This is a genomic window from Serratia sp. PAMC26656 (assembly GCF_016469055.2).
Taxonomy (GTDB): Bacteria; Pseudomonadota; Gammaproteobacteria; order Enterobacterales; family Enterobacteriaceae; genus Serratia; species Serratia plymuthica.
On record NZ_CP150486.1, the window covers coordinates 1,437,771 to 1,548,711 of the forward strand.

At 57.0% G+C, this 110,941-nt stretch carries 112 protein-coding genes and 1 pseudogene (2 of these 113 only partly in view); 52 read left to right on the forward strand and 61 right to left on the reverse strand.

Going from position 1 to position 110,941, the window contains the following annotated elements; translation table 11 throughout:
• Together JEM67_RS07400 and JEM67_RS07405 are read right to left on the reverse strand one after the other, a co-directional pair.
• On the reverse strand, window positions 1-1,249 hold the 5' portion of the coding sequence (locus JEM67_RS07400) for a hypothetical protein (RefSeq protein ID WP_199635459.1). Its footprint begins 569 nt before the window's first position; 1,249 of the gene's 1,818 nt are visible here — the first part of the coding sequence; the start codon lies at window positions 1,247-1,249; its stop codon lies beyond the left edge, outside the window.
• A gap of 223 nt (window positions 1,250-1,472) precedes the next feature.
• The gene (locus JEM67_RS07405; protein ID WP_199635458.1) at window positions 1,473-2,765 is read right to left on the reverse strand and encodes an oligosaccharide flippase family protein; all 1,293 of its coding nucleotides are present in this window, start codon (window positions 2,763-2,765) and stop codon (window positions 1,473-1,475) included.
• 155 nt (window positions 2,766-2,920) lie between these two features.
• Here JEM67_RS07405 and JEM67_RS07410 point away from each other — a divergent pair, with 155 nt between their 5' ends.
• On the forward strand, window positions 2,921-3,790 hold the full coding sequence (locus JEM67_RS07410) for an ATP-grasp fold amidoligase family protein (RefSeq protein ID WP_199635457.1): 870 nt from the start codon (window positions 2,921-2,923) through the stop codon (window positions 3,788-3,790).
• Here the strand turns inward: JEM67_RS07410 and JEM67_RS07415 are convergent.
• Entirely contained in the window at window positions 3,787-4,698 is a 912-nt protein-coding gene (locus JEM67_RS07415) for a LysR substrate-binding domain-containing protein (protein WP_199635456.1), read from the reverse strand. The two genes, JEM67_RS07410 and JEM67_RS07415, sit on opposite strands and share 4 nt — an antisense overlap.
• A 112-nt stretch (window positions 4,699-4,810) precedes the next feature.
• Here JEM67_RS07415 and JEM67_RS07420 point away from each other — a divergent pair, with 112 nt between their 5' ends.
• Window positions 4,811-5,590 (forward strand): HalD/BesD family halogenase, encoded by a 780-nt coding sequence (locus tag JEM67_RS07420; RefSeq protein ID WP_199635455.1) that lies wholly within the window; start codon window positions 4,811-4,813, stop codon window positions 5,588-5,590.
• 173 nt (window positions 5,591-5,763) lie between these two features.
• Here the strand turns inward: JEM67_RS07420 and ansP are convergent, their stop codons facing one another.
• Complete coding sequence (gene ansP, locus JEM67_RS07425; RefSeq protein WP_013811983.1) at window positions 5,764-7,227, reverse strand: L-asparagine permease; 1,464 nt, start codon at window positions 7,225-7,227, stop codon at window positions 5,764-5,766.
• A gap of 562 nt (window positions 7,228-7,789) precedes the next feature.
• On the reverse strand, window positions 7,790-8,227 hold the full coding sequence (locus JEM67_RS07430; protein ID WP_013811984.1) for a PACE efflux transporter: 438 nt from the start codon (window positions 8,225-8,227) through the stop codon (window positions 7,790-7,792).
• Between the two features lie 112 nt (window positions 8,228-8,339).
• Between JEM67_RS07430 and JEM67_RS07435 the strand changes: the two genes are divergently transcribed.
• Both JEM67_RS07435 and JEM67_RS07440 read left to right on the forward strand, forming a co-directional pair.
• Entirely contained in the window at window positions 8,340-9,233 is an 894-nt protein-coding gene (locus JEM67_RS07435) for a LysR family transcriptional regulator (RefSeq protein ID WP_199635454.1), read from the forward strand.
• A gap of 78 nt (window positions 9,234-9,311) precedes the next feature.
• The gene (locus JEM67_RS07440) at window positions 9,312-9,935 is read left to right on the forward strand and encodes a LysE family translocator (protein WP_199635568.1); all 624 of its coding nucleotides are present in this window, start codon (window positions 9,312-9,314) and stop codon (window positions 9,933-9,935) included.
• Between the two features lie 2 nt (window positions 9,936-9,937).
• On the opposite strand, the gene JEM67_RS07445 is transcribed toward JEM67_RS07440, so the two are convergent.
• Together JEM67_RS07445 and JEM67_RS07450 are read right to left on the reverse strand one after the other, a co-directional pair.
• Entirely contained in the window at window positions 9,938-10,501 is a 564-nt protein-coding gene (locus tag JEM67_RS07445; RefSeq protein WP_199635453.1) for a DedA family protein, read from the reverse strand.
• 50 nt (window positions 10,502-10,551) lie between these two features.
• Complete coding sequence (locus JEM67_RS07450; protein ID WP_199635452.1) at window positions 10,552-11,232, reverse strand: DJ-1/PfpI family protein; 681 nt, start codon at window positions 11,230-11,232, stop codon at window positions 10,552-10,554.
• Between the two features lie 91 nt (window positions 11,233-11,323).
• Here JEM67_RS07450 and JEM67_RS07455 point away from each other — a divergent pair, with 91 nt between their 5' ends.
• From JEM67_RS07455 to pbpG, 3 genes are all read left to right on the forward strand, one after another.
• Window positions 11,324-12,268, forward strand: a complete 945-nt coding sequence (locus JEM67_RS07455; RefSeq protein ID WP_199635451.1) for a GlxA family transcriptional regulator — start codon at window positions 11,324-11,326, stop codon at window positions 12,266-12,268.
• A gap of 48 nt (window positions 12,269-12,316) precedes the next feature.
• Entirely contained in the window at window positions 12,317-13,420 is a 1,104-nt protein-coding gene (locus JEM67_RS07460) for an adenosylhomocysteinase (RefSeq protein WP_199635450.1), read from the forward strand.
• 162 nt (window positions 13,421-13,582) lie between these two features.
• Entirely contained in the window at window positions 13,583-14,512 is a 930-nt protein-coding gene (gene pbpG / locus JEM67_RS07465; protein WP_062869998.1) for a D-alanyl-D-alanine endopeptidase, read from the forward strand.
• 34 nt (window positions 14,513-14,546) lie between these two features.
• Here pbpG and JEM67_RS07470 read toward each other — a convergent pair whose 3' ends face one another.
• Window positions 14,547-15,002 (reverse strand): GNAT family N-acetyltransferase, encoded by a 456-nt coding sequence (locus JEM67_RS07470; protein WP_199635449.1) that lies wholly within the window; start codon window positions 15,000-15,002, stop codon window positions 14,547-14,549.
• Window positions 15,003-15,081: 79 nt separating this feature from the next.
• Between JEM67_RS07470 and JEM67_RS07475 the strand changes: the two genes are divergently transcribed.
• The 4 genes from JEM67_RS07475 to JEM67_RS07490 all read left to right on the forward strand — a co-directional run bounded on the left by JEM67_RS07475 (window position 15,082) and on the right by JEM67_RS07490 (window position 18,651).
• The gene (locus JEM67_RS07475) at window positions 15,082-15,480 is read left to right on the forward strand and encodes a VOC family protein (protein WP_199635448.1); all 399 of its coding nucleotides are present in this window, start codon (window positions 15,082-15,084) and stop codon (window positions 15,478-15,480) included.
• A 187-nt stretch (window positions 15,481-15,667) separates the two neighbouring features.
• Entirely contained in the window at window positions 15,668-16,672 is a 1,005-nt protein-coding gene (locus JEM67_RS07480; protein ID WP_199635447.1) for a TauD/TfdA family dioxygenase, read from the forward strand.
• A gap of 12 nt (window positions 16,673-16,684) precedes the next feature.
• Entirely contained in the window at window positions 16,685-17,602 is a 918-nt protein-coding gene (locus JEM67_RS07485) for an AEC family transporter (RefSeq protein WP_199635446.1), read from the forward strand.
• A gap of 125 nt (window positions 17,603-17,727) precedes the next feature.
• Window positions 17,728-18,651: a DUF808 domain-containing protein gene (locus JEM67_RS07490; RefSeq protein ID WP_199635445.1), complete on the forward strand. Its 924-nt coding sequence runs from the start codon at window positions 17,728-17,730 to the stop codon at window positions 18,649-18,651.
• A 36-nt stretch (window positions 18,652-18,687) separates the two neighbouring features.
• Here JEM67_RS07490 and JEM67_RS07495 read toward each other — a convergent pair whose 3' ends face one another.
• On the reverse strand, window positions 18,688-19,224 hold the full coding sequence (locus tag JEM67_RS07495) for a GNAT family N-acetyltransferase (RefSeq protein ID WP_199635444.1): 537 nt from the start codon (window positions 19,222-19,224) through the stop codon (window positions 18,688-18,690).
• A 103-nt stretch (window positions 19,225-19,327) separates the two neighbouring features.
• Window positions 19,328-20,254 carry a DMT family transporter gene (locus JEM67_RS07500; RefSeq protein ID WP_199635443.1) on the reverse strand — a complete coding sequence of 309 codons (927 nt, stop codon included), beginning with the start codon at window positions 20,252-20,254 and terminating at the stop codon, window positions 19,328-19,330.
• A 99-nt stretch (window positions 20,255-20,353) separates the two neighbouring features.
• Between JEM67_RS07500 and JEM67_RS07505 the strand changes: the two genes are divergently transcribed.
• The gene (locus JEM67_RS07505; protein ID WP_199635442.1) at window positions 20,354-21,232 is read left to right on the forward strand and encodes a LysR family transcriptional regulator; all 879 of its coding nucleotides are present in this window, start codon (window positions 20,354-20,356) and stop codon (window positions 21,230-21,232) included.
• Here JEM67_RS07505 and JEM67_RS07510 read toward each other — a convergent pair.
• The 4 genes and pseudogenes from JEM67_RS07510 to JEM67_RS07525 all read right to left on the reverse strand — a co-directional run bounded on the left by JEM67_RS07510 (window position 21,229) and on the right by JEM67_RS07525 (window position 24,850).
• On the reverse strand, window positions 21,229-22,254 hold the full coding sequence (locus JEM67_RS07510; RefSeq protein ID WP_199635441.1) for a MerR family transcriptional regulator: 1,026 nt from the start codon (window positions 22,252-22,254) through the stop codon (window positions 21,229-21,231). The two genes, JEM67_RS07505 and JEM67_RS07510, sit on opposite strands and share 4 nt — an antisense overlap.
• Window positions 22,255-22,387: 133 nt before the next feature.
• The gene (locus tag JEM67_RS07515) at window positions 22,388-23,200 is read right to left on the reverse strand and encodes a MetQ/NlpA family lipoprotein (RefSeq protein ID WP_013811999.1); all 813 of its coding nucleotides are present in this window, start codon (window positions 23,198-23,200) and stop codon (window positions 22,388-22,390) included.
• Between the two features lie 178 nt (window positions 23,201-23,378).
• Window positions 23,379-24,215 (reverse strand): DUF1460 domain-containing protein, encoded by an 837-nt coding sequence (locus JEM67_RS07520; RefSeq protein WP_199635440.1) that lies wholly within the window; start codon window positions 24,213-24,215, stop codon window positions 23,379-23,381.
• Between the two features lie 103 nt (window positions 24,216-24,318).
• Window positions 24,319-24,850, reverse strand: a pseudogene (locus JEM67_RS07525) (GNAT family N-acetyltransferase).
• A 272-nt stretch (window positions 24,851-25,122) separates the two neighbouring features.
• On the opposite strand from JEM67_RS07525, the gene JEM67_RS07530 reads away from it, so the two are divergent.
• Window positions 25,123-25,713 carry a Yip1 family protein gene (locus tag JEM67_RS07530; protein ID WP_062870008.1) on the forward strand — a complete coding sequence of 197 codons (591 nt, stop codon included), beginning with the start codon at window positions 25,123-25,125 and terminating at the stop codon, window positions 25,711-25,713.
• A gap of 55 nt (window positions 25,714-25,768) precedes the next feature.
• Here the strand turns inward: JEM67_RS07530 and JEM67_RS07535 are convergent, their stop codons facing one another.
• The 5 genes from JEM67_RS07535 to JEM67_RS07555 form a co-directional block, all read right to left on the reverse strand.
• Window positions 25,769-26,620, reverse strand: a complete 852-nt coding sequence (locus JEM67_RS07535; RefSeq protein ID WP_199635439.1) for a DMT family transporter — start codon at window positions 26,618-26,620, stop codon at window positions 25,769-25,771.
• Window positions 26,621-26,963: 343 nt separating this feature from the next.
• A complete protein-coding gene (locus tag JEM67_RS07540; RefSeq protein WP_199635438.1) occupies window positions 26,964-28,337 on the reverse strand; it encodes an NAD-dependent succinate-semialdehyde dehydrogenase in 1,374 nt (457 codons plus the stop codon).
• 174 nt (window positions 28,338-28,511) lie between these two features.
• Window positions 28,512-30,221: a D-lactate dehydrogenase gene (dld, locus tag JEM67_RS07545; protein WP_199635437.1), complete on the reverse strand. Its 1,710-nt coding sequence runs from the start codon at window positions 30,219-30,221 to the stop codon at window positions 28,512-28,514.
• A gap of 193 nt (window positions 30,222-30,414) precedes the next feature.
• Window positions 30,415-31,209 (reverse strand): type I methionyl aminopeptidase, encoded by a 795-nt coding sequence (gene map / locus JEM67_RS07550; protein WP_199635436.1) that lies wholly within the window; start codon window positions 31,207-31,209, stop codon window positions 30,415-30,417.
• Window positions 31,206-31,409 carry a ParD-like family protein gene (locus JEM67_RS07555; protein ID WP_006324220.1) on the reverse strand — a complete coding sequence of 68 codons (204 nt, stop codon included), beginning with the start codon at window positions 31,407-31,409 and terminating at the stop codon, window positions 31,206-31,208. Before JEM67_RS07555 ends, map begins: the two co-directional genes overlap by 4 nt.
• Window positions 31,410-31,578: 169 nt before the next feature.
• Here JEM67_RS07555 and ddlA point away from each other — a divergent pair, with 169 nt between their 5' ends.
• Window positions 31,579-32,682 (forward strand): D-alanine--D-alanine ligase, encoded by a 1,104-nt coding sequence (gene ddlA, locus JEM67_RS07560; RefSeq protein ID WP_013812008.1) that lies wholly within the window; start codon window positions 31,579-31,581, stop codon window positions 32,680-32,682.
• A gap of 399 nt (window positions 32,683-33,081) precedes the next feature.
• On the opposite strand, the gene JEM67_RS07565 is transcribed toward ddlA, so the two are convergent.
• Together JEM67_RS07565 and JEM67_RS07570 are read right to left on the reverse strand one after the other, a co-directional pair.
• Window positions 33,082-33,861: an ABC transporter substrate-binding protein gene (locus JEM67_RS07565; protein ID WP_199635435.1), complete on the reverse strand. Its 780-nt coding sequence runs from the start codon at window positions 33,859-33,861 to the stop codon at window positions 33,082-33,084.
• 42 nt (window positions 33,862-33,903) lie between these two features.
• Entirely contained in the window at window positions 33,904-35,058 is a 1,155-nt protein-coding gene (locus JEM67_RS07570; protein ID WP_199635434.1) for a pyridoxal phosphate-dependent aminotransferase, read from the reverse strand.
• Window positions 35,059-35,326: 268 nt separating this feature from the next.
• On the opposite strand from JEM67_RS07570, the gene JEM67_RS07575 reads away from it, so the two are divergent.
• Both JEM67_RS07575 and bglX read left to right on the forward strand, forming a co-directional pair.
• Window positions 35,327-36,256: a LysR substrate-binding domain-containing protein gene (locus JEM67_RS07575; protein ID WP_199635433.1), complete on the forward strand. Its 930-nt coding sequence runs from the start codon at window positions 35,327-35,329 to the stop codon at window positions 36,254-36,256.
• Window positions 36,257-36,371: 115 nt separating this feature from the next.
• The gene (gene bglX, locus JEM67_RS07580; protein WP_199635567.1) at window positions 36,372-38,669 is read left to right on the forward strand and encodes a beta-glucosidase BglX; all 2,298 of its coding nucleotides are present in this window, start codon (window positions 36,372-36,374) and stop codon (window positions 38,667-38,669) included.
• Window positions 38,670-38,708: 39 nt separating this feature from the next.
• Here the strand turns inward: bglX and JEM67_RS07585 are convergent, their stop codons facing one another.
• On the reverse strand, window positions 38,709-39,443 hold the full coding sequence (locus tag JEM67_RS07585; protein ID WP_199635432.1) for a GntR family transcriptional regulator: 735 nt from the start codon (window positions 39,441-39,443) through the stop codon (window positions 38,709-38,711).
• Window positions 39,444-39,544: 101 nt separating this feature from the next.
• On the opposite strand from JEM67_RS07585, the gene JEM67_RS07590 reads away from it, so the two are divergent.
• A complete protein-coding gene (locus tag JEM67_RS07590) occupies window positions 39,545-40,468 on the forward strand; it encodes a haloacid dehalogenase-like hydrolase (RefSeq protein WP_199635566.1) in 924 nt (307 codons plus the stop codon).
• 67 nt (window positions 40,469-40,535) lie between these two features.
• Here JEM67_RS07590 and JEM67_RS07595 read toward each other — a convergent pair whose 3' ends face one another.
• The 8 genes from JEM67_RS07595 to JEM67_RS07630 form a co-directional block, all read right to left on the reverse strand.
• Window positions 40,536-41,741 (reverse strand): MFS transporter, encoded by a 1,206-nt coding sequence (locus JEM67_RS07595; RefSeq protein ID WP_426406348.1) that lies wholly within the window; start codon window positions 41,739-41,741, stop codon window positions 40,536-40,538.
• Window positions 41,719-42,945: an ATP-grasp domain-containing protein gene (locus JEM67_RS07600; protein ID WP_199635430.1), complete on the reverse strand. Its 1,227-nt coding sequence runs from the start codon at window positions 42,943-42,945 to the stop codon at window positions 41,719-41,721. Before JEM67_RS07600 ends, JEM67_RS07595 begins: the two co-directional genes overlap by 23 nt.
• Entirely contained in the window at window positions 42,942-44,180 is a 1,239-nt protein-coding gene (locus JEM67_RS07605) for an ATP-grasp domain-containing protein (RefSeq protein ID WP_199635429.1), read from the reverse strand. Before JEM67_RS07605 ends, JEM67_RS07600 begins: the two co-directional genes overlap by 4 nt.
• A 30-nt stretch (window positions 44,181-44,210) precedes the next feature.
• Entirely contained in the window at window positions 44,211-44,990 is a 780-nt protein-coding gene (locus JEM67_RS07610; RefSeq protein WP_199635428.1) for a metallophosphoesterase family protein, read from the reverse strand.
• Between the two features lie 26 nt (window positions 44,991-45,016).
• A complete protein-coding gene (locus JEM67_RS07615; protein WP_199635427.1) occupies window positions 45,017-46,078 on the reverse strand; it encodes a hypothetical protein in 1,062 nt (353 codons plus the stop codon).
• Complete coding sequence (locus tag JEM67_RS07620) at window positions 46,075-46,587, reverse strand: dCTP deaminase (RefSeq protein WP_199635426.1); 513 nt, start codon at window positions 46,585-46,587, stop codon at window positions 46,075-46,077. The genes JEM67_RS07615 and JEM67_RS07620 overlap by 4 nt, the downstream gene beginning before the upstream one ends.
• Before the next feature lie 35 nt (window positions 46,588-46,622).
• Window positions 46,623-47,141 carry a dCTP deaminase gene (gene dcd, locus JEM67_RS07625; RefSeq protein ID WP_199635425.1) on the reverse strand — a complete coding sequence of 173 codons (519 nt, stop codon included), beginning with the start codon at window positions 47,139-47,141 and terminating at the stop codon, window positions 46,623-46,625.
• A gap of 74 nt (window positions 47,142-47,215) precedes the next feature.
• On the reverse strand, window positions 47,216-48,004 hold the full coding sequence (locus tag JEM67_RS07630) for a class I SAM-dependent methyltransferase (protein ID WP_199635424.1): 789 nt from the start codon (window positions 48,002-48,004) through the stop codon (window positions 47,216-47,218).
• Window positions 48,005-48,634: 630 nt separating this feature from the next.
• Here JEM67_RS07630 and JEM67_RS07635 point away from each other — a divergent pair.
• From JEM67_RS07635 to JEM67_RS07650, 4 genes are read left to right on the forward strand one after another with little or no spacing between them, the layout of a single operon-like run.
• Window positions 48,635-49,684, forward strand: coding sequence for an ABC transporter substrate-binding protein (locus JEM67_RS07635; RefSeq protein WP_199635423.1), 1,050 nt, complete (start codon window positions 48,635-48,637; stop codon window positions 49,682-49,684).
• A complete protein-coding gene (locus tag JEM67_RS07640; RefSeq protein ID WP_199635422.1) occupies window positions 49,681-50,679 on the forward strand; it encodes a FecCD family ABC transporter permease in 999 nt (332 codons plus the stop codon). Before JEM67_RS07635 ends, JEM67_RS07640 begins: the two co-directional genes overlap by 4 nt.
• On the forward strand, window positions 50,672-51,451 hold the full coding sequence (locus JEM67_RS07645; RefSeq protein ID WP_199635421.1) for an ABC transporter ATP-binding protein: 780 nt from the start codon (window positions 50,672-50,674) through the stop codon (window positions 51,449-51,451). The genes JEM67_RS07640 and JEM67_RS07645 overlap by 8 nt, the downstream gene beginning before the upstream one ends.
• The gene (locus tag JEM67_RS07650) at window positions 51,444-52,172 is read left to right on the forward strand and encodes a substrate-binding domain-containing protein (RefSeq protein WP_199635420.1); all 729 of its coding nucleotides are present in this window, start codon (window positions 51,444-51,446) and stop codon (window positions 52,170-52,172) included. Before JEM67_RS07645 ends, JEM67_RS07650 begins: the two co-directional genes overlap by 8 nt.
• A 102-nt stretch (window positions 52,173-52,274) precedes the next feature.
• Here the strand turns inward: JEM67_RS07650 and JEM67_RS07655 are convergent, their stop codons facing one another.
• The 7 genes from JEM67_RS07655 to lsrK form a co-directional block, all read right to left on the reverse strand.
• Window positions 52,275-52,571, reverse strand: coding sequence for a hypothetical protein (locus JEM67_RS07655; protein ID WP_013812020.1), 297 nt, complete (start codon window positions 52,569-52,571; stop codon window positions 52,275-52,277).
• Complete coding sequence (locus JEM67_RS07660; protein WP_004942035.1) at window positions 52,568-53,203, reverse strand: division plane positioning ATPase MipZ; 636 nt, start codon at window positions 53,201-53,203, stop codon at window positions 52,568-52,570. The genes JEM67_RS07655 and JEM67_RS07660 overlap by 4 nt, the downstream gene beginning before the upstream one ends.
• Window positions 53,204-53,515: 312 nt before the next feature.
• Window positions 53,516-53,857, reverse strand: a complete 342-nt coding sequence (gene yajD, locus JEM67_RS07665) for an HNH nuclease YajD (protein ID WP_004942039.1) — start codon at window positions 53,855-53,857, stop codon at window positions 53,516-53,518.
• Between the two features lie 58 nt (window positions 53,858-53,915).
• Entirely contained in the window at window positions 53,916-54,377 is a 462-nt protein-coding gene (locus tag JEM67_RS07670) for a GNAT family N-acetyltransferase (RefSeq protein ID WP_199635419.1), read from the reverse strand.
• Between the two features lie 52 nt (window positions 54,378-54,429).
• Window positions 54,430-55,323 (reverse strand): LysR family transcriptional regulator, encoded by an 894-nt coding sequence (locus JEM67_RS07675; protein ID WP_199635418.1) that lies wholly within the window; start codon window positions 55,321-55,323, stop codon window positions 54,430-54,432.
• Window positions 55,324-55,383: 60 nt separating this feature from the next.
• A complete protein-coding gene (locus JEM67_RS07680; protein WP_199635417.1) occupies window positions 55,384-56,568 on the reverse strand; it encodes an MFS transporter in 1,185 nt (394 codons plus the stop codon).
• A 234-nt stretch (window positions 56,569-56,802) separates the two neighbouring features.
• Window positions 56,803-58,368 carry an autoinducer-2 kinase gene (lsrK, locus tag JEM67_RS07685; protein ID WP_199635416.1) on the reverse strand — a complete coding sequence of 522 codons (1,566 nt, stop codon included), beginning with the start codon at window positions 58,366-58,368 and terminating at the stop codon, window positions 56,803-56,805.
• Between the two features lie 186 nt (window positions 58,369-58,554).
• Between lsrK and lsrG the strand changes: the two genes are divergently transcribed.
• A complete protein-coding gene (lsrG, locus tag JEM67_RS07690) occupies window positions 58,555-58,848 on the forward strand; it encodes a (4S)-4-hydroxy-5-phosphonooxypentane-2,3-dione isomerase (RefSeq protein ID WP_013812026.1) in 294 nt (97 codons plus the stop codon).
• 90 nt (window positions 58,849-58,938) lie between these two features.
• Window positions 58,939-59,532 carry a LysE family translocator gene (locus JEM67_RS07695; protein ID WP_199635415.1) on the forward strand — a complete coding sequence of 198 codons (594 nt, stop codon included), beginning with the start codon at window positions 58,939-58,941 and terminating at the stop codon, window positions 59,530-59,532.
• Here JEM67_RS07695 and JEM67_RS07700 read toward each other — a convergent pair.
• Window positions 59,529-60,344 carry an AraC family transcriptional regulator gene (locus JEM67_RS07700; RefSeq protein WP_199635414.1) on the reverse strand — a complete coding sequence of 272 codons (816 nt, stop codon included), beginning with the start codon at window positions 60,342-60,344 and terminating at the stop codon, window positions 59,529-59,531. The genes JEM67_RS07695 and JEM67_RS07700 overlap by 4 nt on opposite strands.
• Window positions 60,345-60,412: 68 nt before the next feature.
• Between JEM67_RS07700 and JEM67_RS07705 the strand changes: the two genes are divergently transcribed.
• Window positions 60,413-60,631 (forward strand): DUF7661 family protein, encoded by a 219-nt coding sequence (locus JEM67_RS07705; RefSeq protein WP_041415988.1) that lies wholly within the window; start codon window positions 60,413-60,415, stop codon window positions 60,629-60,631.
• Between the two features lie 28 nt (window positions 60,632-60,659).
• Here JEM67_RS07705 and JEM67_RS07710 read toward each other — a convergent pair whose 3' ends face one another.
• From JEM67_RS07710 to bhsA (JEM67_RS07730), 5 genes are all read right to left on the reverse strand, one after another.
• Entirely contained in the window at window positions 60,660-61,508 is an 849-nt protein-coding gene (locus tag JEM67_RS07710; protein WP_004942055.1) for a PA4780 family RIO1-like protein kinase, read from the reverse strand.
• 124 nt (window positions 61,509-61,632) lie between these two features.
• Window positions 61,633-63,123 (reverse strand): alpha-amylase, encoded by a 1,491-nt coding sequence (amyA, locus tag JEM67_RS07715; protein WP_199635413.1) that lies wholly within the window; start codon window positions 63,121-63,123, stop codon window positions 61,633-61,635.
• Window positions 63,124-63,347: 224 nt separating this feature from the next.
• Window positions 63,348-64,220 (reverse strand): diaminopimelate epimerase, encoded by an 873-nt coding sequence (gene dapF / locus JEM67_RS07720; protein ID WP_199635412.1) that lies wholly within the window; start codon window positions 64,218-64,220, stop codon window positions 63,348-63,350.
• A gap of 113 nt (window positions 64,221-64,333) precedes the next feature.
• Window positions 64,334-64,591: a multiple stress resistance protein BhsA gene (bhsA, locus tag JEM67_RS07725; protein ID WP_199635411.1), complete on the reverse strand. Its 258-nt coding sequence runs from the start codon at window positions 64,589-64,591 to the stop codon at window positions 64,334-64,336.
• Between the two features lie 203 nt (window positions 64,592-64,794).
• Complete coding sequence (bhsA, locus tag JEM67_RS07730) at window positions 64,795-65,052, reverse strand: multiple stress resistance protein BhsA (RefSeq protein ID WP_199635410.1); 258 nt, start codon at window positions 65,050-65,052, stop codon at window positions 64,795-64,797.
• Window positions 65,053-65,226: 174 nt separating this feature from the next.
• Here bhsA (JEM67_RS07730) and JEM67_RS07735 point away from each other — a divergent pair, with 174 nt between their 5' ends.
• Window positions 65,227-65,871, forward strand: coding sequence for a TetR/AcrR family transcriptional regulator (locus JEM67_RS07735; RefSeq protein ID WP_013812037.1), 645 nt, complete (start codon window positions 65,227-65,229; stop codon window positions 65,869-65,871).
• Between the two features lie 45 nt (window positions 65,872-65,916).
• Here the strand turns inward: JEM67_RS07735 and JEM67_RS07740 are convergent, their stop codons facing one another.
• The 5 genes from JEM67_RS07740 to JEM67_RS07760 all read right to left on the reverse strand — a co-directional run bounded on the left by JEM67_RS07740 (window position 65,917) and on the right by JEM67_RS07760 (window position 70,194).
• Window positions 65,917-66,738, reverse strand: coding sequence for a MetQ/NlpA family ABC transporter substrate-binding protein (locus tag JEM67_RS07740; RefSeq protein WP_370576138.1), 822 nt, complete (start codon window positions 66,736-66,738; stop codon window positions 65,917-65,919).
• Between the two features lie 17 nt (window positions 66,739-66,755).
• Window positions 66,756-67,424 (reverse strand): methionine ABC transporter permease, encoded by a 669-nt coding sequence (locus JEM67_RS07745; RefSeq protein ID WP_013812039.1) that lies wholly within the window; start codon window positions 67,422-67,424, stop codon window positions 66,756-66,758.
• A complete protein-coding gene (locus JEM67_RS07750; protein WP_199635409.1) occupies window positions 67,417-68,442 on the reverse strand; it encodes a methionine ABC transporter ATP-binding protein in 1,026 nt (341 codons plus the stop codon). The genes JEM67_RS07745 and JEM67_RS07750 overlap by 8 nt, the downstream gene beginning before the upstream one ends.
• A gap of 251 nt (window positions 68,443-68,693) precedes the next feature.
• Window positions 68,694-69,137, reverse strand: coding sequence for an acetyltransferase (locus JEM67_RS07755; RefSeq protein WP_199635408.1), 444 nt, complete (start codon window positions 69,135-69,137; stop codon window positions 68,694-68,696).
• Between the two features lie 166 nt (window positions 69,138-69,303).
• Window positions 69,304-70,194, reverse strand: a complete 891-nt coding sequence (locus JEM67_RS07760; RefSeq protein WP_199635407.1) for a LysR family transcriptional regulator — start codon at window positions 70,192-70,194, stop codon at window positions 69,304-69,306.
• 121 nt (window positions 70,195-70,315) lie between these two features.
• Between JEM67_RS07760 and JEM67_RS07765 the strand changes: the two genes are divergently transcribed.
• The 4 genes from JEM67_RS07765 to JEM67_RS07780 all read left to right on the forward strand — a co-directional run bounded on the left by JEM67_RS07765 (window position 70,316) and on the right by JEM67_RS07780 (window position 74,175).
• Complete coding sequence (locus tag JEM67_RS07765) at window positions 70,316-71,287, forward strand: quinone oxidoreductase family protein (protein WP_199635406.1); 972 nt, start codon at window positions 70,316-70,318, stop codon at window positions 71,285-71,287.
• Between the two features lie 49 nt (window positions 71,288-71,336).
• Window positions 71,337-72,209 carry an oxygenase MpaB family protein gene (locus JEM67_RS07770; protein ID WP_199635405.1) on the forward strand — a complete coding sequence of 291 codons (873 nt, stop codon included), beginning with the start codon at window positions 71,337-71,339 and terminating at the stop codon, window positions 72,207-72,209.
• A 307-nt stretch (window positions 72,210-72,516) separates the two neighbouring features.
• Window positions 72,517-73,620, forward strand: a complete 1,104-nt coding sequence (locus tag JEM67_RS07775; protein WP_199635404.1) for a suppressor of fused domain protein — start codon at window positions 72,517-72,519, stop codon at window positions 73,618-73,620.
• Window positions 73,621-73,647: 27 nt separating this feature from the next.
• Entirely contained in the window at window positions 73,648-74,175 is a 528-nt protein-coding gene (locus JEM67_RS07780) for a cysteine hydrolase family protein (RefSeq protein ID WP_199635403.1), read from the forward strand.
• An 88-nt stretch (window positions 74,176-74,263) separates the two neighbouring features.
• On the opposite strand, the gene JEM67_RS07785 is transcribed toward JEM67_RS07780, so the two are convergent.
• Complete coding sequence (locus tag JEM67_RS07785; RefSeq protein ID WP_199635402.1) at window positions 74,264-75,010, reverse strand: SDR family NAD(P)-dependent oxidoreductase; 747 nt, start codon at window positions 75,008-75,010, stop codon at window positions 74,264-74,266.
• A 128-nt stretch (window positions 75,011-75,138) separates the two neighbouring features.
• Between JEM67_RS07785 and JEM67_RS07790 the strand changes: the two genes are divergently transcribed.
• Window positions 75,139-76,068, forward strand: coding sequence for a LysR family transcriptional regulator (locus JEM67_RS07790; protein WP_199635401.1), 930 nt, complete (start codon window positions 75,139-75,141; stop codon window positions 76,066-76,068).
• A 171-nt stretch (window positions 76,069-76,239) separates the two neighbouring features.
• Here the strand turns inward: JEM67_RS07790 and JEM67_RS07795 are convergent, their stop codons facing one another.
• Window positions 76,240-76,836, reverse strand: coding sequence for a hypothetical protein (locus JEM67_RS07795; RefSeq protein ID WP_199635399.1), 597 nt, complete (start codon window positions 76,834-76,836; stop codon window positions 76,240-76,242).
• Between the two features lie 87 nt (window positions 76,837-76,923).
• On the opposite strand from JEM67_RS07795, the gene JEM67_RS07800 reads away from it, so the two are divergent.
• Window positions 76,924-77,601, forward strand: coding sequence for a helix-turn-helix transcriptional regulator (locus JEM67_RS07800; RefSeq protein ID WP_199635564.1), 678 nt, complete (start codon window positions 76,924-76,926; stop codon window positions 77,599-77,601).
• A 70-nt stretch (window positions 77,602-77,671) separates the two neighbouring features.
• Here JEM67_RS07800 and JEM67_RS07805 read toward each other — a convergent pair whose 3' ends face one another.
• Entirely contained in the window at window positions 77,672-79,030 is a 1,359-nt protein-coding gene (locus tag JEM67_RS07805) for an MFS transporter (protein WP_199635397.1), read from the reverse strand.
• Window positions 79,031-79,236: 206 nt separating this feature from the next.
• Window positions 79,237-80,142 (reverse strand): GntR family transcriptional regulator, encoded by a 906-nt coding sequence (locus tag JEM67_RS07810; protein ID WP_199635395.1) that lies wholly within the window; start codon window positions 80,140-80,142, stop codon window positions 79,237-79,239.
• Window positions 80,143-80,282: 140 nt separating this feature from the next.
• Here JEM67_RS07810 and JEM67_RS07815 point away from each other — a divergent pair, with 140 nt between their 5' ends.
• From JEM67_RS07815 to JEM67_RS07840, 6 genes are all read left to right on the forward strand, one after another.
• Window positions 80,283-81,308 (forward strand): zinc-binding alcohol dehydrogenase family protein, encoded by a 1,026-nt coding sequence (locus tag JEM67_RS07815; protein WP_199635393.1) that lies wholly within the window; start codon window positions 80,283-80,285, stop codon window positions 81,306-81,308.
• Window positions 81,309-81,448: 140 nt separating this feature from the next.
• Entirely contained in the window at window positions 81,449-82,282 is an 834-nt protein-coding gene (gene phnC, locus JEM67_RS07820) for a phosphonate ABC transporter ATP-binding protein (protein WP_004942097.1), read from the forward strand.
• A gap of 35 nt (window positions 82,283-82,317) precedes the next feature.
• On the forward strand, window positions 82,318-83,250 hold the full coding sequence (gene phnD, locus JEM67_RS07825; protein WP_199635391.1) for a phosphonate ABC transporter substrate-binding protein: 933 nt from the start codon (window positions 82,318-82,320) through the stop codon (window positions 83,248-83,250).
• A 58-nt stretch (window positions 83,251-83,308) separates the two neighbouring features.
• Window positions 83,309-84,172 (forward strand): phosphonate ABC transporter, permease protein PhnE, encoded by an 864-nt coding sequence (phnE, locus tag JEM67_RS07830; protein ID WP_199635389.1) that lies wholly within the window; start codon window positions 83,309-83,311, stop codon window positions 84,170-84,172.
• A complete protein-coding gene (gene phnE / locus JEM67_RS07835; RefSeq protein WP_199635388.1) occupies window positions 84,169-85,068 on the forward strand; it encodes a phosphonate ABC transporter, permease protein PhnE in 900 nt (299 codons plus the stop codon). Before phnE (JEM67_RS07830) ends, phnE (JEM67_RS07835) begins: the two co-directional genes overlap by 4 nt.
• Before the next feature lie 225 nt (window positions 85,069-85,293).
• Entirely contained in the window at window positions 85,294-85,758 is a 465-nt protein-coding gene (locus tag JEM67_RS07840; protein ID WP_006324267.1) for a DUF1456 family protein, read from the forward strand.
• Here JEM67_RS07840 and JEM67_RS07845 read toward each other — a convergent pair.
• Complete coding sequence (locus JEM67_RS07845) at window positions 85,724-86,353, reverse strand: hypothetical protein (RefSeq protein ID WP_233527595.1); 630 nt, start codon at window positions 86,351-86,353, stop codon at window positions 85,724-85,726. The genes JEM67_RS07840 and JEM67_RS07845 overlap by 35 nt on opposite strands.
• A 154-nt stretch (window positions 86,354-86,507) precedes the next feature.
• Here JEM67_RS07845 and cui point away from each other — a divergent pair, with 154 nt between their 5' ends.
• Window positions 86,508-87,026: a colicin immunity protein Cui gene (gene cui / locus JEM67_RS07850; protein WP_199635386.1), complete on the forward strand. Its 519-nt coding sequence runs from the start codon at window positions 86,508-86,510 to the stop codon at window positions 87,024-87,026.
• Between the two features lie 72 nt (window positions 87,027-87,098).
• Here cui and JEM67_RS07855 read toward each other — a convergent pair whose 3' ends face one another.
• The gene (locus JEM67_RS07855) at window positions 87,099-88,193 is read right to left on the reverse strand and encodes a colicin-like pore-forming protein (protein WP_199635385.1); all 1,095 of its coding nucleotides are present in this window, start codon (window positions 88,191-88,193) and stop codon (window positions 87,099-87,101) included.
• Between the two features lie 519 nt (window positions 88,194-88,712).
• Between JEM67_RS07855 and atzF the strand changes: the two genes are divergently transcribed.
• From atzF to acpA, 10 genes are all read left to right on the forward strand, one after another.
• The gene (gene atzF, locus JEM67_RS07860) at window positions 88,713-90,596 is read left to right on the forward strand and encodes an allophanate hydrolase (protein ID WP_199635384.1); all 1,884 of its coding nucleotides are present in this window, start codon (window positions 88,713-88,715) and stop codon (window positions 90,594-90,596) included.
• Window positions 90,597-90,676: 80 nt separating this feature from the next.
• The gene (gene uca / locus JEM67_RS07865) at window positions 90,677-94,300 is read left to right on the forward strand and encodes an urea carboxylase (RefSeq protein ID WP_199635383.1); all 3,624 of its coding nucleotides are present in this window, start codon (window positions 90,677-90,679) and stop codon (window positions 94,298-94,300) included.
• Window positions 94,301-94,372: 72 nt separating this feature from the next.
• Window positions 94,373-95,062, forward strand: a complete 690-nt coding sequence (locus JEM67_RS07870; protein WP_199635382.1) for a GntR family transcriptional regulator — start codon at window positions 94,373-94,375, stop codon at window positions 95,060-95,062.
• A gap of 177 nt (window positions 95,063-95,239) precedes the next feature.
• Window positions 95,240-96,508: an urea ABC transporter substrate-binding protein gene (urtA, locus tag JEM67_RS07875; protein WP_199635381.1), complete on the forward strand. Its 1,269-nt coding sequence runs from the start codon at window positions 95,240-95,242 to the stop codon at window positions 96,506-96,508.
• 89 nt (window positions 96,509-96,597) lie between these two features.
• Window positions 96,598-98,178, forward strand: a complete 1,581-nt coding sequence (gene urtB, locus JEM67_RS07880) for an urea ABC transporter permease subunit UrtB (RefSeq protein ID WP_199635380.1) — start codon at window positions 96,598-96,600, stop codon at window positions 98,176-98,178.
• Window positions 98,178-99,254: an urea ABC transporter permease subunit UrtC gene (gene urtC, locus JEM67_RS07885; protein WP_199635378.1), complete on the forward strand. Its 1,077-nt coding sequence runs from the start codon at window positions 98,178-98,180 to the stop codon at window positions 99,252-99,254. The genes urtB and urtC overlap by 1 nt, the downstream gene beginning before the upstream one ends.
• Complete coding sequence (gene urtD, locus JEM67_RS07890) at window positions 99,251-100,057, forward strand: urea ABC transporter ATP-binding protein UrtD (RefSeq protein ID WP_199635376.1); 807 nt, start codon at window positions 99,251-99,253, stop codon at window positions 100,055-100,057. Before urtC ends, urtD begins: the two co-directional genes overlap by 4 nt.
• 9 nt (window positions 100,058-100,066) lie before the next feature.
• Window positions 100,067-100,765 carry an urea ABC transporter ATP-binding subunit UrtE gene (gene urtE, locus JEM67_RS07895; protein ID WP_199635374.1) on the forward strand — a complete coding sequence of 233 codons (699 nt, stop codon included), beginning with the start codon at window positions 100,067-100,069 and terminating at the stop codon, window positions 100,763-100,765.
• A 107-nt stretch (window positions 100,766-100,872) separates the two neighbouring features.
• A complete protein-coding gene (locus JEM67_RS07900; RefSeq protein ID WP_199635373.1) occupies window positions 100,873-101,385 on the forward strand; it encodes a DUF2165 family protein in 513 nt (170 codons plus the stop codon).
• A gap of 170 nt (window positions 101,386-101,555) precedes the next feature.
• On the forward strand, window positions 101,556-103,268 hold the full coding sequence (gene acpA, locus JEM67_RS07905; protein WP_199635371.1) for an acid phosphatase: 1,713 nt from the start codon (window positions 101,556-101,558) through the stop codon (window positions 103,266-103,268).
• A gap of 22 nt (window positions 103,269-103,290) precedes the next feature.
• Here the strand turns inward: acpA and JEM67_RS07910 are convergent, their stop codons facing one another.
• A complete protein-coding gene (locus JEM67_RS07910; RefSeq protein WP_199635369.1) occupies window positions 103,291-103,803 on the reverse strand; it encodes a GNAT family N-acetyltransferase in 513 nt (170 codons plus the stop codon).
• Window positions 103,804-103,923: 120 nt separating this feature from the next.
• On the opposite strand from JEM67_RS07910, the gene JEM67_RS07915 reads away from it, so the two are divergent.
• Window positions 103,924-104,691, forward strand: coding sequence for a hypothetical protein (locus JEM67_RS07915; protein ID WP_199635367.1), 768 nt, complete (start codon window positions 103,924-103,926; stop codon window positions 104,689-104,691).
• The gene (locus JEM67_RS07920; RefSeq protein ID WP_199635365.1) at window positions 104,684-105,322 is read left to right on the forward strand and encodes an RES family NAD+ phosphorylase; all 639 of its coding nucleotides are present in this window, start codon (window positions 104,684-104,686) and stop codon (window positions 105,320-105,322) included. The genes JEM67_RS07915 and JEM67_RS07920 overlap by 8 nt, the downstream gene beginning before the upstream one ends.
• Window positions 105,323-105,412: 90 nt before the next feature.
• Here JEM67_RS07920 and JEM67_RS07925 read toward each other — a convergent pair whose 3' ends face one another.
• Together JEM67_RS07925 and JEM67_RS07930 are read right to left on the reverse strand one after the other, a co-directional pair.
• Window positions 105,413-106,630, reverse strand: a complete 1,218-nt coding sequence (locus JEM67_RS07925) for an FAD-dependent oxidoreductase (protein ID WP_199635363.1) — start codon at window positions 106,628-106,630, stop codon at window positions 105,413-105,415.
• A 72-nt stretch (window positions 106,631-106,702) separates the two neighbouring features.
• The gene (locus tag JEM67_RS07930; RefSeq protein WP_199635361.1) at window positions 106,703-107,284 is read right to left on the reverse strand and encodes a DUF4865 family protein; all 582 of its coding nucleotides are present in this window, start codon (window positions 107,282-107,284) and stop codon (window positions 106,703-106,705) included.
• Window positions 107,285-107,389: 105 nt separating this feature from the next.
• On the opposite strand from JEM67_RS07930, the gene JEM67_RS07935 reads away from it, so the two are divergent.
• Entirely contained in the window at window positions 107,390-108,259 is an 870-nt protein-coding gene (locus tag JEM67_RS07935) for a LysR substrate-binding domain-containing protein (protein WP_199635359.1), read from the forward strand.
• Here the strand turns inward: JEM67_RS07935 and sseA are convergent.
• Complete coding sequence (gene sseA, locus JEM67_RS07940) at window positions 108,256-109,101, reverse strand: 3-mercaptopyruvate sulfurtransferase (protein ID WP_199635357.1); 846 nt, start codon at window positions 109,099-109,101, stop codon at window positions 108,256-108,258. The two genes, JEM67_RS07935 and sseA, sit on opposite strands and share 4 nt — an antisense overlap.
• A gap of 103 nt (window positions 109,102-109,204) precedes the next feature.
• On the opposite strand from sseA, the gene JEM67_RS07945 reads away from it, so the two are divergent.
• Window positions 109,205-109,621 (forward strand): NUDIX hydrolase, encoded by a 417-nt coding sequence (locus JEM67_RS07945; RefSeq protein WP_199635355.1) that lies wholly within the window; start codon window positions 109,205-109,207, stop codon window positions 109,619-109,621.
• Here JEM67_RS07945 and JEM67_RS07950 read toward each other — a convergent pair.
• From JEM67_RS07950 to JEM67_RS07960, 3 genes are all read right to left on the reverse strand, one after another.
• Window positions 109,618-110,118: a DUF523 domain-containing protein gene (locus JEM67_RS07950; RefSeq protein WP_199635353.1), complete on the reverse strand. Its 501-nt coding sequence runs from the start codon at window positions 110,116-110,118 to the stop codon at window positions 109,618-109,620. The two genes, JEM67_RS07945 and JEM67_RS07950, sit on opposite strands and share 4 nt — an antisense overlap.
• Before the next feature lie 72 nt (window positions 110,119-110,190).
• Window positions 110,191-110,865, reverse strand: a complete 675-nt coding sequence (locus tag JEM67_RS07955; protein ID WP_199635563.1) for an epimerase — start codon at window positions 110,863-110,865, stop codon at window positions 110,191-110,193.
• Window positions 110,865-110,941, reverse strand: the final stretch of a protein-coding gene (locus JEM67_RS07960) for an AraC family transcriptional regulator (RefSeq protein WP_199635351.1). It continues 946 nt past the right edge of the window; only the last 77 of its 1,023 coding nucleotides appear in the window; the start codon falls outside the window, past its right edge; the stop codon is at window positions 110,865-110,867. The genes JEM67_RS07955 and JEM67_RS07960 overlap by 1 nt, the downstream gene beginning before the upstream one ends.

Genomic DNA, 110,941 nt, shown 5'->3' on the forward strand with positions numbered 1-110,941 from the left:
GGTGATTAACGCCATCGCCGAGATAGAGTTGACGCCACATGTTGATATAGCCGGGAGCGACGATCTTCTTCATTTCAATATGGTTGTTTGACCATCCTTTCTTGATGTCAGAGTTCACCAGATCGAAACCGTCAATGTAGCATTTACCTCTCAAATCGCTCGACTTATCGAAATAGAAATATTCAACGTATTGGTAGGGAACCGTGCTGTCGGGATCGGTAACGTTGGTTTCCACACTGTGCCACTGGCTGTCCTTGATTTTTACCGTACCGCCGTTATCGCTGGTAAATACCGGCCGGGAGTTGCGGGAATTTTTATTGCCCCATTCGAAGTGACAGTTTTTAAAATCCAGCGTACCGGCTTTGAGGTCGAACAACCCATAGTCAGTATTCGCTTGTTGATCGGCGACATTTTTAAAACCGCTGTAGTCAAACGAGCAATCGCGGAAGGCCAACGAATGAACGCCTTGATAATAGTTGTTGCTGTCGCCGAACAGGCATTTGTAGAACACGATTTTTTCACCGGCATTGGATGCGCTTTCGGACCAAATCGGCCACCAACAGCCACGAACCATAATGCTGTGCCAGCTCTGGATATAGGCGTTGTTGCCAAAAACGATGCCTTTGTAGAGGTTGGTCAGCCAGACGTTTTGCACGAACAACTGGCTGGCTGGAATGCCATCCATATTTGCCGCATCGCTGTAAACGCACAGGCCGCGCAGATTGGCCGTTGCTCCTGGCGTGCCGACGATGCGCAGGTTATAGATCGCCGGTGCACCCTGGCTATACAGCACCCGCACGCATTCAATATTGGTTGCGCCGGAAAAGTCCAAAATGGTGCCTTTAAAATCAACGGAGTTTTTCCATAATTTTAATTTTGCGGTGGTTTTACATGGGCGCACGCCGCCGGGGCCGACCAAGGTAATGCCGGCAGGCGTGGTCGGGATCGGCGCTTGCCACCACTCATCACCTTTAACCTGTAAAAAATTGCTGGCACGGTTAATAGTCAGGGAATAATCCAGCTCATCGCCAGCCTGATACCACCAGTCAATGCAGTAATCCCCGTCATTGATAATGCGTTTCCAGCGGCGGTTTTGCGTATCGATCAGAATAGTCGCGCCGTTGTCCAGGCTGGTGGTGTCTGCGCTGTCACGGAGGAATACGCCGTGGTGATAGCGATTTTCAATCATTACGGTTGACTCACTGCCGGTATAGGCGCGCAGGTTGGTGTAATCATTTAATGTAATCATGGTGGTAACCCTCACTCTTTCGATGATGCAGGTTACTGCAAGGTCATAATTGCAGTAGCACAGTGGTGTATTGAAAATAAAAGTGTGCAGGCCGAGGACGATGCACTTTTAAATCTCCCGGCCTGTGGGAGAAACTTAGCAGGAGGGGTAAGGCAGGTTAAGCCATGAGCGTTGTGCCCGCTGCCAGCGGGCTAACGGCACTCTGTTACGGATGGGGGATAATCTAACCGGCTTGTGGCACGCGGCGAAGATAAGTGAGCGGGTTCAGCGAACGCAGGTGCATTTGCAAGACCACGCCGCGGCGGAAGACGTTGTTGAGCAGGGTCAGCGATAGCAGTTCGGTCAGCAGGGTGCTGTAGGCGGCGCCCATGATGCCGTACTGGCGGATCAGGCAATAAGAAAGCGGGATATTGATGATAAACACCAGGAACATCTTCTTCGACAAGAAGCCGTAGCCCGAGAACATCACAATGTATTTATAGGCCAGGGTGCCGAGTGCCGAGAGCAGCGTGGCTACCGCCAGCACGCCCATGGCCGGATAGGCCGCCAGATATTGCTCCCCATACAGCAGCACGATCACCGGTTTGCCGAGCAAAATGATGCCTGCCACGATCGCGGCGGCGATCGCCAGCACCAGCCCATTCAGTTTGGCGGCGGCGCGCATGGCATCGTCACGGCGGTAAGCGAATATCTTGGCAAAAAATGAGGAGATCACTGCGTTGGTGACGAACATCCAGGCGGTGGCCAGCGTGATGGCGACAGAATAAATACCCAGCGCTTCGGCGGAGACGAACCACATCAGGAACAGCTGTGCCAGCCGGGTGTAAATGGCGATGGAGACGTTGGAGACCGCCAGCGGCAGCCCGCTGGCGAGCAGATAGCGCACATACTTGCGCCGAACGCGGGCGGGGGCGGTAAAGCGCGTGTGACGGCGATGGTATAGGTGGTGGCGGATTAGGTAAGGGATCAGATAAACCATCACTATGGGGATCGCCAGGAAATACAGATGCAGATCAAAATAAACAATCAGATAACGCACCAGCAGGGCGCTGCCCAGGCCGGCAACGTTGGCCAGCGTATTGAAGCGCGACTCCAGCCGGGCGTCGTGGTAAATGGTGAACACGTCTCTGAGCGAGAAAAAGCCGGCGACAAAGGTGGCGGCGCAAAAGTAGAAGGTAATGAAGTCGTCCCGTAAACCGGTGTAAAGCAGGATGGCTGCGGAAAACAGGATAAAACAGCCCTGGCGCAGCCGGTTGGTGGAAAACATCAATGCGGTGCCGGAGCGCGGATTGCGGCTAATGCGTTTGAACAGCACGGTGTCGGAGCCCAGCAGCGCCAGCGTCTGGGTAATGGCGAAAATAGCGGTAGCGAAGGTGATCTTGCCAAAACTTTCCGGGCCAACATATTTCGCCATATAGGCGGTGATAAAAATGACGCCCAGAATAGAGACCATTTTTTCCGATATCATCCAGAATGCGTTTTTCACTATGTTGATATCTATGAATTTCAATTGCATCTGCGCTTTTCCCTGTCGCATGCTGTAATAAGAATCATCCGATTATTCCTGTAGCCCTTGTAACGGTGGGGGCGCAAGGTTTTATAATTGAGCGGCAATAATCGGAATGTTAAAAGCATTTCTCCGTATGCTATCTTCATGGAAGAAAGAGAAAAATGAGAAAACTCGCAAAACGGCTCTATCGGGCCGCGCCCGATGCTATTTATTATCAAATTAGCCATTATCTTGCTCATGGCTCTTTGGTGAACTTCAAAAAACCCAAGACGTTTTCCGAGAAAATTTATCAACGTATGCGTTATCCGCAGCGTGATTTCAGCCTGCTGGCGGATAAGGTGGCGGTGAGAGAGTATATTTCACAGCGGGTATCGGAAAATTACCTAACGCCAATCATTATGACCACCGATGATTTTACCGAACAGGACTACCTTTCCCTGCCACCATCGTTTGTCATCAAAACCAATAATGCCTCTCAGCAGGTGAAAATAGTCAAAGATAAAAGTCAGATTAGCTATCAGGATATTGTGAATACTCTTCATGGATGGTCTGAAATAACCTATTGGAAAAGATTTCGTGAAAAACATTACGCCACTATTCCGCAAAAAATTATCGTCGAGGAGTTGCTGGATATCGAGTGCAGCGGGGAGTTGATTGACTACAAGGTGCATGTTTTTAACGGCAATCAATCTTATCTGTTTGTTGAATTACTGCGCGGCGGGCCTGAGCCCACTTCGCTGGAATTTTTGGACGAGCATGTTTACCCCTGCTTTTTTATTCAGAATGATATTCCGCAGATCAATACGTTGCAGGCGAAACCTGCGTTCTGGGATGAGATGATCCAGGTAGCGAAAGCCGTGGCGGCGGATCTCGACTATTGCCGCGTCGATTTCTATCTCACCCCCGAGCAGCTTTACATTGGCGAACTGACGCTGACTCCCGGCGCCGGTAATGAGGTTTTTCTGCCGCGTGCGACCAACCTGCTGCTGGGCGAGATGATGTCCAGAGCCGATAGCCGCTGCGGCGGTTAGAAGGATAGTCTGTCGGCATCCGGCGGGGCGAGGCTTTGCAGCCAGGCCAAAAACGCCGCCGCTTTGGGTTTGTCCAGCGTGCGTTGCGGATAGACCACGTAGTAAGGCTTGCTGAGTGGTAGCACCGGTTCTGCCAGCGGCACCAGCGTGCCGTTAGCCAGTTCGCGCTGGATCAAGCTTTGTTGGCCGAGCAAAATGCCGTGGCCTGCCACCGCCGCATCAATCGCCAGCGAGGTCAGGTTATAGGTCAGGCCTCGTCGCTGCGGCGGCGGTAGCCCGGCGGCGGTGAACCACTCATGCCAGCCTGGCAGGAACTGGCTCTCTTTGCCCCAGTCGACATGAATCAACGGTTGCCGGGTCCAGTCACTGGCGGCCTGCCGCTGCGGGCTGCACACCGGCTGCACGCCATCCTGAAACAACCTCACTTTTTCCAGCAGCGGATAGTCCTGATCGCCAAAGCACAATGCAAAGTCCGCCGCCGAGGCGGCGAAATCCACCGCGGCATGGGTGGCGTGCAGGCGGATATCCAGCTGCGGCTGATGGGCCAGCCAGTCGCCAATCGCCGGGTTCAGCCATTTTGAGGCCAGCGCCGGTAGTGCAAAGATCGTCAGGGTTTCCTGGCCACGTTGGCGATCGACGTGTTGCTGCGCTACGCGCAGCGTCTCGAACGCTTCCTGCACATAGGCCAGATAATCCGCGCCCTGTTCGGTTAGCGTCACGCCGCTTTTGGCGCGGGTAAACAGCTGAATGCCCAGATGCTGTTCAAGCTGGCGGATTTGCTGGCTGACGGCGGCGGCGGTCAGCGCCAGGCTGTCTGCCGCCCTGGCCAGGCTGCCGGTACGGGCGGCGGTTTCAAACGCCAAAATGGCGCTCAGTTTGGGCAGGCGGCTGCGGGAAGGTGCGTTCATGGCGGCTATCGTTAAGAATGGGTTACCTCATCCTTAACGCATTTTTGTTATTACGGCAATGCGACATTCGCTACAGTGGGGTATCCGGCCGCTAAGCCTTCAGGAGCTTCTCATGCAGCAACTCGCTCATATCGTTGATTTATCCGCCAACCCGATCGGCGACGCCGCCTTTCAGGCCCGTTGCAAAGCGACGCTGGACACGGCGGGTGCGCTGGTGCTGCGGGGCTTTCTGACCGCCGCCGCGCTGGCGACCGTCCGTCTCGAAGGGGCGGAGCACAGCCCAGCGGCGTTTTATGCCGCCAGCAAGCATAACGTATACCTGAAACCGCAGGATGAAAGCCTGCCTGCCGACCATGCGCGCAACCGGCAGGTGGTGTCTTCCAAGGGGTGTATTACCGACGAGGATATCCCGGCACAGTCGCCGCTGCGCACGCTGTATGATGCCCAGCCTTTCCGCGATTTCCTCTGTGCGGTGCTGGAAGAGCAACAGCTCTATCCCTACGCCGATCGGCTGTCGTCGATCAATCTGCACTACGCGTATCGCGGGCAGGAGCTGGGCTGGCATTTTGATAACTCCTCATTTGCCATCACGCTCCTGATCCAAAAACCGCAGGCCGGTGGCCGGTTTGAGTATGTGGAAAACCTGCGCGATGCCGATCGCGGCGAGATGAATTACGCGGGGGTCACCCAGGTGCTGGACGGCGAGCGTGCGGTGAAGACGCTGGCGATGGAGGAGGGGGATTTGGTGCTGTTTCGCGGGCGCAATGCCATGCACCGTGTTACGCCAACCGAAGGCGATACCACCCGTATGCTGGTGGTGCTGGCCTATAATGCCCAGCCGGATATCGCGCTGTCAGAGAGCGCCCGCATGACATTTTATGGCCGCTTGTAACGGATAAAAAAACTGCCCCGGAGGGGGGCAGTTCAGACTACTGACAAGCCCGTTATTAGGGAGAGCGTGCCGAAGGGGTCGTAGCGGCTTGCCCGCCGGAGCGCCCCTCGGTGCGCTAGGCCCGAGTATCTCGGGCTCAAAGGCAACTTTGTCATCAAACTCAGTTGAGAGACTCAGTGGTGGGCTTCTTCGTGAGCCTGTTGTTCCAGCTTCACTTCCTGCGCGCGCTTGCGCAGGCCAAACCAGCCCAGCACCAGCAGCACGGTCAGCACCGGGATGGTGGCGATGGTCCAGGTGCCGTTCGGGTAATCGAACGCCATCATCACCACGACCGCCAGCAGAAACGCCAGCGTCAACCAGGAGGTGACCGGCGCGCCGGGCATCTTGAAGGTGACCGGTTTGGCGCGGCCTTCCCTCACGGCCTTACGCAGGCGCATTTGGCAGACGATGATAAATGCCCAGGAGCTGATAATGCCCAGTGAGGCAATGTTCAGCACGATCTCAAACACCTGTGAAGGCACCAGATAGTTCAGCACTACGCCGAGCACATAGATACCACAGGTCACCAGAATACCGGCGTAAGGCACCTGCTGGCTGCTCATTTTGGACATGAATTTCGGCGCGGAGCCGCCCATCGACAGCGAACGCAGAATACGACCGGTGGAATACAGGCCGGAGTTCAGGCTGGAGAGCGCGGCAGTCAGCACCACGATGTTCATGATGGTGCCGATATAGGGCACGCCCAATTTACTGAAGAAGGTGACGAACGGGCTTTGGCCGGCCTGATAGGCATTCCACGGCAGCAGCAGCACCAGCAGCACCACGGAGCCGACGTAGAACAGACCGATACGCCAGATCACGCTGTTGATCGCCTTCGGCAGCATTTTTGCCGGATCTTTGCATTCGCCGGCGGCGGTGCCGATCAGCTCAATGCCGGCGAAGGCGAAGATTACCCCTTGCACCAGCACCAGCGCGGGCAACAAGCCGTGCGGGAACATGCCGCCGTTTTCGGTAATCAGGTGCAGGCCGGTCGTGTTGCCCGCCACCGGGGTACCCATACCGAGAAACACCACGCCGACCACCAGGAAAATGGCAATGGCGGCCACTTTAATCAGCGCGAACCAAAACTCCATTTCGGCGAACCACTTCACGCCGATCATGTTCATGGTGGCGACCACCCCAAGGGCGCAGAGCGCGAACAGCCATTGCGGCACGTCGGCGAAAGTGCCCCAGTAGTGCATGTACAGCGCGACCGCAGTGATGTCGACGATACCGGTCATCGCCCAGTTGAGGAAATACATCCAGCCGGCGACATAAGAGGCTTTTTCGCCGAGAAACTCGCGGGCATAAGAAACGAAGCTGCCGCTGGAGGGGCGGTGCAGCACTAACTCGCCCAGCGCGCGGAGAATGAAGAAAGAGAATATCCCGCACACCAGATAGACCAGCGCCAGCGCTGGGCCGGCCATTGCCAGACGGCCGCCGGTGCCGAGGAACAAGCCGGTACCAATGGAACCGCCGATGGCGATCATCTGTATCTGGCGGTTGCCCATGCTTTTGTGATAACCGGATTCATGTGAGTCTAACCAACGTCTTCTGGCGGCGTGTTTGTCATGCTCGGTTTTTTTATGTGATTGCATCATCCGTCCTGTTTACCTGTCTATAGGGTTACCCAGCTCTCGGACGAGAGCAAACGATTGCTATTGCCAATCGTTATGAGAATGAGGTCATGGCATCATTCTGTTGTTTTATACCCGTCGTCTTTCAAGCTGCAACGTTGTTGGCTGCACTCGCTTACCCCAGTTACTTACCGGAGTAAGCGCCTGGGGGATAAGCGAGCTGGCCGCCTAGCTGCAACTTGAAACCCATAGGGTATATTATGTGTACAGCCATCATTAAATAACGGCGAGGCATGCTACCTTTTCTCCGTAAATGTGGCAAAAAATCCTGCGTATAAATCGTGATCAATTGTGTTTATTTTTTATTACATATACAAAAGAATATATTATTCAATAGGATGTATGATTTTATCAACACGGAAATATCGAGGAATAAAAAGTGACGAAAATCACAAAATATTAATTTCCGCGCAAATTGCAGGGGGTTTTGCTTATTTTTCGAGGCGTGAAAAAAGGGGGTAAATAAGACTCTTGTTGCCTGCGGCGATTATAGCCCGCAGGCGAGGGGATTAACGGCGATTTTTTAGGCAGATTCCCCGGCTGGCTGAGCCGAGGCGGGCAGACCGAAAATCAGGTCGAACGCCCAGTTAAACACGAAGGTGTAGCACGGGATAATGACGATCAGCGCCATATCCAGCAGCAGCGCTTCCAGAAGTGAAATCCCCATCCACCAGGCGATCAGCGGGATCAGGTACACCACCAGCGTCAGTTGAAACCCCACGGCGTGCGCAATACGGCGCTTTAGCGTGCGGGTGCGTGACGTTTGGCGACTCTCCCACCGCTCAAACAGCGAGTTGTAGATGAAATTCCAGCTTACGGCGATGGTGGTGATGATCACCGCCAGCGGCCCGGTGCTGCTGGGCGCGCTGCCGGAAAGCAGCGCCAGCCCCAAAGCGGAGATCGCCATGCCGATAATTTCATAGGCGGTGACATACACCAGTTTGCGTTTAACGCCTTGCATCATGTTCTCCTGCGTTATTTTTGGTGGTTTCTTGGGTCGTGGCGGCTAAGATAACGTCAATCACATTGATAGAAAAAGTCAGGAGCTGTCAGTTTTGCTGACAGGTAACGCAATGAACTTTTCCAGCGATAATATTGAGCTGTTTTTGGCGGTATTGGATCGGGGTTCGTTCTCTGCCGCCGCCCGTTCGCTGCGGCGCGTGCCTTCGGCGGTCAGCATGGGCATCGCCAACATGGAGGCGGAACTCGGGTTCCCGCTGTTTGACCGGTCGCACCGCGAACCGGTGCCGACCTCGCTGGCATTGGCGCTGGCACCGCATGCGCGGTTGATTGCCGACCAACTTAAACAATTGCAGAACCACGCCATCGAGCTGTCGCAGGGGCTGGAGAGTACGTTGTCTATCGGCGTTGCTTCGGACATCAACGGCAGCGGCCTGCTGGCGGCGATTAAAACGCTGGCGGAGCGTTATCCGTTGCTGAACATCGAAGTGTTGACCGCCCCGCAAGATGACGTGTTGCATATGCTGCATCAGGGCAGGGTTGGCGTCTGCCTGGCGTTTGGCGGGCTTAACGTCAACAGCCAGGAGCAGTTCCACTTCGTGGGGGCGGAATCGCTGGTCGCCACGCTCTCGCCATGCCACCCGGCGCTAAAAGGGGCGGCGGACGAGCTGTTTCTCGAGGATCTGGTCAACGTACGGCAGATTATGGTGGCTAGCCGCGATCTGCCCATCGTCGATCTGCGGCCGCGGGTAGCGGAATCTTACTGGCGTACCGACAGCCTGCCGATGGCGCTAAGCATGGTTGAGGCCGGGTTGGGCTGGGGCAATTTCCCGCTGTCACTGACTGCGCCGCTGTTGGCGCAGGGAAGGTTAATCCGGCTGAAATTCAAAAACACCAAAAACGAACTGCGGTTGCCGATACACCTGGTCTGGCTAAAGAATGCGCCGTTGGACAAGGCCGCGCGCGAGCTGGTAGCGCTGATGCGCGATGCGGCTCAGGTTGAATGAACCCCGGTAGTCATTGCTTTTATTTTCGTCGCTGGTCTACTTTGAGCAATGGATTGTTAAGGGGGTACCGCGAGCATGATGAGTGAAACGGCATTATCGGTATTGAGCATTACCGGGGCGATAACGCTCGGGGCGATGAGTCCGGGGCAAAGTTTTATTTTGGTGGCGCGCACCGCAGTCGCCTCTTCGCGCCGCGACGGCATGGCAGTGGCGTTAGGCATGGGCGTCGGTTGTTTTATCTTTGCCTTGATCGCGCTATTGGGATTGCAGTCGCTGCTGCTGGCGCTGCCGTGGTTGTACAGCACGCTGAAAGTGCTGGGTGGCGCGTATCTTATTTATTTGGCGTTTAAAATGCTGCGTGGGGCCAATCGGCCGTTGAACGTGGAGGCGCTCGGCGAGCGGCATCTGGGATTTCGCAAGGCGTTTACCACCGGTTTGCTGACCCAACTCGGCAACCCGAACACCGCTATCGTGTTCGGTAGCGTGTTCGCCGCGCTGCTCAGCCATAAAATTTCGCCGCTGATGTACGTGGTGTTGCCGGTGATTGCCTTGACGGTCGACGTCCTGTGGTACGCCTTTGTGGCGTTTGTGCTGTCATCGCCGCGCCCGCGCCGTACTTACCTGCGTTTTAAAGCCTGGTTCGATCGGCTGGGTGGCGGCGTGCTGGCCTTGCTCGGCCTGAAGCTGATGCTCAATAAATAGCCTTAGTCGGCGTGGCGACGCCGCCACCAGAAGCGCAACAGCAGGATGGCGGCGATCACCAGCGCGCAGAACAGCAGGCTGGTCAGCCTTTTGTCGAAGCCGGAGATAAAACGGGCGATGGCTTCACCGCCGAAATAACCCAGCAGCACGAAAATCGTCGCCCACAGAATGGCACCCAGAATGTTCAGCGGCACAAAGCGTGACGGCGGCAATTTGCTGGCGCCGATCAGCACCGGGCCGATAATGCGAAAGCCGTACATAAAGCGCACGCCGATCACGAACAGCATCGGGTGGCGGGCAATCAGCTTCTTGGCGCGCTCGATGCGCTTTTCCTGGCTTTTCATCCGTGAAATCACCTGCCCACCGAAGCGGCGGCCCAGAAAGAACAGCACTTGATCCCCCAGCGTGCCGCCCAGCGCCACCACCGCAATCACCCACGGCAGATGCAACAGCCCCTGATGCGCGGCAATCCCGCCCAGCAACGTGATGGTTTCCCCCTCGGCCAGGCAACCGATAAACAGCGCCCAGTAGCCGTAATCCGTAATGTAGTGGGCCAGATCCGCCATGCTTAATCCTTACGTCTATGACACTTAAGGTTAAGTATACGCCCTGTGCGCTAGCCGCGGGCGGCAATCTGCGCCACCAGCGCCCGGCGTTGTTGCAGGCTGTCTGCCATTTTTTCCTCTACTCGCGCCAGAATCCCCGCAGGCGCCAGCTCTGGCGTTCCCCCCAGGAACGGCGGTGCCGGGGCATACTCCAGATAAAGCTGGATCATTTGCGCGGTTTCTTCGTCGTGCAGCTCGGCTATCAGTGTCAGGGCGAAGTCGATGCCTGCGGTTACGCCGCCTCCGGTGATTACGTTGCCGTCGCGCTCCACCCGCGCACTGCTCGGGATAGCGCCGAACAGCGTCAGGCTGTCACGCATCGACCAATGGCAGGCAGCGCGCTTGCCTTGCAACAGCCCGGCGGCGGCCAGGATCAGCGAGCCGGTGCAGACCGAGGTCAGATAGTGTGCGTCGGTTCCCAGCCGGCGGATCTGCCGCATGAAGTTTTCGTCCAGCAGCGCCTGGGTGCAGCCACTGCCGCCCGGCACGCACAGGACATCGCAGTGCGTGACGTCCTCCAGCGTTTGCAGCCGGGAGAAATGCAGCCCCTCAGAACTGACGTCCGCACCGCCGGCCGAGGCGACGATAATTTCAGCATCAGGCATATGCCGCAGAAATTGCAGCGGGCCGGTGAAATCCAACTGGGTAACGCCCTGATAGATCGGAAAAACTATCACTAATGGTGCAGACATGATATTCGCCTCAGTTTTGTCCTTTGAACTGGGTAATAATAGCTGCCCTGTTTTTGGCTGGTATGCCATATAACCCTCAAAAAACGCCATAATGAAAAACATCGGCTTTGTTATCTTTCCCGATTTTAACCTGCTGGATTTTGCGGGGCCGCTGGCGGCTTTCGATCAGGCCGATCAGTTTACCGATGCCCCGGCATACCGTTGTTTGCCGGTATCGCAAGTGGGCGGAATGGTGATCGGTTCGTCCGGCGTGGCCGTGATGACCCAGCCATTGGAGGGGGGCCGTTTTGATACGCTGCTGATTGCCGGTGGCCGCGGCAACGTGGCTGCGGCGGAGTCCCCGGCGTTGATCGCGATGTTGCAGCAGCAGAGCCGGCAGGTGCGGCGCATGGCCAGCGTGTGTACCGGGGCATTTATCCTGGCGGCCGCCGGGCTGCTGGAAGGTAAGCGCGCCACCACCCATTGGTTCCACGCCGCACGGTTGCAGCAGCGCTATCCGCGTATTCGCGTTGACAGCAACCGCATTTTTATTCGCGACGGTGCCCTCTGGACCTCTGCCGGCATCAGCGCCGGCATCGATCTGGCGCTGGCGATGATTGAAGAGGACCTCGGCGCAGAGGTGGCGGCCAACGTGGCGCGGCAACTGGTGGTGTATCACCGCCGTCCTGGCGGGCAGTCGCAGTATTCACTGCTGCTGGCGCTTAATCCTTCTTCAGACCGTATCCGCAGCGCACTTTCTTACGCCCGTGAGCATCTGCATCAGCCGCTCACGGTGGTGGATCTGGCCGATGCCGCTTGCCTGAGCGAACGCCAGTTCGGCAGGTTGTTTCGCGCGGAAACCGGGCAGACGCCGGCCAAAGTGATTGAGCAACTGCGGGTGGAAGCGGCGCGGGTACGGATTGAAGAGAGCGGCGAAGCGCTGGAGGCTATTGCTCGTGCCGTCGGTTTTAGCGATCCGGAGCGTATGCGGCGGGCATTTATTCGCGTTTTCGGTTTGTCGCCGCAGGCGATGCGGCGCCTGAGCCGCGCCGGTTAATTCATTCAGCTGTGCCCCTGGGGCGTGGCGCAGTAAAAGGAGCGACAGATGTATCAGGATTTTGAGAGCGAGTTGGATTGGGCGATGCGCCATATGCCGCGCACCCGCGCGGCGGTTGCGGCGCTGCCGGATTTGAACGGCGTGCGGTTGGCGTGCAACATGCACCTGGATCTGAAAATGGCGCCGCTGGTGGCGGGCCTGCTGGACAAGGGCGCGGCGGTTTACCTGACCACCTGCAACCCGACCACGGTACAGGATGACGTGGTCGCCTGGCTGGAGCGTCGCGGCGCGCAGGCTCACGCCTGGCGTGACATGAGCGATGCGGACTGGTCGGCATCCTTCGATCGCGCGTTGGCCTGGGAACCGACCCATCTGTGCGAAATGGGCGCGGATCTGACGACCCGCCTGCACCAGTCGGCCGCAGGCCCGCAGATTGTCGCCGGCCTGGAAGCGACCGGTTCCGGCATTAGCCGATTGAACGGCATGGCGCCGCGCTACCCGATCTTCAATTGGGACGATCTGCCGGTGAAAGAAGGGCTGCATAACCGCCATATGGTTGGCTTGACCGCCTGGCATACCTTCTTCCAGACCACGCATCTGACGCTGCATGAAAAATGCGTGCTGGTGATTGGCTATGGCCTGGTTGGGCAGGGCGTTGCGGCGGCGGCGAAAGCCTACGGCGGGCAGGTTATCGTGGCGGAAATCGATCCGGCGCGTGCATTGCAGGCGCGGTACGACGGCTGGGCTGTGGTCGATCTGGCCACTGCGGTTACCCAGGTGGACGTGATCGCCACGGCGACCGGGGCGAAAAATGTGCTGTCGGCGCAGCATTTGCAACAGGTGAAGGACGGGGTGTTTATTCTCAACGTCGGCCACGTGGCGGCCGAAATTGACGTCGGCTTCCTGAAGAACCTGCCGCACAGCGAGCCTATGCCGTTTGTGAACGCCTACCAACTGGGTGATAAAAAGATCTATTTGTTGGCCAACGGGTCGATGTTCAACCTGACGGCGGGCTACGGCGACAGCCTGAACGCCTTCGATGTGACGCTGGCGGTGATGGCGGCGGGCATCGGCCATATCGTCGGCGACGGCGCCCGCCAGGCTCCCGGTTTGTATCTGTTGCCGCAGTCTGCGTGGCAACCGGCACTGTAACTTTCCCATCGCGAGCGCTCACCCCAGAGCGCTCGCGGTTTGCGCAATATTCTGTCCGACAGAATTTGTCACAAATGGGGGCGCATAATCCCAGTGCCAACTTGAGATCCCTCACATATAATTCTGCCAAATAAGACCTTCCTCTTCTCCAGTGACAGAGTAATGCATGTGAAAATACGTGTTTTGGTACTAACCCTGCTCGCTTTGCAGGCGGGAGCAGGCATCGCGCCGCGCGCGCTGGCCAGCGAAAATAACGCCGCCGCCCATGCCGCCCAGCCTGAACTGGCTTCCGGCAGTGCGATGGTGGTGGATATGCAGACCCACAAAGTGATGTATGCGCGCAATCCGGATGAAGTGGTGCCGATCGCCTCCATCACCAAGCTGATGACCGCCATGGTGACGCTGGACGCCCATCTGCCGCTGGATGAAATGCTGTCGGTAGACATTCACCAGACGCCAGAAATGAAAGGCGTTTATTCCCGCGTACGCCTGAACAGTGAAATTACGCGTAAAGACATGCTGCTGCTGGCGCTGATGTCGTCGGAAAACCGCGCCGCCGCCAGCCTGGCGCACCACTATCCGGGCGGTTACGGTGCCTTTATCAAGGCGATGAACGCCAAGGCGAGATCGCTGGGTATGACCAATACCCGTTATGTGGAGCCGACCGGGCTGTCGATTCATAACGTTTCGACCGCGCGTGACCTGACCAAGCTGCTGATCGCCACCAAGCAATATCCGCTGATTGGCCAGCTCAGCACCACCACCGAGCGCATGGCGAGCTTCAAGGATCCTAACTACACGCTGCCGTTCCGCAACACCAACCATTTGGTGTACAACCCGAAATGGAACATTCAGCTGACCAAAACCGGCTTCACTAACGAAGCGGGGCATTGCCTGGCGATGCGCACCATGATCGGCAGCCGCTCGGTATCGCTGGTGGTGCTGGACGCGTTCGGCAAGTACACGCATTTTGCTGACGCCAACCGCCTGCGCACCTGGATCGAAACCGGCAAGGTAACGCCGATCCCGGCCGCTGCCCGCGACTATCGCCGCCAAAAAGACGCCCGTCTGGCGAAGAACGAAACCGAATAATCCCGGTCTGGCCTGCGGTTTCCACCGCAGGCCGCTATCGGCCCTCAGGGCGCCTGATGACAAAACCCCTTTCCCGATCGCCGTCGAACCCGGCGCGCAGATACAATTGGTGTGCCCCGGTGCGCTGCTGACCGGAAAGCAGCATCACTTTGTAGCACCCTTTACGCCACGCCAGTTGCAAGGTGTATTCCAGCATCGCCAGGGCAATGCCTTGCCCGCGGTACGGCGGTGCCGTGACCACGTGTTCAATGATACCGAACGGCTGAGCCTGATGAACCAACCCCGGCACCATCGCCAGCATGCAGGTCGCGATCGGCTGTTCACCGTCGGCGGTAACCACCAGGCGAATTGCCGGGTTGTCCAGCAAACGCTGTAAAGTGCGCTGGGCGGCATCCGGGCGCAGCGGGGGATCCTGTGGGCGCAATTCCTGATACAGCGCCTGAAGGCCAGCCAGATCGTTTGTCTGTGCCAGGCGATAGGTGATTGCCATCTTTCCTCCTTTTGGCAGCGTCGGTTGCTCCATCCGCTATGATCACTAAATACCCTATCGTATGCGAGAGAGGATTCCTATGAGCCAGGTTGCAACCTTTATCATGTTTCAGGGCAACGCCCAGCAGGCTATCGATCTTTACAGCGGGCTGTTCGGCAGTTTTAAGGTTCAGCAGTTGCTGCATTACGACGAGACGCCCGACGGGCAACGGCGAATCAAACAGGCTTCGATAGACTTTGACCGACAGCATCTGGTGTTTAGCGACAGCCCGGTCAGCCATGATTTCAGCTTTACCCCGGCGGTATCTCTCCACGTTAATTTGGCGACCGAAGCCGAGTTGGAACGGGTATTCGCCCGCCTGGCGGATGGCGGTGAAGTGCTGATGCCGCTCGACGACTACGGCTCCAGCGCGCGTTTCGGCTGGCTGAACGATCGCTTTGGCCTCTCCTGGCAGTTGAACGTGCCCATCGCGGGATAGGAATACATGAGGTTTGATGCATTTTTAACCGGCTGTTTTAAATGAATTAATGGCGGTTTCTGTGCCCAGTGATTAGGATCACGATTATTGGTTAATAAATCTTTATGATTTTGCTTGCAGAATGTTAACATCCGCGCCGTATCATTAGATACTCTAATGATATGGCTGTTTTCAAGGAACAAGCAAAATGGACTATCAGAACGTCTTCCCATTGACGGATCAGGAAAAAAACGAATTATTTTTGGCATTGGATAAAATAACTTACGATCCTGCCGGTGGCGATGCTTATATTCACGCTATCCGATCGGCAATGATGCAGCATTTACCTCATCGCGTGAGTGCTGCGTTAGGAAAACAAAAAGCTTCTATCAAACCCAGACCCTATTTTATTCTAAGAAATGCACCAATAGATAAAGAGGTTTTTTTCTCACCTTGCCCGAATGAATATACACCATCGGCAAAATCAGGAAATATCAGTGAAAACCTGTTGGTAGGTATATCTACTCTTATCGGTGAGCCTTACTCCATGTATTTTGAAGGAAAGGAGATTATCAATAACTTGATCCCGAAACGGGAGGCGAAAAAAGAATATACCGGACTGGGGTTTGATGTTGAATTGGATTTTCATATTGAAAACGCGGCACTAAAACATCTTGAGCAGTTTAACGTGTCCCCGATGGGCCTGCTGTTAGCGGGAGTGCGGCGTGATCCGCAAAGCCCGATGACACGCATTTCCGATTCACGGTTGGCGATCGCCCAACTGAGTCAGGAAGATGTGGCGACGCTGGCCAGCCCGCTGTACAGCATCAAGCTGCCTTACCGCTGGCGCCAGTCCACGCAGGGCGGCAGGGAGGAAACCGCACTGGTGCCGTTGATTTCGCAAAACCATATTCTGCCGGATGTCAGCGCCGTCTTCTATCCGGGAATGATCTTTGCCAGCACGTCGCGAGCGGAGGCTGCGCTGGAGCGTTTTTATGGCCTGATTAAAGAAAATGCGATCGGAATAGATATCTGCCCTGGCGATTTGGTTTATATCGATAATCGATTTGCTTTGCACTCGCGTGATAAATTCTCACCTTCTTATGATGAGAATGATACGCCACTGCGCTGGGTACAGCGAGTTTTCGTTTCAGCCAGTTTGTGGAACCACCGTAATCTTAATCAGGTTGAAGACCGCATTTTTTCGATTTAAAGGCGATTGTGTATGTTAAACGTTTTTCTTTCTATTTTACCTATTTTTCTATTGATTGTATTTGGCTTTCTCTCCAAGATATATGTCAAGGATGTCGCCGTTTTTTGGGGTTTTTCAGATAAGTTTGTTTATTACCTTTTCTTTCCGGCATTATTGATTCTAGATATTAGTGAGGCGAACTTTAGCGGCGCGGACAGTTTTTATCCCGTTATGGCGACTATCATATCGACCCTGGTCATTGCCTTGATTATCTTTGCGGTAAAGTTCTTTGTTGATACTTCACCCGACCTCTTTACCTCAATTTTTCAGGGAGGAGTCAGGTATAACTCTTATGTGTTTATCGCGTTGTCTCAGTCGCTGTTCGGCAGTGAAGGCGTAGCGCTGTCCGGTTTTTTCGTGGCCTACATGATTATTCTGACCAATATCCTGAGCGTGCTGGTGATGAATCACTACGGTACCGGCAGCAAGAAAAGCCTGAGCGGCGCGGTATTGGCACTGACCAAAAACCCCTTGATTATCGGTGCCTTGTTGGGTGTCCTGATGAACTTGCTTAACCTGCATATCACCGGTGCTATCAAACAGTTGTTCCAGTATCTGGCCAACGCCGCTACACCGCTGAGCCTGATGTCGGTCGGCGCGGGGCTGATTGTCAGCATGCATATTCGCAAAATGGTTTCCATCTCCTATGCGACGCTGCTCAAACTGGTGGCGATGCCACTGATCACCATTGCGCTGGTGAAGTATTTTGGTGCCACAGGCGTGCCGGCTAGCATAGCTATCCTCTATTCCGCTGTTCCTTGCGCCGGTAATGCCTATATTTTGGCGCGGCAGATGGGGGGCGATCATGAAGCGATGGCGTCCATCATTACCTGGACCACGCTGTTGTCAGTCATGACCGTCACTTTCATTCTGGGAAGCGTGGCGATTTAACCCGCAGGCCGGGAGCGGTTGGTTCTGCTCCCGGTATTTTCCGCCATCATCCGATACCCATTCAGGCCCGTTTACCGCTATGCTAAACGGGCAGGGTTCAATGAAATTTGATAAGGATGACCATTTTGGCCGGAAGTAGCTTACTGACTTTACTCGACGACATCGCTTCGCTGCTGGACGACGTCTCGCTGATGACAAAAATGGCGGCGAAGAAGACCGCCGGGGTGCTGGGTGACGATCTGGCGCTGAATGCGCAACAGGTTAGCGGGGTAAAGGCCGATCGCGAACTGCCGGTGGTGTGGGGCGTGGCCAAAGGTTCGTTTATCAACAAACTGATTCTGGTGCCGCTGGCGTTGCTGATCAGCGCATTCGCACCCTGGGCGATCACGCCGCTGCTGATGGTGGGCGGCGCTTACCTGTGTTACGAAGGCTTTGAAAAAGTGTTCCACAGCCTGACTCACGGCAAGCAAGGGGAGGAGAAAAAAGAAGAACTGGACGCCAATGCCAATGAAGACGTGGCGGCTTATGAGCAGCGCAAAGTGAAAGGGGCGATCCGCACCGATTTCGTGCTGTCCGCCGAGATTATCGCCATCACCCTTGGCACGGTGGCCGGCGCGAGCTTTAGCCAGCAAGTGATTGTGTTGAGCGGCATCGCTATTGTGATGACGATCGGCGTTTACGGTATCGTGGCCGGCATCGTCAAGCTCGACGATCTGGGGTTGTACCTGAGCCGAAAAACCAGCGCGCTGGCGCGCTCGATTGGCAATGGCATTGTCAGTGCCGCACCTTACCTGATGAAAACCCTGTCGATCGTCGGTACTGTCGCCATGTTTATGGTCGGCGGCGGCATTCTGACCCACGGTCTGCCTCCGGTGCATCATTTGTTCGAAGACTGGGCGTCGTACGCTACCGTAGTACCGACCTTCGGCCATATTCTGCAGGGGGCGATCCCCGCGTTGCTCAACGTGGTGTTCGGCCTGATTGCCGGCGGCGTGGTGCTGGTGGTGGTGTCGGCTCTGAGCGCCATTCGCGGCCGCTTTACCGCCTGATAACCCCGGGGGCGTTTTACGCCCCCGTAGCTGCCGTTACGGCCGGCTGCCGTCGCCTTCACCCAGTGCGCGTTGCATGATATGCGTGTCGCGCCATTCACCCAGTTTGAATCCCACCGCCTTCAGCGTGCCCACGCTGGTAAAGCCCAGTTTCTGATGCAAAGCCAGCGAACCTTGATTCTCTTGCGCATTGCCGACGATCGCCAACATCTGCCGCCAGGGGCCGCGCTCGCAACGGGCGATCAGTTCGGCCAGCAGCGCTTTGCCGATGCCATTACCCTGCAGGCCTTCGGCGATATACACCGAGTCTTCTACGGTAAACCGGTAGGCCGGGCGTGGCCGATAGGGCGTGGCGTAACAGTAGCCCACCACGCGATCTTCCCGTTTGGCGACCAGCCAGGGGAGCCCGGCTTCCTGTACCTTGCTGCACCGCTGCTGCATTTCTTCACATGTGGGCGGCGTTTCTTCAAAGGATGCCGCGCCGTAAAGCACGTGGTAGGCGTAGATCTGTTGTACGGCGGCCAGGTCATCCGGCGTGGCGTCGGTGATGATCAACGGGGCGGAAAGGGACATAAGCGTTCTTTTTTTACCTTGAGAAATCAGAAGATAAGCGCATTATGCTCCCCGTTCGCCGCCAAGGTAAATTGGGCTTTTTTATGCCGGTGATAAAAAAAACCTATAGCTGCCTGGCTGCCCGGTGCCGTGGCAGCAGGCGTTTTACTGCGCCAGAGGCCAGCAGCACGCCGAGGATAACCCAGACCGCCCCGACTAATTGCCAAACGTTGGGGGCGGTACCGGTGAGGGTGGCCACCAGCATGGTAAACACCGGTGCCAGATTGAAGAAAATGGCGGTGCGCATCGAGCCGATTTTTTCCAGCCCGTTGAACCACAGCAGATAGGCCAGCAGCGATCCGCACAGCGCCAGATAAACCACCGCCGCATGCACGCTGAGGCTGGCCGAAGCCAGACTTTGGAGTGGGTTTTCGAAGATAAACCCCAGCGGCAGCAGGGCCAGCGTGCCGAACAGCATCGAATAGCTGGTGGTTTCGATGGCGGTGGCGTTATGCACCAGTCGCCGGGTACCGACCATATTCAGCGCCCAGGCCAGACTGCCGAGCAGGATAATGCCGTCGCCGGGGTTGATTTCCAACCGCAACAGCGTTTGCAGGCTCCCTTTGGTGATCACCAGCGTTACGCCGATAAAACCCGCCAACAGGCCGGCGCCGCGTGACCCACTCAGTTTTTCATGCTCCCAAAATACCCCGAACAGCAGCGTCCACAGCGGCGTGGTAGCGAGGATCAGCGCACCGTTGATCGGCGTGGTGGACTGCAGGCCGAAAAAGGTGCACAGGTTAAACAGCGTAAAGCCGAGCACGCCCAGCCCAAGGTAGGCCGGCCAGTTGTTCCTCAGCGTACTGAAGCGTAACTGTCCGCGCAGACCGAAGAGCAGCAACAGCGCCAGCGTCGCCAGGCTGAAGCGCTCAATCGACGCGGTGATCGGTGGCTGATGGGCGATGATATAGGCGCCGGCATTGAAGTTTGTGCCCCAGAAGAAGGTGGCGATAATCACCCCCAGATAGGCCAGCGGCAGCGAAGTTTTCATGGTGATTTCCTGTGGTGTGGAATAAACAAAAACAGTTTGCGCCACGGATTGTTGCGGTAAAATCCCCTATATGTTCACTTGGGGTGTGAGAAAATACCCATGTTCAATTGGGAAGATTTGCATTACTTCATGGTGTTTGCACGCGAGAAGTCGCTGTCAGGCGCCGCCCGCAGTTTGCAGGTAGACCACGCCACTGTTGCCCGGCGTATCGCCAGCCTGGAAGCATCGCTGGCGTTAAAACTGGTGGATCGCCGCCCGCGCAGCTACCTGCTCACCGCCGACGGGCAACGCATCGCGGCGCAAGGGGACAGCATGACGCTCAACGCCTTCGCCGTTAGCCGCGCCGCCCTCAGTGGGCGACAGGGCATCGCGGGTGAGGTTACGTTGAGCGTGCCGCCGGTGATGGGGCTGAAGCTGATTGCCCCGCGTATTGCCGAGTTGCAGCGCCGTTATCCGGATTTGCGACTGGTTTTGCTGGCCGATACTACCAACGTATCGCTGCTGCGCGGTGAGGCGGATATTGCCATTCGGCTCAGCCGCGTCACTGAAAGCGAGCTGGTGGCGAGAAAAATTGGCACCGTCGAGTTCGGGCTGTACGCCAACGCCGAGTATCTGCGGGCCACGCCGGAGACGGCGCGGGGGTTTATCGGCTATCACGATGAACGGGCCGCTTCGGCGCAGCAAAAATGGTTGCTGGAGCAGGCCGGGCCCCGGCCGCTGGTGATGCGCAGCAACGACCTGATGATTCAGGCTGCCGCCGCTGCGGCCGGCGCGGGCATTGCGCTGCTGCCGCATTTTGTCGCGCAGGAACTGGGGCTTGAACGCCTGGCGCCGCCGCTTGGGCTGCGGCGCGAAATCTGGCTAACGGTGCATGACGACATTCGTCATGCACCGGGCATCGCCGCCGTGACGGCGTTTTTACTGGAATGCTACGCGGGTGTAGCGGGGATCACCCGGCTGGTGGATAACCTTACCTAGCCGCGCATCAGGTGCGCCACTGCCTGTTGCAAATAGCTCAGCAGCGCCGGGGTCAACCAGGTGCCTTCCGTCAGCGTCGGCTCTTGTTCCATCGCCTGGCGAATTTTCATCTGGGTGGCCGGGTCAGTGCCGGCATAGGATTGGAACAGCTCTAGCCATTTAGCCGCCAGTTGTTTCGCCTGGACGGAATCCGGCGGCACGCCGTCTCTTAGCGCCTGATGGAACTGGGCGATCAGCGCCGGCCATTCGTGCAAACGGGTAAAGTAGTGTTGGCGCACGTAGGCGTATTCTTCCGCCGACAGGTATTTTTGGTAGATCGACAACTTGGTTTCGGCAAAGGCCCGGGTGACATAATCGGTCACAGCCGGGGTGATGCCGGTCTGTTCGCGCATTGAGGGCTCATCGGCATGCATGGCGTTAAGCCGGGTAAGAAACGCCGGATTAAGCGCGGTATCGCGTTCCAGCATCTGCATCCAACGCCGCGCCAGGGCCTGCGCCTGCGGCGCTTGCGCTTCGACGCCACTGTCGATCAACTGGCGCATGCCGCTCACCAGCTCGCCCCATTCCTGATTGCGCGCCTGATCGGCCTGATAGAAGGGCAGTTGCGCCAGTTCGTCGGCGGTAAAATATTTGTCGTACATGGTCATTAACTCCAACGTAGTCAGCCAGTCGTTCAGTTCCGGTTCGTCCCCGACGGTGAGTTGGGCATGCATATGCTGCAAATGATCGCGTAGCGCTACGGTCTGCGCCAACTGCCGGTCCAGCATGGCTATCTGCTGTTCAATCACCGTGGTTAACGTTACCCCGGAACGTGTCAGAAGTGCCCCGACCTCCGCAAGCTGGACCCCCATTCGGCGCAACGCCTGAATATGGTGCAAGCGGGTGATGTCAGCCCGGTTGTATAAACGGTAGCCGGCGTCGGAACGCGCAGAAGGGATCAGCAAACCAATGCTGTCGTAATAATGCAGCGTCCTGACGGTGATGCCGGAACGGCGGGCCAGTTCGCCCACTTTTAATAACATGGCGTGCTCCTCCCAAGTGCGTGCAGGAATACTAAAGCCTGACGCGACGTGAGGGTCAATAGCGCGGAAGGGGATATTTTCAGGAAAGTGGCGGGTGCCGAAAATAGCACCCGCAAAGAGACGAACCGCTGGCTTACCAGCCTTTTACCGCGCCGCCGTTAAAAATTTTCTCGGCGGCTTTGGCCACTTCATCCGACTCGTAGGCCTTGATGAAGTTTTGCACGTTCAGCGCGTCTTTGTTGTCTTCACGCGTCACGATGATGTTGGTGTACGGCGAATCTTTGTCTTCGATAAAGATGCCGTCTTTGGTTGGCGTCAGCCCGGTCTGGTTGATGTAGGTGGTGCTGATGATAGCTACTGTGACTTTAGGGTCATCCAGTACCTGCGGCAATTGTGCGCCTTCCAGCTCCATAATCTTGTAGTTATGCGGGTTGGCGCTGATATCCAGCGACGTTGGCAGCAGCCCTTTGCCCGGTTTCAGGGTAATCAGGCCGGTTTTCTCCAGCAGCAGCAGCGCGCGGCCGAGGTTGGTCGGATCCAACGGAATCGCGATAACGGCGCCGTCCTGCAGCTCTTTCAGCGATTTGATTTTTTTCGAATAGCCGGCCATCGGGAACACGAAGGTATTGCCTACCGCCACCAGTTTGTAGCCGTGATCTTTATTTTGCTGCTCGAGGAACGGCCGGTGCTGGAACACGTTGGCATCCAGCTCACCTTTATCGGTGGCGTCGTTCGGCAGCAGAGAGCCGCTGAAACCGACCAGTTCAACCTCAAGGCCGTATTTCTCTTTCGCTACCTGTTTGGCGACTTCCGCCACGTCCTGCTCTGCGCCGTTGATCACCCCGACCTTGATAAGGTTCTGGTCTACCGGCTTATCGCAACCTTGCAGTGCCAGCGTGGCGGCAAACGCCGCCATCACGGCGGTAAAACGCCAGGTCTTTAACATCGTGTTCTCCCTGAAAAAAACAGTAAAATCAGTTGGTTTTGTGCTGTTAGCTAAGCCTGAACCTGCGGGGAAGTCAAACGCTTGCTCAGCACAAAGGGTTATAGGTAATAACAGGGAGTTGTATAGAGACCCTGGCTTTCAGATTGCACCCTGAAAGCCATAGGGTCTGGAAGAGCGGTTATTTGGCGCGCAGCACGACGATGCCTGGCGTGTTGATCACATAGTCCATAAAGGGCGAGTCCACTACCTTCATGTTTTCCTTGCGCGAAGAGGCATTGCGCAACATCGGGCCGTTTTCGGTCATGACAAAGATGCCGGTGTGAGTGACGTCCAGCCCGGCAAGATTGGTGTAGATACCGATGTAATCGCCGGTGCGCAACTGGGCCAGCACCTTATCGTCAATAAAATCGCTGGGCACATAAGTGATGCTGCGCCGAACATTTTTCAGGCCGGGTAGATAGTTGCCGCCGTCGGCCTTTTGGTTCAGATTTTTCACCTGCGTCACCGCGTGCGGGCTGAGTTGAGCGGTAATGTCGGTCACGTTTGTTTTGGCGACCTGCGCCCAGTCGGTGAAGAAATGTTTGCGCTGCGGGAAGCTGATGTCGCTATGGGCGTAGCGGGTCTGGATCAGGCGTTGAACGAATTCAGCCTGGTTGTGCGATTTACTCAGTGCATCAACGTAGTCGATATAGGTAAAGCAATCCAGGCCGCGGAAGTCGATCACCAGCTTTTCCGGCGTGTCCTGAGAGCCTATCAGCATGTTGGCAACGTAAGGCGTACCCAGAAATTGCTGAGAGATCAGATTGATAGTTTGGCCGTTGGCCTGCCCGGCCGGCCAGGTAGCGTGCTGGGCGAGAATGTCGTTGAGCTTGCTTAACGTCTCGCTGTCCAGGTTTATGGGCGCTACCGCAGGGGGCGTGACTGCCGCACCGGGCTCATCAATTGGCGGCCGATGATTTTTATCTGCGCATCCACTCATCGCTATAACTAACATCAATGGAACAACCTTGTACATGTAACCCTCCAATGGTTTCAGTCCGTGATCATATAAATGATAACAGTTCTCACCATGGGGCGGGTGGTTAATAAATAAACATAGCCTAAACGCTGGCCAATAATCAGTAACCGATCTCGTTATTAAACGGCAGATACCAAAATAACGCGATTTCATGGTCGGCAATATCCGGCTGAGCGCGATACAACAGGTGATCGATACCGCCGAGAATAAAACCGAAGCGCTGATAACAGCGGCAGGCGATTTTGCGTTTCCAGCATCAACCCCGGGGTTTCCTGCTGCTGCGCCCAGTGGCGTGCGGCATCCAGCAGCGCGGTGGCAACGCCCAAGCGGCGCACATGGGCGCTGACGACAATTTCTTCAATCAGCGCATAACCGTTCCAGTTTTTGCTCAGCGTGATGTGGCCGACGGCTTCCCCTCGGTGGCGTGCCAGAAAGGTTTCGCTTTCCTCATTGATGAAGGGGGCCAGCGGATAGTTCTTGCGAAACGGCGTGACCGGCCGCAGCGGCCAACTGTCGACCGGGGCATCGAAAACCGGTTGGGCATAGTGGGCGACCGGGAAGCTGAAATCGCAGCTTTCCAGATAGCCGTCGGGCAACTGGGCGACGGGGGCGATATGGATAGCCTGGCTCATGAGTCCAGCTCTCTCAGCAGGCGTGCCGGATTGCCGACCTGACGAAGAGTGATAGCAGATGACATGGCATTCCTCACGGCTTTGCTCAATCGGAGGATTATAAAACAAAAAACTGCCGCTGCGTCTGCGTTTTCCGAACGTTTTTTCAGCGAAAGACTATAATAAGTACAGGGGAGAGAGCCCCGTGGCCGCAATCCTCGCACGGTCAACAATCCGTCAGAGGGGTAAATTCGTTCGCCGATCGCGACCTACGGCGATGGAGGAGGTGTCTCATGGTTAATCATGTTTGGGGACTTCTGGCGCATCCAAGCACCGAGTTCGAACACATTAAAAGCGAGAACGAAAGCGTCTCGCACCTTTACACCCACCATGTGCTGCTGCTGGCGGCGATCCCTGTGGTCTGCGCCTTTATCGGCACCACCCAGTTGGGCTGGCTCTCCGGCGAAGGCCATGCGATCCGGCTCGATATGTTTACCGCGCTTTATACCGCAGTGGCTTTCTATCTGCTGATGCTGGCGGGTGTGGCTATCATGGGTAAAGTGATCCACTGGATGGCGCGGCGTTATGAAGCTCGCCCGAGTTTGCACCGTTGCATGGTGTTTGCCGGCTATGTCGCCACCCCGATGTTCCTGAGCGGCATAGTGGCGCTATACCCCGTCGTGTGGCTCTGTCTGTTTGTCGGCGTGATTGGCCTGTGCTATTCGGGCTATCTGCTGAATCTGGGCATTCCCCACTTCCTGAATATCGACAGTAAAGAAGGCTTTATCTTCTCCAGCTCTACCTTTGCCATCGGCATCTTGCTGCTCGAGTTTCTGCTCGGGGTAACGGTACTGCTGTGGGGGTATGGTTCCTGGTTATTCTGAAAAAGATATTTTGATATTGCCCCCCATGCCACCCGGCATGAGGGGCTTTTGCTTTTTACGGCTTACGGAACACCAGCATTACGCCAAGTACGATGGCCGCCATGCCCAACATGCTCATTGCCGCCAGCGCATGGCCGAGCAACAGGAAGTCCAGCAGAGCGGTGACCGCCGGGATCAGGTAAAACAGGCTGGTGACCTGCACCAGATTGCCGCGTTGGATCAACCGGTACAGCAAGAAGGTGGCCAGCACTGAAATCACCACCGCCATCCACAGCAGCGGCACGATAAGCGCCATGCTCCACTCGACCCGCAGCGGCTCGAACGGTAACACCAGTGCGCACATCAGCAACCCGACGGCGTACTGCAGCGGCAACACCGCCAGCGGTGGCTGACTCATGCCTTTTTGCAGCAGCGTGCCGGCGGTCATGCAGCTCAGCGCGATAAAGGCGCACAGCATGCCGGGCAGGGAGAAGTGGGCGATCGCCAGGCTTTGATACACCACCAGCGTCAGCCCGGCCATCGCCAGCAACAGGCCGAGGCTGCGCAGCCCGGAACTGCGGCGTTCGGTAATGAACTGGGTCAGTATCGGCTGTACGCCGAGCAGCGTCGCCAGCACGCCGGGCGTGATGCCCTGTTCCAGCGCCAGCAGATAGCTAATCTGGTAACTGCCGATCATCAGCAGCCCGATCAACGCCACGCGCCAGCGGGTGCCGCGGGCGGGCAGGCATTGCCGTTGCCACAGGCCGATCGCCAGCAGCAGCGCCAGAGCGATGGCGCAGCGGAAGAAAAGGAAGGCGAAGGCGGAGGCATGCTCCAGCCCCAAGCGGGAGAAAATTGCGCCGCTGCTCCAAAGCAGGACGAACAGAGTAGCCAGGCCGGCATTGGCCCATTGAGTGATAAATCGCATTCGGTTTCACCTGTCGTGAAAATGGCAAGTTCCAGCGCGCGCGGCGGTCTACGCCTGAGCGCAAATAAAGAAAGCTGGAGGTAAAATTCGGTTTGGCTTAGCGCACAACCACAGAGCGTGGCGGGTAAGCGGCAACCGCAGTGACGACAGAGAAAACGGCTGGAGGGGCGGAAGATGCGCACAGCTGAACGACGGCCGGAAGCGGCGTGTTCGTTGGGTCTGTGATGTGCGCAAACTGAGCCATTGATATTCCTGAAAGCAGGGAGTGATTACGGCATCAAAGATAATGAAGTTTGGCGGGAGGCGCAACATAAACTTAACGCCTCCCGCTGAGGGGGGCGGTTTAGCTTTTGCTGACCACCACCAGTTTCTGGTTCACAAACTCTTTGATCCCCAGATCCGACAGTTCACGGCCGAAGCCGGAACGCTTCACGCCGCCAAAAGGCAGCTCGGGTGCGGTATCGGTCAACGAGTTGATATACACCATGCCGGTCTCGATGCGTGAAGCCAGCTTTTTGGCGCGCTCGATATCCGTGCTGAAAATAGCGCCACCGAGGCCGTAGTGAGAGTCATTGGCCAGTTTGACGATCTCGTCGTCATCCTTCACCACATAGATCTGCGCCACCGGGCCGAAGAACTCTTCGAAATACGCCGGGTTGTCACGGTTGATGTGGGTCAGGATCGTCGGCTCGAAGAAATTGCCGTCATGCGGTATCGGCTTGCCGCCGTAGTGTAGTTTGGCGCCGTTTTGCACCGCGGCGTCGACCTGTTTAACCAGCCCCTCCAGCGCTTCGCGGGAAGACAGCGGCCCCAGCGTGGTGGTTTCATCCAGCGGATCGCCGATTTTCACCGCGCGGAAATGCTCGGTAAAGGCTTGCAGGAAGGGTTCCGCCACTTTTTCTTGTACGATAAAACGTTTGGCTGCGGTGCACACCTGGCCGGCATTGCTCAGCCGCGCCTGCGCGCCGATCTTGGCGGCTCTGGCGATATCGCTGTCGTCCAGCACCACGAATACGTCGTTGCCGCCCAGCTCCAGCGTAGATTTTTTCAGTGCCTTCGCGGCCTGTGCGGCCACTATGCTACCGGCCTTTTCCGAGCCGGTCAGCGCCACGCCCTGCACCCGATCGTCGGCGATGACATTCGCCACCTGTTGTTGCGAAATAAACAGGTTGGTGTAGGCACCTTGCGGCGCACCGGCCTCGGCGACCCATTGTTCAAAGGCCTGTGCGCAGTGCGGCACGATGCTGGCATGCTTCACCAGCACCGGATTGCCGGCGGCCAGATTGGGCGCCAGCACGCGCATCAACTGGTAGAACGGGAAGTTCCACGGCTCCACTGCCATCAGTACGCCGATCGGATGATGCTCTACCCAGGCTTCGCCCAAGCTGGATTCATAGCGCACCGGCGCGAGAAATTTTTTGGCGTTATCGGCATAGTAGCGGGCGATCTGGGCACAGAGCTTCACTTCGCCGCGGCTTTGCGCGATCAGCTTGCCCATCTCCTGGCTGGCAATTGTCGCCAGTTCCTCAACCCGGCTCTCCATCAGGTCCGCCAGCTTGTGCAGCACCGGCAGCCGCTGGTCGATATCGCCCTTGGCCCAGCCGGAGTGATACAGCGCGTCAGCCTTTGCCAGCGCTTGTTCGACCTGCTGGTCGGTGTGCGGTTGGTACTCTTTGATCAGTTGGTTGTTAAAAGGGTTTACCGTTTGGTATGGCATGAAGAGTTCCTCTCGTCGCGGATGGTGACGCATGACATACGCCTTGAACGGCGCAGCAAAAACGGCTGCACCGGTCTTTAAGTCTAGACGATAGGGGAGATGCGGGCCGAAGATGCAGAAGGGAGCATCGGCTATGCCCCCGTATGCCGGGGGCGCGGGCTGAAAGCGGAAATGTTACCGGGTATTGCCGGCCCAGTGTTTCCGCTTGCTGGTCTTGCCGAGACCGGGGTTAAAGCTGTTGGTCGGATCGGCGGATTGGTAGAAGGCCTGCAGATCGGGCTTGGCGTGATACAGATGACCGACGTTATGCTCGGCCGGGTACTCCGCGCCGCGGCGGTCGAGGATCGCCAGCATTTGCTCTTTCAGCGCATGGCTGTCGACACCTTTTTTCACCACGTAATCCTGGTGGAATACGTGACACATAAAGTGGCCGTAATAGAGTTTATGCACCAGTTGGCTGTCGATTTCCGGCGGCAGAGTTTCAAACCACTCGGTATCGTTGCGGCGCAGCGCAATATCCAGCGCCAGAATATCCTCTACCTTGTCGGCATGCACCGCATGGTAGCGCACCGCCGCGCCGGCGGCGGCGAAACGGTGCAGAAAGGCCTTTTTGCCTTCGTCTGCGGTGCAGGCGAAAAATGCGCCCTTGGCCTGGGCAAAATACTGGCTCAGATACCGCTGCGCTTCGTCGACGCCAGGGCCGGCCATTTTCAGCAGCAGGTGATGTTCAAAGCGTTCGCGGTATTCTTTCATCCGTTTCGGCAGGTGGCTGGGGGCCAGGTGGCTCAGGCCCTGCATCAGCCGGTCGGTCAGGTTGTGCGGCAGCAGCGGCAGTTTGTTGAAGCTGGCGTCCACGCGGCCTTTCAGGGTGAAGAAACGCGGCATTTGATCGGTGCCGAGCTTGTCGATCATCATAAAGGTGTCTTTGCCGTACACTTCGGCAATATCAAAAATATCGCGGTGCATGTATTCGCCGGCCACCGGCAGATTGTCGAATTTGCCGAGCATATGGCGACGCAGCTCGGTCAACACGGCGGTATCGTTGGTGCCGATATAAAATACCTGCTCTTTGCCTTCTTTCTCGAAGGTGTCCAGGCGTACCGCAAACACCGCCAGCTTGCCGGCGCAGCCGGAGGCCCCGTACAGGCGGCGTTTATCCGCGTTGAAACGGGACGGGGTATCGGCATCGACGTCGCGCACCCGGCTGGCGTATTCATTGTCGGAGGCGCGCAGTTCGCCGTGCTCGACGTCCTCCGGCCGGTAGTCGCCTTTCTCCAGCCGGGTGAGGATCTCTTCCGGCGTGTCGCCGAGTTTAATCCCCAGATGGTTCACCAGCCGCAGTTGGCCGTCTTCACCCAACTGGGCGTACAGCGCCATTTCGGTATAGGCCGGGCCGCGTTTCACCAGCGAACCGCCGGAGTTATTGCACACGCCGCCAATCACCGAAGCGCCGATGCAGGAGGAGCCGATCACCGAATGCGGTTCGCGGCCGTAGGGTTTCAGCAATTTTTCCAACTGATTGAGGGTGCTGCCGGGGAAGCCGACCACTTGTTTGCCGTTGTCCAGCACCTGCACGTGATCGATCCGCAGGGTGCTGACGATGACGATATCGCGGTCATAATCGTTGCCGCTGGGTGTCGAACCTTCGGTCAGCCCGGTGTTCGCCGCCTGCATAATGACGATTTTGTCGGCGGCCACGCAGGCCTCCAGTATCCGCCACAGCTGCAGCAGGCGGGTAGGAAACACCACCGCCAGCGCTTTGCCTTCGCCGGAGCGGAACCCCTTGCGATAACGTTCGGTGCTGCGTTCGCCGGTCAACAGCTGCGGGCCGCCGACGATGTCTTTGAGCTGAGCGAGAAATGCCTGATTACCTGACTGCGTCATGCCGATCTCCCTGTCATACCGGTCGTCTTTCAAACGGCGGCGCGGTTACCCTGGGGGACGAAGAGAGTTGTCCCGATTCACGTGGGCGCCGCATGCAGCGCCCCTACATGACCTGCGGTTCTTGCCGTTATCGCCGTTTGAAAGCCAGAGGGTAAATTAATTTAGTGGCTTGGTAACTTGCTAGCTTGGTAACTTAATAATGTTCTGCGTACCCGGCCTGACGCTCTTCGTCACGCAGCGTCAGAATTTCCACGCCGTCGGCGGTGACCGCCACAGTGTGCTCCCATTGAGCGGACAGCTTTTTGTCGCGGGTCACCACCGTCCAGCCGTCTTTCTTCTGCTTAATGCGGTGGTCACCCTGGTTAATCATGGGTTCGATGGTAAATACCATGCCTTCCTGCAACGCCATGCCGGTGCCCGGCAGGCCGAAGTGCATCACCGCTGGTTCCTCGTGCATATCGCGGCCGATGCCGTGGCCGCAGTATTCACGCACGATGCTGTAACCGGCTTGTTCCGCATGCTGTTGAATGGCATGGCCGATATCCCCCAGCGTCGCGCCCGGCTTCACCGCGCGGATGCCTTGCCACAGGGACTCATATACGTTGTTCACCAGCCGTTTGGCCAATGGCGTTGTCTGGCCGATACAGTACATTTTGCTGGAGTCGGCAATGTAACCGCCGTTTTCCAGCGTAATGTCGACGTTAACGATCATGCCGGAACGCAGGATTTTGCTGACCGAAGGAATGCCGTGGCAGATCACGTCGTCGATCGAGGTATTGAGCACGTAAGGGAAATCGTACTGGCCTTTGCTGGCCGGGCGCGATTTCAGCTCATCGACGATAAAGGCTTCGGCGCGGTCGTTAATTTCCATGGTCGACATGCCTTCGCCAATCACCCCATCGAGCATAGCAAACACCTTGGCCAGCAGTGCGCCAGAGTGACGCATTTTGGCGATTTCTTCCGGCGTTTTGATCACAATCTGTTTCACCCGACAATCTCCTTCAGCGTCAGCGCGTTATCTTTCATCATTTTTTTTACCAGTTGGGGGTAGGTCAGTTCTGGATGGAACTCCGCCAGCATGCCGATCTTGATCCAGTATTCCGCCTGCGCGTTGATCGAACGCGTCATCGTCAGGCTGGCGAGGCGTAGATCGTCATGCAGCGCGTCTGAAATTTTCACAATGCCCATAGGCTGCTCCTTAAAGGGATAATATACAAAGTGTATATGGTTTGGATGGTGGAGATTGTACATTCCGTGGCATAAAAAGTTTCCTGGCGACAACGATTGCCGCCGTCGGACAATGCGTTTATTGTGATAAACGACTTTTTTTGCATGATTTTTCAGAAGGATTCAGGGCGTGACTAAATTACGGGTTGGGGTGATCTTTGGCGGTAAATCGGCTGAGCATGAAGTGTCGTTGCAGTCGGCAAAAAACATTGTGGACGCTATCGACAAAGAGAAGTTTGACGTCACGCTGCTGGGGATCGACAAGCAGGGGCAATGGCACATTAACGATGCCTCCAATTACCTGTTGAATGCGGAAAACCCGGCGCTGATCGCGCTGAACCGCTCAAATAAAAATGTGGCGCTGATCCCTGGTCAGGAGAAACAGCAACTGATTGAGGCGAGCAGCGCCGGCGCACTGGGCCAGCTCGACGTGGTATTCCCGATCGTGCATGGCACGCTGGGCGAGGACGGTTCACTGCAGGGGCTGTTGCGGATGGCCAATATGCCGTTCGTCGGCGCCGGTGTGTTGGGCTCGGCGGTGAGCATGGACAAAGACGTCACCAAACGCCTGCTGCGCGATGCCGGGCTGGCGGTTGCCCCCTTTGTCACCCTGACGCGCACCAATCGCAGCAAATACGGTTTCGAGCAGCTTAGCGAGCGTTTGGGCCTGCCGTTGTTTATCAAACCGGCTAACCAGGGCTCTTCGGTGGGCGTCAGCAAGGTGCAGGATCGGGCCGGCTTTGACGCAGCTCTGGCGCTGGCGTTCAGCTTCGATCACAAGGTGCTGGTGGAGTCGGCGATTGTCGGCCGTGAGATTGAGTGCGCGGTGTTGGGCAATGACGAGCCGCAGGCCAGCCTGTGCGGTGAAATCGTGCTGAGCGATGCTTTCTACTCCTACGACACCAAATACATCAATGAGCAGGGCGCGAAGGTAGTGGTGCCGGCGGAGATCGCACCGGAAGTCAGCGACAAAATCCGCGACGTGGCGCTAAAAGCGTTCCGGGCGCTGGAATGCTTTGGCCTGGCGCGCGTTGACGTATTCCTGACGCCGGACAACAACGTGGTGATTAACGAGATCAACACGCTGCCGGGCTTCACCAATATCAGCATGTACCCCAAACTGTGGGCCGCCAGCGGCGTCAGCTACAGTGAGCTGATTACCCGGTTGATCGAGCTGGCGCTGGAGCGCCATCAGCAAGATCGCGCGCTGAACAGCTCGGTGTTCGAGCGGTAATAATCGGATATTTCTCGCATGAGAGCCTTTAAGTCAACTTCGACGGGGAGGGATTATGTCATCATCTGCTAAAGTTGTTGCCCGTGAAGTGACTGTCGAAATGGTCATGAACAGGCACCGTAAGACTATGAAGAGTTTACTCGTAGCGGAGACAGAACGTCTGCTTTGCGGAACTTCTGGGGTTTACGGAACAGACTGTGCGGCCGACGTGACTGATAATAAACTGAGCACGCGAGCTTCAATGAGTGAGCTGCGTCGTAAGCTGAAAGCTTAAGTTTTAAAGGTGAAAATGGCTCCAGTTAGCAACGGAGCCATTTTTTATGGGTTAGACAGAGGTAAACTTAAAAGATACATCCCCCAGCGTCACCTTGCTCATTGTGAACGGCCAAGAGGATGCGCTTATTTCACCGTCACGTCTATATCGCCAAAATACTTCTTCGCCAGCGCGGTCACGGTACCTTGCTGCTTCACTTTCACGATCGCGTCGTTCAGCTTTTTCTTCAACGCGTCATCCCCTTTGCGCAGGCCGAAGGCGATGCCTTCACCGAGGATCTTGTCATCGCTGACCGCATCGCCGACGAAGGCGAAGCCCTTGCCGTCCGGATGCGCCAGGAAGCCGCTTTGCCCTGACGGTGCCATCACCAGCGTGGCGTCGAGGCGGCCGGCGGTCAGGTCAAGGTACGCCTGGTTCTGATCCTGATAGGACACCACGTCTACGCCCTGCGGTGCCCAGTGGGCCTTGGCGTAGGTTTCCTGAATCGACCCCTGCAGTACGCCGACGTGTTTGCCCGCCAGCGACTTGGCGTCCGGCAGCAGGCCGCTGTCGGATCTGGCGATCAGGCGGTTGGGTACCTGATAGATGGCGTCGGTGAAGTCAATCGCCTGGCGGCGCTGGTCGGTGACGTTCATCGCCGAGTTGATGGCGTCAAACTTGCGTGCCTTCAGCGCCGGTATCAGGCTGTCGAACGAAGTCTCGACCCAGCTGCATTTCAATTGGGCGGCGGCGCAGACCGCGTTGCCCAGGTCGATATCGAAGCCTTCCAGCTTGCCGCTGGCGGATTTGGATTCGAACGGCGGATACAGCGCTTCCAGGCCGAAGCGCAGCGTATTTTCCGCCGCCAGAGAGGAACCGGCGGCCAGCAGGCAGCCCACAGCGATCAGCGTTTTCAGTGATTTCATAGTCAGTGCCTTTTTCCCATGGTCAAACCAAAAGTGAATGCATTACACCTGACACAGACGGCGCGCGCCTTCCAGCAGGGTTTCGTTATCTTTTGAAAAACTCAGCCGGATGATGCCGGTGTTGGTGCCGTCGCTGTAAAACGCCGACAGCGGGATAGTCGCGACTTTCGCTTCACGGATTAAACGCACCGCAAAATCGTTGTCGCTTTCGCTGCTGAAACCGCTAAAGCGAGCCAGCATAAAGAAACTGCCACGGCTGGGTAATAATTCAAAGCGCGAATCTTGCAAAGCGCTGGCCAGCAAATCGCGTTTCTGCTGATAGAAATCCGCCAGCCCCAGGTAGCTTTGCGGATTGCCCAGCGCTTCGGCGAAGGCATATTGCATCGGCGTATCGGCGGAGAACACCATAAACTGGTGCACCTTGCGGATCTCATCCATCAACGCCGCCGGCGCCATGCAGTAACCGACGCGCCAGCCGGTAACGTGATAGGTTTTGCCAAACGACGACACAATCACGCTGCGTTCGGCCAATTGCGGGTGGCGCGCCATACTGTGGTGAATATCGCCGTCGAATACCACGTGTTCGTAAACCTCATCGGACAGGATAACGATGTCGGTATTGCGCGTCAGAGTGGTCAGGCGCTCAATGTCATGCTCGCCGAACACGCTGCCGGTCGGGTTATGCGGGCTGTTGACGATGATCATCCGCGTTTTGCTGGTGATGGCGGCGGCGACCTCGTCCCAGTCAATGTGCAAGTCCTGCAACGACAGCTTGATGGCTACCGGCGTGGCGCCTTGCAGGCGGACAATCGGCGCGTAGCTGTCGAACGCCGGTTCGAAATAAATCACCTCGTCGCCCGGGTGCACCAGCGCGCTGATGGCGGAATACAATCCTTCGCTGGCACTGGCAATGACCGTGATTTCTTCGTCGGCGTCATAACGTGCGCCATACAATCGTTCAACTTTATCTGCCAGCGCAGCGCGTAATGCGGCCACGCCACTCATCGGCGCGTACTGGTTATGACCTGCGCGCATGGCTTGCGCCACCGCTTCAACCAGTTGCGGTTGGCAGGCGAAGTTCGGTGCGCCCTGCGACAGGTTCAGTGCCTGATGTTCAGCGCTGAGCTGGCCGATTACGGTGAAAATAGTGGTGCCGACATCCGGCAACTTCGAGCGATGTGAGCAGGCGCTCTGCATGATTGGCTCCTGGATAGGGGGAAGTATTGATTGATTAAGCATCAGTGACGGTAGGCGGACAAGGGAATGTTTGTCATACTAGCCATGAGTTAAAGTCATGGCTATCCCCGTCATACTTGAAGCTGCATCTGTGTTGGCTGCGTTCACTCACCCGAATCACTTACCTGAGTAAGCTCATCGGGATTCCCTCGCTTGCCGCCTGGATGCAACTCCAATTATTTAGGGGATATGCCCGTGATTATTAATTGGCGAGATTAAGGAACCCGCTATGCAGACATCTCTGCCGTCGCTCGACGTTTTGAAAACTTTTGTGGTGGTGGCTCAGCGCCTTAATTTCACGCATGCCGCCCAAGCACTGCACCTGACGCAAGGCGCGGTCAGCCGTCAGATCCTCGGCCTGGAACAGCATCTGGGCTATCCGCTATTCAGCCGCCGGGCGCGCGGGCTGACATTGACCCCGCAAGGCGCCATGTTGCTGGCACCGGTGCAGCAGGCGCTGGGGCAACTGGGTGAGGCGCTGGCGCGGATTGGAGCGCAGCCGGGCACGTTACGCATCAAGTGCCCGACCTGCGCCATGCGCTGGGTATTGCCGCGCATTATCCGGTTGCAAAACGAGCGCCCGGAAATGCATATCGAACTGACCGCCTCGGTATCGCACGGGTTGGATTTCAGCGCCGAGCACTTCGATGCTGCGGTGGTGTTCGGTCAGCCGCAGGGTAAAAAGCTGGCGGTGCATCACCTGTTCGATGAAATCCTCACGCCGGTCTGCACGCCGTCTTACCTTCCCGATTTAGCCCGCCCGCCAACCCCGGCCGATCTGGCGGAGAAAACCCTGCTGCACCCCACGCGCGATCGCCGCGATTGGCTGCTGTGGTTGAAGGCGGCGGGGGTGGAGACGTTGCCTTCCGGCAAGGCGCAGCATTTTGATACTCTGGATCTGGCGATGAGTGCCGCGTTGCAAGGTTTTGGCATCGCCATCGGCGACTTGTGCCTGTTGGAGGAGGATATCCAGGCGCAGCGCGTTGTTACGCCGTTCCCGCTCAGCGTGGTCAGCGGCGCGGCCTACTATTTGGTCTACCCTGAACGGGCGGTGACGCCTGCGACATTAGCCACGCTGGTTAATTTCCTGAGGGAAGAGGCGGAGCAAAGCCGCGCACGGCTGAAGAATGGCTTATCCGCCTCCGCTAACAGCTTGTAACCTTTAACATTACAAATTATTTCTGCGGTGAAAAAGAGTATGTCACACTGTTTTTTCACTTTGATTAATCCTCTCCGTCGCAGGCTGCGGCGGGAACATGCCTGAGACAAAAAATATGAAATGGCTTTGTGTGGTGAGTTTGCTGTCTGGCCTGGCCATCAGCCCGGTTTTTGCGCAGGAGCGCGGGGCGGCGCAAGGAGTTAATGCCCAGCAGCGTGATGCTTTCGTTTCCAACCTGATGAAACAGATGACGCTGGAAGAAAAAATCGGCCAGTTGCGCTTAATCAGCGTCGGGCCGGATAACCCGAAAGAAGCGATCCGCGACGGCATCAGCAAGGGCCAGATTGGCGCTATCTTCAACACCGTCACCCGGCCGGATATCCGCGCGATGCAGGATCAGGCCATGCAGCTCAGCCGCCTGAAAATTCCGTTGTTCTTCGCCTACGACGTGGTGCACGGTCAACGCACCGTCTTCCCGATCAGCCTGGGGCTGGCGGCCAGTTTTGATCTCGAAGCCATTGCGCTCAGCGGCCGGGTATCGGCGCAGGAAGCCAGCGATGACGGCCTGAACATGACCTTCTCGCCGATGGTCGACATCACCCGCGATCCGCGCTGGGGCCGGGTATCGGAAGGCTTCGGCGAAGACACCTGGCTGGTGTCCAAAATTGCTAAAGTGATGGTCAATGCTTACCAGAACGGCGATCCGTCTCAACCCGGTTCAGTGATGGCCAGCGTTAAACACTTCGCGTTGTATGGTGCCACCGAAGGCGGCCGCGATTACAACACCGTCGATATGAGCCCGCTGAAAATGTATCAGGACTATTTGCCGCCGTATAAGGCCGCGGTAGACGCCGGCAGCGGTGGGGTGATGGTATCGCTCAACGCGATCAACGGTATTCCGGCCACCGCCAACCCGTGGCTTCTGAAAGATCTGTTGCGCAGCCAGTGGGGCTTTGGCGGCATCACCATCAGCGATCACGGCGCAATTAAAGAGCTGATCAAGCACGGTGTGGCCGAAGATGCGCGCGATGCGGTGCGGCTGGCGATCACTTCCGGCGTCGATATGAGCATGAGCGACGAATACTACGACCAATACCTGCCGGGGCTGGTGAAGGACGGGCTGGTAGCGGAAAGCGATATCGATCGCGCCTGCCGCGATGTGTTGAACACCAAATATGATATGGGCCTGTTCAAAGACCCGTATAACCACCTTGGCCCGGTAGGTTCCGATCCGCAGGACACCAATGCCGAAAGCCGTCTGCACCGCGCCGAAGCGCGCGTAGTGGCGCGCAAGACTCTGGTGCTGCTGAAGAATGACAAGCAGACGCTGCCGTTGAGCAAGCAAGGCACCATTGCGCTGGTCGGGCCGATGGCCGACAGCCAGCGTGACGTGATGGGCAGTTGGTCGGCGGCTGGCGTGGTCAAGCAGTCGGTGACCCTTCGCCAGGGGTTGGAGCATGCGGTGGGTGACAAGGCGAAGATCCTCTACGCCAAGGGCGCCAACATTACCCAGGACAAAAGTATTATCGATTATCTGAATGAGTATGAGCCGGCGGTGGTGTTTGATACCCGTCCACCGCAGCAGATGATTGATGAAGCGGTACAGGCGGCCAGGCAGGCCGATGTCGTGGTAGCGGTCGTGGGTGAGGCGCAGGGCATGGCGCACGAGGCTTCCAGCCGCGCCGATATCACTATTCCGCAAAGCCAGCGGGATCTGATCGCCGCGCTGAAGGCGACCGGCAAACCGCTGGTGCTGGTGCTGATGAATGGCCGGCCGTTGGCGCTGAGCTGGGAAAGCCAGCAGGCGGATGCGATGCTGGAAACCTGGTATAGCGGCACCGAGGGCGGCAATGCGGTAGCCGACGTGCTGTTTGGCGACTACAACCCGTCGGGCAAGCTGCCGATGACCTTCCCGCGTTCTGTCGGCCAGATCCCGATGTACTACAACCATCTGAATACCGGCCGGCCGTTCGGCAAGGAAAACCCGGGCAAGTACACGTCACGTTACTTCGACTCGCCAAACGGCCCGCTGTTTCCCTTTGGTTATGGTCTGAGCTACACCACCTTCAGCCTGTCGGATCTCAAGCTTTCCAGCCCGACGATGGCGCGCAACGGCAAACTGACCGCCAGCGTCACGCTGAAGAATACCGGCAAATATGACGGCGCCACCGTGGTGCAGCTGTACGTGCAGGACGTGACGGCGTCGGTCAGCCGCCCGGTGAAAGAACTGCGCAACTTCAAAAAGGTGATGCTGCGAGCCGGCCAGTCGCAACAAGTGGAGCTGCCGATCACCGAAGAGGATCTCAAGTTCTACAACGCCAGCCTGAAATGGGGTGCAGAGCCGGGTAAGTTCAACGTGTTTGTCGGCCTGGATTCCGACAACGTACAGGCACAGAGCTTTACGCTGCAGTAAATCGCATTGCCCTCTCTCACCTGGGTGGGAGAGGGTTTTTTAATGTTTCAATTCCAGCGCAAAATCATAGTACTCATTCAAACACCAACTGCGGGTATACTCGATGGGTATTTCCTCGCGGGTGAACCCGGTACGGGTCACCAGCAGCAGCGGTTCCCCCACCTCCAGCGCCAGATAGCGGGCGACGGATTTATCGGCTATCTCGCCGCGAAAACGCTGAGTCGCCCGCACAATGGGTTGACCGATGGAATGCAGATAGTGGTACAACGACTCTTCAGGCAGGCCGCTCGCCGGCAAAATAGTGGCGGGAAGCACCGAATACTGTAAGGCAATGGCGATTTCGCCGGCTTTACGCAAGCGCACCAGTTCGACAACATCCTGTTCATCACTCAGCTGTAACGCCTGCATTTCTTCTGCCGTTGGTCCGCGCCGCAGAAAACCAATCAGTTCGCTTTGCGCCCTGAAACCTTGCGGCTCCACCATCTCGGTAAAACTTTCCAACAGCGGCAAAGCGGGTGCGAAGCGCGGCGCAATAAAGGTCCCGGAACCCCGATTGCGGTTGATGGTGCCATCTTGTTCGAGGTGTTGAAATGCACGGCGAGCCGTCCCCCGCGCAATGCCGAAGGCTTCCATCAGCGCTCTTTCTGAAGGCAACGCATCGCCGGAACGCCACTGCCCGGATTCCACGGCGGCCCTTATTTTTTTTGCCAGTTGCAGATAAATCGGCGTACTGTCTGCCGAGTCCGGCTGAAGCAAGGCCAGTTTTTCATCCATACGTATCTTCCCCACGAAATGACCATAAAGTATACCACTTGTGCCGATGAAAACTAAGTGGTACATAATTGGTATAGTATTCATAACCGGAAGCTTGCATGATGAAAAGATACCTCGACTGTAGCGCCACCGATCTTGCCAACATCACCAAAGACAATTTGCTTTACGCCATTCGCGCCAGTGAAGGGCGGATCCTGGTCAGTGAATGCATTGCCGTGACGCAGCCGCTGCTCAATAACGTCACCAATGCGGAGTTGGCGGCCAGCCAGGGCGCCGATATGCTGTTGCTGAACCTGTTTGACGTAAACCAGCCGCGCATCGAAGGCTTGCCCGACGGAGTGCCGCCGCAAGAGGTATTGCGCGAGTTGCAGCGGCTGACCGGGCGGGTTATCGGGGTCAATCTGGAAGCGGTGGATCCGGCGTTCATCTCTACGCACAATGAGTTTTGGCAGATGACGGCGGGCCGTGCCGCGACCGCAGAGAACGCGCGCAAGCTTTATGAGCTCGGCGCCCGCATGGTGGTGCTGACCGGCAATCCCAATAATGGCGTCAGCAACCAGGCTATCGCCGCGGCGTTAAAGCAGATTCGCGATGACGTGGGGGACAAGCTGGTGCTGGTGACCGGTAAAATGCACGGCGCCGGCATTGTACGTGAAAGCGGTAGCCAGTTGATCAATGAGCGGGACATCGCTCTGTTTGTCGAAAACGGCGCGGACATCGTCCTGCTTCCGGCGCCGGGTACCGTTCCCGGCATGTCGCAGGAAAAGGTGGCGGCGTTGATTGCGTTTACCCAACAGCAGGGCGCGTTGGCCATGACGGCTATCGGGACATCTCAGGAAGGCGCCGACGTACAAACCCTCCGCCAGATTGCCCTGATGAGCAAAATGGCCGGGGCCGATCTGCACCACATTGGCGATACCGGTTATCTGGGGCTGGCGCTGCCGGAAAATATCTTCGCCTACAGCGTGGCGATTCGCGGCGTGCGTCACACCTATACCCGCATGGCTCGCTCGGTTAACCGCTAGCCGGTAAAACGCGTCGGCTCTGTGCAGAGCCGCGCTTCGCTCATCAATTTGTGAAGTTAATAACTCACTAAGTTGCCGACTTTTCATCGGCGACCGACAGTTTGCTTTGCGGGGAAAATCGCTGCTTGTGCACGACGATATAGACCAGCGTCAGCAGCGTCAGGACGCTGAAAATCAGGAAACAATAAGGCGAGTTTTTGACCAAGTAGATGCCAAGAAAACCGCCCATGCCTTCGCCTATGCCCATGGCTACAGAGTTTATCGCCAATACGCTGACCAGAATATTTTTGGCCACATAGCCTGAAATGCAGCTTTGCAATGTAGGGATCAGCAGCAGTTCTCCCAGCGTCCAAATAAAAAGTGCGAGGTACAAGTCGGTTTGGCTAGTGGCGTAGTTTAGCCACAATGATCCTGCTGCATGCGCGACCAGGGAAAAACACAGGGTTTGAAAGGCGCTGACGTTATAGCGAGTGAACAGGGCTTGTAACCTCGGCGCGAGAACGATAGACAGCACTGCGTTAAAGGTCAGCAAATAACCGAACGGGCTGGTGGAACCTAAAAGGCTATTCACGTGTAAAGGTAAAGAGGTGAACAGTTGCGAATAAATCATCCAGCACAGCGCCGTCAGCAAAAAATAATGGCGCAGGGTTTTATCGTGGATTTGATCGCGTAAGGCCTGTGTCCATTTTTTCTGCGCTTCCAGCGTTGGCCAAATATCACGCGCCCACAGAACCCACAGCGAGAAGCAGAGCATCATCAAAGAAGCGATAATGAAAGGCAACTGCGGGGACAGGTGATTGTACAGATAAATGGCAATTAACGGGGCCAGCATTGAGGCGAGGTTGGTGATGACCGATAACCTGACAAACACCGACGCTCGTTGATGAGCGTCTTCCGTTGCGCCAGCTACCGCACGGATCAGGATGCTGTTTGTTCCGTATGCAATGCCGAAAGCTCCGATAGAACACAGCAAAACGAGATAGTGTTGTGACATGGCGATCATCATGCAACTGATGCTCATCACCAGAGCGGACAGTGACACGACATACGCCGGGGCAATCAAGTCCAGGATGGGTGAGATTAACAAGCGGGTCACTTTGGAGCCAATAGAGGACACCATGATGATACTCGCCGTTTCCAGGGACGAAAGCCCGAGGAATCTGTCCATATAGAACGCAAGTATCGACAGCGTCATAAAATAAGTGAAAGAAAACAAAAATGAATCGGCTGAAATCGTTGTCATGCCGTTCTTAAATGACGTCAAACTGGACATGTGCAGCCATCTCCATTGCGGTTTGTCTGGCGTTATTCCCCTTTTCCTGCGACACCACCACACAGCCGACACGTTTACCTGAATCCGTGCACAGTGGGATGATGTCGCCGGGTTTGACGGTCATCTCCGCCAGTACAATATCGTCGTTTTGCCGCACATCCTCTAACCCGTCAATCGCGACTAACCGACCTTCCGGCGCGTCGAAATACTTCACCACCGCAGTGCAGAAATAGGCGATCTCCGGCGGGGATTTGGGGGGAGTTTGCGTTGGCAGATATTGCTGGAATACTGCCGCATAGGTGGGAATGCGGGTTGCTGTTTCCGTTAACAGATGAATGTAATCCCCACCTGGCCGGCAGTGCATTTCTCCCATAATGATGTGCTCGCCTGCCAGCCAAAACTCCAGGTGGAAGTGCCCAAAGGTGAGCCCCACACAGCGCAGGGCTTTTTCCGCACACTCGTACACTCTATTTTGTGTGTCTGGCGGCAAGGTGGCAGGGAATAAATGCATATCTTCAACAAAAGCCCCACCGGGCTTTAGCGATTTCTCGGTCACGCCCTGGAAAATGGCTTCGCCGTAATGGAAAAAGCCTTCCAGGCTGAATTCTGTACCCTCGATAAACTGCTCAATGATAAAGCTCTGTTGCTGCCGTTCGGTAAGGCACGCATAGGCGGTATGCAGATCTTGCCGGGCGCTGTTCCTGATGCGGCTGACGCCCTGGCTGCCTGAAGCGTCGACCGGCTTGAGGATCCAGTCTTCGGCTGGGTGCGCATGCAGAAAGTGTTCTGCTTGCGCCAGGTTGCTGAAAAGGCATGATAAGGGTTGCGGCAAGCCCTGCCTGGCGAGCATCTGTCGGCACAGAGATTTATTGCGAATCTGCTGCACTGCCGCCGTAGTATTGTTGGCAAAGCCAAATTTTTCGCAAAGGCGGGCACAGGTCTCCACAGAATATTCCTCGAAGGTATAAATACCTATCACTGGATACCTGGCGCAAATCTCCTCGAGCAGCGGCAGGCAATCTTCATATTGCTTCGATACAATCGGGTAAACCGGTATTTGTTGCGGGGCTTTGATTGCCAGATGATGCAAATTCTCTGGGGTATCAATCAGAATGGTTTCCAGCCCGAGTTCATGAGCCTGAGCAATGGCGCGTGGCCCTTGGCGGTGCGAAGCGCAACCGAAAAGAATAAGGACGTTTTTCATTCCACGGTAAACCTTATTTGTCGGGCGGCCCATTCAAGTGTATCGGCAAGCTGTTGATAGTTTTCAGCCGTGCCGATAAGTACGCCAAGCCGGTAGGCGCTGTAATCTTCAGGGGGAAGCGCTACGTTATGCCCCGGAGAAAAGTGCAGATAGAGGTGCTGTATGCAAGGGTGAGCCAGCACCTTGGCGACATTATCCACGCTGCTCAGAGTGCCGGGCCTTTCTGCGAACAGATAACGGACGCCAATATAATCTTGCGTGAGCCTCAGTGTCGAAGGGGGGATTCCCCGGCATATCTGGACGTAATTCTGCAAATGTTGCTGACGGCTGGCGTGCTGTAACAGGTGAGTAGAAATATACCCCCCCGCGGGTCTGGCCGCGCATTCGATAAACTTGAAGCCGTCGCGGGTATATTTTCCCTCCAGATGGAATACCGTGTTATCGATGCCCAACTCCCTGACAATGGTTTTGGCGCAGCGGGTGATTTCTTGCTGAATGTCATTGCTGAAATGGGAGGGGAATATATGCCGGTTTTCGACAAAGGTGTTTGCATCGGATTGATAATCAGTGATGCCAATCACCGTAATCTGGTTATCGGCGGCATAACCGTCGACGCTGAATTCCGGTCCCTCGACAAACTCCTCCAGAATAATTTTTCCGCCAAATGCGGTAAATACCGAGTCGAATTTGTCTGTGGCGATCTCGGCGAGCAGCGAGAGGGCTTGCTCTAGCGCGCTGTCGTCCTCTACCTTGAAAATTCCCTTGGAGCCCGATCCGGATGCGGGTTTGACTATCACCGGGTAGCCAATTCGGGCTGCCGCCATTCGGGCATCGGCCATTGAGCTGACTTCGTGGAATGCGGGGATCATCGGGCCCAAATGTTTAAGCCGGTGTTTCATGGTGATTTTATCGCGACTATGGCGGACTGCCTGTTCGCTCATCCCGGCACACCCCAGTTCGCGTGCGAGAAAGTTCTTGAGCGGCACATCGGTTTCTGACCAACAGACAATGCCGTCAAAGGTGTATTTCTGGTGCAGTTTGGCCGCCACCGCCAGGCAGGCCGCAAAATTATCCAGATCGACAATAACGGTTTCGATCGCCAGCTCGGCGGCATAGGAAGGGATCTGCTTGGCGATAAGCACAATGTCCAGGCCCAGAGAAAGAGCCGCGCGCATTTCGGCCAGTCTTTCGTGCGGGTTTTGTCTGCCGTTGATGTACAAAATACAGTTATTCATAGTGTTAGAGTCTCGTCCATTCCGTTACGGTCATATGCTGGCTGGAAGGTGATGCAAAGGCGTACCCAGGGCGACGGCTGAGAGGGTCATTGCCTCGCTGTCATAGATCATTACGCCGTTGGCCATGGTTCCCCGAGAGACTGTCGGCCCGGTTATCCACGTCGGTGATTGGCCCAATTCATGGCGTTCAAAGCCGGTTTGCCAAACCTGCCCGGGCGTGAAAATTTTCATGCCGGGAATATGGTCGTTGCCGGAAAGGCCATGCAGACATTGATGGCGGCCCATTGTGGCAAAATGGTCGGCAAGATGGTGGTGATGGCTGACTTCGAAGGTACATGAACCCGTAATGTCCGGATCGGCATAATGGGACAACAGGACATTATGGGTGGCAAAAGGCTTAACGATGATTTCCGGCAATGAGTGGAGATAGCAGAGACTGTTATCGTTCAGCAGGGAAGGCAGCTCATGATCTTCATAGAGAAAGACCTTGCCGTCAGCCAGCTGTTTACGTTCTGCAAAACTGCGGCGGTACCAATCTTCAGGATAGGAAAACCCTGCCGCATGAGACGGGAGTTTGCGAATGGCGAACAGATCGTGGTTGCCGATAACCACCTCGCTGCAATGGCGCTGCACCAGATCCAGGCAGCGGTTGGCATCGCGGGTGGCCAGATAACCATAAAAAGGAACCGAGTAACCGACGATGTCGCCGAGGCAAATGACTTCGTCAGCTCCCACACTTTCCAGTAAATTCAAGGATTCTTCCAGTCTGACGACGTCTTCGTGGATGTCTGAGATAACGCCAATTTTCATAACCTTTGTACGCCTTTATATTTGTCTTATTCGTATAAACGATGGGTTATTTTTTTATTAATCAATGCGGCCGGCTTGTCCTGCAGCAGATGTTGTTCATGCTCATGCAGGTACTGTTCGATGCGTAAATGAATGTGGCGGCTGGCGTAATGACTGAGTTCGAAGGCCCTTGCCACCTCGGCGATAACATCGATGGAAATCCCATTATTGAGCCGCAGGCGGTTTAGCCCCTGAAGATAACGGCGCAGCACCCGCCCACGGTTATCGGCGATCGGCTTGATGTCGAGCGACATGATGGCCACGCTGGCCACCACCGCGTCGATGATGTACAGGATGTCTGAGGTGAAGTCGGCAAAATGGCCGGCAGCGTCCAGGGCAAAGATTGAACTGTCCAACCCGTGAATGCGCGTCACTATGGTTTCGAGACCGAAAGCCGCTTCGATCGCCAGCGGCGCATCCCGGTTTTCAATCACGATCAGGTTACCGATATCCATAAATGTCACTCCATCGCAGCTCACCGACAGGTTGCAGTTACGGCCGCTGACGCCCTCGATGCCAAATTTATGGCGGTAATAGGAGGGCGCTTGAGTATCAAACCGAAGAAATTGCGTCATGCCCTGCTGTTGGAGTATTTCTACGAGATCATGGTCCTGGCTTGAAATATTAATCCTGAAGACGTCCGGTGATTTTAACCCCAGCAGTTCAATGAACCGGCAAGTGGCCTGGGTGATACGCCGGCGTTCCTCATAGGGGCTGATTGCTCCCACGCTGCAAAAAAAAGACGACCATTTGGGGTAGCTGTTTTCTTGTTGCATGGCGTGATTATTTTGAGTGCGCAGGCAGTCTTGTACGGTGAAAAAAGCCTGTAATTCTTTTTCCGTCTCAATCAGATAAGGCTTAAAGGTACTGATGGTGGAGCCGGTAAACAGCGTAGACTTGTCATAAGCCGGGATCAGCGTTTCAGGCTGGTGAAAGCTAAATCCGCTGGCTTCGAATGCCTGAGAGAACGCGTCTTTAGCTCGTTGTTTCTCCGCTAAAACGAGGCGCAGTGTGGCTTTGCTCACTGGCTGGACAGAGGTGTTCATCATAGGGTTTCTGCCAGTGAGGTTATTTTTGACACCTGCGGGTCGTTGTAAGCGGAGTAGCCGCCGTGATAGAGACCAACGCTGCCCTGGTTAACCCAGAAGGATATTTGTCCTACGCGCATACCGGGGTACAGGCGAAAAGGTTTTGCCGCCACCAATTCCAATGTCCATTGATGGCATGCGCCGGTATGGCCTAAATTGGCCGACACTTGCAAATAAAGGCCCAGGCGCCCCAGGGAACTTCGGCCTATCAATGACATGGCAAAAACGCTGCTGCCCAGGATTTCCATGGTATGGCCCAGGTAGGTCGTTCCCGCCTCCATGACAAAGCCTTCTGCGGGGAGGTCGATAAAATCAAAGGTGACTTTCTCGCCTTCGACGCTTGGGATCCCCAGTCTGGGCCCCAAGCGATAATTGTAACTGTTGGGGTTGAGTTGCGACTCGTTAAAAGGAATGATGGTAATATCGTTACAGGCCGTTCTCTTTTTTATTTCGCTGCCGGTAAGAATCATGACATTTTCCGTTATATTTTCTATCTTGAGCGTGACTATTTAAAATCCACATAAGCCATCGAAACCCGTGGCCCATCGGAACCCTGATATTTTCCATCATAAGGAACGATATCGCCTAGCGGCTTCCAGAAGGTGACCTGCCCGATTTTCATTCCCGGAAACAGCCTGATAGGCAGTGTGCTGTGCAATTGAAAAGTGACACAGCCAAATGAACCAATATCAATCAGATCGGCTGTTACATGAACGAACAACCCCAGTCGCGCGATGCTTGATTTGGCATGAATGATAGGGACATATTTGTTGCTGCCAATTTTCTCAACGCTGTGGGCCAATAAAAAATCACCTTTCCCTAGCGCTATTCCTTCTGGGCCGCAATCAATGACGTCATGACGATTATTCTTTTTTGGATCAATAATCTCTTCGTTATAGCGAATGAATGTATTACCCAGCGTTAAATCATAAGAGTTGGTTGTAATGCTTCCTTCAGTAAACGGAGAAATAACGATATCCCCCGTTTTGACACAGGCTTCAATGGATTTTCCGGTCAAAATCATTTTTTAATACCCCGAGCACCCTAGGGACAAGGCAGTTTGCCCTTGGCGACAAACTGCCTGGATACGCAGTATTTTCAGCGGCGCACGCAGATAGCGACGTATTCAGAACCAAAGTATTCGTTTGGATCCGAAGCCCCTGGCGCATCTGTCACCCATGATGGATGCTCATAAAGGTAAATTTCTTCTATGCGGAAGAAGGGGTCCAGCAGCGCTGCGGTATTGGCGGCATTGAGGAAGGTGTGGATGAGCCCCTTTTCAGGACCTGATTCAGGAATGTAAGAAACATCCTCTTCCACTTCCGTGCCCTTTTTCCAGTCCGACGCTCGCTCCGAAGAGAAGGTGACAAAGAACAAACCTCCTTTTTTGGTGGTGCGAGCGACTTCAAAGATGGTTTTCTTCACGTCCTGCAATGAAGCATGGTTGATCACTGCGCGTGAAATAGTAATATCGAAGGTGTCATTTTCGAACGGTAATTCAGTCATTGGGCAGAGAACCAACTCTGCTTTTTGATGCCGTCTTACCAGTTCGGCTTGAGTGAAAGCAATGGCATTTTCAGACAGGTCACTGCCGGTGACGTCAAAACCACGCTCATTGAAGTAAAATAAATGACGCCCCCCGCCACAGCCTAGATCGTGGAGTTTATTTCCCGGGAGAGAGAAGCGTTGGCGTAATGCCAGGGAAGGATTTACAATGTATTTATGGTAGAAATCTATAACTTCGTCGGCGGGGTTCATTAAAATCCATCTTGGCGATTCAAATAAACCGTGCCATGCATTGTTCTTAATTATCGTGGCAAGATCGTGGTTGTAGGCTATCTCTCCGGCCAGTTCTTCCTGACTCCAGATTGGGTTTGTTATAGGCACGTTAATTCCTTTAGATATGTTGTGTTTTATTTTATCGAATGTAACAATCCGGCCGAAATAACCAGGCTGGAATTATTTAGTGTTTTATTTTTTGTTCATTTTAGAAATGGTGTTTAGATAGTCAATGATATTTTTTTTTACAATTTTAGCGAGAATAAGAATAATCAGTAAAAAGATCGGTGCGGAGAATGGCATTATTTATGTTTGTTAGATTTTACAATATGTTATGCCTAATTATTAACAAAGCAAACGATTGCTTAAGTATTTATTGCAGAATTTCATCACATGGATGCATTTTCGCATGTGTCAATCCGGGTTCTGGTGGTCTAGCGGGTCTTAACGGCCTGACTGTGGTGGGGGTAAGGGCAACGTCCTCTCGGCGCTTTTCAACGGCCACGATAACTCTAACGGCATAATGTTTCATCCGGATGACAGTGCGTGGAAAGCCTTGGGTGAGGCCTCCGCTTTGTTGGGGCAAGTAGGAAATGGGCGAGCGTTAGCGGGCTAAGGGCCGAGATATTCCACTTCAGTTGCGGGACAAGATTACGCGCGTGTTTGATCCCGCCGATTGTTTCGCTACGACTATCGCTATATCATTTTGTATATAACGATAGTTAACCGGAACCCCTCATGCTCAAACGTTTCCCGCGCGTGCTGCTTGTTTTCATCCTGTTCTCGTCCGTCGCGCTGGCGGATCGCCAGGTTACCGACCAGCTCAACAGAAAGGTGACTTTGCCCGATACCATCACCCGTGCGGTGGTGCTGCAACACCAAACGCTGAATTTGCTGGTACAGCTCGACGCTATGCCGCAGGTGGTGGGGGTACTCAGCAGTTGGAAAAAACAGCTGGGGCCGAACTATCAGCGGCTGGCGCCCAGCTTGGTGAAAATGCCGATGCCGGGCGATCTCACCTCGGTAAATATTGAAAGCCTGCTCGGCCTGCATCCGCAGGTGGTGTTTGCCGCCAATTACGCTCCACCGGAGATGATCGCGCAAATCGAACGGGCCGGCATTCCGGTGGTGGCGGTATCTCTGCGTCGTGAAGCGGCCAGTCAGGCCGGCAAAATGAACCCGGTGCTGAATGATGAAGATCGGGCTTATACCCTTGGGCTGCAGGACGGCATTCGCCTGATTGGCGCGGTGATGGGCCGCCAGCCACAGGCCGAGGCGCTGATCCAGGACGTGTTTCAGCAGCGGACGCTGGTGGCCGACCGGTTGCGCGACCTGCCGGAAGACCAGCGGGTGCGGGTTTATATGGCCAACCCGGACTTGACCACCTACGGTTCGGGGAAATATACCGGGCTTATGATGCAGCATGCCGGCGCACTGAACGTCGCAGCGAAGGATATTCAGGGGTTCAAACAGGTGTCGATCGAGGACGTGCTGAGGTGGAACCCAGCGGTGATTTTCGTTCAGGAACGTTATCCTGAGGTGGTGCAACAGATCCTCCGCTCGCCGCAGTGGCAGGCGATCGACGCGGTGAAGCATCAGCGTGTCTACCTGATGCCGGAATACGCCAAAGCCTGGGGTTATCCGATGCCGGAAGCCCTGGCGTTGGGTGAATTATGGATGGCGAAAAAGCTTTATCCGCAGCGTTTCAGCGACGTTAATCTGCAACAGCGGGTAGATGCTTACTACCGACAGTATTACCGCAGCAGCTGCTGCCAGAGTGAGCAATGAGGCTGGGTTGGCTGATCTTGCTGACACTGCTTTGCGCACTGTTGTCGTTGGGCATCGGCCGCTATCAGGTGACTGCGGCTCACAGCCTGATGATCCTGCTTGAGCCATTCACCGGTCCGCACGTGGGAACGGATGCGGTGCAGCGGCAGGTCATTCTTGGGGTGCGCTTGCCCAGGGTACTGTTGGCGATGGGCGCCGGGGCGTCGTTAGCCCTGTGCGGTGCCGCGCTGCAGGGTGTGTTCCGCAACCCGCTGGTGGATCCGCATATCATTGGCGTCTCTTCCGGTGCGGCATTTGGCGGCACCTTGGCTATTTTGCTCAGCCTGCCACTGGTGGCGCTGCTGTTATCCGCCTTTGTGTTCGGCATGGCGGCGTTGCTGCTGATCTTCGCCATTACCAGCGCCATCGCCCGGCGCAATATTTTGTCCCTGGTGCTGGCCGGGGTGATCCTCAGCGGTTTTTTCTCCGCCTGCGTCAGCCTGCTGCAATATCTGGCCGATACCGAAGAGAAACTGCCGAGCATCGTGTTCTGGCTGCTGGGCAGCTTCGCCACTGCCGACGAGCAGAAACTGCGGATGCTGTTCCTGCCGTTGCTGTTGGCCGGCGGTCTGTTGTTGGCATTGCGCTGGCGTATCAATCTGTTATCGCTGGGAGATGAAGATGCCGCCGCGCTGGGCATCAACGTCGAGCATACTCGCTGGCTGATTCTGACGTTATGTGCCGCGATTGTCGCCGCGCAGGTCGCCGTCAGCGGCAGCATCGGCTGGGTGGGTTTGGTGATCCCGCATGTCGCCCGGCTGCTGGTCGGCCCGGATCATCGTCGCTTATTACCCGCCTCGATGTGCCTGGGCGCTCTGTATATGGTGTTGATCGACGATCTGGCACGCACCCTGAGCAGCAGCGAAATTCCGTTGGGCATACTGACCGCGCTGATCGGCGCGCCGCTGTTTGCTTTGATGTTGCGTCGCGCGCAATTGAGGGGCTGGCATGGCTGAATCCTTACTGAGGGTTAATGACCTGAGCTTTAGCTGGCCTGGCCAACCGCCTTTGTTTGACCAACTGAATTTGCGGTTGCAGTGCGGCGAGGTGTTGGCGGTATTGGGCCCTAACGGATGCGGAAAAAGTACCTTGATGCAACTGCTGCTCGGTACCTTGCCGTTGCAGCAGGGCACCGTTGAATGCCGCGGCGGCATCGGTTTTGTGCCGCAGCATTTCACTGCTCCCTTTGCTTACCGGGTACTGGATATCGTGTTGATGGGGCGAGCACGCTACGTGGGCTTGTTTCGCTCACCTTCGGCGCAGGATCACCGGCTGGCAAAAGAGGCATTGCAGTCGCTGGATATGCTGAGCTTTGCCGATCGTGAATTCGGCAGTTTGTCCGGCGGCCAGCGACAATTGGTGCTGATTGCCCGCGCATTGGCGATGTGCAGCGAGGTGCTGATGCTGGATGAACCGACGTCCGCGTTGGATCTCCACCATCAGGACCGGGTGCTGAGCCTGATCTCGCGCCTGGCGCGTGAGAGACAGATGGCGGTGATATTTTCTACCCATCAACCCAACCATGCCCATGCGGTGGCCGATCGCGCCTTGCTGTTGGGGATTGCGGGGCAGCAGCGAATCGGCACCTGTGCCGGGGTATTGACGGCGGAGAGCCTGTCGCCCCTGTTTGATGTCGCCATTGAGCGGGTGACGTTGCAGGTCAACGGCCGGCGGTTTGAAACGCTGGTACCGCTCTTTCGCAGCCAAGGGGAGCATCGGAATGAATAACATTTTGCTGTTTGCCGCCGGCAGTCTGAAGGGGGCATTTGGCCCTTTGCTGACGGCGTTTCAGGCGCAGAGCGATTGCACAGTGGAAACGGTATTCGGCCCGGCGGGGCTGCTACGCCAGCGTATCGAGAAGGGAGAGTCGCCGCATATTTTTGCCTCCGCCAATCTGGCGCATCCGCAGCGCTTGGTGGACTTGCGGCTGACGCAACGGGTAGAGCCTTTCGCCCGTAATCGGCTGTGCGCCACGGTGCGCAACGTAGCCGAACTAACCGAACCGCCGTTACTCGACGTACTGCTGGACTCGCGTTGGCGAGTGGCCACTTCGACGCCGGGGGCCGATCCTTCCGGCGACTATGCGCAGCAGCTGTTTGATCGCCTTGAAGGGGTCATGCCGGGACAAGGAGAAGCACTGCGAAGCAGAGCGTTGGCGCTGGTGGGCGGTGCAGGTTCGGCGCCTGTTCCACAGGATCGGTTAGCGGCGGAGTATCTGATTAACAGCGGGCAGGCGGATATCTTTCTCGGTTACGCCAGCTATGGCGGCGCATTGGCGCGCTATCCCGAGTTAGCGGTGCGGCAGTTGCCGACGCCTCTGGTGATTGAAGCCGATTACGGCCTGTGCCTGTTGGCCCCGCAGGCGCAACCCTTGGCTGAGTTTATTCTGGTGGAGCAGGGGCAGGCGATACTGCGGGAGCAGGGGTTTCTTGCCGTGCGACAGGGCTGAGGCGCAGCAGGAGCTTGTATCAGTGCGCGGTTGCCGGCAACAGGTTGTAACGCCCTTATTGTTAGCCTGCCAACTTATTAAGCTGGCAGGCTGTGAGGCTAATTACAGTTTTTTCAGCAGTTGCAGCAGATGTTCTTCGCTCTTTTCGGCCAGCCCGTCAATGGCCAGCTTGATGATGTCGGAACGGGTAATGCGTACCACGCCATTGCGTGCCGCCTGCACAATGATTTCATCGATGGCGTCGACGTGGTTGTCGGTCAGGCTGACCGAAATCGCCTTGTAGGTGCGTTTACGGCCCTGGGGTTTGGCTTCGGCAATGGGAGCAATCAGGGTATGGGAGGTGGCGCTATTGATAAACTCGTCTTCCGACATGCGGTGGGTTGGAGTGCGCTTTTTCACAGGATCACCTCTTTCACCAGGTTTTCGATTTCCGCCTGCGCCTTGGCGTTGTGCGCCTCGTGCACGGTGATCGCCTCACCCCAGGCATCGCGATAAATCTTGCGATCGCACAAGCGGTTGCTGACCAGGGTAAATTCCGGGTATTCGCTCAGCACCTGCGCCGCTTCGTTGGCTTCGTTAATAAAGATATTGGTCGGGCACATGTTCAGCACGATGTAGCCTTTCACCTTCTCGTTATATTCCTGCGCGGTAGAAAACATTTCCGACAGATAACCGATGGTGTCGAGATCCATCTGCGACGGGCGCAACGGCGAGAGGAACAGATCGGCCGCCAGCAGGCCGGAGCGCAGTTCGGCGCTGTCGCGGCCGGCGGTATCGACAATCACATAGTCGTAATGACGATCCAATTCCAGCAGGGTCTCTTTGATTTTACCCGAGGCGGCGACCACCGGGATATGCGGCAGGCCCTCCACATTCTGGCGATCGTTATACCAGGTCATGATTGATTTCTGATCGTCAGCATCGACGATGATGGCGGTTTTCCCCTGTTTGAGGATCAGATATCCGGCGATATTGACCGCCTTGGTCGATTTTCCTACGCCACCTTTTTGCGAGCCAATCAAAACAATCATGCTGCCATCTCTCAAGTTATCAAGCTGCCAACTAATTAAGCTAATAGCTTATTAAGTTAGTGTGCTTATTAGGTTGATAATTAAACAGGTTAACAAGAACAACTTGTGGACAATATGCACCAACGGTGGCTGCTTGCCAAGCCAGTATGCTGTTAACTTTGCAGCTTATTTTGCTGGTAACTTATCAAGTGGGTAAGTAGGAATGCTCTGGGAAATGGAAGAAGGGAAGGTTTTTTGGTTTTTTATTAGCTTAATAAGTTGCTAGCTTAATTGTTTTTGCGGATGCGACAGTGCGCATCCGCAGCGGCGGCATTACTTTTTCAACATCGATTTCAGGTTGGCGAACGGATTATGGGTCGCTACGCCGACGTCTTTTTGCGCGTCTTCACCGGCGATCACCGTTGAGCCATATTGGTCTGCTTCGGTGTACTTGGAGTGTTCGTGGTCGTGGCAGTACAGGCACAACATTTCCCAGTTGCTGCCATCTTCCGGGTTGTTGCTGTGGTCGTGATCGATATGGTGAACCGTCAGCTCGCGCAGGTTGGAGTAAACGAATTCGCGCGAGCAGCGCCCACAGACCCACGGGAAAATTTTCAGCGCTTTTTCGCGGTAGCCGGTCTCCAGCCTTGCGTAGTTTTTGGGAATATATGCCATGGTGAGTGCCTGTAGAATGATAACAATATTACGTTCAATACTATCACAATGCGCCGGGTTACAGCGTGCGACACATCACCGTCACTTCTTCGCCGGAAACCTGGCGTTGCTCCACCGATTGCCAACCCAATTTTTGATACAGCGACTGTTGGTCCGGCGTGTAGAGATACAGTTCGGCGATATTTTTCTGTTTGCAGTGGGTAATGCACTGGTCGATCAGACGGCGTGCGATGCCCAAACCGCGGTGTTGCGGATGGGTGAACACTTCGCCCAGCCAGAATTTGCGCTCCGGTTTATCTGCCAGATCGTAAATGACCAGGCTAGCCGTGCCGAGGATGTGTTGTTGCGGTGACAACGCCAGCAACGTCATGCCGGAATGCTGCGGTTCACAGCGTTGTTCAAAGCGTTGGCTGATTTTCTCGTGGCTGCTCCACGGCGAGAAATCACGCCACTCCTGATGCAGCAAAGCAGCCAGTTCGCCAATGCGCTGGCGGTGTGCGGAAAGTCGTTCGATACGCATGATTTAAGTTCTTGTTGCCCAGAGAATGCACAACTATAGCCGCAGTTGCCGGCTATTTAAAGGCCTCCACCGCCCAGTCGATAAACACCCGCAGCTTGGCGCTAAGATGGCGGTTGGAGGGATACACCACGTACATTTGTTCGGATGGCGGTTGCCAGTCGTGCAGCAGGCTGACCAGTTCGCCGTTGTCCAGGTGCGGTTGCGCCATAAAGCGGAAGGTCTGGATGATGCCCAGGCCAGCCAGCGCGGCGGCCAGCAGCGCGTTGCTCTCGTTGACGCTGACATGATAGCGGTGCTGGATGTCGATCTCTTTGCCCTGGTCAACAAAGTGCAGCGGCTGAATGCGATCGTTCAGCGCATGGCGATAGTGCGCCAACGGGTAGCCCAGCTCCAGATCGCAGGGGTGCTTCGGCGTGCCGTAACGCGCCAGATAGGCCGGCGTGGCGCAGGTCACCCATTCCAGCTCGAACAGGCGGCGGGCAATCAGGCTGGAATCGGCCAGCGGGCCGCTGCGGATCACGCAGTCGGCGCTGTCGTTGATAAGATCGATCAAGCGGTCGCCGACGCCCAAATCAATCTGAATCTGCGGATAACGCGCGATGAAATCCGGCAGCACCGGCACCAGCAGCTGGCGCGCTGTAGAACCGCCGGCATCAACGCGCAACACGCCCTGCGGCGCGCTTTGGGATTCGGTCATGCAGCCTTCCATCTGCTCCAGTTCCGCCAGCCACTTTACCGTGCGCTGGTAATAACACTCGCCCTCAGGAGTGACAGACACGCTGCGGGTGGTGCGTTGGAACAGCTTGGTCTGCAGGTGATCTTCCAGGTTCTGGATCAGCTTGGTGACGGTGGCCTTGGGCATCCGCAGCGAGTCTGCCGCGCGGGTGAATCCGCCGGTTTCCACCACGCGGTTAAACACCCGGATGGCGAGTAAATGATGATCCATAACGCTCTCAGTGCAAAACCCCGGTCGGAGGACCGGGGTGTTTCTGTGGATAGACAATGATTATGACTGTTTAGCGCCAATCATGCCGGAACGCAAGGTCAAGCCGAACACCAGCGCGGCGGAAAGGGTGAGGGTGCCGCCGAACAGCATGGCGCTGCTGACGCCCTGCCAGTCGACCACTTCCCCGCCCAGCAGCGCACCGGAGGCCAGTGCAATCTGGATCACGCAGACCAGCAGCGCCTGGCCGGCCTCTGGTGCCTGTGGTACCGCCGCAAACATCCAGTTAGTGGCGCAAACCGGCACGGCGCCGAACGCCAACCCCCAAACCATCACCATCAGCGTGGCGCCAGCAATGCCGCTGAGGAACGGCGAAACGATCAGGATAGCGGCCAGCATGGCGGCGATCAGGATAAAGGTGGCGCGCAGGCTGCGCTCCGCCAGCCGTTCACCGAGGAAGGTGCCGAGCAGGCCGATGGCACCGTAGGCCAGAAGTTGCAATGAAATTGCCGACGGGCTGAGGACAAACACCTGTTGCAGCAGCGGTTTCAGGTAGGTGTAGGCGGCAAAATGGCCGATAAACAGCAGGACGATGGCAATCAACCCGGTGCGCGCCATCGGCAAACGCAGCGGCAGCAGCAGATCACGCGGGGTGACCGGCCGGGTGGGCGGCACCGATGTCAGCAGGCGCAACTGCGCCAAAAGCACACCCACCGCCAGCACCGCGCTGCCAAAGAAAGCGGCGCGCCAGCCGAACAGGTCGCCAATCAGCGCGCCCGCGGGCACGCCACATACCGCACCGACCGAAATACCGCTCAGGATCAGCGCGGTGGCGCGGCCCTGGCTGGCTTCCGGCACCAGATGACGGCCGTAGTTGGCGGCGAAGGCCCAGAAACCGCCGACGCAGACACCCAGCAGCACGCGACCGAGCAGCATCATCGGGAAGTTAACCGCCAGCGCCGAAACCAGATTGGACACCACCAGCAACAAACTCAACGCCAGCATCAGCAGGCGACGATCGAGCCGGCCGGCCGCCAGACTCAGCGCGGGCGCGGCTATCGCCGCCACGATGCCGGGCACGGTAACCATCAGGCCCGCCTTGCCGGTGCTGACGTCCAGCGACGGTGCGATATTGGTCAGGAGGCCGATCGGCAGGAACTCGGTGGTGACCATCACAAAGCAGGCGACCGTCAGCGAGAAAATCGCCAGCCAGGGTGATGATGCAGGTTTATCTTTATTATTCAGCATAGTACCGCTCGTCTCAGGTGAGTGCGTACACCGCGCGGTAAGGCGCGGAGTGACAGAGATCACAATTTACGCAGGCATTGACGGCGGATAAATCCGTTTACCGTAGTTACACTGTTTCTGAGGGGGAATAATCATGCGGGGCAAGCAAAACGGCGGGTTGCTGCAGAACGGCAGGTTAAATGCTCAATGGGCATAAGCTTATGCGGCGGGCGCAGCAGACTGCGCCCAGAGACGTCACAACCCCGGCGCTTTCCACATTGAGGTGGTCAGGCCGTGGTCCACCAGCGTGAGCTGATCGGCGTAGATCTGCTGCCAGGTGTGTTTCTGCTGTCGATAGAGTTCATGATTGGCGCTATCCGGCTGATATTCACGCTCCCAGCGCACCAGTTTTTCACCGGTGGCCGCCAGCGATTCATACAACCCGGCGCCGACGCCGGCGGCAATCGCGCAGCCCAGCGCGGTGGCTTCTTTCACCACCGGCACGCGAACGGTCAGGCCGGTGACATCGCTCAGGATCTGGCTCCACAATTTGCCCTTCGAACCGCCGCCGGCGAACACCAGTGAGTGCGCCTGTACGCCCGAGAAGCTGGCGATCTGCTCCAGATTGCAGGCGGAAACAATGGCGGCGTTCTCTTCCAGCGCGCGGAACAGAGTTTGCTTATTGCAGCGTTCCGGGTCGAGCGACATATTGATAAACGACGGCGCGGCGTGATACCAGGTTTTGAAGTGCATGGCGTCGGAAAATATCGGCATCACCCCGTAGGCACCCGGCGGCACCCGCGCTGCCATCTCCTCCAACAGGCTGTAAGCATCTACGCCCAGCCGTTCCGCCATCAGTTTTTCCTCGGCGCAGAAGGCGTCGCGGAACCAGCGCATGGTCAACCCAGTGAAGAAGCTGATGGATTCCGCCTGTGCCATGCCGGGGATCACGTGCGGGTTGATGCGGATGTTCATGTCCGGATCGGTGGCCGGCTCCGGCAGATTGACGATTTGCTGCCAGAAGGTGCCGCCCAATACCGCCGTTTGCCCGGCATGCACCACCCCCAGCCCCAGGCTGCCCAGTTGAACGTCGCCGCCGCCCATCACCACCGGCGTGCCGCGCAGCAGGCCGCTTTGCTCTGCCGCCGCTGCGGTAACCTGCCCCAGCGGGCTGCCGGTCTCTTTCACCGGTGACAGAATATCGGCGCGTAGCCCGGCCATATCGAGCAGCGCCGGTCGCCAGTCGCGGCTGACCAAATCCAGCATGCCGGTAGTGCCGGCGTTGGAAGGATCAACCGCCAGTTCGCCGCTCAGCATATTCGCCAGCCAGTCGCTGATCATGGTCAGTGTCGCCGCCTGCCGATAGATGTCCGGCCGGTGGTGGGCCAGCCACAGCAGGCGCGGCATGGCGCTCAACGCCAGCGTTTGGCCGGAATATTGGTACACCTCGCTTTCGAAATGATGGTTATGCAGTTCTTTGAGCTCGCTGACTTCATGGCTGGCACGCGCATCCACATTGGCGCAGGCCCAAATGGGTACGCCGTTACGATCGTACAGCACTATGCCTTCGCGCATTGAGCAGCAGGCTACAGAACGGATAGCCTGGCCAGTCAGGCCTGCGTTTTGCAACGCCTGCCGGATGCACTGGCAGGTCAATTGCCAGTTGTGGGTTAAATCAAACTCCATTGAGCCGGGTACCCCAGACACCGCCAGATGCCTCCACTCAGCCTGGCCCTGTGCGATCTGATTGCCCGCCAGATCGAAGATTACCGCGCGAACGCTGCCGGTGCCTGCATCCAGCGCCATCAAATAGTTATCCATAGTTCACACTCTCTGGGGTTTGGATCTTAACTATAGATGCCGGGTTCGCGCCTTCGCGTGAGCAACACGTGGGGGCGGCGGGATTTGTGAGCTGTGCTGCAAAATTGCCGCCGCGCAGGGTAAATCGGGGGGAATAAACCTATGGTTTGAAAGAACAGTGATTTCAAGGTTAAACAAGGAGCCACCATGCACGTCACTTTGGTAGAAATTAACGTTAAGCAGGACAAAATCGACGAGTTTATTGAGGTTTTCCGCGCCAACCATCTGGGGGCGATCGAAGAGCCGGGTAACCTGCGCTTTGACGTGCTGCAGGATGAAAACGTCCCGACGCGGTTTTACATCTATGAAGCTTATAAGGATGAGCAGGCGGTTGCCGCCCATAAAAAGACCCCGCACTATCTGCAATGCGTGGAAAAACTGGAGGCGTTGATGACCGGGCCACGCAAGAAAACCACCTTTATCGGCCTGATGCCGGCTTAGTCGGCTGCATCAGGGTAATTCTGTTCAATACTTTGCTGCCCCTGAGCGGCAATCTGGCATCTGCGAACTTTTTCTCAGGTGCTTGTAATCATGAATATTTACTTTTCCATGGCCGCATTTGCGCTGGCCGCTTCCATCACCCCCGGCCCGGTCAATATCCTTGCCCTGAGCGCCGGGGCGCAGTTCGGTTTTAACGCTACCCTGCGGCATGTGCTTGGCGCCACGCTGGGGTTTACCCTGCTGTTGATCCTGATTGGTCTTGGATTGCACCAACTGTTGACCCTGTGGCCGGTGTTGACGAAGGTCATCCAGTGGGCGGGCGTCGCATTCTTGCTGTTTATGGCCTATCAACTGGCCTTTGATGACGGGCGGCTGGGCAACGGCCAGCAGTGGCAGGCGCCGTCATTCTGGTACGGCGCGCTAATGCAGTGGTTGAATCCCAAAGCCTGGCTGGCGTCGGTGGCCAGCCTGGGGGCGTTTGTCGCCGACGGTGACAGGCTGCTGCTGTGGCAGTTCGCGGTGATTTATGGCGTTATCTGTTACGCCTCGGTGGCCTGCTGGGCCTACGCCGGCACGATGCTGACCGGTTTGTTGCAGCGAGCCCGCAATGTGCAGCGTTTTAATCGGCTGATGGCGCTGCTGCTGGCGGCCAGCGCCTGTTATCTGTTGGCCGACGGCGTTTAACGCGGGTTTTGATACTGGCCGGGGGTAGCAGCCAGCAACTGTTTGAACGTGCGCTGGAAGTGCGCCTGATCGGCAAAGCCGCTTTCGCTGGCGGCTGCGGCGATAGGGTAACCGCGTTTTAGCAATCGGTGGCCGAACTGGATACGGCGATTCACCAGATAGGCGTGCGGCGTTATGCCGTAATGCTGCTTGAAGGCGCGGATCAGATAGGAAGGCGACAACGCCGCCGCCTGGCAGATCGCCTCCAGCGTCAGCGGTTGGGTGCAATGTTGGCTGATAAAGGTTGCCGCGGCTTCCAGTCTGGGGTGGGCGACAATGGTGGGTGGTTGCGCTTCGCCCAACCGGATTTGCAGATCGGTGAAATACTCCACCAGGGCAATGTGTTTTTCCAAGTGGTCGCATTGCGGGTCAATCAAGAGTCCATAAAGCCGGTTCAGGCCGCTGAACAGCTGCGGATCGCGGCTGAGCACTTCTTTGAATGGGATAAAATCGCCGTCGCCGCCGGCTATCTCCCGTTGCAGCTCGCCCAGCCAGGCGGCATCGATATAAAACATGACGTATGACCAACGCTGGTCGCCGATAGGGTTGCAGGCGTGGACCTGCTGCGGGTTGATAATCACCACGTCGCCGGTGTTGACCTGCAACTGCCGGCGACCGTTAATATAAATGCTGGTGCCGTCGGTGATGGTGCCGATGGAAAAGATTTCATGGCTGTGCAGGGCATAACAGACCTTGCGGCCATCCGCGATGGCGCGGGCCTCCACAAAGGGCAACTGCGGGTCGCGCCAGAACTGCGGTGCATTAACGCTCATGATCTTTCCTTTTCAATACGGCGGGGCTAGTTTGTTATAGCGTAAAACGCGTGAGGGAGGGAATGCGGATGATGATTTTTAATGTGTTCGGCCGCCTGATGGGCGTCAAGCGGGTGGGGGAAGAGTGGCAATTGTTCCGCGTGACGTTGCCGGAGCGCAAATACGCGCGCAGTTACGACATCGTGCTGCCTGAGGCGTTGAGCGAGGCCGATATTGCCGGCTATCTGGGGGATATTTATCATGAAGCGGCGACCGAAAGGTACCCTGACGTTGTCAGGATTGAATAAGCCCCCGGCCGAATGACCGGGACGCAGATTAATCTTCTTCGTTGCGGGCCATCAACTGGCGCTGATGTTCTTCGCTGGCTGCCTGGATTTCCTCCAGTACTGAACCGACATCGGCGCGCTTGCTGCTTTCCACGAACTTCCCGGTCAGCACGCTTTCCGGTGTCAGATTGCCTTCCTGATACAGCGCCCAGATCTCTTTGGCGTATTTACTGTTGAGCAGTTCCGGCGCGTATTGACCGTAAAAATTCGACATATTGTTGATATCGCGCTCGAACATGCTCTTGGCGTGATTATTGGCGGCGGCGTCCACCACCTGCGGCAGATCGATAATCACCGGCCCATTTTTGTCCATCAGCACGTTGAACTCCGACAGATCGCCATGCACCAACCCGGCGCACAGCATACGCACCGCGTAGTTCATCATCACCGCGTGATCGGCCAACGCCTGTTCCTGCGTCAGGCTCACATCGCTCAGGCGTGGCGCAACCAGGCCTTCTTCGTCGGTAATCAGTTCCATCAACAGCACGCCATCCAGGCAAATATCCGGCTGAGGCACGCGTACGCCCGCTTTGGCGAGCAGGTACAGCGCATCGACCTCGGTGTTCTGCCAGGCTTCTTCCTGCTGCTGGCGGCCGAATTTGGAGCCTTTGCTCATGGCGCGGGCATCGCGGCTGTTACGCACTTTACGGCCTTCCTGGTAATTGACGGCCTGCTTGAAGTTACGTTTGTCTGCTTCTTTGTAGACTTTGGCGCAGCGGATCTCTTCGCCACAGCGCACGATAAAGACGTCGGCTTCTTTGCCACTCTTTAAACGGCGGATGACGTCGTCGATTAAACCATCATCTACCAATGGCTGGAGTCGTTTTGGAATTTTCATGCAGCCTTGTACCCTATTTAGGCTCCTGTGTGAATGGTTTGCTTAGGTGATACCGCAATTTAGACCTGAAAGACAAAAATTAGTTTTGCCGCCGGGGTGACTCATCGCCGCGACGGCGGTCTTGCTACAGGTTTTCGGCCAGCACCCAGACGCTGACGCTGCCGCCGTTTACCGGGAAAGTGGCGTTCCCCTGATCGTCGGTGGTGACTTCATCCTGACGGTTGCCGAGCAGATCGCGCCAGGTTTTATGCGCCAACTCCGCGCCCAGAGAAACCGCTTTGCCGTTTTCGGCACCATTGGTGAGCACCACTACGCAGCCGGGGGTATCGGCGGTGCCGCTGCGGCTGAAGGCCACACAGTTTCTATCGTTAAAATAATCGGTTTGCACGCCGTTGGCAAAGTGTTGACGCGCCTGGATCAATTTTTCCAGCTCGGGGATCACCGGCATATCAATCTGGTATTCATTGCCGTCGCCGCCTTTGTCTTTATAACTGGCGCCATACAGGTCAGGATAAAACACGCAGGGCACACCCTGTTCGCGCAGCAGGATCAGGGCGTAGGCCAAGGGTTTAAACCAAGGTTCGACCGGAGCTTCCAGCGACTGCAGCGGCTGAGTATCGTGGTTGGCGACCAGCGTGACCGAGTGCGCCGGATCGGCGGCAGTCAGGGTGTCGGTAAACATCTGCGCCATGTCGAATCCGTCGCCCTGCTTCGAGGCCTGATGAAACTTCAGGTGCAACGCCACGTCGAACAGCATCACTTTGCCGTCCACCAGGTCAATATACTGCCGTAACGCTGCCAGATCGTGCGACCAGTATTCCGCGACGATAAACAGGTCGCGCTGTGCGGCGTCGCGCACATGGTCCGCCCATTCCTTAAAGAACCAGGCTGGAATGTGTTTGGCTGCGTCCAGCCGGAACCCGTCGCACGGCAGGGTTTCCATCAGCCAGCGGGCCCAGAACTTCAGCTCTTCCGCCACCGCCGAGTTACGAAACTCCACGTCGGCGCCCATCAGGTAATCGTAATTGCCTTTCTCGCCGCCGACCTGATCGTTCCAGCCGTCGTCGCCGTAGTCATTGTCGATTTTGAACACGCCTTTTTCATCCGGCTGTTCAATGTAATCGACCCCGCCAAAACATTTATAGTCCCAAATAAATTGGGAGTAGGCACCCTGGCGGCCGGGGAAAGTAAAACGCGTATAAGCCAGCGCGTCGAAGCCCTGATCGTGGATATTGTTGCGGTTGTTGACGTCCGCCCGGTACACGTGGACCTGTTCTTTCTCGTCGGCGCCGAGCTTATGGTTGAACACCACGTCGTAAATCACCCGCACGCCGTTGTCGCGCAACGTGGCGGCGGCATGGGTCAGCGCCTCTTTATCACCGTATTTGGTGGCGCGGCTGCCTTTTTGATCGAACTCGCCCAGATCGAACAGATCATAACTGTCGTAACCCACCGAATAACCGCCGGAAGCACCCTTATAGGCGGGGGGCAACCACAGATCGGTGATGCCCAGTCCGGCAATGTGCGGTGCACGTTCGGCGGCTTCCTGCCATAGCTTACCCCCATCGGGGTAATACCAATGAAAAAATTGCAGCAGCGTGGTTTTTTTCGTCATGAACCAGCATCCCGGTTAGCCAGAAAGAGGTGAGGGATTGGCCTTGTTCCCGCCATATCCTCTTTTATCATGGGCTATTTTTGGCAAAAGGGAAAATTCAATGCGGGCAGCCGTGTGGCGGTGGCAAGCAGGGTATTCCTGGCCTTGACATACTGTTAAAGATTCACCGGCGGCAGCACCGGCAAGGATTCATTATTTTTATTCGCTGACTACCCTTTTGAATATTAGCATTTCTCACCCTGACTCAGGGTGCCTTCACCGCCAATAAAGCAGTCTTCGTCCAACGTCAGACTGGCGATTTTATGCACCGGCCCGCGCATGCGGACGTGAAAATCCCCGCTGAAGCTAATCTGCAACTGGCCGCCCGGCATCTGAACGCTGACGTTGTCATCGACCCGATTCAACTTGCGCATGACGCTGGCGGCCGCGCAGCTGCTGCTGCCGGAGGCCAGGGTAAAACCGGCGCCACGCTCCCAAATACCGATACGCAGCGTGTGGCGATCTATCACTTCCACCAGTTGCACGTTGGTTCGTTTGGGAAACAGCGGGTGATTTTCTATCTGTGGCCCCAACCGGTGGACTTGCGCCAGATCAAGCCGAGTCACCGGCACCACGCAGTGCGGGTTACCCATCGATACCAGCGATACGCTAAGGGTTTCCTCCGCCAGCGCCAGCGGATAGTTGAGCGCTTCGGGCAAGTCGATAAGCGCCGGCAGCGCTGCCGGATTGAAATTGGCACGCCCCATATCCACGCGGATCTGGTGTTTATCTTCATCGACCCGGCACTGCACGTCGCCACCGGCGGTGTGTACCAGAAACGGCAGGTGACCGACGCGGCCGAGATCAAACAGGTAACGGGCATAAATGCGCAGGCCGTTACCGCTTTTCTCGGCTTCCGAGCCGTCCGGGTTAATGATGCGTAGCCTGGGATTGATGCTGTCGCCGCTGTCGATCAGCAAGCCGTCTGAACCTATGCCGTAATGGGGATGGCACAGTATGCGGATTTGCTCGTTGCTCAGCCGTGCAGCGACCGAATGGTGGCACACCAGGTAATCATTACCCAGCCCGTGATATTTATGGAACAGCAGAGGAGTCATGGCGTTTGTCAGGTTAGCGGTAGGAGGAAACCACAGCTTACAACAGATTTTTGGCGGGGAATAAAACAAAAGGCGGCATAAGCCGCCTCTTTGCTCAACGGCTGATTCAGCCATTAATTGTAGATGATCGCAGTACCGTGCAGTTTGTTGTCGCCGGCGGTTGAGATGATCTGGAAGGATTTGGCGCCGGCTTCATCCGCTTTGGCAGCCAGTTTGTTTTCCAGGCTGGTCAAGTCGGAAGCCCCGCTGACGGTGATCACGCCGGTTTTTTGCAGTTCTGCCGGTTGAGTATTAACCAGTTCGGCGGCAAAGCTGCCGAAAGAAACAGAAGCCAGTGCGATGGCGGCGAGGGTCATTTTCAGGTTTTTCATGGTCTTATTTCCTATCTCTATTCTGTACGATGTTTGTTTGGTAAGGTCGTTAAATTAATTAACGATCGATAATTTAATGTTAGACGCCGGTTCGGCGTATTGCAAGTATTTTTTAGCGTTCGTTAATTAATTTGTTTTTTCATCGTCGCCCGCGGGGGAAGCAATGGTCGTTACTGGTCCCGCGGATAACGATTAACTTATTGTTATTGATAGATTACTGCGGTTCCGTGCAGCTGGTTGTCACCACCGGCGCCGATGATGCGGAATGATTTCGCACCGGCTGCGTCCGCTTTTTCCGCCAAACTGGTTTCCAGTGAGGTAATATCGGAAGCGCCACTGACGGTGATCACACCGGATTTTTGCTGATCGGTCGGTTGGCTGTTAACCAGATCGGCAGCGAAGCTCCCGAAGGAAGCAGAGGCCAGAGCGAGAGCGGCAAGAGTGATTTTTAAGTTTTTCATGGTATTAGTTCCTATCCGAGAAGCATGAATTGGGTTTTCAATGTCTGTCGTCAAGATTACTTAACGATCGATAACTAAATGTTAATCCCTTCTCGACGGGAGCGCAATATTTTTTTATAATGATCGTTAATTTAATTGTGAAGCCCTGCTGCGGGGTGGGATAAGAGAGGGTCTATGAGTATCAATGAAGAAGTCTGCGCCAAAAAAACGCGTGGCAGACCGAAGCAGTTTGATCGCGACCGTGCGTTGGAAAGCGCACTCGATCTGTTCTGGCGGCACGGTTATGAGTCCACGTCGCTGGCCGATCTGGTTGAGGTGACCGGTGCCAAGGCGCCAACGCTGTACGCCGAGTTCGGCAACAAGGAAGGGCTGTTCCGCGCTGCGGTGGAACGTTACCTGCAAAAATACACCACCTGCACCAATCAACTGTTGGAGCAGGACCTGCCGATTGCGGAAATCGTAGAAGCTTACGTCCGCTCTTCAGCGCAGGTGTTTACCGATCCGGACACGCCATCCGGTTGCTTTATGGTGTGTGCGTCCGCCGCGCTGTCATCTTCTTCTGACGAAGTCGCCATGATGCTGCGTAAAAAACACCATTCGCAGGAAACCAGCCTGAAGGCCTGCTTCGACCGTAAAGTGCAGCAGGGCGAGTTGCTGGCAAAAACCGACACCGGGTTACTGGCGAAGTACATTATTTGCACCATTGAAGGCATGTCGGTGCAGGCGCGCGAAGGGGCAAGCCGTGAGGATTTATTGCGTCTGCTGGATGCGCTGATGCTGGTTTGGCCGCGTCTCAGCCAGGTGGGGAATAAGGTCTAGGGAAGGCGTCAGGATAAGGCCGCATCGCTGCGGCCTTGATCTGAATTACTGGTTAACCGGGATCACCGCGCCTTTGTATTTTTCGCGGATAAAGTCCTGAATTGCCTTGGAGTGCAACACTTTTACCAGCGCCACAATCTCCGGCTTGTTCACGTCGGCCTTGTGCACGGTGATGATGTTGGCATACGGGTTATTTTCACCGCTTTCGATAGCGATCGGATCCTTCGTCGGGTTCAGTCCGGCGTCAATGGCGTAGTTGGCGTTAATCACTACCGCGTCGCCCTCATCATTGTTGTACATCTGCGGCAGCAGCGCGCCTTCAACGTTAGCCAGGAATTTCAGGTGTTTCGGGTTTTCCACCACGTCGGTGATGCGCGCATCCACCTTGCTCAGGCCCGGCTTCAGCTTAATCACGCCTTCTTTCTCAAAGATGGACAGAATGCGGCCTTCTTCCGCCACCGCGTCACGCATGATGATTTTGCCGTTGTTCGGCAGGTCTTTCAGGCTTTTATACTTCTTGGAATAAATACCGATCGGCTCGATATGGATGGCGCCGGCGCTGACGAAGTCATAGGTCTTATCGCCGGCATGGTCCTTCAATACTGAATTCAGATACGGCACGTGCTGGAAATAGTTGGCGTCAATATCGTGGCTGGCCAGCGCCGTGTTCGGCAGAATGTAATCCTGGAAAGGCTTGATCACCAGATCGATGCCTTCCTTTGCCAGAATCGGTTTTGCCTGCTCGAGGATCTCGGCATGCGGCACGTTGGACGCGCCGACCACCAGCTTGGTTTCCGCCGCCGCACCAAAGGACGCCAACGCGGTCAGAGAGGCGAAGGCCAGCATCATCATTTGCTTTTTCATCATCATTATTCCTGAGTTATTTATCGTTTATCGAGCGTTGTTGTAATGGTGTCGCCAATGAACTGGATAACGAAAACGATCAATAAAATCGTCAGCGTCGCCACCAGTGTCACGTCACCGTGGTTGCGTTGAAACCCTTCCAGATAGGCCAGGTTACCCAGCCCGCCGGCACCGATCACCCCGGCCATCGCGGTGTAGCTCACCAGTGCGATCAGGGTGACGGTAATGCCGGAAACCAGCGCCGGAGAAGACTCCGGCAGCAGCACGCGGAAGATAATGGTGCCGGTTTTGGCGCCCATCGAGCGCGCCGCTTCAATCACGCCTTTGTCCACCTCGCGCAGACCAATCTCCACCAACCGGGCATAGAAAGGCGCAGCGCCGACAATCAGCGCCGGCAGGGCGGCGTCGGCCCCCAAAATAGTGCCGATCAGCGCCTTGGTGAACGGGATCAGCAGCACGATCAGAATGATGAAGGGTATGGAGCGGAACACGTTGACCAGCACCGAAATCAGCGAATAGACCGTGCGGTTTTGCAACAGCTGACCCCGGGAGGTCAGAAACAGAATCACTCCCAACAAAATGCCCAGCACCAGCGTTGCCAGCCCGGCGATGCCGGTCATATACAGGGTTTCCCAGGTGGCGCTCAGTAACTGATCGATGCGCAGGTGAGGGAACAGTGACTCAATCATGTTTGATGACCTCAACGGCGATATCTCGTTCTTTCAATAATTTCAGCATGTTGTCGATTTGCAGGTCGTTGCCTTCCGCGTGGATATACAGCTCGCCGAACGACCCGTTAAGGGTGTGGCTGATTTTGCCGTGCAGGATGTTGATGGTCACCCGGTAGCGCTGGATCACATCGGAAATCACCGCCTGATGGGTTTGCATGCCGACAAAGGTCAGCTTGAAAATGGCCCCAGGCAGATGTTGAGCCAGCAACGGATTGAAGCTCTCTTCGGTTTCCTGATACTGCGAAACCTGTTTAACGAACTGCCGGGTAATCGGCTGCTGCGGTTGGGTAAAGACATCGATCACCGGGCCTTCCTCGACGATACGGCCGTTTTCCATCACCGCCACGCGGTGGCAGATTTTGCGTACCACGTGCATTTCATGGGTGATCAGCACAATGGTCAGGTTCAGCTTACGGTTGATATCCAGCAGCAGCTCGAGAATCGAATCGGTGGTCTGAGGATCGAGCGCCGAGGTGGCTTCATCACACAACAGCACGCCAGGGTTGTTGGCCAACGCGCGGGCAATGCCGACGCGCTGTTTCTGCCCGCCGCTGAGCTGCGAAGGATAGGCATCCTCACGGCCCTGCAGGCCAACCAGCGCGACCAGCTCCGCCACCCGTTGTTTAATTTGCGCCTTGGGCACGCCGGCGATTTGCATGGAGAAGGCGATATTTTGGCTGACGGTGCGTGACCACAGCAGGTTGAAGTGCTGAAACACCATGCTGATTTTCAGCCGCGCCTGGCGCAGTTGCTGGCCTTTGGCGCGGGCGATATCGAAACCATCGACTTCAATACTGCCGCTGGTGGGGGTTTCCAACCCGTTAAGCAGGCGGATCAGGGTGCTTTTGCCGGCACCGCTGTAGCCGATGATGCCGTAGATTTGCCCGGCTTCCACGGCCAGGTTGACGTCATCAACCGCGACAACGCGGCCTTGCGCGCTGTCAAAAGTTTTGCAAACGTTCGAAAGAACGATCATAGAACAGCCAATCCTTATCAATACATCACAGCATTCCGCCCGGAGCGTATAACGCCGGACAGGGGTCGGCTTCTGGGGGTAAAGACAGGCGGAACGTCTGTTTCTGGTGAATACGGACCAATCCTACCGGGGGTTTATAGTGACAGGAAGAATGTAAAATCTATTAGTTATTCTGATTCGGTATATCAAATCATGAGAGGAAGTGATGACAAAAAAATCGACCAAGGTAAACCTTGGTCGATTTGTTTTATTTAACGCTTGTCGAGCTTCATATGAAGCAGCGGGAAGGGATTGCCTTGGCCGTCGAGCGCGGAACGGCCGGTGATTTCAAAACCGTAGTGCCGGTAAAATCCGCTGGCCTGCGGATTTTGCTCATTAACGTCCAGCAATAGCTCATCGTGCAGCGTTTCAGCATGCGCCAGCAGCGCTCTGCCGACCCCTTTGCCGCGCTGTTCCGCGTCGATAAACAGCATTTCCACCTTGTTGCCGCTCAGCCCGATAAAGCCGCAAGGGTGACCGGGGCGATCTTCCGCCACCCAAACGTTGACCGTCGGCAGGTAATCGTTCAGCACCAGCGGGAACAGTTGGGTAATGTTATCTTCGGTCAGAAAGTGGTGGGTGGCGCGCACCGAACGCTGCCAAATATCTGCCAGTTGCGCGTTGTCTTCCGCCGCGCGTGATCTGATGGTAATCATCGAAGTCTCTGCTATCTAAGTTGAAGAAAAACAAAAATTAGATAGAGGTTTTGTGGGGTTAATGCCGAATTAACGTGGGTTAACGCCCTGCAAAAACGCCTCTGCAGTGAGTCGGACAGAAAATGTAATTCAGTGCGGTGTCCGTTTCAACCGCCAGATTGCGCATTTATGCGCGCCCCCACAATCTGGCGACGGTCAGGGCGATAAAGGCTTCCAGTTTGGGCGATTGCCGCCGTTCGGGCAGATAGACCAGATGCATCGGCCGCGGCAGCGGCGAATAGCCCGGCAGCACGCGCACCAGTCGGCCGGCGGCGATATCCTCATCCAGCAGCATGGCGGCATGCTGCGCAATGCCGAAACCGGCCAGCGCCGCACGGCGTACCCCTTCGCCGGAGTCCATGCGCAGCCGTGGCCTGACCGGCACGCTGATTTCCCCCTGAGCGCCTTGCAGCCGCCAAAAATGATTGCCGTCCCACTGACTAAAGCCAAAGCAACTGTGCTCGCTGAGCTGTTCCGGCCGCGTTGGGGCGCCATGCTGCGCCAGATAGCCGGGAGAGGCCGCCAGCGTCATGCGGTAATCGGGCAGGGCGCGCGCCACCAGGCCGTCATCCGCGACCGGCCCGATGCGAAATGCGGCTTCGTATCTTTCTTCAATCAAATCCACCTTGCGGTCCGACAGCACCACCTCCGCTTCTACGTCCGGGTGTTGTTGCAGGAATTCGGTAAGGATCGGCGTCAAAACGCGGTTACCGAAGGTGACCGGCGCGCTGATGCGCAACAGCCCGCTGGGCGAGCTTAACAGCGCCCTTGCGCTGGCTTCGGCGGCGTCGGCATCGGCCAGCAGGCGGCGGCAGCGTTCATAGAAGACCCGACCGGCCTCGGTCAATCCTTGCCTGCGAGTGGTACGGTTCAGCAACGGCGCGTTCAGCCGCTGTTCCAGATAGCGAATATGCTTGCCGACCATCGTGGGGGAAATCGCCATCTCGTCGGCGGCGGCGACAAAGCTGCCTTTTTCCACCACCCGCACAAACACCGCCATGCTGGTTAAACGATCCATTATAAACCTCTGGTATTTTCTGAATGCCCTGCGGGCCACTTTTCGGCAGTATAGCGCTCTGGGATACTGGATGCTAACGACCGTCAGTGCGTTATTGGCGAAAAATTCCCGGAGTAACACCATGCAGGCATTAACCTTTGAACGATTTGGCGGGCCAGATGTGCTCGAATACCTTGAGCTGCCGACGCCACCGGTACCGGCAGGTGCGGTGCAGGTACGGATGGGGGCCGCCGGGCTTAACTTCGCCGATATCTACCGCCGCAAGGGCAATTATGTGCTGCACGGCAAGCCGCCGCATATCGGCGGTTACGAAGGCGTTGGCACCATTATCGCCGTGGGCGAGGGCGTTGACGGTTGGCAGGTGGGAGAGCGGGTTGGCTTTGCCGACGTGCCTTTCTGCCATGCCACACGCATCAACGTGCCGGTAGATCATGCGCTGCGGTTGCCGCAGGCGCTGAGTGACGTCGAGGCCGCCTCGATTTTGTTGCAGGGGCTGACGGCGCAGTACCTGATTAACGACAGCGTGCAGGTGCGGGCGGGCGATCGTGCGTTGGTGCATGCGGCGGCCGGCGGCGTCGGGCAAATATTGACCCGGATGCTGGTGGCGCGTGGCGCGCAGGTTTATGCGTTGGTGTCTTCGGCGCACAAGCAGCAGATTGCACTTAAGAGTGGCGCGACGGCGGCCTTTACCTACCAGCAGGACTGGGTGGCGCAAATCGCCGCGTTGACCGACGGCGGTGTCGAGTACGGTTTTGATTCGGTTGGCATCACGCTGCAGCAAAGCATTGACGCGTTGCGCCCCGGCGGCCGGGTGGTGACTTTCGGCATGGCGGGGGGCGAGGCACCGGCGATCTCGGCTTATCACCTGATGATGGATTCCAAAGGTGTCGTGGGTGGCGATCTCTGGACCTACCTCAATAGCGGCGAGGCGCGCCGCGAGCGGGCAGAACGGCTGTTCGCCAGTTGGCAGAACGGTGAATTTACTCTGCCGCATATCGAGACTTTCCCGCTGAGTGAAGGCGCGGCTGCCCATCGCCGGCTGGAGGATCGCAGCTTTGCCGGCAAGATTGTTTTGCTCAACGAGCAGGACTAAAACCGCCGCGTGATACACTGGTCACCGGATAATAAAGGGGCCAGGCAGGATGGAAGCACTACGCGCAGCGATAGAAAAACAGGTGATCGGCCTGACCGGGCTGGCGCTCGGCGGCATAGATTTCGAAAACCCGGCGGGTGACCCTGGCCTGTTTGGTCCGCAGTCGGTCATCTGGCGGGTACACTGCGATTTCACCTCAATGCTGTGCGGCGGCGTCAGCGCCTTGCTGCTGCAAATGCTGCACCCGCTGGCGTTGGCCGGGGTGTGGGATCACTCCAATTTTCGCGAAGACATGCTTGGCCGCCTGCGTCGCACCAGCCAGTTTGTCTCCGTCACTACCTTTGGCCCCACCGCAGAAGCCGAGCGGCTGATCGCCAAGGTGCGGGCCATTCATTTGCATGTCACCGGTGTCAGCAACGATGGCAGGCCCTATGCCGCCAGCGATCCCGATCTGCTCACTTGGGTGCACGTGGTGGAAAGCAGTTGTTTCCTGGCGAGCCACCTGCGCTACCGCAACCCGCATCTTTCCCCCGAACTGCAAGATCGCTATTACCAGGAGACGGCCCGCGTTGCCGCCGCTCTGGGTGCGCGCGATATTCCCACTTCCTGCGCGGCGGTGGCCGACTATCTGCAACGGATGCGGCCGCAACTGGTGTGCGATGAACGCACGCGTGAAGTGGCGCGCATTCTGCTGGCCGCCCCGGCGCCGAGCGCATTGGCACGGCCCTTTGGTTGGCTGGTGATGCAGGCGGGTATTGATCTGCTGCCCACCTGGGCGCAGCAGCAGTTTGATTTTTATCCCGGCATGCTGCGGCGGCGCCTGGTGAGAGCGGGCGTAGGCGGCGTCGGTAAGGTGCTGCGCGCCTCGATGCGCAACGGGTCCTATCAGCGCGCCGTACGGCGAATTAACAAACCGGCGTAAGCCCCGCCGCCATAAGCGCTATACCCAAAATAATTGGAGTTGCATCTCGGCGGCAAGGCCGTTCATCCCCAGGAGCTTAGTAAACTAAGTGACTGGGGTGCACGGGTGAAGCCAACACAGATGCAGCTTCAAGTATGACGGGTATATAGTTATTACCAATAACCCAATGTTTTATCCCCGTTTATGGTCATTTTTGAGACTTTTACGGGTGATCCGGCCACGGATGCGCTTTACACTTGGGAAAAGCCGAATTCCAATTTATTAGTGCGCAGCATTATTCTGCGCCGTGACCCATTGTTGAGGTGATATGAACGAGTCATACGTACTTGCTGAAGTCAGTAATGAGAATCAGACGCTGGTGGCGGTGGTTCAGCAAGATCACCGGGCAGCCTATTTTTACATTTACCCTGCGGAAGAAAACGGCGAGCGTTTTCAGGTGCGCGCCTGCTGGTTGCGTAATCTGGCGGCTGCGCCCTTGCAGGAAGATCGCGCTGCGCTTGAACGGGGCCAACCTCCCATGCTGGCGGCCGAGTTTTGCCGCAATCTGGAAGGGGAAGCACCGCTGAATCCGGATGGGTTGACGGTGGTCTGGAGCGAAAGCGACGACGGCGCGGCGCTGTGGTACTACGGCCAACTACTGGCGGTGATCCCCGGCTGGAGCCTGTATATCGACCATTCGGTGTGTTATTCCGCCAGTTGCATCAAAGAGAGCCCGCTGGTTTATCCGCTCGGTTCGGCCTCCACCAATACCCAGTATGCGTTGGCGGAAAACACCCGCCAGTTCTGGCGCAGTTGGCAGCGCGAGGAGGGCAACCCGTGGCCCAAAATGCAGAGCGATTATCAGGCGCGTTATGAGCAGCATTTTGGCCCTTCGGTAAAATACTACGCCATCGATCAAGGCAAATGGCCGCCGATGGCGATTACCCAGCACGAACGCGACGGCATTTATTATTTTCTCACCATGGGCGTCAGCATTCGGCCGATGCCGTGGGTAGAAATTCTGTTTAATGACGATGCCAGCCGTTATCGCCGCATGGAAATGGGCATCGCCATCGACGGCCAGTTCATGACCGAAGAGAACGCGGTGCAGATGGCCAGCGCGCTGGCCGGGTTCGCGCACGTCCCTTGGGCGAAAATCACCTGGTTTGGCGAAGGGCATACGCTGGAGTCGGAGGTGGCGCCGCTGGGTTATGAAGGCTACGTACTGTCCTCGACGTTTTATCCCTACAACGACCATCTGACGCTGCCGGAGCAGTATGGCGATCCGGTGAACATTTTCTGGGCCAGCCCGGTATTTGAAGCCGAGCGTCTGCTGGCGCATGCCACGCCGAACGGCGGCCACGATCTGGTGAACAAGCTGCGCGAGCAGGGCGTTGACCATATCTTCCGCCCACGCCAACCGGTATGCTGAGAGGGAATTTTTCTCAGGGGATCAATCATGAAGTCAGCGTTGTTGATTATCGATGTGCAGAAAGGGTTGTTTACGCCACCGCTGGCGGATGCCGAAGCGACGCTTGGCCGGATTAACGCACTGAGCGACCGCGCCCGCCTGGCCGGCGTGCCGGTGATTTTTATCCAGCATCTCACGGCTGACGAAGCGTTGGCGCACGGCAGCGATGCCTGGCAGATTGACCCCGCATTGCAGGTGAAAGCCGGCGATCACCGGGTGGAAAAAACCACGCCGGATTCGTTCCTGCGCACCGGATTAGGTCCGCTGCTGATCGCCAACGGCGTAACGCACCTGGTGATTTGCGGCTATTCCACCGAGTTCTGCGTGGACACCACCACCCGCCGCGCCGCCGGGCTTGGCTACCCGGTCACGCTGGCGGCGGATGCCCATACCAGCCACGACAAACCGCACGCGACGGGTCTGCAAATCCGTGCCCACCACAACGCCACGCTGTCGAATATCGGGAGCTTCGGCGTACTGATCGACGCGCTGCCGGCGGCAGAGATCCTCTTCTGATTGCCAGATAAAAACAGGCCCGGAATCTGCTTTCCGGGCCGTGCATTTTCTTTCACTTCCGCTTTATACGTCACTGTACCAGGATTTTTCAGCCGACCCGTGCGCCGCCGTTAATCGAGGTGATGGTGCCGGTAATAAATGAAGCCTGTTCCGAGGCGAGCCACAATGCGGCGGCGGTAATATCTTCTACCCGACCGGTGCGCGCCAGCGGCGTTTCTGCCGCAATGGCATCAATGCGATCCTGCGGCAGCCCGGCGCCGAAGAAGCGCGTATCCGCGATAAAACCCGGAGCAATGGCGTTGACGGTGATCCCCTGCGGACCCAGCTCGCGCGCCAGGTTGAGGGTAAAGCCCTGAACGCCAGCTTTGGCGGCGGAATAGCCCAGCGCACCGGGGCTGCCGCTGCCGCATTGGGCAGCAATCGAACTCAGGTTAATGATGCGTCCGCCCGGTTTACGCAGGTGCGGCAGCATCGCCAGGGTGAACAAGAAGGTACTTTTCAGGTTACCGTCGATCACCGCATCCCATTCGCGCTCGGCCTGTGCCAGCGGCGTGTCGGCCGCAATCACTCGGGTAAAACCGGCATTGTTGACCAGCACCTCTACCGTACCGAGCTCTTCTGCCAGCCGTGCGACCACGTCTTCCACCTCACCGCGGCGGCTCAGGTCCGCCGCATAGTGCCGGGTGCCTGGGCCAATTAGCCGGGCGGCCTGCTGCAGACGCTGGGGGTCACGCGCCACGATGGCGATGCGGTAATCCTGTTGCGCCAATTGCTGGGCGATGGCCAGCCCAATGCCGCTGGAGCCGCCGGTGATAATTGCTGTACGTTGCGTCATAACCGATCCTCATTCAGCGCCGGCCACCCCGGAATGACGTGGGCCCGGCGGTCAGGAAAAGTATTGGCTTTTGGTATCGATACATCCAATACTCTATTTATACTTTTAAAATATGAAAAAGGTATCACGTGATTGAGCTACGCCAACTTAGGCAGTTTATTGCCGTGGCCGAAGAGATGAGCTTTCACCGCGCCGCCGAGCGCCTGCATATGGCGCAGCCGCCGCTCACTGCCGCCATCAGAAAAATTGAGCAGGAGCTGGGGGTGTCGTTGCTGGAGCGTGGCAACCGCATCACGCGCATTACCGAAGCAGGGCAGGTGTTTTTGATCGAGGCGCGGCGTACCCTGGCCCAGTTCGAACGCACTCTGGGCAATACCCGACGTGCGGCGCGTGGCCTGACTGAATCGCTGCGGCTGACCTTTGTCGACAGCACGGTGAACGCCCTGTTGCCGGGGATCCTGCGGCAGTTTCGCCTCGAGCATCCGCTGGCGGAGTTTCACCTGCAGGAAGCGACGACCGCCGAGCAACTGATCGCCCTGCGCGACGATCGCGCCGATATCGGCATGGTGGTGCTGCCAGTGGCCCCGCAGGAAGGTTTGCAGATCCAGCCTTTCTTGTTTGATCGTATGGTGCTGGCGCTGCCGGATCACCACCCGTTGGCGTCACAACAGCAAGTGACGCTGCGCGATCTGGCCGATCAGCCGTGGCTGCTGTTTCCGGCGCATTACGGGCCGGGCATGCACGCGGCAATCCTGCAAGCCTGTGCGGTGGCGGGATTCAGCCCGCGCATCGTGCAAGAGGCGCGGCAGATGCAGACTATCGGTGGGTTGGTGGCCGGTGGAGTAGGGATTGCGCTGATGCCTGCGCTGTTTGCAGTGCTCAAATCCCCCGGCGTGGTGTTCCGTGAATTGAGCGGTGTGGGCAGCCCGGTGCCTTATACGCTGGCGCTGGCATGGCAAACGCCCTCGCCACTGACCGACGCGTTTTGCCGTATCGCCGCGGAACAGGCGGCGGCCTATCGGCGTGAGGTTGTGGGTACGATTGCCGGGAAATCATAAATATGTACGGTGGTGAGAGAGGGGCGATTGCCAATGCTTATGGCATTTCACTCAAGCTCTCATGGCTGCCGGCCAGGATTGTCCGCCTCTTGCCGCCGCATATGTTTAGGTATGCGGCGGCAAGAGGTCCGTTACTTTATCTTGATATACCGGTTTGCCCCTCTTCAGGGGTTAGCATAACGAACCAAACTCCATACTCTCCGGTTCAATCATGTCCAAAAAGGCGTCACAGACAGCCTGCCCCTGCCAGGATGCGCAAATCGCTTCTGCATGCTGTCGGTCGTCGGCAAAGGCGAGATTGACAAATACCCCATCGCCCAGACTGACCAGATGCTGGCTCTTCCATCCAGGCTGTCGCGCAAGGTGATTTTCTACCATTCGATTATAAACGTTACGCATGTCGCTCTCGCGAATACCCGGTTTCAAGCGAAATCTCCCTATTTCGATGCCATGACCTGTTTTCAACGACGGCGTTTGCTCCCTCTGTCCGGCATAGTGCCCCATGCTGTGCAAACTGCTGACAGAAGATCTGAAACTGGAGAATTCAGGTTGATTGCCAACGGCTTTTGCTGCCGCCAGGGCTTCTTCAGCGCTGTTCCAGACGACGAGGTCAACGCGTTCGTCAGCCATATCCCTCCCTGAAAATGCAATCCAGTCGACAAATCCAGGAAAATGTTTCAGCAGGCTCTGCGCAAGCGCTCTGGCCGAATCCGCAGCTTGTGGGTTTTTCACCTTATAGGTGACTATTTCGTAACAAGGGGTCGTCATGATTAACTCCGTTATCAGGATGATATGAAGTCTTGATCCTATGACACCCCCCTGACAGTTTTTGTCAGGGTGATGTAAGCTCTTGTGATGAAAACTATTCGGCTCTTCACTTTACTTGAGCATCTTCGCTGTCGCGTACACCCGGTATCGGCTGAAGTATTGGCTCAGGCTTTAGATGTGTCTGTAAGAACTATCTACAGGGACATGGCAACGCTGCAGGCGATAGGGGCTCCCGTGCGTGGCGAATCGGGTTTGGGTTATTTGCTTGAAAAAGAGTATTTCCTCCCGCCGCTTAATTTTGACCCCGACGAATTGGACGCGATTATGCTTGGAATGCGGCTGATAGGGGCGCGGGGCGATGATGTACTTTCCGCAGCGGCAACCCGGGTTTCAGCAAAGATCAGTTCAGTCATCGATGTCAAAAAAATAGACATTTATAAACGACTCCCTCTCAGAGCCGTCTCTCGGCCTACGGAGGAAAGTGAGAAAGCGATGAAACACCTCGCGTTTCTCCGCCAGGCGATTCGTAAGAAGCTTCAACTGAACATCAATTATGTCGATCTGCAAGGAAGAGAGAGCGATCGGATAGTCCGCCCGCTGGGTTTGACGGTATTCGACTCTGTGTGGTTATTGACGGTCTGGTGCGAAAAACGCTCCGATTTTCGTAATCTGCGGGTAGATAACATCACTTTGGCGGTGGGAACAGGCCAACATTTCAGGCCTGAGAGCGGGAAGCTATTTGAGGACTACCTCAAAACACTTTAGACGGGAGAAAAAGCCTGTCAGAAGGCGCCTTGCAATGCCGCCAGCACCGGCGGCATTGCAAGGACGCAGGTCAGGCCGCGCTGTCGACAATCGGGTGTTTCACCACGAACAGATACGATAGCGCGCCGATGACGGTGAAGCAGGCGCAAAGGATAAGCGCCAGTTTAAAGGAGTGGGTGGTATCCAGGATAAAGCCGGTGATCACCGGGGCGAACGAGGCGAAAATAAAGCTGGCGAAGTTCTGAATGCTGCCGACCGAGGCGGTCATGCGTGAGGTCACCGCCACGTGGATCAAGCCCCAGCAGGAGGTGCCGGCAAAGTGGATGCAAAACAGCGCCATGCCGATCAGGACTACGGCGCTGTAGGTGGTGGTGGCCTGCGGCACAATGGCGGTGAAGGACGCGGACAGCAACATGCCGGCCACGATGCAGATTTTGCGGCTTTTTAGCGGGGCCATGCCACGGCGAACCAGGAAATCGGTGACAAAGCCGTTCGACAGCATGCCGGCAGCGCCGAACAGGAACGGAATGGCGCTCATCAGCCCGGTGCTTTTCAGATCCAGATGGTAGGTGGTTTGCAGGTAGCCCGGCAGCCAGGCCAGATACAGCCACGCGGTGTAGTTGATGCCGCTAAAGCCGATCATCATACCCCACATGGTGCGGTTCCTGAATAACGAGCGCCACTCGCGGAAGTTCATCGGTTCGCGCCGCGCGCTGACGCTGCCGGCATTCAGATAGGCCTGTTCCTGGGCGCTCAGGTCGATGTCCTGGCGGTTGCGATACAGCATATACCACCCGATCGACAGCGCGATCCCCAGCACGCCGATGATGATGAACATCCCGCGCCAGCCGAAGGCCAGCATCATGGCGGTGAGGATCGGCGGGCTGAGCGCCAGGCCAATGGTGGACGCCGAGTTGAAAATCCCCATCGGCATACCGCGATGTTTGATGTTAAACCAGTCGTTGATCACCTTCACGCCGCACGGGTTCATCGGCGCTTCGCCGATCCCCAGCCCGATGCGCACCCAGATAAACTGGGTGAAATTGTGGATCATGCCGGACAGCGTCTGGAACACTGACCAGACGAACATTCCCACCCCCAGCATAATGCGCGGGCCCTTGCGATCCAGCAGCAGTCCGCAGGGCAGTTGGGCGATGCCGTAAGCCAATGAAAACGCCGAAAGCAGCAGGCCGATTTCGGTACCGCTCAGGCCCATTTCCTCCCGGATGGTGGAGTTCGCGACCGACAGCGAACTGCGGTCAAGGAAGTTGATGATGGCGGCGAAAAACAGCAACAGCATGGCGGTGGTTTGGATTTTTTTTATTTTCGCCGAACGTACCAGCAGGCCGTTTGGCGGCATCGGAATGATGTGATCTGAATAAGGGTCAACCTGTTCTTTTCCGCTGTCAACGGTGGTGGTTCTTTCCATCTTTGCCTCCAGAATTTCGCATTAATAATATTTATTATTCCGGGTATTCCCCTGGGTGGTGCATTAGCAGGCGGTCGGCAGTAAGCCTAGATGGAGGGATATTTTAGCGATGCGTTTTTGTCGCGGTTCCGTGCGGCAGTTACTATTTTGCTGCTCTTTATCGGTTTTAAATGCCGCCTTCGGTGTTTTTTATCGATAAAAAACGATCAGGCGACGTCCTGATTGATGGAACGGATCATCGATTGCTTGGCGGTGTCCAGGTGGCGATGCAGCGCGTTGATCGCTTCCTGGTCATTGCGGCAGATCAACGCACTGAGGATGATCATATGTTCTTCAATGGCAATGATATTGCGCTGTTTCAAGTCGGTTTCATCCCACTGGTAATGGAAGTGGAAAATCACCGAAATGATCTCCAGCGACTGGTTGAAAAACGGGTTGTTGGCGGCGGAGAGGATAAGCCCGTGGAAGTCGCGATCCAACTGGGAGAACAGGCGATAGCTATCGCTGATACTTTCCCGCAGCTGGCGGTGGCGGCTCAACAGTTCCTTGGCTTGCAGCCAGCGTTCGTCGTCGGCGGGCAAGTTGATAAAGCGCGACAGGGCGTGAGTTTCCAGCATTTGGCGCAGTTCAAACAGCTGCTCGGCATAGTTTTGATCAAACTTTTTCATGCGCCACTGACCGCGCTTGACGGTTTCGATCAGGTTATAACGGCTGAAGTGCAACAGGAATTCCCGCACCACCAGCGGGCTGACGTTGGCGATGCGCGACAGTTGCAGCTCGCTGAAACTGTCGCCGGCGCGCAGCTGCTTTTGGTTAATCATCTGATAGAAGCTTTTCTTGAACTGCTTGTCCTGGTCTTCCAGCGAAGGGTTCACGCACTCGAAGCCGTCCTCTGCCTGCGGCGGCCGTACAATCACATAGTCATCGCCGACCTTTTCCAACACCCCGCGCCGGTCGAGGTGGGCCAGCGTGTGGCGTACCGTGGTGCGGCTGATGTTATACATTTCGGCCAATGCCGCCTGTGAAGGCAGTGGCGAGCGAAGATGGCCGCCGTTAATGCCGTCGATCATCTGGTTAACCACGTTGTGCCGCAGGGCCTGGGTTCTGCTCATGTGCTGTCTCTGGTGTTTTTTATGCATTTAAAACCAATTTAAATCGGTTTATTTAGTGCTGCCTCACAGTTCTGTCCACTGGCATAACCGGTCGCCGCGTTTTTATTGAATAACCTTCTCACCTGACTGGAGGAAAGACGATGACGACAATGAAAACATTAGTGTGCGAGCAGCCGACGAAATTGGTTTATCAACAGCGCCCGGTGCCTTTGCCCGCGGATCAGGAGGCGGTGATCAAAATAGTGACCGTCGGCATTTGCGGAACGGATATTCACGCCTGGTCCGGTCATCAGCCTTTCTTTAGTTATCCCCGCGTATTGGGCCATGAAATATGCGGCGAGATTGTCAGCATCGGCAATAATGTCAGCGGCTGGCGGGTGGGCCAGCGCGTGACGGTAATGCCGTATATTTCTTGCCGGCGCTGTGGGGCCTGCCAGAGCGGCAAAACCAACTGTTGCGAGAATATTTCGGTGATTGGCGTTCATCAGGATGGCGGTTTTTGCGAGTTCCTGAGCGTGCCGGCCGGCAACCTGCTGGCGGTGGACGACTTGCCGCCGGAAACGGCGGCGCTGATTGAACCCTTCGCCATCAGCGCCCACGCGGTGCGCCGGGCGGCAATAGCACCGGACGATCACCTGCTGGTGGTGGGGGCCGGGCCGATCGGGCTGGGCGTGGCGGCGATAGCCTGCGCCGACGGCGCGCAGGTGGTGGTCGCCGATACCAGCGCCGAGCGGCGGGCGCATGTTGAAAAAGCCTTGGGGCTGCCGACGCTCAACCCGGCGGATGAGCAATTTGACGCGGCGCTGCGCGATCGGTTCAGCGGCATGCTGGCGGCCAAGGTGATTGACGCCACCGGCAACCCGCACGCGATGAATAATAGCCTGAACCTGATCCGTCACGGTGGCAGCATCGTTTTCGTCGGGCTGTTCAAGGGCGATATTCAGTTCTCCGATCCGGAGTTCCATAAAAAAGAAACCACTCTGATGGGCAGCCGCAATGCGACCCATGAGGATTTCGCCAAGGTGGGGCGTTTGATGGCGGCAGGGAAAATTACCGCGCAGATGTTGCTCTCCCACCATTTTGATTTCGACACCCTGGCAGAACATTACGAACAGCAGGTGATTAATAATAAGCAGCTGATCAAAGGCGTAATCCATTTCAATTAATCCCGACGTCGCCCCTCAATGCTTTATAGCGAGCGGGCGGCATACGTCACTTCTCAGCCATAAAACCATCATCCCGCTGTCATAAATTTATTCGTTAATAGGTGCCCATAATGATTAGCCACTGAAACCAGAGAAATCATATGGCTCAGGCACTGTTAAAACTTGCACCAACCGATTTTCCAGGGCAGCAACCGATCTCCTCACGTAAGGTGCTGTCGGTGAAAGGCTTGGGCAAAGCCTATAAATCCCAGCAGCGCGTGCTGGACGACATCAACTTCGATCTGCACGCAGGCGAGTTCGTGGCGGTGATTGGGCGCTCGGGCGCAGGCAAATCCACCTTGCTGCATACCCTGAACGGCACTATTCCTTCGAGCTGCGGCGAGATGCTGCATTTTGAAGATGACGGCGTGGCGCAGGATATCGCCCAACTTTCCGCCCGTCAGATGCGCCAGTGGCGTTCCCGCTGCGGCATGATCTTCCAGGACTTCTGCCTGGTGCCGCGGCTGGACGTGATGACCAACGTACTGTTGGGCCGCCTGAGCCACACCTCTACCCTGAAATCCTTCTTCAAACTGTTTGACGACGCCGACCGCGGGCGCGCCATCGAGCTGCTGCAATGGCTCAATATGCTGCCGCACGCCCTGCAGCGCGCCGAAAACCTGTCGGGTGGCCAAATGCAGCGGGTGGCTATCTGCCGTGCGCTGATGCAAAACCCTAAAATTCTGCTGGCCGACGAGCCGGTAGCGTCCCTCGATCCGAAAAACACCCGCCGCATTATGGATGCGCTGCAAAAAGTCAGCGAAAACGACATCGCGGTGATGGTGAACCTGCACTCGGTTGAACTGGTGAAAGAATATTGCACCCGGGTCATCGGCATCGCCCAGGGCAAAATCGTGTTTGACGGGCACCCGTCGCAACTGAACGAACGGATACTGCACCAGCTGTATGGCGAAGAAGCCAATCAAATCCATTGATTCACTTTTACCTTTACACACACAAGGCACCCGTAATGAAAAAAGTATTGAGTCTGACCACCCTGATGGCCGGCGCGATGATGGTATTTAATGCTGCCGCAGCAGACGCACCTAAAGAACTGAACCTGGGCATTCTCGGTGGCCAAAACGCCACCCAGCAGATCGGCGATAACCAGTGCGTGAAGCAGTTCCTGGACAAAGAACTGAACGTGGACACCAAGATGCGTAACTCTTCCGACTATTCGGGGGTGATCCAGGGCCTGCTGGGCGGCAAGATCGATCTGGTGCTGAGCATGTCGCCATCGTCGTTCGCCTCGGTGTACATCAAGGATCCGAAAGCGGTGGACATCGTCGGTATTGCGGTTGATGACGTTGACCAATCCCGCGGCTACCACTCTGTAGTGGTGGTCAAAGCCGGTAGCCCGTATAAAAAGCTGGAAGATCTTAAGGGCAAAGCTATCGGTTTCGCCGATCCTGATTCCACCTCCGGCTTCCTGATCCCGAATCAGGCGTTCAAAAAAATGTTCGGCGGCACGGTGGACAACGAATACAACAACGCCTTCTCCAGCGTCACCTTCTCCGGTGGTCATGAGCAGGACATTCTCGGCGTGCTGAACGGCCAGTTCGAAGGTGCGGTGACCTGGGCTTCGATGATCGGCGACTACAACACCGGCTACACCAGCGGCGCTTTCACCCGCATGATCCGCATGGATCACCCGGACCTGATGAAACAGATCCGCATTATCTGGCAGTCGCCGCTGATCCCGAATGGCCCAATCCTGGTGAGCAACTCGCTGCCGGCCGATTTCAAAGCCAAAGTCGTGACCGCCATCAAAAAGCTGGATAAGGACGATCACCAGTGCTTTATCAAGGCGATGGGCGGCAAACAGCACATCGGCGACACCACTCTGGCGGAATACCAGAACATCATCGATATGAAGCGTGAGCTGACCAAAGGCGACCGTTAATACTGCCGGGGCTTGGCCAGGCTGAGCCCCGCTGATTTCCACACGTCGGAAACCTATTTTGAATACAGATTTTGCGCACTACTACCAACAGATCCGCAGCAAGCAAAAGCGCGAGACGCTGTTCTGGTCGCTCGGTCTGGTGGTGCTCTACCTGGGCGCCGGCAACATCGCCGAGTTCAACCTGCATACCGTGTGGGTGTCCATTCCCCACTTCTTCGATTACCTGGCGGAAACCGCCCCGACGCTGCACTGGAAGCTGCTGTTCGCCGACGGGCATACCGAAGGATCATTGGCCTACTGGGGTTATCGGCTCAACATCCAGCTGCCGCTGATCTGGGAAACGCTGCAGCTGGCGCTGGCGGCGACCCTTCTTTCGGTGCTGGTGGCGGGGGCGCTGGCGTTTCTGGCGGCTAACAATACCCACAGCCCGGCGTCGTTGCGACTGGCGATCCGCACGCTGGTAGCATTTTTGCGCACCATGCCCGAACTGGCGTGGGCGGTGATGTTTGTGATGGCGTTCGGCATTGGCGCTATCCCCGGCTTTTTGGCGCTGGCGCTGCACACCATCGGCAGCCTGACAAAACTGTTTTATGAGTCGATCGAAACCGCGTCCAACAAGCCGGTGCGCGGGCTGGCAGCCTGCGGCGCGACGCCGTTGCAACGCATGCGTTTCGGTCTGTGGCCCCAGGTGAAGCCGGTGTTTCTGTCGTACAGCTTTATGCGGCTGGAAATCAACTTCCGTCAGTCGACCATTCTTGGGCTGGTGGGGGCGGGCGGCATCGGCCAGGAGCTGATGACCAATATCAAGCTCGATCGCTACGATCAGGTCAGCATGACGCTGTTGCTGATTATCCTGGTGGTCTCGCTGCTGGATTACACCTCCGGCGAACTGCGCAAACGGGTCGTGGAGGGGAAAAAATGATCACCGCACCAACGCTCTCGGCACAAGAGCTGCAAACGCTCAAACAGCAGCACCCGGAAATATTCTCGCAGCAGCGCCGCTATCTGCGCACCCTCGGTATTATTGCCGTGGCGATCGCGCTGTATTATCTGTTCTTCTTCCAGTTCTTCGGCATCTCCTGGCCGCAGTTCGTTAACGGCTGCCAGCAACTGGGCCGTTACTTTGTGCGCATGTTCGTCTGGCACGATTTCGTCAACTGGCCGTTTAGGTATTACTTCCAGCAGATCTTCATCACCATCGGCATCGTGTTTGCCGGCACCATCACCGCTTCGCTTATCGCCTTGCCGCTGTCGTTCTTCGCCGCGCGCAACGTGATGTCGACGCCGCTGCTGCGGCCGATCTCGGTGGCGGTGCGGCGGTTGCTGGATATTTTACGCGGCATCGATATGGCGATCTGGGGGCTGATCTTCGTGCGCGCCGTCGGCATGGGGCCGTTGGCTGGGGTACTGGCGATTGTGATGCAGGACGTCGGGCTGCTCGGCAAGCTGTATGCCGAAGGGCACGAAGCGGTGGATAAATCCCCCAGCCGCGGCTTGACGGCAGTGGGTGCCAACGGCTTACAGAAGCACCGTTACGGTATTTTCACCCAGTCGTTTCCCACCTTCCTGGCGCTAAGCCTGTACCAGATTGAATCCAACACCCGCTCTGCGGCGGTGCTGGGCTTTGTCGGCGCCGGCGGCATCGGCCTGGTCTATGCGGAGAACATGCGGCTGTGGAACTGGGACGTGGTGATGTTCATCACCCTGATCCTGGTGGTGGTAGTGATGGTGATGGATAAGGTGTCGTCCCTCCTGCGCAACAAATACATTATTGGCGAAGACATCCCGCTGTATCAGCAAAAAAGCCAAATCGATTGAGAAACCCCTTGGCGATCCCTATACTGCCGCACATATTCAAGGTGTGCGGCCATACCCGTCGTCTTTCAAGCCGCAGCGTTGTTACCTGCACTCGCTCACCCCAGTGACTTACCTGAGTAAGCGTCTGGGGTGAACGAGCCGGGTGCCTGGCTGCAACTTGAAAGCCATAGGGTATATATCAAATGCGCACCTCCCCGGTTTACAAGCTAAAGGCAATTTAACTCCATGATCAACAACGATGTGCTGCGCAGCGTGCGCTACATGCTGAGTCTTAACGACGCCAAAATGACCGAGATTATCAAGCTGGATAATTTCGACGTTGAGGTCTCTGCGATGCGCGCTTACGTCATCAAAGAAGGCGAGCCGGGTTTCGAAAACTGCCCGGACGAAGTGATGGCGCACTTCCTGAACGGCCTGGTGTTCCTCAAGCGCGGCAAGGACGACAAGTTCCCGGCACCGGAAGTGGAGTTGCCGATCACCAACAATCTGGTGTTGAAAAAGCTGCGCGTGGCGTTCGAACTGAAAGACACCGACATGCACCAGATCTTCACCGCCGTAGAGTTCCGCATCTCCAAGCCGGAGTTGAGCGCGCTGTTCCGTAAAGAAGGCACCAAAAACTTTCGCCCGTGCGGCGATCAGATGCTGCGTTATTTCCTCAAAGGGTTGGCGCAACGCATTCGCGGCGAGTAATTGAGTTGTTCACGTAACTAGAGGCGTAATCGCAAGATTGCGCCTTTTTTCTTTCTGTCCCCGAAGCATACTGTTGTATGGGCCGCCAGCCATCTGCATCAGATGGTGGTCGTGTCAGTACACTCGTTTTAGTTCCACACACATTTTGAGATTTCCGGGGGGCAGCCATCAGCCGATTACGGTATTTTCTCAGGTCGACGAGTCGATTTTGCAGTTTCTGACGAGAATCGGCACCGCTTCGTGAAAACGTAGCATAGTTCTTGAAACACTGACTGAACGATACGGGTAAAAAGTAATCCTGGTGATTACCCATGTTTCGCCCTGGTGGCGCGGTAAATTTATCCTTCAGAATGAAATGCCAGGCGCTGAAATCGGTGGCGGCAATGATCTGATCATGCGACCAGGCAGGGGGGCCAGGATTTCGGATGCCCTTCAGACGTTGTTCCTGTTGCCAGTCCGAGTTCAGCTTGTCGATGTCCTGTGTTATTTTGTTGTAGAAATTTGTGCCTTGTTTACGGTTCCGACAGTGTAAGGCCGGATTGTCCCACCACTTCTGCCCAAACCGGCGCGTGGCTTCCTGGTCTATACTGTGCATAACGTGATAAAAGCCCAATCAGGCAACAGGATGAAGTGGAGTGAAGCACAGAGAATGTGATGTGCGATAAACGATAATAGCCCTCGCACCATGACTGGACACTGATTCACAGATAGCCAATAATGAATTCATAGGAAACAATCAGGGACTTATCATGAGTAACGACTTGTATGCATGGAAGAAATTCATCAAGATTGGCTTAATCGGCATATTACCATTAATACTAATATTTGTTTTTTTCAAGGCTGTGCCAGAGAGTCAAGCTTTGTATTATTTCCTGGAACTGACTAAAAATATCAGTACCAATATCTCATCAACCAATCTGGCACTTACAAAACCATTGGGTATGTATTGCAAACTGGCACCCTTGTTCTCGATCTATTTTTCAGTAAAGTACTTAAAATATGTCAAATCAAACCCTAAAACCGAAGACAAGGCATCATTGATATTTTATTTATTTGGGTTTTTGGCGGTTTATGCAGTGGTTTTTTATATATTTGTGATAAGTGCATTCGACATAAATAGCGGAAATAGGTTGTTGAAGGCGACTGCCTCCAATGATTTTTATATCTTGTTCTATTATTTTGTAGTGTTCTCTGGATTGTACGCATTGACTTTTTTACTCGCCATTTTGGTTAAAGTTATCTATTCATGGTTTATTAAAGAAAAATAACATAAATAGAGCCTCAAAAAGAGACTCTTAAAATCTCTCCCATCCTAATACGACCAGGGTAAAATGATGGGGTTAATTGGCTGGGCGAACAACCTCGTTATTAAACCTTTCGGCAAGAGCCGCATCAATATAAGAGGTCGCATAGGCAATCAAGGCGGCAGCAGCAATCGTTATTGCTGCTGTGAAGAGCGCTGATAATGCAAGCAGAGACAAAATCCCAGTGACCAACCCTAATGCCACAGCGCCTACGATACCGCTAAGTACCATCGCCTCAACCTCATATGCCAAGGGTGCCCAGTGACCTGTATTATACCCCTCAATAGCCTTATCACGGATCTTGTCAGCCTTGATGGCGAGGTCTGCTGCCTTGAAGAATTTTCCAAAGTGACCAAACCGACTTGCCAAATCACTAGCCTTAACGCTTTTCATCGCGCTAATAAGTGCTTGTTTGTCACCTTGCTTTACCTTCATCGAGGGATTTGACATGATATTATTCAATGAGGCTAAGGCATCTTTATAATTTCTGATCGTCTTCCCCTGGAAATTACGAAGGTTATTCGCAATTTCGCCAGCATATCGCTTATACTGACCACTGATATGATTACTGATTTTCTCACCCGCATCAGCGATAATACCGCTGGCTTCCATGAGCACATTTTTCTCATCATTCAGATAATTCCTTACCTGCTCCCGAGCTACACTTTTTCGGTATTCCTCACCTTTTGCCCATGATGTGCGGGTATCACTCTCATTCGTCTTTGGTCTTGAGACTTGAAACGTTCCTTTTTCATTACCGTTTCGGTCAATACTCACTGAATAAACAAAATCTTCTGTGCGAGAATAGTACAGATGTTTATCCCTGTTATCACCCGTGAGTTGTCCGCCATCGACAACGTTAGGGTGTCCAGGTATGGACCTAAGGGCATTCCTGCCAGAGGCACCACTCTTCGACCCGCCATTGTTACCCTTGCCTGAGTCACCACCGCCCCATTGAATGCCGCTACCAGAATCAAGAGCATGAACCCCCTCAAAGGTCATCGTCACACCGTTGATCGTGTCTGTTAGCGTACCACCGTGGCCGACATTAGGCCCGCCACCAAGACCAGTTGGTCCCCCATTCACGCCACCGGTTGGGCCACGAGCGTCTTTCCCATCTCCACCACTCATATTCTCTCTCCTTGATAAGAAATACTATATTTAACTGTGTTTATATACAGTATTTTCACTGTATCGAGCAAACATGTTGGTGTCAATAGATGATAATTATTCTCATTTTGTGTTGTGTATGGCACAACATCAATTCACTGGGTATTGTGCATTCACGAGGACGTGAATTATTTTTTCGTGTAATGCTCTATTTTATAGGTAGCGTGATCTCAACCAAAGAACAGGAATTGATAGTGATTGGCGCAGCAGAGGCGCGCCGCTGGCGTAGAGCTCCCAGCGCCAATGGTAAATTTGAGCGAGCATGATGTGACAATATTATTCTGCGCTTCCAACCGGTGAACAGTGCCTTTCATAAGCTTTTTTGCACTTTTTTTGTTCTTCTTTTGCGCCCCGCTGGTGCAGGTTTTTTACTCTCCCGTCATAAGTTTTAATTATAATTTATTGAAATCAGTAGATTAAAAATTGGCACGCCGGTTGCTCTATTGAATCCCATCTTGTGTACCAGATGGAATTCAGACGATGACCCAGCCAGTTAAACAACGCGGTTTCACCCTCAGTGAATGGCAGCACCATTATCACACCTGGCCGGCCGGTGAGCGCATGGCCTGCGTGCGCGCCACGCTTGAGGCGCTGACGTCGGGCCTGAGCCTGGACGACAACGCCTGGCTTTACCTTGCCACTGCCGCGCAGCTTGAAGCGCAATACCAACAGCTGGCGCGGCAACTGGACGCGGTTGCCGGGGATATCAGCCGCCTGCCGCTGTTCGGCGTGCCCTTTGCGGTTAAAGACAATATCGACGTCGGCGGTTGGCCGACCAGCGCCGCTTGTCCGGAATTCACCTATCGGGCCGCAGAGGATGCCAGGGTCGTTGCCAATCTGCGCGCCGCCGGCGCCATCGTTATCGGTAAAACCAACCTCGATCAGTTTGCCACCGGCCTGGTCGGCACCCGCTCACCGCACGGTGCGGTAGTCAACAGCTTTGACAGCCGCTACGTCAGCGGCGGCTCCAGTTCCGGTTCGGCCTCGGTGGTGGCGCGCGGCCTGACGCCGTTCTCGCTGGGTACCGATACCGCAGGCTCCGGGCGCGTTCCGGCGGGGTTCAACAATATCGTCGGTCTGAAACCGACCAAAGGCTGGCTGTCGAACCGTGGCGTGGTGCCCGCGTGCCGCCTGAATGACACCGTCTCGGTATTTGCCCTGACGGTGGCGGATGCCGCTCTGGTGGCCGAGATGGCCGGCGGTTATGACGCAGCCGACGCCTATTCGCGCATTAATCCCTGCACCGCCCCGGCGGATTTGCCCGCCGCGCCGCGGTTTGCTGTCCCCGCGCAGCCCGAGTTTTTCGGCGACACGCAGGCCGAGCAGGCGTTTCAACGGGCGCTGGCGCAGTTGCAAGGCTGCGGTGTCGCGCTTGAACCCATAGATTTCACCCCCTTTCACCAACTGGCCGAGCAGCTCTATTACGGCCCCTGGGTCGCGGAGCGCACCGTAGCGGTCGAGGCGATGCTGAACAGCGATCCTCAGGCCATCAACCCGGTGGTGCGCGGCATCCTCAATAACGGCCTTAAATACAGCGCCTGCGACGCCTACAAGGCGGAATACCTGCGTGCCGAGCTGGCGCGGGAAATTGGCCAACAACTGGCGCAGTACGACGCGCTGGTGGTGCCGACTTCACCGACGCTGCGTACGTTGGCGGAAATGGAGCAGGAGCCGGTGTTGTTCAATTCGCAATTCGGTACCTACACCAACTTTACCAACCTGGCCGATCTGAGCGCGCTGGCCTTGCCTGCACCGATGCGCGCCGACGGCCTGCCTGCCGGCATCACGCTGATCGCGCCGGCCTGGCACGATCGTGCGTTGGCGGCCTTCGGCCTGCGCTGGCAACAGGCTCAGAACCTGCCGCTCGGCGCCACCGGCCGCGCGTTGCCGCCGCCATCGCCGCTGACGCCATCGCCGCTGACGCCATCGGTGGAACATGTGCGGGTGGCGGTGGTGGGCGCTCACCTCAGCGGTATGCCGCTGAACGCCCAACTTACCCAGCGCGATGCGGTATGGGTGGAGCAAACCGCCACCGCGCCGTGCTACCGGCTCTACGCCCTGGCCAATACTCAGCCGCCCAAACCTGGGCTGGTCAAAACCGGGCAGGGGGCCGCCATCAGCGTTGAGCTGTGGGACATCCCGCTGGCGCGTTTCGGCGAATTTGTCGCGGAGATCCCGGCACCGCTGGGCATCGGCACGCTGCTGCTGGCGGATGGCCGCCGGGTAAAAGGTTTTATCTGCGAACCCTGGGCGCTGGAAGGCGCATTGGATATCACTGAATTTGGCGGCTGGCGCAACTATACCCGTGATCTTTCCGACCCTGGCGTTGCTGGCAGCGTTGACTCACCCCAGTCACTTACCTGAGTAAGCTCCTGGGGATGTATCTGCTTGCCGCCTGGCCACAGCCTGAAAGCTATTGGGTATCGTTCTATGAGGATTGCATAATGTTTACCACTGTATTGATAGCCAACCGCGGCGAAATTGCCTGCCGCGCGATCCGTACCCTGAAACACCTGGGGGTGACCAGCGTGGCGGTCTATTCCGATGCCGACCGCAATGCGCCACATGTCACCGAGGCCGATCTGGCGGTGGCGCTCGGCGGCGAAAAGGCCGCCGACAGCTACCTGTGCATTGATAAAATCCTCGCCGCCGCAGTGGAAACCGGCGCGCAGGCGATCTATCCCGGCTACGGTTTTCTCTCCGAGAGCGCCGAATTCGCCGATGCCTGCGAAGCCGCGGGCATCGCCTTTATCGGGCCGACGGCGGCGCAGATCCGTGAGTTCGGCCTGAAGCACCGGGCGCGTGAACTGGCGGCAGTGGCGCAGGTGCCGATGACGCCGGGCACCGGCCTGCTGGACAGCATTGAGGAAGCGGTCACTGCCGCCGCGCGGATTGGCTACCCAGTCATGTTGAAAAGCACCGCCGGCGGTGGCGGCATTGGTCTGACGCGCTGTGACGACGAAGCGGTGCTGCGCGAAGCTTACGACAGCGTAAAGCGGCTGGGTGAGCAGTTCTTCCGCGACTCCGGGGCCTTTATCGAGCGCTTTGTCGATCAGGCGCGCCATGTGGAAGTGCAAATCTTTGGCGACGGCCAGGGCCGGGTGGTGGCGCTTGGCGAACGCGATTGCTCGTTGCAGCGCCGTAACCAGAAGGTGGTGGAAGAAACCCCGGCGCCGAACCTGCCGGCGGCGACCCGTCAGGCGCTGCATCAGGCGGCGGTAGCGCTGGGTGAATCGGTGAATTACCGCAGCGCCGGCACCGTGGAATTTATCTACGACGGCGCGCACGACGAGTTCTATTTCCTCGAGGTAAACACTCGCTTGCAGGTGGAACATCCGGTGACCGAAATGGTGACCGGGCTGGATCTGATCGAGTGCATGTTGCAGGTGGCGGCGGGTGATGCGTTGGACTGGGCGGCGCTGCAACGCGCACCGCAGGGGGCTTCGATCGAGGTGCGCATCTATGCCGAAGATCCGCTGAAGAACTTCCAACCCAGCCCCGGCGTGCTGACCGAGGTGCATTTCCCGGATAACGTGCGCGTCGACGGCTGGGTGGCGACCGGCAGTGAAGTGTCGGCATTTTACGACCCGATGATCGCCAAACTGATCGTCCACGGCGAAGATCGCCAACAGGCGCTGGAGAAAATGCGCGCGGTGCTCGGCGCTACCCGTTTGCACGGCATCGCCACCAACCTCGATTACCTGCGCCAGGTGATCGCCACGGCGCAATTCCAAAGCGGCGAAGTCTGGACCCGCATGCTGGACAGCTTCTGTTTCCAGCCCAGCAGCATTGAAGTGCTGCAACCGGGCACCTACAGCAGCGTGCAGGATTATCCGGGCCGTCTTGGCTATTGGGATATCGGCGTGCCGCCTTCCGGGCCGATGGACGATTTCGCTTTCCGGCTGGCCAACCGCATTGTCGGCAATCACCCGAGCGCCGCCGGGCTGGAGTTTACTTTGCAGGGGCCGACCTTGCGCTTCCACTGCGACGCGACCATCGCCCTGACCGGTGCCGACTGCCCGGCGAACCTGGATGGGGAAGCGGTAGCCTACTGGCAGCCGGTGGCGGTTCGCACCGGGCAGGTACTGACCTTAGGCCGCGCCGCGCACGGTTGCCGCACTTATCTGGCGGTGCGTAATGGGTTCGATGTGCCAGTGTATCTGGGTAGCCGTTCGACCTTCGCCCTCGGGCAGTTTGGCGGCCACGCCGGGCGCACCCTGCGGGTCGCCGATATGCTGGCGGTATCCCAGCCTGCGCTGGCGGCCAGCACCACCCCGGCGCCCATCGCGGCGCCGCAGGCGATGGACGACAGCCTGATCCCGCAATACGGCAGCCTGTGGAACATCGGCGTGCTTTATGGCCCGCACGGCGCGCCGGACTTCTTTACCCCGGAGTCGATCGACACCTTCTTTGCCGCCGAATGGCAGGTGCACTACAACTCCAACCGGCTGGGCGTGCGTCTGTCGGGGCCGAAACCCGGCTGGGCGCGGCAGGACGGCGGCGAAGCCGGGCTGCATCCTTCTAACGTACATGACTGCGAGTATGCCATCGGCTCGATTAATTTCACCGGCGATTTCCCGGTGATCCTCACCCGTGACGGGCCGAGCCTCGGTGGTTTTGTCTGCCCGGTGACCATCGCCAAAGCCGAATTGTGGAAGGTGGGCCAGGTGAAGCCTGGCGACCGCATTCGCTTCCATCCTATCGGTTTCAAACAGGCGCAATCGCTGGAGCAGGCGCAGCTTGGCAGTATCGAAGCGCTGGCGGCGGTGAAGGCGATAACCCTGCCGACGCCGGATCTGACGCCGGGCGCCACGGCTTCTGCGGCTATCGTCGCCGCGTTGCCGGCCGGAGACGGCCGCCCCTCGGTGGTCTATCGCCAGGCCGGGGACGGCTACATTTTGATGGAGTACGGCGACAACCTGCTCGATCTGGCGTTGCGTCTGCGTATTCATCTGCTGATGCAATCGCTCAAACAGGACGCGATCCCCGGCGTTGAGGAACTGGCTCCGGGCGTGCGTTCGCTGCAGATCCGTTACGACAGCCGCACTATCGGCCAGGCCGATTTGCTCCAGCGCCTGCTGGCGCGTGAACAGGCACTGGGCGACGTCAGCTGCCTGAAAGTGCCGACGCGCACGGTTTACCTGCCGATGGCGTTTGAAGACTCCGCCACCCTGGGCGCCGTGGAACGCTATAGCCAAACGGTACGCAGCTCTGCGCCCTGGCTGCCGAACAACGTCGATTTTATCCAGCGCATCAATGGCCTCAGCCACCGCGAACAGGTGCGCGACATTATCTTCGACGCCAGCTATTTGATCCTCGGGTTGGGCGATGTCTATCTCGGCGCGCCGTGCGCGGTGCCGATTGATCCGCGTCATCGGCTGCTCAGCTCCAAATACAACCCGGCGCGCACCCACACCGCCGAAGGCACGGTCGGTATCGGCGGCATGTACATGTGCATTTATGGCATGGACTCGCCGGGCGGCTATCAGCTGGTCGGGCGTACGCTGCCGATCTGGAACAAATTCCTTAAAAACCCGCAGTTCAACGCCGGAGAGCCCTGGTTGCTGCACTTCTTCGATCAGGTGCGTTTTTACCCGGTCAGCGAGCAGGAACTGGATGAGCAGCGCGAGGCGTTCCGTGAAGGGCGCGCGCAGGTCCGCATCGAAAACAGCGAATTCGACTTTGCCGAGTACACCCGTTTCCTGGCGGACAACGCCGAAGACATTGCCGCATTCCAGCAGCGCCAGCAGCAGGCATTCAGCCATGAAGTGACGCTCTGGCAGGCGCAAGAGAGCGAGGCCGAGGCGCAATTGCTGCCGCCGCAGAATGATGAGGAAGAGGTCGACGGTTATCTGGTCAGCGCCGATCTGAACGGCAACGTGTGGAAGATCCTGGTGGAACCGGGGCAGGCGGTGGAAGCCGGCCAACCGCTGATTGTGGTCGAGGCGATGAAAATGGAACTGGCGGTCACCGCGCCGCGCGCCGGGATCATCAAACGCATCGGTTGCCAGCAAGGGCGGCCGGTGGGGCCAGGCGACGCTTTGCTGTGGCTGGAACACGCCAGCTGAGCATCGTGGGTTCTGCCTGTTTCAGCATTTAACGCAGGGGCGCCGCATGCTGCGCCCGGCAAGAGGAACACTATGCAAATCACCAATAACCGCAGCAAGGCGCGGCCCGAGGGGCTGGCGGAGCGTATCTACCTCCAGCTCAAGGATGACATCTTTGATTTTCATCTGCTGCCGGGCGATCGCTTCAGCGAAAACGAAGTGGCGCTGCGCATGGACGTCAGCCGTACGCCGGTGCGTCAGGCGCTGTTCTGGCTGGAGCGCGAGGGCTACGTCGAAGTGCATTTTCGCAGCGGCTGGCAGGTACGCCCCTTCGATTTCGACTACTTCGAGCAACTCTACGATCTGCGCATTGTGCTGGAGTGCGAAGCGGTCAAACGGCTGTGTGCCCGCCCGGCGGGAGAAGTGCCGCCGCCACTGGCGGCGCTCAACGGTTTCTGGATCGACGAACCGCGGCTGGAGGACGGCAAAACCGTCTCGCTGCACGACGAGCAGTTCCATATGACGCTGGTGGAGGCGGCGGGCAACGGGGAAATGGCGCGCATTCATCGCGACCTAACCGAGAAGATCCGCATCATCCGCCGGCTGGACTTCACCCAGGGAACCCGGGTCGAGGCCACCTACAACGAACACGCCGCCATTCTGCGGGCGATCTTGCAACACCAGACCGAGGAGGCGCAAACGCTGCTTAGCAACCACATTGCCGTCAGTAAGGCGGAAGTACGGAAAATAACCTTGCATATGCTGCACCAGGCAAGGCTTTAGCAATAACCCGTCGTCTTTCGAGCTGCAGCGTTGTTGGCTGCGGGCGCTCACCCCGGTCACTTACTTGAGTAAGCTTCCGGGGACTCCCGCCCTTGCCGCCTAGCGGCAACTCGAAATCCATAGGGGGAGTTTTCTTAACGAAGGTTGGTTTTCTAACATTCACCGGGAGTTTGAATTATGCAACGTCGTCACTTTATAAAAGCTTTTGCGTTGTCCGCCACCGTGATCGGCATGGGCATGGCCTGGAGCGCGCAGGCGGCCGATACCATTAAAATCGGCATCCTGAGCTCGCTGTCAGGCACCATGGCGATCTCTGAAACGCCGCTGAAGGACGTGGCGCTGATGACCATCGATGACATCAACGCCAAGGGCGGCGTGCTGGGTAAAAAACTCGAGCCGGTGGTGGTGGATCCCGCCTCCAACTGGCCGCTGTTCGCCGAAAAGGCGCGCCAGTTGCTGACCCAGGACAAAGTGGCGGCAGTGTTCGGTTGCTGGACGTCGGTCTCGCGCAAATCGGTGTTGCCGGTGTTTGAAGAGCTGAACGGGTTGCTGTTCTACCCGGTGCAATACGAAGGGGAAGAGATGTCGCCAAACGTGTTCTACACGGGGGCGGCTCCTAACCAGCAGGCGATCCCGGCGGTGGAATACCTGCTGAGCGAAGACGGCGGCTCGGCCAAGCGCTTCTTCCTGCTGGGCACCGACTATGTGTATCCGCGCACCACCAACAAGATCCTGCGCGCCTTCCTGCACACTAAAGGGATCCAGGACAAGGACATCGAAGAGGTCTATACGCCGTTCGGCTACAGCGATTATCAGACCATCGTCGCCAACATCAAGAAATTCTCCGCCGGTGGCAAAACTGCGGTGATCTCCACCATCAACGGCGACTCCAACGTACCCTTCTACAAAGAGCTGGCCAATCAGGGCATCAAGGCGACCGACGTGCCGGTGATCGCCTTCTCGGTGGGTGAAGAAGAACTGCGCGGCATCGACACCAAACCGCTGGTGGGCAACCTGGCGGCCTGGAACTACTTCGAGTCGGTGGATAACCCGACCAACAAGCAGTTCGTCAGCGAATGGAAAACCTACGCCAAGGCGCACAACCTGCCGAACTACGCCACTGCCGTAACCAACGACCCGATGGAAGCCACCTATGTCGGCATCCATATGTGGGCACAGGCGGTGGAGAAAGCCGGCACTACCGACGTCGACAAGGTACGTGCGGCGATGGCAGGGCAGACCTTTGCCGCACCGTCGGGCTTCACCCTGACCATGGACGCCACCAACCACCACCTGCACAAACCGGTGATGATCGGTGAGATTGAAGGCAACGGCCAGTTCAACGTGGTGTGGCAGACCGACGCCCCGGTGCGCGCACAGCCGTGGAGCCCGTTCATCGCCGGCAACGACAAAAAGCCGGATCACCCGGTAAAAGGCGGCAAATAACCGTCGTCATTCCCGTAGGGGCGCCGCAGGCTGCGCCCGTCGTAACGGTAGGGGCCGGGCATACCCGGCCCCTACAGAGGAGGCAGCTGATGCAATCCCCATTCTTGTTCCCTTTCCGCTCCTGGTTTTGGTTGCTGTGCTGCCTGCCGATGTTTGCGCAGGCGGGGCCGGCCGATGACTTTGCTGCGGCCAACCGCACGCAGCAGGCCAAATTATTGCAGGCGTGGGCGGCCGCGCCGGACGCTGCACGCCTGCCGTTATTGCAGGGGCTGAAGCAGGAAAACGTGGTGATCGACGAGGCCAAACATGCCTTTATCCAGCAGGGCGAAGTTTATCGCCCGCTGGATGGCGTTGCCCCGCCGGTCGGCACGCCGAAAAAAGTGTGGTTGAACAACCGGCTGCGCATTCTGATCGCCAACGCACTGTCGGCGCATCGGCTGGTCAGCGACGATCCTGCGGTGCGTTTACAGGCGGCGCAGGCCCTGCAACGCGAGGCGCAAAGCGATCAGTTGCCGCTGCTGACCCAGCGGCTGGCGCAGGAAAAAAACGTCCGGGTGCATGATGCGCTGGGCATCGCGCTGGCGAATCTGCAATTAACCGACGCCAATCCGCAGGTGCGCCTCAACGCCGTGCGGCTGCTGGGCAGCTCGGGTGCGCCGGAGACGCAGCCAAGATTACAGGCATTGACCGACGCCGCCCACGAACCGGACGCCGCAGTGCGTGCCGAAGCCTTGAAAAGCCTGACCAGCGTGAAACACCGGCTGATGATTGGCGATCTGATCGGCCAGGCGTTTACCGGGCTTTCGCTCGGCTCGATCCTGCTGCTGGCGGCGCTCGGGTTGGCGATTACCTATGGGCTGCTGGGGGTGATTAACATGGCGCACGGCGAAATGCTGATGCTGGGCGCCTACTCGGCCTACTTGGTTCAGGGGCTGTTTCAACAGTTTGCGCCGCAGTGGCTGGCGTTGTATCCGTTGGTGGCGCTGCCGGTGGCGTTCGCCATTACCGCCTGCATCGGCATGACGCTGGAGCGTACGGTGATCCGTCATCTGTACGGCCGGCCGTTGGAAACCTTGCTGGCGACCTGGGGTATCAGCCTGGTGCTGATCCAGGGGGTACGGGTACTGTTCGGCGCGCAAAACCTGGAGGTCGCCAACCCGGCCTGGCTGTCGGGCGGCATTCAACTGCTGCCTAACCTGGTGCTGCCGTGGAACCGCATCGCGGTGATCGTGTTTGTGGTGCTGGTGCTGGCGCTCACCTGGTTGTTGCTGAACAAAACCCGGCTTGGCATGAACGTGCGCGCCGTGACGCAGAACCGTGCGATGGCCGCCTGCTGCGGCGTGCCCACCGGGCGTGTCGATATGCTGGCGTTCGGCCTGGGGTCCGGCATCGCCGGGCTGGGCGGCGTGGCGCTGTCGCAACTGGGCAATGTGGGGCCGGAGCTGGGCCAGGGCTATATCATCGACTCGTTCCTGGTGGTGGTGCTCGGCGGCGTAGGGCAACTGGCCGGCACCGTGGTGGCGGCCTTTGGCCTCGGCATTGTCAACAAAATTCTTGAACCGCAGATTGGCGCCGTACTGGGTAAAATCCTGATCCTGGCGCTGATTGTTCTGTTTATTCAAAAACGTCCTCAGGGGCTGTTCGCCTTCAAGGGCAGGGTGATCGACTGATGAGCCAACCATTAACTCTCACCGGCGTGCAGAAGGCACCCCGGCTGGCGCTGGGCATCGGCGGGCTGGCGTTGCTGGCGCTGTTAATCATGCCGTTTCTCGCACTGTTGCCGGCGGACCATCCGTTGGCGATCTCCACCTATACCCTGACGCTGGGGGGCAAAATCCTGTGCTACGCCGTGGTGGCGGTAGCGCTTGATTTGGTGTGGGGCTATGCCGGGTTGTTGTCGCTGGGGCATGGGCTGTTTTTCGCTCTCGGCGGCTATGCGATGGGCATGTATCTGATGCGTCAGGCGGCAGGAGATGGCCTGCCGGCGTTTATGTCATTTCTGTCGTGGAGCGAGCTGCCCTGGTTCTGGAGCGGCACCCAGCATTTCGCCTGGGCGCTGTGCCTGATGATATTGGTGCCCGGCGTGCTGGCCTTTGTCTTTGGCTACTTCGCCTTCCGTTCAAAAATCAAGGGCGTCTATTTCTCGATCATGACCCAGGCGCTGACCTACGCCGGTATGCTGCTGTTCTTCCGCAACGAAACCGGCTTTGGCGGCAACAACGGCTTCACCGGTTTCACCACGCTCTTGGGGTTCCCGATTACCGCCACCGGCACGCGGGTGGCGCTGTTTCTGGCGACGGTGCTGCTGCTGGCCGCCAGCCTGGCTATCGGCTTCGCCCTGGCGCGCAGCAAGTTCGGTCGGGTGCTGACCGCCGTGCGCGATGCGGAAAACCGCCTGACGTTCTGCGGTTACGATCCCAAAGGCTTTAAGCTGTTTGTCTGGACACTGTCGGCGGTGTTGTGCGGGCTGGCCGGGGCGCTGTATGTGCCGCAGGTGGGCATTATCAACCCGGGCGAGATGTCGCCGACCAACTCGATCGAGGCCGCTATCTGGGTGGCGCTGGGTGGCCGGGGCACGCTGGTGGGCCCGCTGCTCGGCGCCGGTATCGTTAACGGCGCCAAGAGCTGGTTCACCGTGGCGATCCCGGAATATTGGCAATTCTTCCTTGGCCTGATGTTTATCCTCGTCACGCTGTTCCTGCCGAAAGGGGTTATCGGCCTGCTGCGCAAGGGGAAACCGCAATGAATTCGCTGCAAATGACCGACGATCTGTTCACTCAGCCGTTGCCGGCCGACAGGCACCGCCAGCAAACCGACCCGGTGCTGGTGCTCGATAACATCAACGTCAGCTTCGACGGCTTTCGCGCGCTGAGCGATCTTTCACTGCAGATTGGCGTGGGTGAGTTGCGCTGCGTTATCGGGCCCAATGGCGCGGGCAAAACCACCTTGATGGATGTGATCACCGGCAAAACCCGGCCGGACAGCGGCAGCGTGTTTTACGATCAAACCGTCGATCTGACCGCGCTGGACCCGATGCAGATAGCCCAGGCCGGCATTGGCCGCAAGTTCCAGAAACCGACGGTGTTCGAAGCGTTGACGGTGTTCGAGAACCTGGAGATCGCGCAGAAAACCCATAAGTCGGTGTGGGCCTGCCTGCGCGCCAGACTGAGTAGCGAACAGCGCGATCGCATCGATGAAATGCTGCAAACCCTGCGGCTGAGCCACGAACGGCACCGGCCTGCCGGGCTGCTGTCCCACGGGCAGAAGCAGTTTCTCGAGATCGGCATGCTGCTGGTACAGGAGCCGCATTTGTTGCTGCTCGACGAGCCGGCGGCCGGCATGACCGATGCAGAAACCGAGTACACCGCCGAGCTGTTTCGCTCGCTGGCGGGCAAGCATTCGCTGATGGTGGTGGAGCACGACATGGGGTTTGTCGAAACCATCGCCGACCACGTCACCGTGCTGCATCAGGGCCAGGTACTGGCGGAAGGTTCACTGGCGCAGGTACAGGCCAATGAGCAGGTGATCGACGTGTATCTGGGACGCTGAGGAGTCGCTATGTTGCAAGTCAACGAACTGAATCAATACTACGGTGGCAGCCACATTCTGCGCGGCCTGTCGTTTGAGGCCAATATCGGCGAAGTGACCTGCCTGCTGGGGCGCAACGGCGTGGGCAAAACCACGCTGCTCAAATGTCTGATGGGGCTGATCCCGGCCAAGAGCGGGACCATTCATTGGCAGGGCAGCGTGATCAACGGCAGAAAACCGCATCAGCGGGTGCAGGCGGGCATGGCCTATGTGCCGCAGGGGCGGGAGATCTTTCCGCGCCTGACCGTAGAGGAAAATCTGCGGATGGGATTGGCGCGCTTTTCCGGCGCCGAAGCACGCAGCGTGCCGGAGAATATCTATGAGCTGTTCCCGGTACTGCGGCAGATGAAGGATCGGCGCGGCGGCGATCTCTCCGGCGGGCAGCAACAGCAATTGGCGATTGGCCGCGCATTGGCCTGCCGGCCGCAGTTGTTGATCCTCGATGAGCCGACGGAGGGGATCCAGCCTTCGGTGATCAAAGAGATCGGTGCAGTGATCAAACAGTTGGCGGCACGCGGCGACATGGCGATCCTGCTGGTGGAGCAATTCTATGACTTCGCCGCCGAGTTGGCGGACAGCTATCTGGTGATGTCGCGCGGCAGCATCGTACAGCGCGGCGCCGGTAGCGCGATGGAGCAGGACGGGGTGCGCGGGCTGGTGGCGATATAAATAATGGGCGTTTTAGCAAGGAGGGGAGTTCTCCCCATTCCGATATTGTGGCCTAAGGTAAGATGGGTTCTTAATATACCCTTTGAAAAGGAGATCTAAGGATAATTATGAACGAAATCAAGGTGTCACGCCTGTCTTGCATCGTTCTGTCGCTGTTCCCGGCCCTGTGGGGCATCTTCAGCCTGTTGAACAATACGGCGGATTTTGCCAGTACCGCCCGGCATGCCGTAGCGCCGCTGCTCAGTATGCAGGATACCTATCAGGTGCCTGGGCTGATGTGGCGCGCCGTCACCGCGCCCTGGGCCGGGATGGTCGGGTTGGCGCTTATTACCCTGCTGGAATCCCTGGCCGGCATAATGGCGGCCTTTGGCATTGCATTGATGGTGAAACATCTGGGCCACCCTTATGCGGCGTTTGCCAAAGGCAAAGCCTGGGCTATGCTGGGCGCGTTTTGCGCGATCGCGGTGTGGGGCCTCGGTTTTATGGTGGTGGCCGGCGACTGGTTTATGGCCTGGCAGGCCAGGGACAACCCGCTGGCGGTGCAGTTGGGCGCACTGCTGTATATGCTGCCTAACGCGCTGGCGTTGATGTTTCTGATGCTGCAACGGGACGCCCGCTAGCCGGCAGCCAGGCGGGAGAGTGATTAAACTGCGGCAATCCTCGCGAAAGTGTTGCCAAATGCTAACCTGCCGTCCACTGTCACATTTCGTTCATAACTGTGCCCTAGCATAATGTCTCTTAAATAAATTGATAACAAATCAACAAGTTAAAAATTTTCGAGGGAAGGCACATGAGCGATAAACCGCATAACGATCTGCCGCCGTCCGCGGGCGACAACGAGCAACAACCCGCTAACCCGGCGCGCCGCCGTTTTCTGGCGGGGGCGACGGCGCTGAGCGTCGGCGCCACTCTTGCGCCGCTGGCCAATGCAGCCGGTGAAGGCAATAAGAAACTGTTGTTGAGCGGCCTGCCGGAAGGTGCGCAAAACCCGCTGTTGCGCCACCATGTGAAAAACGTGGTGGTGATCTATGCCGAGAACCGCAGCTTCAATAACCTGTTCGCCAATTTCCCCGGCGTGGAAAAACCGCTGTCGGCGCTCAAGCCCGAAGAGTACCAGCAGCGTGACCGCGACGATCGGCTGCTGGAGACGCTGCCGCCAATCTGGAAGGGGTTGGTGCCGAAGGCGCAGGAAGTCGGGCACGTTAATTACAGCATTGGCGAGGATGCGGTATTCACCAATCAACTGCCGAATCAGCCGTTTGTCTTGACCGGGCCGCAAGGGGAGAACCTGCCGCACGGCGTGGTGACGCGTGATCTGTGGCACGTCTTCTATCAAAACCAGATGCAGATCAACGGCGGTAAAAACGACAAGTTTGTCGCCTGGGCGGATTCCGGCGCGCTGACCATGGGCTACTACGGTGACGGCGCCTATAACCTGCGGCTGTGGACGCTGGCGCAGGAATTCACCCTGTGCGACAACTTTTTCCAGGGCGCCTTTGGCGGCTCCTTCCTCAATCATCAGTATCTGGTCTGCGCCCGCCCGCCGTTTTACCCCGACGTACAAAACTCCATCGCCAAAGAGGGCATTGCCCAGCTTGAAAGCGATGACGCGGCCGACCCGCGTCTGAAGCCGCTGGGCGATTCGCCGGTCAGCGCATCATTCGGTATCCCGCTGTTTGGCAAGAGCCTGTTGACGCCGGACGGTTATGCGGTAAACACCATGGCACCGCCGTACTGGCCGTCGTGGACCCGAGATGAAAAAGACCCCACGCTGGCGGATGCCACTCAGCCCAATGTGTTGCTGCCGCAAAAGCACACGCACATCGGCGACTTGCTCAATCAGAAGGGCGTCGACTGGGCGTGGTACGCCGGCGGCTGGCAGTATGCGCTGGACAACCGCAAGGATCAGGGCGATTTTCCCGGCGCACCGGACTTCCAGTATCACCATCAGCCATTCAATTACTTCGAAAATCTGGGGCCGGGCAACCCACAGGCACGCGAAGCCCATTTGCGCGACGGCGGCACTGGCGACTCACCGGCCACCAACGCCTTTTTGGCGGCGGTAGAGGCAGGCACACTGCCGCCGGTGACTTTCTACAAGCCGCAGGGCAACCTTAATATGCATGCGGGCTATTCCGATGTGGAGGCCGGCGATCGTCATATCGCCCACATCATCAACAGCCTGCGTAACGGCCCGCAGTGGAGCAACAGCGTAGTGGTGATCACCTTCGACGAGAATGGCGGCTGGTGGGATCACGTTGCGCCGCCGCAGGGCGATCGTTGGGGGCCGGGATCACGTATTCCGGCGTTGGTCGTCTCGCCGTTCGCCCGTAAAGGCTATGTCGATCACAGGGTATACGATACCGGCTCGATCCTGCGCTTGCTCAGCCGGGTATTCGATCTGCCGACGCTGGAAGGGGTGGCCGAGCGCGATAAAGCGATGGCGGAACGCGGTCAAAAACCGCTGGGGGATTTGACCGACGCGCTGGAGTTTCCGGCCTGACAGGGCGGGGCAAGCGCTGTGTTTACAGCGCTTTGTTCATATACCAGATGCCGATGGAACCCTGTGCGCTGGTGTAGCAGGTCTCGCCGCACAGGCTCAGCCCCTGGCGCTGATAAAAACGCTGGGCGCTGGTATTGCGTTGCAGCACCTCCAGCCACAGCATGGGTTGTTGCCTTTCAATCGCCCGTTGCTGTACCTGCTCAAAGAAAAGTTGGCCGTAACCCCGGCCGGCGTATTCCGGCAGAAAATAGATTTTCTGCAGTTCGGCACCGGCGGTTTGCGTCGGCGCCAGCAGGCTGTTGAAATTCAGCCGCGCATAGCCCACCAGATCCTCGCCTTCATAGCCCAGCAGCCAGCAAACTTCCGGATCCTGCAGCGTTTTTTCTAACGCCTCAACCGCAAAGTCTTGCGCCAAAAAAGCGTCCAGTTCCTCTTTATAGTGCCAAAGTTCGCCGAAGTGTGCCTGATAGGTACGAATGCCGACATCGCGAACCAGCAACAAATCACCGATCAAAGCCTGGCGGATAGTGAACATAGGGGGGCCTCATTGTGGGTTATGGCCAGAATACTGGCGATAGGTTAGTGGTGGAAATTTAGACACTCAATTCTATACGAGATATACTCAATATACTCAATATCTGTATGTGGGGGCAGTATGACGACTAAAGAACAGACTCATCGCCGTTCAGGCCAGCGCGTTTCCATGCAAATGCTGACTGCCGATCAGTTACAACATCTTAAACCGGGTAAGCACACGACTCGGTATTTGGTTATTGAAGTCGATGCCGGGAACAATAAAGCAAAACGCGGTGATAAGGATACCGCCAGGAATGCGGCCTTGCGGGAAAAATTAGTAGCCATTGTAAACGACCCCACCCTGGATCCCAACGCGGCAATGCAAATGTTGGAGATTGCGAGGGAGATGGGGATGAAACGGCCAGTAGCAGAAGAGCCTGTTGAGACGTCTCCTTCTGGTGGAGGATCAAAAGCCAGTATTTTTGATGGTTTTGAAGCATTCCGTGGCAGAAATGAAGTCAGAAAACAGGATCTTCGCCAGTACATACTGGCAGATGCCACCTGGCTGACCTCATCCGATCTTTCCGATAAGGCCGGGTTCAGCAACCGTAATCGCAGTGCCGGCCCGAACGGGTGGAAGCAGCGCGGAAAAATTTTCGCGATCAACGTTGAAGGCCATGATCGTTATCCTGCTTACGCTCTTGATGAGGCTTATCAGCCGCTAAAAGTCCTTAAAGAGATATTGAGCGTTTTTGAAGGAACAAGAAGTCCGTGGTCAATGGCAAGTTGGATGGGGACGGCAAACACCTGGCTTGACGGGAAAAAACCTAAAGACCTCTTGCAGAAAGATCCCGCTGCCGTTTTGCATGCCGCTCGTAAAGAGAAGGAGGGGGCACAGCATGGCTGATGATTTGGTGCCACCGGTTGCAAAGATCAATATCAATAAGCGTATTTTAAAGGCAGGGGCGCCGCTTTATCGTATTCACAGGGAAAAATATGCCGGTGACGCCTTTAATGACAGCAGACAAGGAGACGCGCGATTCAGCCCGATAGTTAATGAGGACAGCCGAGTTATTGCCACGGCTTATGCCGGTGACAGCACCAAGGTAGCCTTTTGTGAAGTCCCATTACACGATGTTGATTTTTCTCAAGTAAAAGTTGAGTTCGCTACTGCACGGCTTGCAGGGCTAGTTCACACCGAACTGGTGGTCAATAAGGCATTGGAATTGGCCGAACTGGATCAACTCGGTTTAGCCAAGATGCGGGCATCAAAAAAGGTAACCCATTGCGATGCTGCACAGTATGGCGTTACCCGCCAATGGGCTGAGGCTATTCACAAACAGCATAAAGAAGTCCAGGGGTTGGTCTGGCCATCAAAACAGCATCCTGGCAATGCATACGTGTTTTTTGGCGATCGCTTGAGCGAAAACGCATTATCTATTGTGGGGGAAACCCTGCCTGTAACGGATAGAAAAGTGGTAATACATCTCCTGCAATTGGCGGATCAAATGGGGATTACCCTTCTGGAAGAGGATTGACGTAACCCAGACTTGGCACAATCCGCCGGATCTGTAGAGTAATGCATTCTGTCGTCCATTTTCGTCAAGTTTCCAGCCCGCAGTAGTAATTCACCCGTCAAGATGCTTCGGCGTTTCCCGACGAAACCCCAGCCCGATAATGCGGCCGAACAGGTGCGGCAGCCAGCGGCTGTTGCCGACGCGGGTCATCAGGCTGGAACCACCGCCGGCACGGCGTTTTTTCGGCCTGCGTTGGCTCATCTTGATCTGCAGGAATTGGGTGGCTTTGGTGGGGAAATTGCGTCGGCGCTGCACCCGCAACAGGTGCTTCAGTTGCAGGCTGTGGCTGCGCAGCGGAGGAATGATGCTGTTGGCGGTGGCGACCGCATCCTGAATCGCCAGATTCACCCCGACACCGCCAATCGGCGACATGGCGTGCGCGGCGTCACCGATGCACAGCACGCCGGGCCTGGCCCAACTATCGAGCCTGTCGATGCGAATGCTCAACAGCTTCACCTGTTGCCAGCTTTGGATATCCTGCAGGCGATCGTCCTGAAACGGCGCCACTTCAGCGATGTGCAGCAAAAACGTCTCCAGGCCGTCTTGCTGAATCGCCTCGAAACTGCCCTTATCGATAGAGTATCCGCACTGCCAATATTCGCCCCGGTCGATCATGATGAAGTTCTGCTTCGGGCCGGTGTGGCCCATCGACCAGGCCGGATCGCCGGGTTTTTTATCGAGCTTCAGCCACAGCACGTCGCGCGGTGAGCCGAACGACTGGCTGCTGAATGCTGCTTGTTCGCGCACCACCGAGTTGCGCCCGTCAGTACCGACTACCAACTGGCAGCGCACGCGGATCGGGCCTTCGGGCGTATCCGCCAGCACGCCGCACGCCTGGCCGCGATCGTACAGCAGCTGGTGCGCCTGCGCCGATTTGATCAGTGTGAATTCGGGAAAGGCCGCCGCCTTTTCTGCCAGAAAGTTGAGAAACTCCCACTGCGGCATGAACGCGATAAATTTGCAGCGGGTCGGCAGCCGGGTGAAGTCTGCCAGCGTGATATCGCGCCCGGCAATTTCGGCCTGCAGCGTCTCTGCGCGCTGGTGCGGCAATGCCAGCAGCTCATCGATCAGGCCAAGCTGGTGCATGATTTCCAGCGTGGAAGGGTGAAGGGTATCGCCGCGAAAATCGCGCAGGAAATCGGCGTGTTTTTCCAGCACCGTGACGTTAATCCCCGCACGCGCCAACAGGTAGCCGAGCATCAGCCCGGCGGGGCCGCCACCAACGATGCAGCAGGTGGTGGCGTAAGGTGTGATAGGCGACTGTGACATAGCGGTTGGCCCTGACGATCGGCATATTGCGGATCGTAATTGAATGACTTTATTTGATAATGATTATCAATATCAAGTCTGGCTGTCAACCCGCGGTGCTGTGTGGTCAAAGGGGGCGGAAAGGTGGCCAACCCGGTAGCATTGGGTGCCGGGCTCCGGCGCTGGCGGCAGTTCCCGCCACAGATGCAGCCGCACCAGCTGCCAGGTGGCGGGATCAAACGCCACTATGCTGGCCACGGCATTGCTGTCCAGGGCGGCGGGGTCTGTCTGCTGCCGGCGCAGCGCAGCCAGATCGCTGTAAGGCGCAATCGGCAGCGTTTGACGCGTGGCGCAGGTGGCTTCGGCGAGCCTTTGGCGGTCAAAATGTGTCAGCCACGGCAGCCAATGGGTCACCTGCGGCCAGCCAAAGGCCTGGCTTACGCCCTTGAAGCCGTCGCCGATCAGAAAATCGCTCATGCCGGTACTGCTGTTCCACAGATAAAACGGCGCATAGAGATTTTCGCCGCTGTGCTCACCTTTCTGTGCATAGAGATAGGCTTTAATCAATAACTGTGGACAGTTATCCAGCAGGTGACCAAAACGGCTGATGCGGTCGCGGATAATCGCCATATCGTAATCGGCGGGCAGAGCGAAGTTGTATTGCATGGCAAGCATGATGATTCTCCTGAAAGGCATTGACCCGGCGAGCATGACACGCCATCTTTATCAGTAAAATCGGCATTATTTTGACTAATGGTTCTTGAAAACGGGATGGTCAGCATGGGGCGAGTCACTTTCGATCTCGACGATCTGCGCAGTTACGTTACCGGCATTGAGTTGGGCAGCTTCGCCAGGGCGGCGGAACGGCTGGGGCGATCAACCTCGGCGGTTAGCGCGCATCTGAAAAAACTGGAGCAGCAGATCGGTGCGCCGATCTTGCGAAAATCCGGGCGGGGTATGGTGATGACCGAGGCCGGTGAAACGCTGCTGGGCTACGCCCGCCGGCTGCTGGAACTGAACGACGAGGCTGCCGCTGCGGTGCGCGGGCTGGATTTGCAAGGAACCGTGCGGCTTGGGCTGCAGGAAGATTTCGGTGAAACCTTTTTGCCCCAGGTGCTGGGTAGTTTTACCCGCGCCCATCCGAAGGTGCGCATAGAGGCGCGCATCGCCCGCAACGCAGAGCTGATCGACTGGGTGCTGAAAGGGCAGCTGGATTTGTCACTGGCGTGGGATGGCGGCATCAGCACGCCGTTTCAGCAGGATTTGGGCCGCCGCATGATGCATTGGATCGCCTCGCCGAACTTCGATCTGAGCCAGTGGCAGGGCGGTGATGAACCTCTGCCGCTGGTGATGTTCGACGCCCCCTGCCTGATGCGCAGTGCGGCCACCAACGCGCTGGATCGCGCCGGTATCGCGTGGCGCATCGCCTTCACCAGCCGCAGCCTGAACGGGGTCTGGGCGGCGGTCAGCGCCGGGTTGGGGGTCACGGTACGCACTGATGCCGGGCTGCCTTCGGGATTACTCTGCCTCGCCCCCGGCGCTTTGCCGGCGCTCAGTCACATCGGCGTGGTACTGCACCGCGCCGAAGAAAACCCCTCTGCGGCCATTGGACGGCTGGCGCAGATCGTGGCCGAACGGATCGACGGCTAGTCCTGTTCGATCGGTTGATTGCCGCTCAGCGCACCCCATTCGGTCCAGGCGCCGTCATACAGCTTCACCTGCGGTGCATCAAGCGACAGCAGGCCAAACGCCAGTACCGCGGCGGTGACGCCGGAGCCGCAGCTGGTGACGATCGGTCCGTTGATGTTCACCCCTTTATCGCTGAAGGTTTTCTTCAGCGCTTCCAGCGATTTGAAGTGGCCGTTTTCCAGCAGTTCGCCGTAAGGAATATTGATGCTGCCGGGGATATGGCCGCGATGCAGCCCTGGGCGCGGCTCCGGCGCTTCGGCGTAAAAACGCGGCGCGGCGCGGGCGTCCAAAATCTGCACTTCCGTGTTCAGCGCCTGCTCCACCTGTTGCATATTCACGACGGCGTCGGCGTTGAAGCGGGCGTCAAAGGTTTGGGGTTCAGGCTGTGCCGGGCCGGTTTCCAGCGTCTGGCCCAGCGCGGTCCAGCCGTTCAGGCCTTCGTCCAGCACATAAACCCGCTGCGCGCCAAAGTTGCGGAAGGTCCACCAGCCACGCGGTGCGGAAAACTGATTGCCCTCGTCATAAAACACGATGGTGTGCTTATCGTTGATGCCCAGCTTGCCCGCTGCCGCGCTGAATTCCGCCGCCGTCGGCAACATGTGCGGCAGGGCGGTGTTTTTGTCGGCTACGTCGTCGATATCAAAGTACACCGCGCCCGGTATATGGCCGCGTTCGAACTCGGCGAGCATATCTTTTTTCGGCACCAGGCCGACCGGGGACATCCTGACATCAACCACCACCAGATCTTCATCGTTGATATGCTGCGCAAGCCATTGTGGGGTAACCAGAAACGGAGAGTTCATCGCTATTGTTCGCCTGTTGTGAAAACGGATTTTCACTATACACCAGCGGGTGGGCGGATGAGGTAAGATGATTGGCAAACGGGGCGGATAATCATGAGGCGTAATGGACAACAACAGCTTCGGCGGCGCCAAAATCGCGCTGCTGTGCGGCGATAGCCTGCTGACCTATCGGCGTGATGACAAAATCGGCATCCCTTGGCCCGGCTGCTGGGATCTGCCCGGCGGCGGGCGTGAAGGCGATGAAACGCCGCTGCAATGCGCGCAACGGGAAACCTTCGAGGAATTTGGCCTGCGCATTGCCGCTCGGCAGGTGAACTGGCAACAGCGCCATGATGGCATTCTGGCCGGCTATCCGCCCACCTGGTTTATGGTGGGCGAAATCACCCAGGCGCAAATTGCCGCCGTCCGCTTTGGCGATGAGGGGCAATGCTGGCAGATGATGGCCATCGACCGCTTTATCAATCATCCGCAGGGCATTTCGCATCTGCAGCAGCGGCTGGCGGCGTATCTGCGCCGCTAGATCTGTTCCACCGCCTCAACCCGGGCGATCAGCGCAACCAGTTGGCGATCGGAAAACACCTCAATGCCATGCTGGCGCAGCAACTCGGCGGTAACGCCGCTGCCGGGTTTGGTCTGGCCGCTGAAAGAACCGTCGTAGATAAACTGGCTGCCGCAGGACGGGCTGCCGTCGGTGAGCAGCGCAAAGCGACAGCCGTGCCGCCGTGCGGTTTCCAGCGCCAGATGGGCGCCAAGCAGATAGCTGTCGGTGACGTCGCCGCCACCGGCCTCCATCACCCGCGCCTGCTGGGCGAGCACGGTGGCGCCATTGGCGGTCGGGGTAATTTCTGCGCTGGGGCGCGGGGTGGAAAAACCGGCGGCCAACTCCGGGCAGCAAACCACCAGGCGGCCTTCGCGCTGCCAGCGTTGCAGGGTCGCGTTGACCAGCGGTTTGTCGGAGCCGTTATAGCGAACTTTAAAACCGGCCAGGCAGGCGCTGAATAAAATCTTTGACGGCATGATCTCTGTCTTTTGTCTCAGGGGCGAAAGCGCGGGCAAACAGCCCGCACGCGCGGCTTTAACATAGCAGAATCATACTGCCGATGGCAGCGCCAACCGGTTAATTTCTGCCGGTTCGATGATCAGCAGCGGCGTCGTACGTCTCGCAACCGCCAGCATCGCCAGCCCGATCCTTTCGGTCGTGGTGACCTGATTGGGGAACAGCCGCAAGGCACCCAGCCACAGCGGTTTAAACAGCGTATACAGCAAATGATAAGCACGGGTTTTGGAACGGATGCCGTGTAGCGGAAGAATAGCGCCGGGGCGGAACATCACCGCATGGAACGGCAGCGCCAGCAGGGCGTTTTCGGTCGCCCCCTTGACCCTGGCCCACATGCTGCGGCCCTGTTCGCTGCTGTCGGTACCGGCGCCGGAAACGTAGATAAAAGTCATGGCCGGATTCAGCCGCGCCAGTGGATGGGCGGCGGCCAGCGTCAGATCGTAGGTCACCGCGCGATAGTCGGCTTCGCTCATGCCAAAGGACGAGACGCCGAGGCAAAACAAACAGGCGTCATAGCCGGCGAACTGCGGCTCCAGCGCCGACAGGTCGTTGAGGGCGGGCGTCGTCAACTGCCTGAGTTTGGCGTGGCTTTGCGCCAGCGGGCTGCGGCCGACGCTGAGCACTTCTGTGACCTGCGGGTCGAGCAGGCATTCGCGCAACGCACCCTGGCCGACCATACCGCTGGCCCCGAAGATTATCACTCTCATCATCTGTTCTCCTGACGGGCGGTCACACGCCGGCTGCGCCAACGGTTCGGCGTTTGCGATTCCCACTGCATAAAGG

What these genes read in the sequence shown, in the direction of transcription:
- JEM67_RS07405 (WP_199635458.1), bottom strand. Translation starts at nt 2,765, where the DNA reads ATGCAATTGAAATTCATAGATATCAACATAGTGAAAAACGCATTCTGG.
- JEM67_RS07410 (WP_199635457.1), top strand. Translation starts at nt 2,921, where the DNA reads ATGAGAAAACTCGCAAAACGGCTCTATCGGGCCGCGCCCGATGCTATT.
- JEM67_RS07415 (WP_199635456.1), bottom strand. Translation starts at nt 4,698, where the DNA reads ATGAACGCACCTTCCCGCAGCCGCCTGCCCAAACTGAGCGCCATTTTG.
- JEM67_RS07420 (WP_199635455.1), top strand. Translation starts at nt 4,811, where the DNA reads ATGCAGCAACTCGCTCATATCGTTGATTTATCCGCCAACCCGATCGGC.
- ansP (WP_013811983.1), bottom strand. Translation starts at nt 7,227, where the DNA reads ATGCAATCACATAAAAAAACCGAGCATGACAAACACGCCGCCAGAAGA.
- JEM67_RS07430 (WP_013811984.1), bottom strand. Translation starts at nt 8,227, where the DNA reads ATGCAAGGCGTTAAACGCAAACTGGTGTATGTCACCGCCTATGAAATT.
- JEM67_RS07435 (WP_199635454.1), top strand. Translation starts at nt 8,340, where the DNA reads ATGAACTTTTCCAGCGATAATATTGAGCTGTTTTTGGCGGTATTGGAT.
- JEM67_RS07440 (WP_199635568.1), top strand. Translation starts at nt 9,312, where the DNA reads ATGAGTGAAACGGCATTATCGGTATTGAGCATTACCGGGGCGATAACG.
- JEM67_RS07445 (WP_199635453.1), bottom strand. Translation starts at nt 10,501, where the DNA reads ATGGCGGATCTGGCCCACTACATTACGGATTACGGCTACTGGGCGCTG.
- JEM67_RS07450 (WP_199635452.1), bottom strand. Translation starts at nt 11,232, where the DNA reads ATGTCTGCACCATTAGTGATAGTTTTTCCGATCTATCAGGGCGTTACC.
- JEM67_RS07455 (WP_199635451.1), top strand. Translation starts at nt 11,324, where the DNA reads ATGAAAAACATCGGCTTTGTTATCTTTCCCGATTTTAACCTGCTGGAT.
- JEM67_RS07460 (WP_199635450.1), top strand. Translation starts at nt 12,317, where the DNA reads ATGTATCAGGATTTTGAGAGCGAGTTGGATTGGGCGATGCGCCATATG.
- pbpG (WP_062869998.1), top strand. Translation starts at nt 13,583, where the DNA reads ATGCATGTGAAAATACGTGTTTTGGTACTAACCCTGCTCGCTTTGCAG.
- JEM67_RS07470 (WP_199635449.1), bottom strand. Translation starts at nt 15,002, where the DNA reads ATGGCAATCACCTATCGCCTGGCACAGACAAACGATCTGGCTGGCCTT.
- JEM67_RS07475 (WP_199635448.1), top strand. Translation starts at nt 15,082, where the DNA reads ATGAGCCAGGTTGCAACCTTTATCATGTTTCAGGGCAACGCCCAGCAG.
- JEM67_RS07480 (WP_199635447.1), top strand. Translation starts at nt 15,668, where the DNA reads ATGGACTATCAGAACGTCTTCCCATTGACGGATCAGGAAAAAAACGAA.
- JEM67_RS07485 (WP_199635446.1), top strand. Translation starts at nt 16,685, where the DNA reads ATGTTAAACGTTTTTCTTTCTATTTTACCTATTTTTCTATTGATTGTA.
- JEM67_RS07495 (WP_199635444.1), bottom strand. Translation starts at nt 19,224, where the DNA reads ATGTCCCTTTCCGCCCCGTTGATCATCACCGACGCCACGCCGGATGAC.
- JEM67_RS07500 (WP_199635443.1), bottom strand. Translation starts at nt 20,254, where the DNA reads ATGAAAACTTCGCTGCCGCTGGCCTATCTGGGGGTGATTATCGCCACC.
- JEM67_RS07505 (WP_199635442.1), top strand. Translation starts at nt 20,354, where the DNA reads ATGTTCAATTGGGAAGATTTGCATTACTTCATGGTGTTTGCACGCGAG.
- JEM67_RS07510 (WP_199635441.1), bottom strand. Translation starts at nt 22,254, where the DNA reads ATGTTATTAAAAGTGGGCGAACTGGCCCGCCGTTCCGGCATCACCGTC.
- JEM67_RS07515 (WP_013811999.1), bottom strand. Translation starts at nt 23,200, where the DNA reads ATGTTAAAGACCTGGCGTTTTACCGCCGTGATGGCGGCGTTTGCCGCC.
- JEM67_RS07520 (WP_199635440.1), bottom strand. Translation starts at nt 24,215, where the DNA reads ATGTACAAGGTTGTTCCATTGATGTTAGTTATAGCGATGAGTGGATGC.
- JEM67_RS07530 (WP_062870008.1), top strand. Translation starts at nt 25,123, where the DNA reads ATGGTTAATCATGTTTGGGGACTTCTGGCGCATCCAAGCACCGAGTTC.
- JEM67_RS07535 (WP_199635439.1), bottom strand. Translation starts at nt 26,620, where the DNA reads ATGCGATTTATCACTCAATGGGCCAATGCCGGCCTGGCTACTCTGTTC.
- JEM67_RS07540 (WP_199635438.1), bottom strand. Translation starts at nt 28,337, where the DNA reads ATGCCATACCAAACGGTAAACCCTTTTAACAACCAACTGATCAAAGAG.
- dld (WP_199635437.1), bottom strand. Translation starts at nt 30,221, where the DNA reads ATGACGCAGTCAGGTAATCAGGCATTTCTCGCTCAGCTCAAAGACATC.
- JEM67_RS07555 (WP_006324220.1), bottom strand. Translation starts at nt 31,409, where the DNA reads ATGGGCATTGTGAAAATTTCAGACGCGCTGCATGACGATCTACGCCTC.
- JEM67_RS07565 (WP_199635435.1), bottom strand. Translation starts at nt 33,861, where the DNA reads ATGAAATCACTGAAAACGCTGATCGCTGTGGGCTGCCTGCTGGCCGCC.
- JEM67_RS07570 (WP_199635434.1), bottom strand. Translation starts at nt 35,058, where the DNA reads ATGCAGAGCGCCTGCTCACATCGCTCGAAGTTGCCGGATGTCGGCACC.
- JEM67_RS07575 (WP_199635433.1), top strand. Translation starts at nt 35,327, where the DNA reads ATGCAGACATCTCTGCCGTCGCTCGACGTTTTGAAAACTTTTGTGGTG.
- bglX (WP_199635567.1), top strand. Translation starts at nt 36,372, where the DNA reads ATGAAATGGCTTTGTGTGGTGAGTTTGCTGTCTGGCCTGGCCATCAGC.
- JEM67_RS07585 (WP_199635432.1), bottom strand. Translation starts at nt 39,443, where the DNA reads ATGGATGAAAAACTGGCCTTGCTTCAGCCGGACTCGGCAGACAGTACG.
- JEM67_RS07590 (WP_199635566.1), top strand. Translation starts at nt 39,545, where the DNA reads ATGAAAAGATACCTCGACTGTAGCGCCACCGATCTTGCCAACATCACC.
- JEM67_RS07595 (WP_426406348.1), bottom strand. Translation starts at nt 41,741, where the DNA reads ATGTCCAGTTTGACGTCATTTAAGAACGGCATGACAACGATTTCAGCC.
- JEM67_RS07600 (WP_199635430.1), bottom strand. Translation starts at nt 42,945, where the DNA reads ATGAAAAACGTCCTTATTCTTTTCGGTTGCGCTTCGCACCGCCAAGGG.
- JEM67_RS07605 (WP_199635429.1), bottom strand. Translation starts at nt 44,180, where the DNA reads ATGAATAACTGTATTTTGTACATCAACGGCAGACAAAACCCGCACGAA.
- JEM67_RS07610 (WP_199635428.1), bottom strand. Translation starts at nt 44,990, where the DNA reads ATGAAAATTGGCGTTATCTCAGACATCCACGAAGACGTCGTCAGACTG.
- JEM67_RS07615 (WP_199635427.1), bottom strand. Translation starts at nt 46,078, where the DNA reads ATGATGAACACCTCTGTCCAGCCAGTGAGCAAAGCCACACTGCGCCTC.
- JEM67_RS07620 (WP_199635426.1), bottom strand. Translation starts at nt 46,587, where the DNA reads ATGATTCTTACCGGCAGCGAAATAAAAAAGAGAACGGCCTGTAACGAT.
- dcd (WP_199635425.1), bottom strand. Translation starts at nt 47,141, where the DNA reads ATGATTTTGACCGGAAAATCCATTGAAGCCTGTGTCAAAACGGGGGAT.
- JEM67_RS07635 (WP_199635423.1), top strand. Translation starts at nt 48,635, where the DNA reads ATGCTCAAACGTTTCCCGCGCGTGCTGCTTGTTTTCATCCTGTTCTCG.
- JEM67_RS07640 (WP_199635422.1), top strand. Translation starts at nt 49,681, where the DNA reads ATGAGGCTGGGTTGGCTGATCTTGCTGACACTGCTTTGCGCACTGTTG.
- JEM67_RS07645 (WP_199635421.1), top strand. Translation starts at nt 50,672, where the DNA reads ATGGCTGAATCCTTACTGAGGGTTAATGACCTGAGCTTTAGCTGGCCT.
- JEM67_RS07650 (WP_199635420.1), top strand. Translation starts at nt 51,444, where the DNA reads ATGAATAACATTTTGCTGTTTGCCGCCGGCAGTCTGAAGGGGGCATTT.
- JEM67_RS07660 (WP_004942035.1), bottom strand. Translation starts at nt 53,203, where the DNA reads ATGATTGTTTTGATTGGCTCGCAAAAAGGTGGCGTAGGAAAATCGACC.
- yajD (WP_004942039.1), bottom strand. Translation starts at nt 53,857, where the DNA reads ATGGCATATATTCCCAAAAACTACGCAAGGCTGGAGACCGGCTACCGC.
- JEM67_RS07670 (WP_199635419.1), bottom strand. Translation starts at nt 54,377, where the DNA reads ATGCGTATCGAACGACTTTCCGCACACCGCCAGCGCATTGGCGAACTG.
- JEM67_RS07675 (WP_199635418.1), bottom strand. Translation starts at nt 55,323, where the DNA reads ATGGATCATCATTTACTCGCCATCCGGGTGTTTAACCGCGTGGTGGAA.
- JEM67_RS07680 (WP_199635417.1), bottom strand. Translation starts at nt 56,568, where the DNA reads ATGCTGAATAATAAAGATAAACCTGCATCATCACCCTGGCTGGCGATT.
- lsrK (WP_199635416.1), bottom strand. Translation starts at nt 58,368, where the DNA reads ATGGATAACTATTTGATGGCGCTGGATGCAGGCACCGGCAGCGTTCGC.
- lsrG (WP_013812026.1), top strand. Translation starts at nt 58,555, where the DNA reads ATGCACGTCACTTTGGTAGAAATTAACGTTAAGCAGGACAAAATCGAC.
- JEM67_RS07695 (WP_199635415.1), top strand. Translation starts at nt 58,939, where the DNA reads ATGAATATTTACTTTTCCATGGCCGCATTTGCGCTGGCCGCTTCCATC.
- JEM67_RS07700 (WP_199635414.1), bottom strand. Translation starts at nt 60,344, where the DNA reads ATGAGCGTTAATGCACCGCAGTTCTGGCGCGACCCGCAGTTGCCCTTT.
- JEM67_RS07705 (WP_041415988.1), top strand. Translation starts at nt 60,413, where the DNA reads ATGATGATTTTTAATGTGTTCGGCCGCCTGATGGGCGTCAAGCGGGTG.
- JEM67_RS07710 (WP_004942055.1), bottom strand. Translation starts at nt 61,508, where the DNA reads ATGAAAATTCCAAAACGACTCCAGCCATTGGTAGATGATGGTTTAATC.
- amyA (WP_199635413.1), bottom strand. Translation starts at nt 63,123, where the DNA reads ATGACGAAAAAAACCACGCTGCTGCAATTTTTTCATTGGTATTACCCC.
- dapF (WP_199635412.1), bottom strand. Translation starts at nt 64,220, where the DNA reads ATGACTCCTCTGCTGTTCCATAAATATCACGGGCTGGGTAATGATTAC.
- bhsA (WP_199635411.1), bottom strand. Translation starts at nt 64,591, where the DNA reads ATGAAAAACCTGAAAATGACCCTCGCCGCCATCGCACTGGCTTCTGTT.
- bhsA (WP_199635410.1), bottom strand. Translation starts at nt 65,052, where the DNA reads ATGAAAAACTTAAAAATCACTCTTGCCGCTCTCGCTCTGGCCTCTGCT.
- JEM67_RS07735 (WP_013812037.1), top strand. Translation starts at nt 65,227, where the DNA reads ATGAGTATCAATGAAGAAGTCTGCGCCAAAAAAACGCGTGGCAGACCG.
- JEM67_RS07740 (WP_370576138.1), bottom strand. Translation starts at nt 66,738, where the DNA reads ATGATGAAAAAGCAAATGATGATGCTGGCCTTCGCCTCTCTGACCGCG.
- JEM67_RS07745 (WP_013812039.1), bottom strand. Translation starts at nt 67,424, where the DNA reads ATGATTGAGTCACTGTTCCCTCACCTGCGCATCGATCAGTTACTGAGC.
- JEM67_RS07750 (WP_199635409.1), bottom strand. Translation starts at nt 68,442, where the DNA reads ATGATCGTTCTTTCGAACGTTTGCAAAACTTTTGACAGCGCGCAAGGC.
- JEM67_RS07755 (WP_199635408.1), bottom strand. Translation starts at nt 69,137, where the DNA reads ATGATTACCATCAGATCACGCGCGGCGGAAGACAACGCGCAACTGGCA.
- JEM67_RS07760 (WP_199635407.1), bottom strand. Translation starts at nt 70,194, where the DNA reads ATGGATCGTTTAACCAGCATGGCGGTGTTTGTGCGGGTGGTGGAAAAA.
- JEM67_RS07765 (WP_199635406.1), top strand. Translation starts at nt 70,316, where the DNA reads ATGCAGGCATTAACCTTTGAACGATTTGGCGGGCCAGATGTGCTCGAA.
- JEM67_RS07770 (WP_199635405.1), top strand. Translation starts at nt 71,337, where the DNA reads ATGGAAGCACTACGCGCAGCGATAGAAAAACAGGTGATCGGCCTGACC.
- JEM67_RS07775 (WP_199635404.1), top strand. Translation starts at nt 72,517, where the DNA reads ATGAACGAGTCATACGTACTTGCTGAAGTCAGTAATGAGAATCAGACG.
- JEM67_RS07780 (WP_199635403.1), top strand. Translation starts at nt 73,648, where the DNA reads ATGAAGTCAGCGTTGTTGATTATCGATGTGCAGAAAGGGTTGTTTACG.
- JEM67_RS07785 (WP_199635402.1), bottom strand. Translation starts at nt 75,010, where the DNA reads ATGACGCAACGTACAGCAATTATCACCGGCGGCTCCAGCGGCATTGGG.
- JEM67_RS07795 (WP_199635399.1), bottom strand. Translation starts at nt 76,836, where the DNA reads ATGACGACCCCTTGTTACGAAATAGTCACCTATAAGGTGAAAAACCCA.
- JEM67_RS07800 (WP_199635564.1), top strand. Translation starts at nt 76,924, where the DNA reads ATGAAAACTATTCGGCTCTTCACTTTACTTGAGCATCTTCGCTGTCGC.
- JEM67_RS07805 (WP_199635397.1), bottom strand. Translation starts at nt 79,030, where the DNA reads ATGGAAAGAACCACCACCGTTGACAGCGGAAAAGAACAGGTTGACCCT.
- JEM67_RS07810 (WP_199635395.1), bottom strand. Translation starts at nt 80,142, where the DNA reads ATGAGCAGAACCCAGGCCCTGCGGCACAACGTGGTTAACCAGATGATC.
- JEM67_RS07815 (WP_199635393.1), top strand. Translation starts at nt 80,283, where the DNA reads ATGACGACAATGAAAACATTAGTGTGCGAGCAGCCGACGAAATTGGTT.
- phnC (WP_004942097.1), top strand. Translation starts at nt 81,449, where the DNA reads ATGGCTCAGGCACTGTTAAAACTTGCACCAACCGATTTTCCAGGGCAG.
- phnD (WP_199635391.1), top strand. Translation starts at nt 82,318, where the DNA reads ATGAAAAAAGTATTGAGTCTGACCACCCTGATGGCCGGCGCGATGATG.
- phnE (WP_199635388.1), top strand. Translation starts at nt 84,169, where the DNA reads ATGATCACCGCACCAACGCTCTCGGCACAAGAGCTGCAAACGCTCAAA.
- JEM67_RS07840 (WP_006324267.1), top strand. Translation starts at nt 85,294, where the DNA reads ATGATCAACAACGATGTGCTGCGCAGCGTGCGCTACATGCTGAGTCTT.
- JEM67_RS07845 (WP_233527595.1), bottom strand. Translation starts at nt 86,353, where the DNA reads ATGCACAGTATAGACCAGGAAGCCACGCGCCGGTTTGGGCAGAAGTGG.
- cui (WP_199635386.1), top strand. Translation starts at nt 86,508, where the DNA reads ATGAGTAACGACTTGTATGCATGGAAGAAATTCATCAAGATTGGCTTA.
- JEM67_RS07855 (WP_199635385.1), bottom strand. Translation starts at nt 88,193, where the DNA reads ATGAGTGGTGGAGATGGGAAAGACGCTCGTGGCCCAACCGGTGGCGTG.
- atzF (WP_199635384.1), top strand. Translation starts at nt 88,713, where the DNA reads ATGACCCAGCCAGTTAAACAACGCGGTTTCACCCTCAGTGAATGGCAG.
- uca (WP_199635383.1), top strand. Translation starts at nt 90,677, where the DNA reads ATGTTTACCACTGTATTGATAGCCAACCGCGGCGAAATTGCCTGCCGC.
- JEM67_RS07870 (WP_199635382.1), top strand. Translation starts at nt 94,373, where the DNA reads ATGCAAATCACCAATAACCGCAGCAAGGCGCGGCCCGAGGGGCTGGCG.
- urtA (WP_199635381.1), top strand. Translation starts at nt 95,240, where the DNA reads ATGCAACGTCGTCACTTTATAAAAGCTTTTGCGTTGTCCGCCACCGTG.
- urtB (WP_199635380.1), top strand. Translation starts at nt 96,598, where the DNA reads ATGCAATCCCCATTCTTGTTCCCTTTCCGCTCCTGGTTTTGGTTGCTG.
- urtC (WP_199635378.1), top strand. Translation starts at nt 98,178, where the DNA reads ATGAGCCAACCATTAACTCTCACCGGCGTGCAGAAGGCACCCCGGCTG.
- urtD (WP_199635376.1), top strand. Translation starts at nt 99,251, where the DNA reads ATGAATTCGCTGCAAATGACCGACGATCTGTTCACTCAGCCGTTGCCG.
- urtE (WP_199635374.1), top strand. Translation starts at nt 100,067, where the DNA reads ATGTTGCAAGTCAACGAACTGAATCAATACTACGGTGGCAGCCACATT.
- JEM67_RS07900 (WP_199635373.1), top strand. Translation starts at nt 100,873, where the DNA reads ATGAACGAAATCAAGGTGTCACGCCTGTCTTGCATCGTTCTGTCGCTG.
- acpA (WP_199635371.1), top strand. Translation starts at nt 101,556, where the DNA reads ATGAGCGATAAACCGCATAACGATCTGCCGCCGTCCGCGGGCGACAAC.
- JEM67_RS07910 (WP_199635369.1), bottom strand. Translation starts at nt 103,803, where the DNA reads ATGTTCACTATCCGCCAGGCTTTGATCGGTGATTTGTTGCTGGTTCGC.
- JEM67_RS07915 (WP_199635367.1), top strand. Translation starts at nt 103,924, where the DNA reads ATGACGACTAAAGAACAGACTCATCGCCGTTCAGGCCAGCGCGTTTCC.
- JEM67_RS07920 (WP_199635365.1), top strand. Translation starts at nt 104,684, where the DNA reads ATGGCTGATGATTTGGTGCCACCGGTTGCAAAGATCAATATCAATAAG.
- JEM67_RS07925 (WP_199635363.1), bottom strand. Translation starts at nt 106,630, where the DNA reads ATGTCACAGTCGCCTATCACACCTTACGCCACCACCTGCTGCATCGTT.
- JEM67_RS07930 (WP_199635361.1), bottom strand. Translation starts at nt 107,284, where the DNA reads ATGCTTGCCATGCAATACAACTTCGCTCTGCCCGCCGATTACGATATG.
- JEM67_RS07935 (WP_199635359.1), top strand. Translation starts at nt 107,390, where the DNA reads ATGGGGCGAGTCACTTTCGATCTCGACGATCTGCGCAGTTACGTTACC.
- sseA (WP_199635357.1), bottom strand. Translation starts at nt 109,101, where the DNA reads ATGAACTCTCCGTTTCTGGTTACCCCACAATGGCTTGCGCAGCATATC.
- JEM67_RS07945 (WP_199635355.1), top strand. Translation starts at nt 109,205, where the DNA reads ATGGACAACAACAGCTTCGGCGGCGCCAAAATCGCGCTGCTGTGCGGC.
- JEM67_RS07950 (WP_199635353.1), bottom strand. Translation starts at nt 110,118, where the DNA reads ATGCCGTCAAAGATTTTATTCAGCGCCTGCCTGGCCGGTTTTAAAGTT.
- JEM67_RS07955 (WP_199635563.1), bottom strand. Translation starts at nt 110,865, where the DNA reads ATGAGAGTGATAATCTTCGGGGCCAGCGGTATGGTCGGCCAGGGTGCG.